Here is a 115,343-nt window from a genome sequence, read left to right on the forward strand (position 1 = left end):
GTATGTCCGCCGCTTGTTGGGACTTAAACATGCACCTGAGTTCGCTGAATGGCTGATCCGTATGCAGATCATTGATACTCATGGGCAGCTTCGCTTAAACGGGATCAACCATCCACTGCTGGCCGCTCTCCCTTAAGGGGTAAACTTATGAATTCAGATGCCTGGACATTGCTGCGGGAGTTCACCGATGCGCGCATCGCACTTGGACGCAGTGGCGCAAGTCTGCCAACCAAAGAAGTGCTGAATTTTGGCCTTGCTCACGCGCAGGCCAGGGACGCAGTTCATCAACCATTCCATAGTGATGAGATCAGCAACGAATTAGCCGAATTGGGCCTAATGACCTTCACAGTTAAGAGTGCTGCTGAAGACAGACACATCTATTTGAACCGGCCCGATTTAGGTCGCCAGTTGAGTGATGGAAGTCGGAATACGCTACTAACCAGCAATATTGGAAGTTACGACCTGTTGCTGGTGATTGGTGACGGGCTTTCTTCTCATGCGGTCCACCGTCAATCTGTTGCGTTAATTCGTGAACTTCTGCCCTATGTAAAAACGCTTGGGCTTACGCTTGCCCCAGTCGTACTGGCGCATCAGGCGCGTGTTGCACTTGGAGATGATATTGGTGAGATACTAAATTGCAAAGCCGTAGCAATGCTGATTGGCGAGCGCCCCGGACTTTCATCGCCTGATAGTTTGGGCGTGTATCTGACGTGGAAACCAGAGCGCAAACGACTGGAGTCAGAACGCAACTGTATTTCTAATATTCGCCCGGAAGGGCTGAGTCATTGTGCTGGCGCATTTAAACTCGCCTGGTTACTAGAGCAAGCATTTTTGCGCCGTTTAACTGGTGTAAAACTGAAAGATGAAAGCGATAACCCCGCCTTGCGGCAGAGAATTAAGCCGCTTATCGGTTTAGAATAGTTTTTTATGGGCCAGCGACGGATATTGAACGTTCCATTTCGCTATTTCCTGCTTCAACCGAGCTGGCATCGGCATATTAATTAAAATGTTATCCGGTGGTACTGGCGATAAAAACCATTTGTTATAAATCTTGTCAAATTCGTTAGTAAAAAACATTTCCATCATTGCATTATTAACTGCTTTTTGCAGCGTAATTGATTGACGGGGCAACGCTAATGCAAATGGTTGTGCAGCAATAAGATTATCCTGGGAGATATTATAGCAACCCGGTTTTGCACTTGCAGCCTTGAGCGAATACAGCAAAACATCATCAGCAACAAATACAGAATTATTAGTCACTTTCATCTCCTCAAACCCCGATACTGCCGATTGAGAAAGATGGGTAAAAAGCGAATAACCTAACCTAACATTTAACTTTGCTACAGCCTCCACGGCGATATCACCGGAAGTGACAAAAATAGTATGGCCGGACAACATTTTGATGCTGCCGAGGTGATCCTCTTTATGTGAAATAAATGCTGTAGAAGCATAAAAATAAGGCATTGAAAATAATAGAAATTGCCTTCGATCACTGGTATTGGTTATGTTAGAACATTCAACATCAGATTTATGAGTCAACAGTGACTGGAAACGTGCGGCTGGAGATACTTTAATCCAATGAATCTCCAGTGGCTTTCCCCCCAATTCCTTCCCAAGATGTTCAGCCACGCTTTTGCATAAATCAATAGCTATACCCGTGGGTTTACCTGCCAGTGTGTAGGAAAATGGAAACTCACCCTCCAAATAGGAAAAAGTAATGCTGTGATTATTTTTAATATTAGTTATCGAATCATCTGATCTGACAATAAATGAAAATAAAGAAAAAAACAAAATCACAACATATTTCATCAGACCAAGTGTTGACTTTAACATTTTGATTGTTCGCTAATGTGTTCTCTTTTATTAAGTAATACATAGAGAGGTTTGATGATGCAAGCTTTCAGGTGATTAAAAGCCGCTCGTTTAGAAAGGATATAGATAATGCATCATTTTGTATTTTTTTGTTATGAATGCATTATCGTTTCATTAATAACAAAGTGATATTTCTTTGTGGGATTTTATATTGTATGAGTTATAGAACCACAATTATATGAGACCTTATTATATTTTATTTTACTTTTTATATTATAATCGTTAGTAAAATATCACTGCTTTGACCTAAGGTTTGATCATGAAAAAGTACACTCTCATTGCACTTGCCCTACTTCCTCTGGCTTCATTCGCCGCTCCGCCACAGGCATTCAATTTTAGCTGTGGGAAAACTACTGGCGTCTACAGCGACGGCAATGGTGGCGTTTGGGTTGATGGCAAAAAAGCGACGGTTAAACAGAGCAGCCCATCCTACTGGGAAGCAACCAGTGGAAAAACGGTTATCAGTATTGTGCGTTCAACAGAAGGTAATCCTGACATTTCTTTCACAGGCCCGAACCGTATCCATGGGGTCTGTTTAGCCGAGGATGAAGTGAGTTTTGCGCCTACTGCACAGAAGAAAACCCCAGCCAAAGCTGGTCCATCATTTTCTTGTGCTGCGGTAACTAAAGGCAGCATGGAAGATCTTATCTGCCAAAGCTCCACGCTATCAGCAATGGATCTTAAATTGACCGAAACCTACAAACAGGCGCTGGTAAAATCCCATAATAATTCAACGCTTAAAGCCGAGCAGCGTGGATGGATTAAAGGAAGAAATGAGTGCTGGAAGGAAGACGATAAAAACGCATGCCTTGCAGACTCTTATCAACAGCGTTTGAGTGAACTGCAAAGTAAGTATCAAATTAAGGAATAACGGTTATAAAAAAACCCGGTGTGAAAACCGGGTTTTTACTTTTCGTAAGCGGTTATCTCCGCAACAAATTATTTGCTTTTCTTGATGTGTTTAATCAAGCGCTGACGTTTACGCATCTGGTTCGGCGTCAGGGTGTTACGTTTGTTGGCAAACGGGTTCTCCCCTTCTTTGAACTGAATACGAATTGGCGTACCCATTACATCCAGCGATTTGCGGAAGTAGTTCATCAGATAACGTTTGTAGGAGTCTGGCAGGTCTTTTACCTGGTTACCGTGAATCACAACGATTGGTGGGTTATAACCACCGGCGTGAGCATATTTCAGCTTAACGCGACGGCCACGTACCAACGGTGGCTGGTGATCTTCAGCAGCCATAGACATGATACGAGTCAGTAACGCCGTGCTTACGCGACGAGTAGAACTGTCATACGCTTCACGAACAGACTCAAACAAGTTGCCTACACCGCTACCGTGCAGCGCAGAGATAAAATGAACGCGAGCAAAGTCGATAAAACCAAGACGGTAATCCAGGGTCTCTTTAACTTGCTCTCTGACTTCGTTGCTCAGACCATCCCACTTGTTGACCACAATTACCAGTGAGCGCCCACTATTCAGGATAAAGCCGAGCAGAGAGAGATCCTGATCGGAAATACCTTCACGAGCATCAATTACCAGCAATACAACGTTGGCATCTTCAATCGCTTGCAGCGTTTTGATTACCGAGAATTTCTCAACGGTTTCAGTGATTTTCCCACGCTTACGTACACCTGCGGTGTCGATAAGAATGAATTCGCGATCATCACGTTCCATTGGGATGTAGATGCTGTCACGGGTAGTGCCCGGCATGTCGTAAACCACAACGCGGTCTTCGCCAAGAATACGGTTAGTAAGCGTTGACTTACCTACGTTCGGACGGCCAACAATCGCCAGCTTGATGGGTAAATCGATAGGGTTGAAGGCTTCTTCTTCCTCTTCTTCTTCCATCTCGTCATCTTCAGACACAATGCCATGTTTAGCATTGAATGCAGCCCAATAGGCTGCATCTTCATCAATTTCTTCTTCCGGCTCACGCGGATTTTTTTCGTCAATGAAAGGAATCAGAACGTGTTCAAGCAGGGTTGTCACGCCACGGCCATGAGAAGCAGCAATAGGGTGAATCTCACCTAAACCCAGAGAGTAGAAATCAATAACCGCCTGGTCAGGGTCCATACCATCAGTTTTATTCGCTACCAGGAAGGTAGGTTTCTGACGTGAGCGCAGGTGTTTAGCAATAGCTTCATCGGCAGGCATCAGGCCTGCACGCGCATCAACCATAAACAGCACGACATCGGCTTCTTCAATCGCCAACAACGATTGTGCCGCCATATGCGTTTCAACGCCGTCTTCCGTGCCATCAATACCACCGGTATCAATAGCGATAAATTCGCGACCTTCCACTTCAGCACGACCATACTTGCGGTCGCGAGTCAGCCCCGGGAAATCCGCGACCAGCGCATCTCGGGTACGCGTCAAGCGGTTAAACAACGTGGATTTTCCGACATTAGGGCGCCCGACAAGCGCAACCACAGGTACCATGATTAAAACCTCATAACTCAAAATTCATCTTAAAACGACGTCAAATCACATCGTTTCTAAAAACAGGAAACGGCTCCTGGACTACCGGAACCGTTTCGCACTTAAAAATACTTCAGGCAAATTTAACGCTTGATAGCGTACAACGTACCGTCTTTCGCCTGAATCAACAGCTTGTCGCTGGCAACAACTGGCTCAGTCTGGAAGCCAGAACTGTCCACTTTTTGTTGAGCAACAAAGCGGCCATCGTCGGCATTGATCCAGTGCATATACCCTTCGCTGTCACCTACAACCAGATAACCGTTGTACAGAACAGGAGAGGTCAGATTACGGTGCAGCAGGTCGCTTTGCGTCCACAGCGTTACACCGCCATCAGCATTCAGAGCCACAACGCGGTCATTCTGATCGACAAGGAAAATACGATTCGCATCAACGATGAAGTCGTTTACTGAACCCAGTTCACGTTTCCACATCACCTGACCTGAACGTAAGTCCAGTGCAGTCAGGTTACCGTTATATGCCAGAGCATAGACCACACCATTAACAATGACAGGTGTGGTATCAACATCGCTCAAACGGTCAATTTCGGTAGCACCGGTTGCCTGAGAGATACGCTGTTGCCAAATAAGCTGACCTTGCTTCATTAACACAGCGCTAACGCGACCGTTATCACCGCCGACAATCGCAGCACCAAACGCTACTGCCGGTGCAGATTCACCGCGCAGAGAAAGTGCTGGCATATCCAGGTTGACGGTCCATTTCACTGCACCATCAGTTTCATCAAATGCCTGAAGCTGGCCATTGCTGGTGTGAACCAGAACTACACCGTCGCTGACCACAGGACGAGAAAGGACTTCGCCTGCAGCTTTACTTTGCCACGCAATACTACCATCAGAGGTGTTAAGCGCATAAACCTGCGCTTTCTCACTCCCAATGTATACGTGTGCACCATCAACTGTTACACCACCAGAAAGCAGTGCTGGCAGGTTGCTGGAGTAGAAGTTTGTCTTTTCAGACAGATCAACAGACCAGACTTCTTTACCATCATCCGCGTTAACGGCTTTAACGGTACCACGGCGGTCTGCGGCATAAATATTGCCGTCCTGCCATGCTGGATGCAGATTGGAATAGAAATCACCAATACCGCTACCAACGGAAGTACTCCATGATTTTTCAGGTTCAAACTGGTTTTCAACTGTCGGCAGTGGAGACATCTTTACCACGTCTTCTTCACCGCTAAACAGTGAACAACCGCTGAGCAGCGTCAGAGAAATCAGCCCTGGTACAAGTAGTTTACGCAATTGCATCGGGTCCCTCTTAGCTCGACAAATTATTAATTTTCATCTGCATCATTTCGCGCAGGGCTGGAGAAGCATCAGTTTGTGAGCCTTTGCTCCACGCATCGCGTGCACCTTGCTTGTCCCCTTTGCTGAGCAGCGCTTCACCGCGCAAATCAGCAACAATCGCTACCCAACCTTCGCCTTTAATGCTGTCGAGGGTTTTCAGCGCCGCATCAGATTGCTTTTGTTGTATTTGAATACGTGCCAGACGTGCGTTGATCAGCGCCTGCAAATTTGCATCGCTGGTGCTGCTCAGGCCTTGCTGCAATTGAGCTGCCGCTTTCGCCAGATCATTGTTATCAGCATACTTCTGAGCCAATTCCAACGACGCTAAAGCACCATATGTATTCTTTGTGCTGGCAGCGAATTTCTCTGCAGCACTCAGTGTTGCAGGTTGATCGGCACGCACAGCATCTGTCACAGTTTGATATTCGAGAGAAGAAGCCATCGAGCTTTCAACCTGATGACCGTTCCAGTAACGCCAACCAACCAGTGCGCCAATACCTAATACGACACCAACCACTAGCGCTTTGCCGTTTTCAGCAAAGAAGCGTTTTACTGCATCAACCTGTTCGTTATCGTTTTCGTAAATTTCCACGCAGTCCTTCTCCTTAACGATTTATCACCGGGGAAATTAACCCAGTAGCGCCTGCAAATGAGCGACCGCGTTTACTTGCTCAACGGTAGTTTGCTCACCTGTGCGCAGATCCTTCACGACGACCTGACCACTTGCAACTTCGGTTTCGCCCAGCACCAGAGCTACACAAGCGCCCCACTTATCAGCACGGACGAACTGCTTCTTGAAGTTGCCACCGCCATAGTTGGTCATCAGCTTAATAGCCGGGACCTGATCACGTAATTGCTCAGCCAACAGCATCGCTGCCGCTTGCGTTCCCTGACCTGACGATATCAGGTAAATATCGACAACAGATTCTGCTTTAAATTCCGGGTTGATAGCTTGAACCAGTAAAACAAGTCGTTCCAGACCCATGGCGAAGCCAACAGCAGGTGCCGCACGGCCCCCCAGTTGCTCGACCAAACCGTCGTAACGGCCACCCGCGCAAACGGTGCCTTGGGAACCCAGGCTGCTTGTCACCCATTCGAAAACGGTGCGGTTGTAGTAATCCAGACCGCGTACCAGGCGCTGATTCACGGTATACGCGATACCAGCAGCATCCAGGTATTGGCACAGCCCTGCGAAATGCTCACGGGACTCTTCGTCCAGATAGTCGCCAAGCGTCGGCGCATCATCCAGCAGAGCCTGAACTTCAGGATTTTTAGAGTCCAGTACGCGCAATGGGTTGCTGTACATGCGACGCTGACAATCTTCGTCAAGCTTCTCTTTATGCTGCTCCAGGAACGCGACCAGCGCATCACGGTAGTTAGCACGCGCTTCTAGCGAACCAATTGAGTTCAGTTCCAGACTTACGTGCTGGTCGATACCCAATGCACGCCACCAGCGAGCAGTCAGCATGATAAGCTCAGCATCAATATCTGGCCCTTGCAGACCAAATACTTCGACACCCAGCTGATTGAACTGGCGGTAACGCCCTTTTTGCGGACGCTCATGGCGGAACATCGGCCCGATGTACCACAAGCGCTGTTCCTGATTGTACAGAAGACCATGTTCGATACCGGCACGCACGCAGCCCGCGGTGCCTTCAGGACGCAGAGTCAGGCTATCGCCGTTGCGGTCCTCAAAGGTATACATCTCTTTTTCAACCACGTCGGTCACTTCACCGATTGCGCGTTTGAATAACGGGGTCTGCTCTACAATCGGCAAACGGATTTCACTGTAACCGTAGCTGCCGAGCACCTGTTTCAGAATGCCTTCAATGCGCTGCCAAATGGCGGTTTCGCCAGGCAGGTAATCGTTCATGCCGCGGATGGCTTGAATGTTTTTTGCCACGTTTATTCTCTACCGAATTTATACAAAAAATGAACCCGAAATCAGACTGCTTGCTTTAGCAAAACGTCTGGCGGGTTCAATCATACACGGGAAGCCGAATGCTTCCCATGTTTCGCTCTATTTTTCCAACTGCTGGATACTAATCCGCTGCGATTCATCAAGCATGGAAGCCTTGGCACGAATACGCGCTTCAAGCTGCGCAATCATGTTTTCGTTATCCATTCGCTCGCGCTGACGCACACCGTCTTCGTAGAAACCACTCATTTTGTGGCCACCGGTCACGCCCAAAGTGGAAACCAGCGCTTCGCCCGGCCCGTTCACCACACAACCAATAATTGAAACATCCATTGGCGTGATGATGTCTTCCAGGCGCTCTTCGAGAGCGTTCACGGTACCAATAACATCGAACTCCTGGCGTGAACACGTTGGGCAGGCGATAAAGTTAATACCGCGAGCACGGATTCGCAAAGATTTCAGAATGTCGAAACCGACCTTGATCTCTTCAACCGGATCGGCAGCCAGTGATACGCGCAGCGTGTCACCGATGCCTTCGGAAAGTAGTAAGCCGAGGCCAATCGCCGATTTCACTGATCCGCTACGCATGCCGCCAGCTTCGGTGATCCCAAGATGCAGCGGTTGATCAATTTGCTTAGCCAGTAAACGATAGGATTCAACCGCCAGAAAAACGTCGGAGGCTTTTACGCTCACTTTGAACTGATCAAAGTTGAGACGATCCAGATGATCGACATGACGCAGCGCTGATTCTAACAACGCCTGGGGCGTTGGCTCGCCATACTTCTCTTGCAGATCTTTTTCCAGCGATCCGGCGTTAACACCGATACGGATCGGAATATTTTTATCCCGGGCACAATCTACAACGGCGCGAATACGCTCTTCGTTGCCAATGTTGCCAGGGTTGATGCGTAAGCAATCGACGCCATACTCAGCAACTTTGAGGGCGATACGATAGTCAAAATGGATATCAGCGACCAACGGGACGTTGACCTGCTGTTTGATGAGCTTGAACGCTTCTGCTGCGTCCATCGTTGGCACGGATATACGAACGATATCTGCCCCAACTCTTTCTAAGGCTCGAATCTGGTTAACAGTAGCTTCAACATCCGTAGTACGGGTGTTGGTCATAGACTGAACGGCGATCGGTGCCCCGTCGCCGATTGGCACATTCCCTACGTAGATCCGTTTGGATTTTCTACGTTGAATTGGGGCTTGATTATGCATTATAAATCTCCACAATTACGCGTCATGCTGGCTGCGATTATTCAGCACTTACTGTCAGACGTGCAACCTGGCTAGTTCTGATAAAGCGACTCAAATCGACAGGTTTACCCTGGAATTGAATCTGAACCGCAGCTGGAGCACCAATTTTCAACTTATACGGTGCCTGACCGGCTAAATTCAAATTGCCATCTTTACGCTGCATACCGCTGAACAATTTCTTGCCGGTTGCGTCAGTCACTTCAAGCCAGCAATCGGCGTTAAAGTTCATCACTAATGCATTCGGGTCAGCTGCAGGAGCCGTAGTCACAGCAGCCTGATCGGTAGGGAGTGCGGCATTTTGCGCCGGAGCCGTTGGTGTTGCAGTGGCTTGCGCATTATCTACAGGTGCCTGGCTTGGTGCCACTACTGCGGAAGAATCCGCTGTAGTGGTTTGCTGAGCCGTTGCTGCCGGAGCCTGATTTGATGCTGAGTCAGTCACTGGAGCAGGCTGCGATGCCGCTGGAGTCTGCACAGGTTGCTGTGCAGAAGTATCAGCAGTAGATGAATCGCTGGTAGTTAAAGGTACTGACTGAGAGTTGCTGTTGCTGGCAGAAAGTTCAGCTGAAGATTGATCGGCCATAGTCGAAATCTCTTCCTGCTGCGCTTTGTGGTTTTGCCACCACCATGCACCTGTCAGGCCGACAACGACAAACAACACGAGCCAGGTAAAGCTCATCAGCCAACCGTCACGTTTCTTACGGCGTTTCCCCAGTGAAAAACTTTGCATCGGAGCCACTTTAGCAGCCCTGATAGGTGCCTGTTTTTCCATCATTGGCAACAGTTCTTCTTCCGGAATACGCACAAGACGTGCATAAGAACGGATATAACCACGCAGGAAGGTAGACGCTAACTCGGCAGGTGCCTTGTCATCTTCAATATCCCGAACGGTAGAAACTTTCAGGCACAGGCGTTCGGCCACGGCTTGTTGGCTAAGACCGAGTTCTTCACGGGCAACACGTAAACGTTCACCCGTGGTTTTTTCTGCATTTGATTCGTGAGTGGCTTCAGTATTCATTAGCTACAATTGCTGGGACTGTTCGATTGAGGAATTAGGCAGGAGTCTTGTAGCACAGCGTTTCCGCTTGACCACGCTCTCCCGCTTCGCGAAACAAATCTGTGTTCTGGAAGGTAAAACTCCAGACAACATAACATTCAGCTCAAACTACTTGTTCACATAAATATGCTGCATTTTGTGAACGACTTAATCACTGATGAGTTAACCATAGACACCATTTTTAATGTTGTCAGTCAATTGCGACCAGCGATGGCTTAAATAGATGCGCCTAAACTATTGTTGTACCGTTACATACTGCCTTAAAGTACGGTGAAACGCACCGTAATTATTAATCTTAAAGTCACTAGCCAAACTTGCATAACTGCAAGATATAACTATGTGTTTTTTGAACCCCGCAGCATCACTGCCACAGGGTTCTTATCTGACTAGCGCAATAGTTTATCAGACTGCTTTAACATCAATAGGTTCACCTTGCATACGCTTACGTAACGTACGTTTGGTGCGGTCAATCACTTCGCCAGCCAGCTGACCACAAGCCGCGTCAATATCATCGCCACGCGTTTTACGCACGATGGTAGTGAAGCCGTAACTCATTAATACTTTTGAGAAACGGTCGATACGGCTGTTGGAGCTACGGCCATATGGTGCCCCAGGGAACGGGTTCCATGGGATCAAGTTAATTTTACATGGCGTATCTTTCAAGCATTCTGCCAATTGATGCGCATGCTCAGTACCATCGTTGACGTGATCCAGCAGAACGTATTCCACAGTGACACGGCCCTGATTGGCGTTGGATTTCTCCAGATAACGACGCACAGAGGACAGGAAAGTCTCGATGTTGTACTTTTTGTTGATTGGCATAATCTGGTCGCGAATTTCGTCGGTCGGAGCATGCAGAGAAATGGCTAATGCCACATCAATCATGTCGCCCAACTTATCCAACGCCGGAACCACACCTGAAGTAGAAAGCGTAACGCGACGTTTGGAAAGCCCGAAACCAAAGTCATCAAGCATGATTTCCATTGCTGGAACCACGTTGTTGAGATTCAGCAACGGTTCACCCATGCCCATCATCACGACGTTGGTAATAGGACGTACGCCAGTTTTCTTTTGCGCGCCGATAATTTTCGCCGCACGCCATACCTGACCAATGATTTCAGAAACACGCAGGTTACGGTTGAAGCCTTGCTGAGCTGTTGAGCAGAATTTACATTCCAGAGCACACCCAACTTGTGAAGAAACACACAGTGTGGCGCGGTCTTCTTCAGGGATATACACCGTTTCAACGAGCTGGTCAGCTATGCGGATTGCCCATTTAATGGTGCCATCGGCAGAACGCTGTTCTTCGGCAACTTCAGGAGCGCGGATTTCAGCGACTTCTTTAAGTCTGTTACGCAGCACTTTGTTGATGTCAGTCATTTCATCGAAGTCATCACTGCAATAGTGATACATCCATTTCATGACCTGATCGGCGCGGAATGGTTTTTCGCCCATTTCGGCAAAGAACTCACGCAGTTGCTGGCGGTTAAGGTCCAACAGGTTAATTTTTTCGGACTTGTTGGAAACGACTGAAACTGGTGTCTCAGGAGTGACAATTTGCTCTGACATAATTTCTTCCGGCCTCGTTGTTACACGTTACGGCCCCAGGTGGGTTAAAAAGATACGCCCCGAAGAGCAAGCTCATCCGGGGCGTAGCATTGTACAAATTCTATGGCACAGAAGCCATGGCTGAAAGCGACGTACATACAAATAAAATGTAACTGTCGCTTAACAGTTAATGCTTATTAGCGAGTGCGTGGGCAAACTTCGCCTTCCGCGAAGAAATAAGCGATTTCACGCGCAGCAGATTCAGCAGAATCAGAACCGTGAGTGCCGTTTTCGGTGAAGCTGTCAGCGTAATCTGCACGCAGAGTACCAGCCAAAGCGTTAGCCGGGTTGGTTGCACCCAGGATGTCACGGTGACGCTGAACGGCATTTTCGCCTTCCAGTACGCTAACCATGATTGGGCCGGAAGTCATGAATGCAACCAGACCGTCGAAGAAAGGCTTGCCTTCGTGCTCAGCATAGAAACCCTGAGCCTGTTCAGAAGTCAGGTGCAGCATTTTTGCGCCAACAATCTTAAACCCTGCGGACTCAAAACGAGCATAAATATTACCAATAACGTTTTTTGCCACCGCGTTTGGTTTGATGATGGAAAAAGTACGTTCAATAGCCATGATTACCTCTGTGTCTGTTCTGTTTGCCCGGACCCTGTAGGGATAACCGGTTATGATTTGGCGCCGATTATAATGAGCAAGTCTCGCGTTGCCTATGGATGCGGGTAACATTTTTTTAAAATAAGATGAATATCGGCAACATTTTTAATGCAAACGCCTAAAAATTAGACTAACGCTCTACTGCAATACAAAATGAGCCGCGGCAATCTGCCCAGCTTCATCAAGAACCAAAACCTGGTACGCTCCCGGTTTATCCAGATTTAGTGCGATTCCGCTACTATTTCCATTGACCGGTTCACCGTTCAAAAACCACCAGCGATCGCCCTGTCCTCCCTGAGCACTTAAACGAAGCGGTAAGCGCAACTCACCGGGAAGACGCTTCAAAATAGCGCCCTCGCGAATCCCTAACAACAATAAAGGCGTAACTTCATCTTTCTGCTGGGGCGGGCATTGTTCTGACACTTCCGGCAAGCGGGCCGTACGTCTTTCACTTATCGGTAACCATGGTTCAAGCGGCAGCGGCCACAAAGAGATAATCTGCTGTCTGGCTCCCGAGCAATCAGCAGCCACGCGTTTTCCCTGTTCATCTAACCAGATGACCTTTCTTAACCCCTGTATCCCCTCCTGGCCCGGTGCTTCAAGCGTGGGCGGCTCGCTGTTATCGAGTAACCAGCCCGTTAATCTGCGCCGACAATTACGGTCTGTGGCTGGCAAGTTCTGCCCACCCGGCCAGCAAATTTGCCCTTCGGAAACAGACGGCGGACGAGGATCAACGGGCAGAAGCGCCTGCTGCACCGCGGAGCTGGCTTGTAGTAAGTTGTTAACCTGATTAAGTAGCGGTACAGCACTTCCTAAGCCAAACTGCCCCGCAACCGGTGTGCTATCCGGGCGCCCTGTCCAGATACCAATCACATAACGTGGATTAATTCCAACTGCCCACGCATCTCGATATCCATAACTGGTGCCTGTTTTCCAGGCTAAAGGCACGATTGCTGGCAATGTGGCATCGGGCTGCGGCTGCGCCTCTCCCGCAAGAATGCGGCGAATAATCCAGGCAGCACCAGCCGACATCAAGGGGCGTTCGACTAATGGTTGCTCTGGCTGTAAACGTAACTGCGCGGCTCGACCATGGCGAGCAAAAGCGCTATATGCGGCGACAATCTGATCAAGACGCGCACCGCCGCCGCCAAGGATCAGCGAGAGATTAGGTTCACTGCCTTGCGGGAAGCGCAAATCCAAACCAATGTTCCGCAATTGCGCGGCAAAACGTTTAGGGCCGTACGCTTCTAGCACCTGAACTGCCGGGAGATTAAGCGAACGCACCAACGCTTCACTCATACTCACCGGGCCATGAAAACCGGTATCAAAATTCCCTGGCCGATAATCACCAAAGCGGCGCGGCACGTCCTGTAACAATGACGTGGCGTGAATCAGCCCATCATCCAGCGCCAGACCATAAACAAAGGGTTTCAGCACCGATCCGGGCGAACGAATGGCAGTCACCATATCGACGTGCCCGAAACGGCTTTGATCGGTGATATCGGCTGAACCTACCCAGCCACGCACTTCCATCGTGGTGTGATCGACGACCAGTATCGCCATTGATGAGCGAGGCGGGAGCTGAGCTTTCCAGTTGAGTGCCAGTTCTTCCAACTGGCGCTGCAATGGCGCATCGAGCGTCGTCGTTATTTTCTGATCTTTGCTGCGATTCACCAAATAGCGTGAAAGCAACGGGGCCAATTGCGGCATTTGCCGTGGCACCAGCCATACCGGTTCTTCGAGAGATTCTTTTACCTGCTGTGGCTCCCAGACGGCTTGCTCAGCCATACGCATAAGAACTTTGTTACGTGCGGCTTGAGCTCTCTCAGGCCAGCGATCCGGGCGCAAACGGCTTGGTGCTTGCGGAAGAACCGCCAGTAAAGCGGCTTCAGCATAACTCAGGTGTTGCGGGGATTTTCCGAGGTAAACCCAACTGGCAGCCCCCACTCCCTGTAACGTCCCGCCAAACGGTGCGCGGTTAAGGTAGAGCGTGAGAATTTGTTCTTTCGATAGATGCCATTCGAGTTGCAAAGCGCGCCAAACCTGGCGGATTTTACCCCCAAATGTACGAGGGTGCGGGTCAAGCAAGCGGGCGACTTGCATCGTCAATGTACTGCCACCGGAAATCACTTTGCCGCTAAGCAAATCCTGCCCGGCTGCACGCAAAATCGATAGAGGATTAATTCCCGGATGATCCCAGAACCAGCGATCTTCATAGTTGATTAAGGCTTCGAGATAACGAGGTGAAACATCGTTTAACGTAACCGGATAGCGCCAGATCCCGTTCTCATCAGCGAAACGCCACAATGGAGTACCATCAGCCGCGACGACAACTCGAGCGGGATTAGCCTGAGAAAGCGGCAGCGGCCAAAGCTTGTCTGCCAGCCAAATCCCCAGACATAAAATAATTGGCAGCACCACCAGGAAATAGCGATGCCGCCAGCGAAATGGCTTTAGCATTTTGCCTTGCCAGTTACGGATGAACAGTCAGCATGCCGGTGCTGGTTCCTGTTGCCCGCCACTGAGGTACATACATCGACTCCACTTGCGAAACCGGCACGTTATAGCTTCCCGGAGTCACAGCGCGAGCAAGATAAACCAGGGTCGCATGCTGCCCTTCATTGAGCGGTAACGCGGCAACAAAGCGATCGTCACGGAACTCCATATGCTGGATATCCGCCTGCTGCATCTGGGTTAACAGACCCTGAACCTGGCTATCACTGTCACTCAGGTTGGCGCTGCTTTCAGAAAGGTTCTGGTTTTCCAACTCAAGCCCGGCAGGCAACAAATCGACCACCAGTGCATCAGGCACATTTTTATCTGCCCATACATCCAGCCAGACCATCACCAGTTCACCACTTTTCAATTCTGACAACGACTTGCTGTTGCCTTTCGCATCAAGGAAATGGCGCTCAATATGCAACACGTTGCTGTAAGGCGCTGGAGCCTGCTGCGGAAAACCAACCGTATCCAATCGAAGATAGAGATTACCCGTCCCGGTATTAGTAATCTGTAGGCCAGCGAGTTGTTCAGCGGACAAATTACGAGTCACTGATTGAGTACCCGATAATGAATCGGTTGCAAAAGATACCTGTGACTGCCAATCCCCTTTCGCCGTTTGCCAGTTGCGACCCGCCAGGAACAACGCATTACTTTCCTGCGTGGAAAGCCAGCGCTGGCTGTATGCAAGATTAGAGAGGTCCATCAGCAATTGATTCTGCTGTTCTGGTAGCAATTTGTTCTCTTCCAGCAGGCTCAGCATCATCGCTTTGTCACGCAACTCACTGCCATAATCTGCCATCCAGATACGCTCGTCGCTACGACTGGTTTGCAAACCTAACTTGATAGCTTCATCGCCTCGTGGTGCGTCCCCCATCAACTTCAATGCCACACCAAGTTGTACCAGAGGTAAGCCTGCACGAGCGCTGCTATGGCGCAACCAAAGTTCACGCAAGGCACCCAATGGCGCTTTTTGCTGACGGGCTAATACCTGAGCGGCGTACGCTTGAACAGCAAATTTACTGGCAGCAGCATCATCGCTGTAGCGTAAAGCGATAACTCCGGAATCCTGAAGATAACGTAGCAGGCGCTGGTTAGCTTTATTTAGCGAATCAGTATTAACGCTATAACCCTGCTCACTCGCACGAACAAGGAAATCGGTCACATACGCTGTTAGCCAGTATTCTTCTGGCCCTTCTTTATCCCATAGCCCAAAACTGCCGTTGTCGCGTTGCATATCCAGCAGGCGAGCAATCCCCAGGTCGATTGCAGCGCGGCGCTGTTCATCGCTAGTTCCTGTAATACCCAGAGCTGCTAACTGTGCCTGGTTGGTATAAAGCGACGGGAACAACCCACTAGTCGTCTGTTCCAGGCAGCCATATGGATAGGCTTTCAGTTCACGAATATAGCGGGCGAGGTTTAGCGGCGGCCGACCACTCAATAGCAACTGGCCTTCAAGTGTTGCTGGTGCCAGGCCGGAAATATGCTGCGGTGGAATATCCCACACTTCACCCGCTGCAAGCACCGCACCACTGTTGATGTTTTGCGCCGGGAACGGAGGACGGACACCTAATTTCCACTGTTTTTGCTGTGCGGCAAAAGTTTCACCCGGCAAGCTAAGCCCAGTAATTTGTGCTGTTAATTCCCCATCACCGAAACCGTCCAATGCACGAACCGGAATAAACACGGTTTTACGCGCACCTGGTAATAACGTCACGGATTGCACTGAAGCAGAGTTCAGCGCAATCAAGCCGGTAGTTTTCAGGTTAATACTGAGTTGTTGAGGTTGGTCTGTCAGGTTGGTGAGATCCATAGCCAGGCGGCTGCTGTCTCCACTGGCCATAAAGCGTGGTGCTGCAAGTTCAGTAACCAGCGGAGCCGCAACAACAACTTTTTCCTCACTGTTACCAAAATGGTCATCGGTCCAGGCTTGCGCCATTACCCGTAGCTCACCATTAAAATCACCAATAGGGAGCGTGACAGTACCTTCACCCTTTTCATCCAGTTGTACAGGTTGAGCTTGCTGAGCAATGATAGTGACATGGTTTACCGGCTTTTTACCGCCACGGCTTAATTCGTCACCTTCATCGCCATCACCACCAAAACGTAAAGCTGCAAGCCGCCCTTCACCCTCAATAACCTGGCCATAGATATCGTATAAATCCGCTCCATAACGTTTACGGCCAAAGAAGGCTTCCCACGGATCTGGGGTTTTATAGTCGGTAATATTCAGTACGCCGCTATCAACAGCTGAAACCAGCACATGAATTTGCTTTGGCATTTCACCGTTAATCGGCTTGGTTTTTACTTTTACCGTGAGGTTTTGATTCGGACGCATTTTGGCTGGTGCTTCTAAAGAAAGCGCCAGTCTGCGACTTTCATCTCCCAGTGGCAGATGCAAAATCCCAACAGAACGTTTTGGCGTGGAGGCGCGGCTCTTATCCCCAGGTCGAATAACAAGCGTGCTGAGATAGAGATCATGCCGCTGCCAACTTTTATCGACCGGAATCGCGATATCCAGACCTTTCTCCGGAACATCAATTTCTTTCCACCACAGCGGGCCATCGCTGGATTCAACCATTGCATAGCCTTTGCCAGCCGCCGGAGCAGAAATATGCAGATTGATGGTGTCACCAGGCTTATAACTCGGTTTATCAATTTTCAGCGTTACACGGTCAGGGCGCACAGCCCCCTCTCCATCGCTGTTGTCCTGCCAGCTGTAGCCTGCCCAAAAGCGAATGCTGCTGACGATATTAGTGTCAGGATCGCGAACTTCCAGACGGTAGGAACCCCACTCAACCGGGAAAGCCACTTTGCCCGTTTCACCTGCGGCAAGATCCAGTTTTTGTTCAGCCTCTACGAGATCTTTCTGATCGTATTGCGACTGCCAGCCCTGGCCCTCTTCCCAGTTCCAGAAGTAATCCCGACGTTCGCGAATTAAACGCACATCAAGACCAGAAACCGCCAGTTTCTCACCTTTAGCATTGGCATAAACAATATCAAAACCAGCGTTCGTGTCCTCGTCGACTATCGGTTGGATTCGTGTGCTGTCAGTGCGGTAATCGTAGATTTCTTTACTAGCAAATTGAGGACGAATGCCTGGCAGTGCTTCAGCAGGCCAGATAGCTTGCTCAGCACGGCGTGTTACCGGACGGCCACCTGATTCCAGCAAGCTGGCTTGCAGCACCAGCCGTAACGGAGAGTGAACATCTGCCCATTGGCTATCGGTGCTTACCGTTGTTTTGCCTTGTTCATCAAGCTGAAGCTGAACCTCATCAAGATTTCGGGTGAGGTTTTCCTCGTTGATGTCGCCAAACTGGAAACCTGGTAAGGACGATACAGCTTCACGTAATGGACGCAGGAACAATTGCCCTTGCAAGCTGTTCCCCGAGGCTGGTGCACCATAGAGATACCGCCCGGCAATCTGGAAGCTCACAGACTCATCAGGGCCAATGGATTGCGATTGGTTTGTGATGTTCAGAGCCATACGCTCGGGCATGAAGTCTTCAACTTTAAAAGCCCAAATACGTGGCTGGTTATCACCCGTATTTACACGCACTTGCCAATTACCCGTTTGTGCATCCTGGCTTAGCGGATAACTGAACTGATATAAGCCATTTTCTGATTTCCAGACCTGCGTTCTGGCGACTTGACCATCAGGTTTTACAACTTCCAGTTTTACTGGCTGCGCTGGTAATACCTTCCCATCACTATCACGTAACAATGCATTCAACAGTACTGTTTCCCCAGGGCGGTAGAGATCCCTTGGGCCAAACATAAACAGCTCCTTACTGAAACCGGGTTCTCCAGCAATGTTAAACTCGGCCAGATCCAGCGCCGGGCGGTTTAAGTCCAGCATCGTAGTCTGCTCGCTTGTTCTCGCCAGCAACAACGTGCCTTTTTCTATTTTTTCAAGCACCGCGTGACCATCGCCATCACTCTTAGCCTGTGCCAGCGTGTGCCCTTTTTCATCAAGCAACGTGATTTCGACATTTGATTGTGCAGCACCATTTTCAAGGCTTTGAGTAAACACATCCAGGCGGTCATGGTAACGATGCGCTGACACCCCGACGTCACTCAAAGTGAACAACGTTGCCGCGTTACTGTAACTGTAATGCCCCGCCTGATTCATAATCGCGATATAAACGCCTGGCTGTTGCAGCGGTTTAATCTCGCCTAACGGTAGCAATAGTTTTTCACGGGTATTACGCGCAGGATTAAGATCGAACCTGCCGCTGTAAACTAAGTCAGCAAGTTTTAATAAATTGTCTGATTCCCAATTAGATACTGAGTTTCGGTATTGCCACTGGCTAATAAAGGAACCTAGTGATTCACTTTTTATGCGGTAGAAATTGACATCAATTTTATCGACGTTGAGCGCCATGACCGGTAAACCGGCAATAACTTTAGTGGGAAGTAATGACCCCCGGCTGGCAAAACCAACGCTCGGTTGAATATCACGGGTTGAAATTTGCTTCTCAAAATTACTATCGAATGTCGCTTTATTGAGCGCAAGCAGCCCACTATCAACGGTCAAAATCAGTTCACGTTTCGGCTCGAGATGGCGTAAACGCAATTCTTTAAGGTCGGCTGAAAGCTCCCACGCGCCATCAACTTTCCCACTGGTTTTATCGACTAAATGCGCCACCCGGGAGAAGTCCTGGTTGGGATCTAAAGGGATAGAGAATGTGAGGACCAACGTGCTTGCGCCATCAAGCTGTACTTCAGAGGCATCAAGCAATTTCAGCTGCTTGCCCGCAGAATCCTTCGCCAGTTTTTCGAGCTGCGAGGCATCAGGCTTAACAGGGGCAGCAACCTGTTGCTGAGCGGAAGTTTCGCTCTTCGCCACCGGTTTTGATTTGTCGTTATTGTCACAGCCCGTAAGCGCCAATGCAGCCATTAGCGTTGCAGCCAGTCCTACCAGACGAATTGATCTCATTTTTATCCCTGGCCGATAAGGCCCATTAAATCACCAAGTTCTACAACTATTATGCGGGTTCATCAGAAAAACGAAAGTATCCAAATTCTGCATTGCGTACTCACTCGCAAAGGGAAGCTGGCATCGTGCAACGGTTTCATCAGTAAACCGTGTCAAAGTGCAAGCGCGATCACAGCCTGAAAGGTTACATGTTACCTTCTGAGTTATTTGTTTTTAAAACAATAAGATAGATGGATTGCATGCCTTTTTCCTTGCTACATTTCGCTTTGAGTCGCTGCCTCAACGCGGTGTTTAGCCAAAGTGATAATAAGAGATTGCTAAATGAAAAGTGCCGTTAACGCTCTACAAAACTTCGGAAAATCACTCTACGGGCCTGTGCTTATTTTACCCATCGTCGGTTTATTTATCGCGTTTGGTAATGTATTGGGCAATGGCAACCTGGCCGAATATTTACCGTTCCTTGGCCATTCCTCTATTCAACACACGGGCGTTCTCATCTCCAAATCAGCGGTATCGGTTTTGGCGAACCTGGCGCTGGTATTTGGCGTCGGCATCCCCATTGGTCTGGCGGCCAAAGACAAAGGATATGCTGCATTAATTGGTCTGGTTACTTTTATCGTATTTATTAATGCGATGAACGTAACGTTACAGCTTCAAGGCGAACTGGCTCCTGCCGACCAAATGCGTGCCGCAGGGCAAAGCATGGTGTTGGGTGTCCAGGTGCTTGAGATGGGCGTTTTCGCTGGGATCCTCACAGGCGCACTATCGGGATACTTATACAACCGCTATTCCAGCGTACAGTTTTCTGGTGCGATGGCGATTTACTCCGGTCACTGTTTTGTCGCCATTATTATGCTGCCGGTTTCAATGTTACTCGGCGTAGTGATGAGCGAACTCTGGCCGTTTGCTCAACATGGCATCAGCGCACTGGCGCTGGCGATTAAAGGTGCCGGGGCGTTTGGCGTAGCCATCTACGGTTTCCTGGAACGCATTCTGGTACCAACGGGCCTGCATCACCTTGTTTATACCCCATTCCTGTATACCGAATTAGGCGGTACGGCCGATGTTTGCGGCAATATTTACCAGGGCGCGCGCAATATTTACTTTGCAGAAATGGCCTGCCCGAGCGTGCATCAACTGAGCAGCACTGTGGTGTGGGACGCCCGTGGAATCAGCAAAATGTTCGGCCTCCCTGCGGCAGCACTCGCCATGTACATGACGGCGAAACCCGAACGCAAAGCTGCGGCCAAAGCGATTCTCATCCCTGCAGCGCTGACATCCATGCTGGTTGGGGTCACGGAGCCACTGGAGTTTTCCTTCCTGTTTGTCGCCCCATTGTTGTTTGGCGTGCATGCGGTTCTGACCGGCATCGGCATGATGCTGTTCTATTTGCTGGGCGTTCACGCCATCGGTGCCAACGGGATTATCGATTTCATTCTCTATAACCTGCCGCTTGGGACTGAAAAATCCAACTGGCCGATGTATATCGCCGTCGGGCTGATGATGTCGGTGATTTATTTCCTGGTGTTCCGCTTCCTGATTCGCCGTTTCGATATGAAAACACCGGGGCGTGAGAGCGATGACCAGGAGACAAAACTGTATAGCAAACAAGAATATCAAGCCAAAGGCAACAATGATGGCTTGGGTGAAGCGATTGTCGAAGGCCTCGGTGGCCGCGCGAATATTGAAGTGGTCGACAACTGTTACACCCGTCTGCGCGTTACGGTGCGCGATGTGTCAATTATCGACGAACCCCGCCTCAAATCAACGGGTGCGAAAGGGGTGATTAAACAAGGTAATAACGTTCAGGTGGTCTACGGGCTGCATGTCAAAAAAATGCGTGAAGCAGTAGAGACGTTTCTCTAAAGGAGTCAATGATGTTTAAACCCCCATTTATTTTGTCCATTGCCGGTGGCGGAAGTACTTACACGCCGGGCATTGTTAAAAGCCTGATGGTGCGCCTGGCCGATTTCCCGTTATCTGAAATTCGCCTTTACGATATTGATGGCGAGCGCCAGTCGGTCATTGCTCCGGTGGTTGAGAAAGTCATCCGCGACCATAGCCAAAGTATAAAATTCACCGTAACAACTGACCCGGAAGTGGCGTTTAGCGGAGCTCATTTTGTCTTCGCACAAATGCGCGTTGGGCAATACAAGATGCGTGAGCAGGATGAAAAAATCCCACTACGCCATGGTGTGGTTGGGCAAGAAACCTGTGGGCCAGGCGGGCTGGCGTATGGCCTGCGCACCATTTTGCCTATGGTCGAGTTATGTGATTTTGTTGAGCGTTACGCCCATCAAAAAGCGTGGATTGTGAACTATTCCAACCCGGCGGCAATTGTTGCTGAAGGGGTTCGCCGTCTGCGCCCGAAAGCTCGCGTTTTAAATATTTGCGATATGCCGGTGGCGGCAATGCGCAATATGGGTGCCATCCTCGGAGTTGATCGCCACAAACTCGAAGTTGATTACTTCGGCCTGAATCACTTCGGCTGGTTTACCCGTGTGCTGGTTGATGGTGAAGACCGCCTGCCAGAGCTGCGTCGCCATATCGCTAAGTTTGGCCTGCTGACAGAAGATGCCGCGCAAACCGATCCGCAGCATTCCGACCCGTCGTGGGTGAAAACCTGGCGTCACATTAAGCCGATTATGGACCATTTCCCGGAATATCTGCCGAACCCGTATTTGCAGTATTACCTGATGCCAAACGACATCGTTGAGCACCAAAACCCTGATTACACTCGTGCCAACGAAGTGATGGATGGGCGCGAGAAGAAACTGTTTTCTGCCGCCGCTGAATATAAGCAAACCGGGATTTTGCCGGACGCATTCCATGTCGGCGTACACGGTGCCTTTATTGTTGATGTCGCCTGTTCACTGGCCTTTGATTTGCGCCAGCGCCACCTGGTGATTGTGGAAAACAAAGGGGCGATTGCAAACCTGCCTTATGACGCAATGGTTGAAGTCCCAGCTTATATCACTTCAGAAGGGCCAGAACCGGTACGCATGGGTGCGGTTCCTCTGTTCCACCAGACATTGTTGATGCAGCAACTGGCTTCAGAACAATTGCTGGTTGAAGCGACCATCGAAGGCAGTTACGAGAAGGCATTACAGGCGTTTACGCTTAACCGCACCGTGCCGACGATGCAGCACGCCAAAGCGATTCTCGACGATATGATTGAAGCCAATCGCGATTACTGGCCGAAACTGCAACAGGCGTGGAAAGATGGCGAAAAAGTGGTTTAGTTTTGTGATGTACCCTAAATAATTCAAGTTGCAGGTAGGCGGCAAGGGAGCTTATCCCCAGGAGCTTACTTAAGTAAGTGACCGGGGTAAGTGAGCGCAGCCAACACCCCTGCAGCTTGAAGTATGACGGGTATAAATACGAGGCACCTCGCAGCAGTGGACATGGTTGCTTGTCGGTTTGGTGAAAAACACCGACAATCCGATAGTGAATAATCATTCGGAGGCAACCATGTCCACTTCTTTCTTCGTTGCAGGCGACTGGCTCGCAGAACATATTAATGATGAGAATATCCAGATTATTGATGCTCGCATGTTGCCTCCAGGCCAGGAGCATCGGGATATCGCTGGCGAATACCGTGCTGGCCATCTGCCACGCGCGATATTTTTCGATATTGAAGCCCTTTCTGACCACACCAGCCCTCTGCCGCATATGATGCCGCGTGCTGAAGCCTTTGCAGTCGCCATGCGAGAGCTGGGTATCAGTAGTGATAAACATCTGGTTGTTTACGATGAAGGCAACCTGTTCTCCGCACCGCGAGCATGGTGGATGCTGCGTACTTTCGGCGTTGAAAATGTGTCGATTCTTGCAGGCGGCCTGGCCGACTGGCAGCGTGAAGAACTGCCTCTACAGCAGGGTGACGTTAAATTACCGGAAGGTGAATTCGACGTGAATTTCGATCCAATGGTGATTAAGCGCCTGACCGATGTTCTGCTGGTTAGCCATGAAGGCACTGCGCAAATTGTTGATGCCCGTCCTTCTCCACGTTTTAACGCGCAAGTTGACGAGCCGCGCCCCGGCTTACGGCGTGGGCACATTCCTGGTGCTTTCAACGTGCCGTGGAACGATCTGGTTGAAAATGGCCAGTTGAAAACCACCGACGATCTCAATGAAATCTTCACCCGTCAGGGCGTGAGCTTTGAAAAACCGATTATCGCCAGTTGCGGTTCAGGCGTAACAGCGGCAGTGGTGGTATTGGCGTTAACCACTTTGGGCGTAAACGGTGTTTCACTGTATGACGGCTCCTGGAGTGAATGGGGTGCGCGTTCAGATTTGCCTGTTGAACCGGCTCAATCACAATAATGGATAACCGCCTGGCCGGTCTGCTGGAGCGCGGGGAATCTTTAACCCGCGCTGAATATCGCGTGCTCTCGCATCTGACCAACCACCCGCTGCTGGTGGGGAATATCACGGTGCGGGAACTGGCCCAGGCGACATTTGTTTCCAGCGCGACCATCATGCGCCTGTGCCAAAAGCTAGGGTTTAGCGGTTTTAGCGAGTTTATCTGGCACTGTAAGCAACTACTTTCCAGCACTCCGCATATTGCTAACCAGCCAGCCCAGTCTGCTTCCGCACTGCCGGTTTTATTTGATCAGTTTGTCGATAATTACCGCCAGACATTCCGTTGGGTAACGCCGGAATTAATGGCGCAGTTCGCCGCATTGCTACGCGAAAAAGAGAGCTTCTTTTTGTACGGTGCTGGTTTTTCTTATTTGTTCGCGGAATATCTGACAAAGAAACTTCAGGTGCTGGGAAAAACTGCCTTTATTTCCGGGCCAGGCGATAGCCGGGGAATATTTCTAAGTAATGCCTCGAAGTATCAAGTATTCATCGCCATTTCTCGTAGCGGTGAAACTGAGCAGGTGTTGGATAAGGCGCGAATTGCGCAAAATGTGGGAATGTCGATTGTGGCATTTACGCGAGCTTCGCCAAACAGTTTATCAGGGCTGGCTGACGTGCATTTTGCACTGTACGACGAGGCGATTCACTATGCGGCCGAAGCCGCAGGCATTACGTCTTTTGAGTCGAATCTGGTGATGCTGATTGATTTACTGCTGTTGCAGGCAACAGCATAAACCATCAAATAATGCGGTTGGTTTTGAAATCGCGCAGGAAACTTCCCCAACGGCGTTCGTAGAAAGGTGTGATGTGAGCCATCATAAAGTGGCTAATACCTTTCTCGCCTTCTACGACCTGGCAAACATCAACCGGTTCATCGCCCGGTAAGGTATCGGACGCGACACTTCCCGCCTGGCGAATAATCGCTTCGATTTCCCCTTCTGCTTCAATGCCAATTAGCAGGTTCGGCTGCTCGTCTGCACGTTCTTTAATGGAGCAGATAAACGCACGCTTCACGGTTTTCAGGTTTTTAAACAGCGTAGTCAGGGAGTCGACCATTTGTGCTGGCGGTTCAGCCACTTCGGAAAGCAGCAAAGAAGTCCCACCATCCAGCACTTCTTGCTGAGTTAACGGGTCGCTTTCATCACTGATTAAATGGGTGATTTCACGCGGGGTGAATTCTTTGCCAGTTGGCAATTTAGCGTTCAGAAACAGCGTCGCGCCCTGCGTCATCTCGAAGAGGGTGCGCACTGGCATTACGACAAATGCCTGCTCGTGGCTGATGGCTTGTTGCAGCGCCTCAACAGAAGTGAAGAACGGAATGACTGAGGTGCCATCGTCTTTTTCCCAGTGCTGCAATTCAACGGCACTATCCGCGTCAATGGCCTCGCCTTCAGCGGCGGTACCCGGTACCCAAACGGTGGATTCCAGTAACACGCGGAAGAATGCCGGGCGATGAGCAGGTTCAGTGGCCGCCTGCTCAAGCAGGGTTTCGAGTTCGTTTTTGAGTTCTGACATGGTCGTTCCAGGGGAAAGCATAATTTGTAGCGCGGATTAGCGAAGTGCCATCCACCATTTACTTGAAAAAGTGGCGGATGGCGCAAGCTTATCCGCCCTACAAAAGTAGTGTTACTGACTAACCAACAGATTCGCAATCGCGCGCACACCAATGCCTGTTGCGCCAGCAGACCACTGCTCAACCGCACCTTTACGGTAAGTAGCAGAGCAGTCAATGTGCAGCCAACCTTCGTGATAGTTTTCCACGAAGTGGGACAAGAACCCGGCAGCCGTGCTCGCACCCGCAGGGAAGGACGCGTTGGAGGTGTTGTTCAGCTCGGCAAAATTAGACGGCAGTTGGTTGCGGTGGAACTCAGCTAGCGGCAAGCGCCAGAATGGCTCGTTTTCTGCCGCAGCGCTTTCCATCAAACGGTTTACCAACCCATCGTCGAAGCTGAACAGCGCGTGATAATCGTTACCCAACGCGGTTTTCGCCGCACCGGTTAAGGTTGCGCAGTCGATGATCAGTTCTGGTTTTTGTGCACAAGCATCAATCAGGCCATCAGCCAACACCAGGCGGCCTTCCGCATCGGTGTTCATGATCTCAACGGTTTTGCCGTTGCGATATTTAATGATGTCACCCAATTTGAAGGCGTTACCGCTTACCAGGTTATCGGCACAGCACAGGTAGAGTTTCACGCGCTTGTCCAGGCCGCGAGTGATAGCAAACGCCAGTGCACCGGTAATGGTGGCAGCGCCGCCCATATCGGATTTCATGGAATCCATGAACGCGCTTTGCTTCATGCTGTAGCCACCGGAATCGAAGGTGATACCTTTACCGACCAGGCAGGCATAAACCGGTGCATCCGGGTTGCCGGTTGGGTTGTAATCCAGTGCCAGTAGTACTGGTGGGCGCTCCGAACCACGGCCAACAGTATGAATACCCATATAGTTCTGCTCGCGCAGATCTTCGCCTTTGGTGATGCGGTAAGAAACGTTGTCGCAGGCGACATCACACAGCAGGTCAACCGCGCGAGAAGCGAGTTGCTCTGGGCCGAGTTCTTCGGCTGGTGTGTTGATGGTGTGGCGAACCCAATCAATGATTTTCAGGCGGTTATTGAGTTCTTTTTGTTCTTCGTCGTTCAGTACAGCCCAGTCCACTTTACGGGTACCTTTTGGCGCACGGTAACCCTGCCAGAATGCCCAGCTTTTCTCGACATCCCAGCCATCACCCGCCAGCTGGACGTGCTTCAAACCCTGGCCGTCAATTTTACGTGCCGCACGTTGGATTAGCCCCAGGTCATCTTTGCCTGTCAGGTGCAGGGTAATCCCTTCGTCGTTGATGCTATACGCGGCTTTTTCGCCCCAACGCGCATCGGCAGGTGCGGTGGATAGCGTGATTTTCATGGCTTCTGACATTTTCTTTTCCTTATACTTTTCAGCTCATGCTTCATAGAAAAACGGGCCGCCAGAGGCAGCCCGTTGATTTTTATTCCGCTTCATCTAACCAGACTAACAGAATAGCTTCCAGAACTTTTTCATTGGATGCGCCTGGCTCGTCGTCAAAATCTTCGAGTTCGCAGATCCACTGATGCATATCGGTAAAACGTACCGTTTTTGGATCAAGATCCGGACGGCTGTCATACAGAGCTTCACCAATTTCGCGGCTATCGGTCCATTTCAGTCCCATAAGCTACTCCTGTTAGTGCTCACGTGCATGGTTGATGGTGTAACGTGGCATTTCAACCACCAGATCTTCATCCGTTACACGCGCCTGGCAGCTTAAGCGGCTTTCAGGTTCGAGACCCCATGCTTTGTCCAGCATGTCGTCTTCGTCTTCCGTGCTTTCAGCCAGGGAGTCGAAACCTTCACGCACGACACAGTGGCAAGTGGTGCAAGCACAGGATTTTTCACAGGCGTGTTCAATCTCGATACCGTTGCGCAGCGCAACATCAAGAATGGTTTCACCGACATTCGCTTCCAAAACTGCGCCATCTGGACACAAATCCTGATGAGGCAGAAAAACAATCTTTGGCATGTTAAACCTCGTCCACGGAGTGGCCTTTCAGCGCCTTACGGATTGATTCATCCATACGACGAGCGGCAAAATCCTGTGTTTGTTTGTCTACGTTTTTAATGGCTTGTTCAATCGCATCAATGTCTTCACCGGCAGCAGCGGCATGGAGTGCCACCATTGTCGCGTCGATATCTGCGCGTTCTGCACCGCTCAACAGCGCAGCATCTGTAGCTAATGCACCCTGCAAACTTTCCAGCACGCGGGCCGCATCGACTTTTTGTTCTGCGAGCATGCGCGCTTTCACGTCATGCTCGGCATAGCTCATGGAGTCCTGAATCATGCTGGCGATTTCGCCATCGCTCAGGCCATAAGAAGGTTTCACCTGGATAGACGCTTCAACGCCGGTGGATTTCTCCATAGCGGTAACACTCAATAAGCCGTCAGCATCAACCTGGAAGGTAACGCGAATATGCGCCCCGCCCGCAGGCATCGCCGGAATACCACGCAGCGCAAAACGCGCCAATGAACGGCAATCTTGTACCAGTTCGCGCTCGCCCTGCATCACGTGAATCGACATTGCCGTTTGGCCGTCTTTGAAAGTCGTGAAGTCCTGAGCACGCGCAACCGGAATAGTGGTGTTACGTGGAATCACTTTCTCAACCAGGCCGCCCATGGTTTCGAGGCCGAGCGACAGCGGAATAACATCCAGCAGCAGCATTTCGCTGTCAGGCTTGTTGCCCACCAGAATATCCGCCTGGATTGCCGCGCCGATGGCGACAACTTTATCCGGGTCGATGGAGGTCAGCGGCGTGCGGCCAAAGAACTCGCCGACACGCTCGCGCACTAATGGCACACGGGTAGAACCGCCGACCATCACAACTTCCAGCACTTCGTCGGCTTCCACACCTGCGTCTTTCAGCGCACGGCGGCAGGCCAGCAAAGTACGTTTTACCAGCGCTGTAATCAGTTCGTTGAACTGTTCGCGAGTGACGGAGCCCGTCCAGCCAGCTACTTCCACTGTGACAGTTTCGGCATCGCTTAAGGCAATTTTGGCGGCAATCGCGGCGTCAAGTAACTGGCGCTGCACACGGTCGTCGCTACGGTCAGCCACACCGGCTTGCTCACGCAGCCAGTCGGCTAACAGGTGGTCAAAGTCATCGCCGCCGAGCGCAGAGTCGCCGCCGGTTGCCAGCACTTCAAACACGCCGCGGCTTAAACGCAGAATAGAGATATCGAAAGTACCGCCGCCTAAATCGTAGACCGCGATCACGCCTTCTTTGCCGGAATCCAGGCCGTAAGCGATAGCCGCTGCGGTCGGTTCATTGAGCAGGCGCAGCACATGCAGGCCAGCCAGACGCGCAGCGTCCTTAGTGCCCTGACGTTGTGCATCGTCGAAATAAGCAGGAACGGTAATCACCACGCCATCAAGCTGGCCTTCCAGCGCTTCGGTTGCGCGTGCGGAAAGGGCTTTAAGGATGTCGGATGAAATGCGAATAGGGTTCAGCAGCCCGGCCGGGGTGTCGATCATCGGCAGGCCGTTTTCACTCGCTTTGAATGAATAAGGCAGATGCGGGTAACGCGTCTGGATATCCGCCAGCGAGCGGCCCATCAGACGTTTTACCGAGCTGATGGTGTTTGCCGGATCTGTTGCGGCTTGCGCACGCGCGTCCCAGCCCACATTCAGGCCTTGTTGCTGATAGTGCACCACAGAAGGCAGCAGATGACGCCCTTCATGGTCAGGCAGCGTTTCAGCTTGCCCGCTGCGAACAGTTGCAACCAGTGAATTGGTGGTGCCTAAGTCAATGCCCGCCGCCAGCTTACGCTGATGAGGTGCCGCACTCAGACCCGGCTCACTAATTTGTAATAACGCCATATTGAGCTTCCAGTTAAAAATCGAGCAGCTTTTCTTCGAGTTGTTCTATTTGGCTGCGCAGTTTATCGAGAAAACGAAGTTTACGCACAGTATCCGCCGCTTGCGTCCACTCCTGGTTGTCCAGTTGCTGTACCATTTGCGCCATGCGGGTTTTCACCATCGCATTCACGTTGGCACTAAAGGATTCCAGGCGGTCGCTGTCTTTGGCGTGCTCGATGTTATCAAGCTCTTCGCGTAATTCGAGTTGTTCCATCAAAAACGCGGTATCGCGCACGGTATGCTGTTCATTCGCCAGATCAAAACCGTTTAATGAAAGGATGTACTCAGCGCGCGGCAGCGGGTGACGCAGCGTTTGCCAGCCCTGATTAATGTTCGCAGATTGTTGCACCGCAAGCAGTTGTTCCGCTTGTGGACGGCTGGTGTATTTATCAGGGTGGAACTGGCGTTGCAGCTCCTGGTAACGGGTAGCCAGCAGCTCTTTGTTGAGGGTGAAGCCTACCGGTAACCCAAAGAGGGTGAAGTAATCCATAACAGACTCAGGGTTAACATGGTGGTAAAGCGTCATACCCCACAGGCGTGGGGTATGAGCTGAAATCAGACGTGGAAGCTTTCGCCGCAGCCGCACTCATCTTTTACGTTCGGGTTAGTAAATTTAAACCCTTCGTTCAGACCTTCTTTCACGAAGTCGAGTTCGGTGCCGTCCAAAAATTGCAGGCTTTTACCATCGACGACCACTTTCACGCCTTTGTCTTCGAACACGGTGTCTTCTGCCATCGGTGCGTCAACAAATTCAAGAACATAAGCCATGCCGGAGCAGCCTGAAGTACGAACGCCCAAACGCAGACCAAATCCTTTACCGCGATTAGCTAAGAAGGCATTCACACGATCGGCAGCGCTGTGGCTAAGGGTAATCGACATACAACAACCTCAATTGATTTTTCTTCATTCTTTAAGCTGCAGCGGCGTTGGCTGCAACTCAAATTATTTTGAAAAGACTATTTAGCTTCACGCTTACTTTTATAATCCGCAATAGCCGCTTTAATCGCGTCTTCTGCCAGGATTGAGCAGTGAATCTTCACCGGTGGCAGTTCGAGTTCTTCTGCAATGTCGGTGTTTTTGATGGCTTGCGCTTCATCCAGAGATTTACCTTTGACCCATTCGGTCACCAGCGAGCTGGAAGCGATGGCAGAGCCACAGCCGTAGGTTTTGAAGCGAGCGTCTTCAATAATACCTTCATTGTTGACTTTGATCTGCAACTTCATCACATCACCACAAGCAGGTGCACCCACCATGCCGGAGCCGACGCTGTCGTCGCTATTATCAAAAGAACCAACGTTGCGTGGGTTTTCGTAGTGATCGATTACTTTTTCGCTGTAAGCCATTTTTAGTTTTCCTGAATCCGATATCGACGTTCGAAACGAACGATTAGTGATGAGCCCATTCGATGGAGTTAATATCCACGCCCTGCTTAAACATGTCCCACAGTGGAGAAAGTTCACGCAGACGGCCAATGGACTTACGTACCAGTTCGATGGTGTAGTCGATCTCTTCTTCAGTAGTAAAACGACCCAAAGAGAAACGGATAGAGCTGTGAGCCAGTTCGTCGGTCATGCCCAGTGCGCGTAGCACGTAGGATGGCTCGAGGCTTGCTGATGTACAGGCAGAACCGGAAGAAACCGCGAGGTCCTTCAGAGCCATAATCAGAGACTCGCCTTCAACGTAGTTAAAGCTCACGTTGAGGATAGTTGGCACGCCATTTTCCAGATCGCCATTCAGATAGACTTCTTCCATATCTTTCACGCCGTTCCACAAACGGTTACGCAGCGTGCGCAGACGGGACATTTCTGTCTCCATCTCTTCTTTCGCGATACGGTAAGCTTCGCCCATACCAGCAATCTGGTGAACAGGCAGAGTACCAGAACGCATACCGCGCTCGTGACCGCCACCGTGTACCTGAGCTTCGATACGAATACGTGGTTTACGGCGAACATACAGCGCGCCGATGCCTTTAGGGCCATAAATTTTGTGACCAGAGAACGACATCAGGTCAACTTTCAGAGTGCTCAAGTCGATAGGCAGCTTGCCCACGCTCTGAGTCGCATCCACGTGATAGATAATGCCACGCGCACGGCACATTTCGCCGATTGCCGCGATATCTTGCACCACGCCGATTTCGTTATTCACGTGCATGATAGAAACCAGAATGGTGTCGTCACGCATCGCCGCTTCCAGCACGTTCAGGTCAACGATACCGTTGCTCTGTGGTGCCAGATAAGTCACTTCAAAACCTTCACGCTCAAGCTGGCGACAAGTGTCCAGCACAGCTTTGTGTTCGGTTTTAACGGTGATGATGTGCTTGCCTTTCTTCTGATAGAAGTTAGCCGCACCTTTGATGGCGAGGTTATCAGATTCAGTTGCACCGGAGGTAAAGACGATTTCACGCGGGTCTGCACCAACCAGTTCAGCGATTTGGTTACGGGCGATATCTACAGCTTCTTCTGCCTGCCAACCGAAACGGTGAGAACGAGAAGCCGGGTTACCGAAGGTTCCGTCCATAGTCAAAAACTGCATCATTTTCTGCGCAACACGCGGGTCAACCGGCGTAGTCGCAGAGTAATCGAGATAAATCGGTAATTTCATTGCTCTTAAGCTCCGTACATCACTTCAATTCAAAATCCCCTTCATCTTTCAAGTTACAGATGCGTTGGCTGCTCTCATTCACCCGAATCACTTAGTTTACTAAGCTCATCGGGACTCATTCGTTTGCCGCCTTCCTGCAACTTGAAATATTTTGGGAATTGCCGTTCTTTAAGAAACGACAAGCATTCTAAAATTCTATTTTATCTTTACCCTAAATAGTTCGTGTTGCAGCAAGGCGGCAAACTTGAGAGTCCCCAGGAGCTTACATCAAGTAAGTGACTGGGGTGAACAAGTGCGGCCAACATAGTTGCAACCCGAAATATGACGGGTAAATTAGGCGCGCAGTTTGACGTCGATTGCGTCTTGAGAGCGCGTACTACGATGGTTTTCATTTTGCTGACGGCCAGAGACGTCCAACACTTCCTGGTTATTCACCAGTTCACCCAAGGTGATGTTATTCAGAAAACCGGTCAGACGATCGCTCAGGTCGCGCCACAGCGCGTGAGTCAGGCACTTATCGCCACCCTGACAACCGCCTTTGCCCGCGCAACGCGTGGCATCAACAGATTCATCTACAGCACTGATAACTTCGCCAACTGCGATGCTATTTGCTTCTTTACCCAGCAGATAACCACCGCCTGGACCACGTACGCTGGCAACCAGGCCATTTTTACGCAGACGGGAGAATAACTGCTCCAGGTAGGAGAGAGAGATTCCCTGACGTTCAGAAATATCAGCCAACGGTACCGGGCCTGATTCGGAGTTCAACGCAACGTCAAGCATTGCGGTCACGGCATAACGTCCTTTCGATGTCAGTCTCATGTCTTACTTAACCTCAAATCGCCCCTCGAACCGGGGGTTTTTTATAAATGTGATTGTCACATAGCAGGTCGCAAGTCTGACATTCCCGAGTAAATTGGTCAACTATTTAACCTAGTAATTTACTCAAGTATTATTTGCCGGATTTTTTCTCGTTATCAATAGAAGAAAGCATGCCGCGCAGAATGTTAAGTTCTTGAGTTTCCGGGCGTGCACGGTTATATAAGCGGCGTAATTTGCTCATAATCTGGCCCGGATGGCTGGTGCGAATAAAGCCGGTTTTCAGCAATACTTGCTCCAGGTGAACGTAAAAACGCTCGAGATCGTCAGCCGATGGATACTGAGTCTGGTCTTCAACAACGACAGCTTCTTTGCCTTCTTCTTGTGTAGCAAGCCAGGCGATGCGCACTTCATAAGCGAGGATTTGTACCGCCATCGCCAAGTTCAGTGAACTGTATTCCGGGTTAGCCTGAATCGCGACGTGATAATGGCATTTCTGCAATTCGTCATTGGTCAAACCAACACGTTCACGGCCAAACACAATCGCCACTGGCGCATCTTGCGCTTCAGAAATGGTCTTTAGACCACATTCGCGTGGGTCGAGCATCGGCCATGGCAGCGTGCGTGAACGAGCGCTCGTTCCTACCACCAGACTACAACCCGCCAGGGCTTCGTCGAGGGTATCAACAATTTTCGCTTCGCCAATAACATCACTGGCACCCGCAGCGAGCGCGATTGCCTGAGAGTCAGGTTTCACCAGTGGATTAACCAACCACAGATTTGTCAGCCCCATGGTTTTCATTGCACGGGCTACGGAGCCCATGTTGCCGGTGTGGGAGGTTTCAACCAGCACTATACGTACGTTTTGCAGCATCGTTGACTCATAGCCTGAAAAGATTATCGCGATATCCTATCATAACCCTGGGACATATTCCGAACGCTCTGCTATACTCCGCCGCGTTTTCCCGTTCTTTAACATCCAGAGAGAGACCGATGCATCCGATGCTCACCATCGCCGTGCGCGCAGCGCGCAAGGCGGGCAATTTAATTGTCAAGAACTACGAAACCCCTGACGCTGTAGAAGCGAGTCAAAAAGGGAGTAACGATTTTGTGACTAACGTAGATAGAGACGCCGAGCGTCTGATTATCGAAATTATCCGCAAATCCTACCCGCAACACACCATTATCGCTGAAGAATCAGGCGAACTGGCGGGTACCGAGCAGGATGTGCAATGGGTTATCGATCCTCTGGATGGCACTTCAAACTTCATCAAACGTTTGCCACACTTCTCTGTATCTATCGCTGTCCGTGTTAAGGGCCGCACCGAAGTTGCTGTTGTTTATGACCCAATGCGTAATGAGCTGTTCACAGCCGTTCGTGGTCAAGGCGCACAGCTGAACGGTTACCGTCTGCGCGGCAGCAATGCACGCGACCTTGATGGCACCATTCTGGCAACTGGCTTCCCGTTCAAACTGAAGCAACACGCTACTCCTTATATGAACATCATGACCAAACTGTTCACGCAGTGTGCTGACTTCCGTCGCACCGGTTCTGCTGCTCTGGATCTGGCATACGTTGCGGCTGGCCGTGTTGATGGTTTCTTCGAGATTGGCCTGAAGCCTTGGGATTTCGCAGCAGGTGAACTGATTGCTCGCGAATCTGGTAGCCTGGTATGTGATTTCACCGGCGGCCACAACTACCTGACCAGCGGCAACATCGTTGCAGGTAACCCACGTGTTGTTAAAGCGATGCTGGCAACAATGCGTGATGAACTGAGCGAAGCGCTGAAGCGTTAATCTCGGAAAATGCCTTCCCGTCGGGAAGGCATTCAATTAAAACGGTCGTATCCCTCGCATTACCGGTTGAGCACTCAGCCACATCACCACTGCTGCTAATACTAAAATTCCACCACCTGCAAATGCCAGTGTCGCCCAGGCGACTTGCCGCCATAAAACGGGTGCTTTATTCCCGCTAATGCGTACCGCAAGCTGACGGAAACCGTGGACTAAAAAAGCCAGGCCAGAAATGGTAATAGATGTACCTGCAGCCATCGCAAGCGTCGACAACACTCCCCAGCTATACACGCCAATCACTTTGCTAAACAGCAGCACCATAATTGCCCCAGAGCATGGGCGCATACCCATGGATAAAACAATCATCATTCGGGCACGCCAGTCTTCTCCTGCTGCAAGCTGTTCCTGCGTGGGTAAATGCTGATGGCCACAACCACATTTTTCATCATGTACATGATGAGGCGTGAATGAAGTGAAACGCTTCGGTTTTCGCAGCACACGTTGCAATTTACCCAGGGCTCGACCGCACAACATCACACCTAAAACACCCACCAGCAAATAGCTTCCCTTCTCGAGCCAAAAACTGCTCATGTGCAATTGGCGCGAAGGCAGAGCCAAAATCCCCAGCACTACCGTTACCAACCCAATCGCCACCACTCCTTGCAATAAAGATGCTGCAAACGTCAATTTAAGGCTGCTTTTCAGGCGCGAAGGATGTGTCGCAAGCCAGGTCGTAATAACTATTTTCCCATGGCCTGGCCCCAATGCGTGAAGCACACCGTAAACAAAACTAAATGACAGCAATGACCAACCCGCCCGGGTAGGGTTCTCGGCAACCTCACGCAGGAGGGTGCTCATTTGTTGGTTAATCGATTTCTGCCACATCGCACTTTCAATGAGGATTTGCGGCCAGTAATGCCACAAGCTGTAAAGTGCTCCTGCGCAAACCAGCAGGAAAAATGCCAGCGGCCACAGGTGAAGCCAACGGCGTGAATGGGGTTTAGCTGAAGGCATTATTGACATTGCAATATCACCTGTTGAGCAAACTGTTTACCCAGTTCCATATCTTCGGGAGGGGCATCGGCTTTATCCAGTGATTGTGCGAAGGCCAGCGTATCTTCGTTCGGCTGCGGGGTTTTCACTGAGATTTTGCAAAGTGAGGCTAATGTTTTCGGCAATTTGGCATCACTGGAGTTGTCGTAACTCATATCAACAAAATAGGTCGGGTCGAACGTCGCAAACTGATACGTCTGCCCCTTCAATGGCTGCGGATGTGCAAGGGGTAAAACAAAGGTCAATACTGCCTGGTGCCCTACCCGTGCAAGGCCATACTCTGGTGGCAGGTTATTAAAGGTCACTTTTTTACCGTTATGCCAGAATTCGGTGAAGTAATGCTGGCCTAAAACATTGGCCATGACTTCGGCTGCCAACTTCTTCCACACTGGCGAGTCCGGTTTGGCATTACCTGCGTCATACAGTAGATCTGCTGAAGTGATTTCATCCATCGTCCACTGCATTTTAAGACCAGTAAGCTGGTCATTTTCGGTCATCACCGTCGTCACAAGGGTGATAAAACTATGTGGATGTGCCAAAGCCACTGGGCTAAAAAGCACGCTATTTAAGGCGAAAAACGCAATTCTGTTACACATTTTCCTGCTCATTATTCTCTCAAGCTTAAAATTCTGTGAGCCAGTCAGAATTACGTAATTAAAAAGCTCAAATGTCGATCTCTACGCCAAAAGCTTTAGCTACTCTTAGCATTAATTACTTTGACTCGGTTATGCGGATGATGACACTGCTCTCCCCACCACCATCTGTACTCTCCAGTCCGCAGCGCCGCTGCCACCTGCTTTTGTTGCTATACATACCGGGCCAAACCGTCACTCCTGAGATCCTCGCAAGACTCAACGGGGTCGATGACACCAAAGCCCTGCAAGATATAGCCGACACGGGTGATGAAATCCAGCGCTATCACCGGCTGAGGCTTATCACGCAACAGGATGGTAGCTATCGGATTGAGGGCACGCCTTTAGACCGCCGTCTGTGCTTATTGCATTGGCTACGCCGTGCATTGCGTTTGTGCCCACACTTTGTGCAGCAGCATTTTACCCCGGCGCTCAAAATACAGCTTAAACAGCAAGGAATTCTGACCGCGTTATATGACGAGAAGAACCTCCAGGCGCTGATCGGGCTTTGCGCACGACGCTTGCAAAGGCAATTTGATAGCCGTGATGTGCAATTTTTAACGCTGTTTTTGCAGTACTGCTTGCACCAGCACCATGCTGGGATCACCCCAGAATTCACCGAGCAGCAACGCGCGTGGACACAAATTCGCCCGGAGTTTGTGGCGGCACTTGAGATTGCCCGCCATTGGAAGCGTCGCGTGCTGCAATCAGCCAACGAAAACGAGCAATTATTCCTGGCGCTATTATTCCAGTTACTACGTACTCCCGACCCGATTCGTGACAATCATGAGCAAGATTTACGCTTACGTTCGGCCATTTTCGGAATGATTGCGCGCTTTCGCGAGCTGGCGGGTATGTCCTTTAGCGATGAACAAGGCCTGAGCGACCAGCTCTACATCCATCTTGCTCAGGCATTGGATCGTTGCCAGTTCGGTATTGGGATTGATAACAGCCTACCGGAAGAAATAACTCGTCTTTACCCACGCCTGATGCGTACCACGCGTGAAGCGTTCAATGATTTTGAAAACCATTTTGAAATGCGTTTTTCAGATGAAGAGGTGGGACTGGTGGCGGTGATCTTCGGAGCGTGGCTGATGCAGGAAAATGATCTGCATGAAAAGCAGGTTTTGCTGCTCACTGGCAACAACATTGAACTTGAACAAAGTATTGAACAGCAGCTGCGTGAACTAACGTTACTGCCGCTCAATATTAAACATCTGACGATTCACAGCTATCAAAAAGAGGGAGCGCCGAAAGAAGTGGTGTTGGTGATTACACCCTACTCCACCACTTTGCCACTTTACTCACCGCCACTGATTCACGTAACGCTGCCGCTGGGTGAACACCAGCAGCAGCAGATCCGTAAGATTATTGAGTGTTAACGCAATATGAGATGGGACGTGGCCGAATGAACAATGCAGGAACGGCCACCAACGCCATAATCCAGAACACCCCACCCTGCATATGCTGGTAAAGGTAGCCGGAGAACATCGTCATAATGGCAATACCACCACCCATTGCTACCGCTGAATAGACGGCCTGCAAACGGATGACTTCGTTACCCTCGCGAGCCGAAATATAACGCATCGCCGCCAGGTGGCAAACAGTGAAGCTGCCGCAGTGAAGGATTTGCGCAGCAATCAGCCACGGCAAATCGGTGGTGTACGCCATCAGGCTCCAGCGCAGTATTCCAGTCACACCAGAAAGCAGCAGCAAGTCACGCGCACTCCAGTTACGGAACAGCTTGTTGCTCAGAGCAAAAATCACAATTTCCGCAACAACACCCAGCGACCACAGATACCCAACAACCGACGCGGAATAACCAGCTCCTTGCCAGTAAATCGCACTGAATCCGTAGTAAGCCGCGTGTGCGCCTTGAAGTAATGTCACGCAGGCCAGGAATCGCCATGAACCGAGCACCAGTTTCTTCCACGCTGGCCAACCCGCACCTTCTTTATGGCGAGTTTCACCTTGCGGCATCACGGATGGGCGCAGCATCATGCCGATTAACATCGACGCGACACCAATACTCAGCAGCACCAGAATTGCCTGGTAGCTATACATGCTCACCAGCTTGCCCGTCATGGCGGAGCCAATCACAAACGCCAGTGATCCCCACAGGCGCACACGACCATAATCCATGGTGATTTGACGCTGCCAGGTTCCGGCCAACGCATCGGTAAGCGGCACCAGCGGTGAGAAGAACAGGTTAAAACCGACCATCACAATCAAAAGCCAGGTCGCTGTTTGTCCGAACCAGAAAGCAACGGCAAATAGCAAAGTGAGTAAGGCGAGTAAACGCAAAGCAAAGACAAGTCGGGAAGGGTCGGTAACACGAGGGGCAAGAAGCAAACTACCAAGGAAACGGGCGATTAATCCAGCCCCTAACAATAGCCCTATGGTTTCAGGTGGCAGACCAACTCCGGCAAGCCAGACACTCCAGAATGGCAGGAAAATCCCGTAGCTAAAGAAGTAGGTAAAATAACTGAGCGCCAGCCAGCGCGTTGAATGCAAAACCATGATCCCTCCCGTTTTGGAGGCGCTAGTGTGTCCGAGCGTTGACGTGCTTGCAAGCATTCATTAACAGACTAATAACACCTGGTAATTAAATGGCCTTATTGATTTACCAGGGTGGATAAGCGACAGCGTCATCCAGCAGAATTGTCGGATGACACTGACGTTTATTCGACCTACAAAACCGTCATTTCCATTGCTAGGCGTGTCGTTTCTCCCCGCCCCAGCAACACCAGTCCCGGCTGCCCAGCCATATTATGGGCATTCACCGGGTGGCTTTGTGGCTCAAGGCAAATAAATGGTTCGTCTGCCATACGGAACACCATCAAGTACGGCGTAGAACATTTTAGCTGCACAAGCAGGTCACCAGATTCAATCAACGCCAAACCGTTCCAACCGGAATAGCCAACATTCAGCCAGTGGTTGTCCGGAATTTTCGCCGTGATGAAATTGGTTTGTGCCGTCAGTTGGTCACTCCACTCAAGAGGTAAGTGACTCTCTCCTTCAGGCCAGAAGCCCGTTGCTCCAAACTGCACGTGTGTCGTGGGTGTGAGATGGAAAAAGGGATGAAAACCCAGCCCATAAACCATCGGCTTACTTCCCCGGTGAGTGAGTTGAAGCTCCGCGATAAAACATTTATCTTCCAGCCGGTAAACCAGCCGCGCGTGATAATCAAACCCGCACTCATGCTGACTATCCAGCGTTAAAACAATCTGTTGACTATCCTCGGTTTCGACCTGCCAGCTTTTCAGCCAGCCATCCCCATGGAGAAAAAATTGTTCATCGACCGGACTTTTCGGCAGTGTGACCATTTCTCCGTGTAGCCGAAAGCAATTCCCGGCGACTCGGTTTGCCAGCGGCAGCATCGGGAATAATGCTTTTTCAGCTGTATAAAGAATCGGTTCCTGGTGCTTTAGCGAGTCCAGGCTGAGGATTGCCGCCCCTTGCGGGGCGACGGTTAAACGTAAGTGTTCATTTTCGAGTTTCAGACTTTCCATAACTCAGTGCGCCGCTCTTTCAGCACGCACTTTTGCCGCTGCACCGTATTGGTCTGCCATACGTTTTTCCAGCGCTTCCAGGCTCACGCCTTTAGTTTCCGGAACATAACGGCGCACATAGACAAAGCCTGCCGCACAAATCACGCCATATAACAGGAAACTACCCGCAGCCCCGAGACTGGCGTTCAATAACGGGAAGGTATACGTCAGCAAGAAACAGGCAACCCATAACGCCAGGGTGCCTAAGGACATCGCCAGACCACGCACACGGTTAGGGAAAATTTCTGATAGCAGAACCCAGGTAACAGGTGCCAATGTCAGGGCATAAATCGCAATCGCCGCCAGAACGAGGATCAACACCGGCAGCCCCATAATACCGAGACCATATGCTGCACCAATTAATGCATAGATGATGGTCAAACCCGCAGCACCAAACAGCATCAGCTTGCGACGGCCAATTTTGTCCACCAGCGGCAGTGCGGCGAGGGTGAAGATCAGGTTAATCAAACCCGTCGCGACTATGGATTTCAGCGTGCTGTTGATATCAAAACCTGCGGAAGCAAAAATTTCCTGCGCATAGTTAAAGATCACGTTAATCCCGCACCACTGCTGGAACACTGCCAGCACCATCCCGATGATAATGATCGGCTTGACCTGCGGCTGCCACAGCGCACTCCAGGAGACTTTTTGCGTGTCATTGTTCAGCGTTTGCAAAATATCATTCAGGGTGTCGTCGGCGTATTTCTGGTTACCGATGCGTTTAAGCATCTGGTGAGCGCGTTCATTTTTCCCGGCACGTGCCAGCCAGCGTGGCGATTCAGGGACAAAGAACATCAGCACTAAAAACGCCAGCGCCGGAACCAGTTCTGCACCAAACATCCAGCGCCAGCCAACCTGCCCGTTCCAGCTTTCAGTAATTTGCTGCATGGTCGCCGCGGTACCAACCGGTTCGGCAATCAACAGGTTAATAAGCTGTGCTGCCAGTACGCCAATCACAATGGTTAGCTGGTTGATAGCAACAAACTTGCCGCGTTTTTCAGCCGGGCTCACTTCCGCGATATACATCGGGCTTAATGCTGATGCGAGACCAATCCCCACGCCACCGACGATGCGATAAACCACAAACATATCGAAGTTACTGGCCATCGCCGTACCCCAGGCCGATGCAGTAAACAGTATCGCCGACATGATAAGCGGTGTTTTGCGCCCGAACCGGTCTGCACACCAGCCGGAAATCAGCGCGCCGAAAATACAACCTACCAATGCGGAACTCATCGCCCAGCCGGACTGAGCGGGATCGGTTATTGAAAAGTAAGCTTCGTAGAAGGGTTTGGCGCCACCAATTACCACCCAGTCATATCCGAATAGCAAACCGCCACAGGCGGCCACCAGACAGATAGTCCATACATACCCCATGCGTAGTTGTGTCTGCACAGTTTTCATTGTTATTCCTCACTTTGTAGAGATACAGAGGAGGCGGGATTTATTTCCCGCCGTTTATTGTTATTTCAGCGCTCAGGCAAAGACGCCGCGCTGCATTGCCAAATGCAGCAAGTGTGCTTTGTCGTGTGCCGGGTTTTGTGACAGTAAAGCTTTCAATGCTGCTTCGAACTCGGAGTGTTCCCCTAATCCCAGATGCCCAAGGGCTGCGACAAACAGGCAGTGTTGCTGGTGTGCAGTCTGACGATCACCATCCAGCGCGACCAAATCTGGCAGCGATACGGCGAAGAAATCGGGTTCAGACGGGTCGTTAAAGTGCTCATCAGCCCAGGTAATAAAGCTACGGAATTGCTGTTGAGCCTGCTCTTTGTCACCTGTGCGCACCAGCGCCATCGCCTGGTAGAACAGGTAATCGACGGGTTGGTCGTTGTAGTAACGCCCGGCTTCCAGAGTGGAGCCCCCTTCCAGCGCACGTTCAAAATAAAGCTGAGCACGCTCCGGCTGCTGGAGTTGCTGTGCACACCAGCCGAGCAGATACCAAATATCGTTATCGCTCTGGCCAACTAAACGCCCCTCACCTAAGTTCGCCGGGTAACTGAGCGCTTGCTGAAGTAACTCTTCTGCTTCGCCAAACTGTTTATTGGCAATGCACTCCAGCGCACGGTATTGCAGGTTAATCAGATACTGCCCGGTGATTTTGCCTTCACCACCTTCCCAAGGATGGAACTTTCTCCGTGCCAGGACTTGCGCCGCCGCATCAGTTTCACCGTGAATATTCCACAAGCTCAACAATTCAGCGGTGAGGTCGTCGCGTTTAAGTACCACATCACGACGAGCTGCGAGATTCGCCAAACGCTGCTCGGTAGCGCGCCCGTTAAGTTTTTGCAGATAATCGAGTTCAAACAGCAAGCGGGCGTTATCGGGCTCAAGTTCAACCGCTCGTTGCAGATAGCTTTCGGCGAGCCTTAAATCGTGTGTTTTATTCCAGGCATGAATCCCCAACACACGCTGTACTGCAGCAAACTCGGGAAGTTGTTGCGCGGCAAATTGCCAACAGGCAACCGCCTCGTTATACCGGCGTTTGCTGTACCAGAAACAGCCGAGCAGGTATTGCGCAAAACCGTCGTGTGGCAGTCGTTGCAGCATTTGCACTTCATCCAGGGTATTTGGGAAGCGCACTTTACGAGCAAAGCGTTCCTGCGCCTGCTGCACAAACGCATGTTGCAGGGCGTGGTCAGTTTCAAGAGAGGCTTGCCATAACAGCGGCATCGCTTCTTGCGAATCGAGCACTTTGAGTAGATCTTTCGCCGCCGAGTCTTTACCAATACTCACCAACCAGCCAGCTAACACACTTGCGTTCACGCCGCGTTTGCCAGTGACACGCAGCAGTTCGGCGCGGTCCGTTTCACTTTGCGTGATGGTCCAGCGAGCGTAGTGCAGAACATAGCTCAGCGGGTATTCCTCAAGCTGCTGCGCAATCCAGTTGAGTGCTTTTTGTGATTCACCCGTTTGATGCAGTACCAACGCTTTCAGCCCCATCGCCAGGTTATTGCTGGCATTAAATTTCAGACTTTGGTTTACCAAAGTCAGTGCCTGAGAAGCCTCCTCCTTACGCAGCGCCAGACGTGCCAGCGCGTAGAATGCAGCATCGCGGCAGTTGCCACTCCAGCTTGCTTTGAAATAATCATCAAATGCGCCGTCGAGCTCGCCCTGCTTCTCTTTGGCAGCACCGCGCAACATACTTGCGTCACCGTTTTGCGGGTTCTTATTCAGACGATGTGCGCGTTTCAATGCCGCATCCGCGTACTGTTCAGCAAGTTCCCAGTTGCCACGGTTAAATTCAAGCTGGCCGAGCGCCACGTTGCAGCGGTAATCCTCGGGATCTAATGCCAGCGCTCGCTGGTAATAATCTAATGCTGAACGACTGGCATGGAGGTATTGCTCCAAATGTTGTCCGATAAAATACAGCTCATCACAATTGGTGATGTCATGCGGTTTCGCGGGCACGCTTGCTGGTTGTGGAAGAGGTAAATCTTCAGGGACATGTTCGCAATAGCTGAGAATGAGTGAGCCCTGCGCATCACGCAGATTGAGCGTCAGGCGCTGCGGCCAGGTGTCGTTGACCGTTTCTTGCCACGCCTGCGCCGGTTGCAGAGAAAGCGTGGTTTTCCACAGTGTGTTTCCTGCCGATTCAACTTCCAGCGTCACACCAACCAACGGCGCAATGGCGTACACGCCGAGATGTAGTTCACCGTTGTGGCGTTCGAGTTTTATCGCCACCTGAGTGTTGGCATTTTGCAAAGTGCCAAGTTGGCTGTATGGCAGGAAGTTTTGGACGAATACTTTTTCTTCGTAAGGGGCAATCCAGGTGAAATCGGGCTGATTATCGGTAAACACACCGGTCATCAACTCAATATAAGGACCATTTTCATCGGTTAGATTACGGTCCCAGGCCTGGCCGAAATCACAGTTTCCCCATGACCATTGTTTCTTACCCGGTGAAACATGGTGGTCCGCAATATGTAATAAACCGCCCTGCTCGCCATGATGGTAGGCGCCAACAAAATCGTAATCTGATTTATCCGCCATATACGAGGTTGGTACCGGGATATTTTTGTAGCGCGAGATATCCACGCCTGCGGAATAATCAACTTTGTAGTAAGTGCCGTGGGCCATCGGGAAAGCGGAAACATCGCGTTTACCGTGATCGAATACCGCCGTGACATCGGGCGGGAATACGCTTTGGTGATCATCACCGCCTTTTACCGCCGGGTTCGCCCACCACAGGAAATGACGCGGCGTGGCGTTGCCATTGAATACTTTTCCGGTAATTTCAATCAGCGCTTTTTCTGGATATAGCGTAAAGCCGGTCATCACTTGTAGGCCGCGCATTGGCTCAACTTCACCGAGCCAGACGGTTTGCGCACCGTTGTCATGTTTCTGGAAAGTCACATCTACCGGCATGAAAGTAGTTGGGCGATGATGCTGCGGCCAGTTAAATTCGATACCACCGGAAATCCACGGCCCGACCAGTCCAACCAAAGCTGGTTTCACCACTTCGTTGTAGTAAACAAAGTCGCGCTCCATCACTTTGTCGTAGGCGCGATGAATACGGCCTCCCAGCTCAGGCAATAACATTACGCGGATAAAGTCGTTCTCAATCCACACCGCGTTGTAATCACGCATCTCGCGATTGCCAGTAAGTGTGTCAATAACACCGTAAGGATAAACAGCACCTGAAGATCCCTGATAGACACGGTTCTCCAGAAACATAGGATTCGGGTCTTCCGCACCGGTAGTCCAGGTGGGTAAAGCAATCGTCTCTTGCCAGACGCTAACGGCTCCGTACATTTCGCCTCTCCAGTAAACAAATAACAGTGAAATACGTTATGTTTGCAGTGTAGAGAACTCATTACGGCTTAGAGCGCTTAATGCTCACACAATAAAGTTAACGGGGTTTAGTGAAATGCATAATTCAGGGCTGAATAATCAACGCGTGCGCCAACTTAACCGCCAGACGATTATGAAACTGGTTTGGCAGCATAAGCGGCTAAGTAAATCGCAGTTTGCGCAGTACACCGGGCTGTCCATTCCAGCGGTGAGTAAGATCCTTGAGGAGTTGGTGAGCGATGGCAAACTGAGCCACTCCAGCGAAAACCTCAGCAACCGAGGCATTAACAGCGGCAGTTACCAAATTCCACCTGATGGCGATTTCATTCTGTGCATGAATGTCACCCCCACCAGTATTGAAAGCCAACTGTGCGACGCACAGCTTTCACCGCAAGGGGAATTTGAGCGTATCCATGTGCACGCCGCCACACCGCAGGTATTACTGACTGCTGTTGAGAACATCTGGCGTAATCAACGCAAAATCTGGCCGAAAAAAGTCATCAATCTCGCTCTGGCTATTCATGGGCAAGTCGATCCTGTGACAGGGGTTTCGCAAACCATGCCACAGGCTCCGTGGCGTGAGCCGGTAGAAATTAAATATCTGCTGGAAGAAAAGCTGGGTGTAACGGTAAGAGTCGATAACGACTGTGTGATGCTAGCTCTGGCAGAAAAGTGGCAAAATCCAGCAAACCGCCAGGATTTCTGCGTGATAAATGTCGATTATGGAATTGGTTCATCGTTTGTCATCAACGGGCAGATTTATCGCGGCAGTTTGTACGGCAGTGGGCAAATCGGCCACACTATTGTGAACCCAGACGGCATGGCCTGTGACTGCGGGCGCTATGGTTGTCTGGAAACCGTCGCATCGCTTTCAGCGTTAAAAAAACAGGCGCGTATCTGGTTAAAATCGCAACCAGGAACGCCTAAGCTCGACCCTGAATCGATTACCTCAACACAGCTTATTGCTGCCTGGCACGAAGGCAATGAACAAGTACGCCGTTGGGTCGAAAGTGCCGCAAACGCTATTGGGCTAAGTCTGTACAACTTCCTCAATATCCTGAATATCAATCAGATTCTGTTTTATGGTAGAAGCTGTGCTTTTGGTGACAGCTGGCTCGCAACTATCGACAGGCAAATTGGATTCAATCCATTTGATCACGGCGACTCATTAAAGATGAATGCCACACAGATTAGTTTTGGGCAATTAAGCAGGCCACAGCAAGTTATGGGGATTGGGTATTTGTACGCAGAAGTCGCGTTAAATGAGATGTAATAACGAGCAGGAATAAAAAAACCCCGGCAAGCCGGGGTTTCAATGTCAGACGATATTAAGCGTACACAGGTAAACGTGCGCAGATATCCAGAACTTTTTGCTTGATACGCTCAATGACAGCTTCGTCGTTGATGCTATCAAGCACATCACACATCCAGCCAGCCAGTTCGCGAACGTCTGCTTCATTGAAGCCACGGCGAGTTACCGCTGGAGTACCGATACGGATACCAGAAGTCACAAACGGGCTCTTCGGATCGTTTGGCACGCTGTTTTTGTTCACGGTGATATTCGCGCGACCCAATGCAGCATCTGCTTCTTTACCGGTCAGGTTTTTATCAACCAGATCCAGCAGGAACAGGTGGTTGTCAGTACCGCCAGAAACCACTTTGTAACCACGGTCCAGGAACACAGAAACCATTGCTTTTGCATTCTTAGCAACTTGCTGCTGGTAAGTTTTGAACTCAGGTTCCATTGCTTCTTTCAGTGCAACAGCTTTACCCGCGATGACATGCATCAGTGGGCCGCCCTGCGCGCCTGGGAATACAGCGGAGTTCAGTTTCTTATACAGCTCTTCGCTGCCGCCGTTCGCGAGGATTAAACCACCGCGTGGGCCCGCCAGAGTTTTGTGCGTAGTCGTTGTAACAACGTGCGCATGTGGAACCGGGTTCGGGTAAACGCCCGCGGCAATCAGGCCAGCAACGTGTGCCATGTCCACGAACAGTTTGGCATCAACCATGTCTGCGATTTCACGCATTTTTGCCCAATCAACCACGCCGGAATAAGCAGAGAAGCCACCGATGATCATTTTCGGCTTATGGGCTTTAGCTTGTTTTTCCAGGTCTGCGTAGTCGATATGACCGCTTTCATCGATACCATAAGGAACGATGTTGTACAGCTTGCCGGAGAAGTTTACCGGGGAGCCGTGAGTCAGGTGGCCGCCGTGTGCCAGGTTCATACCCAGAACGGTGTCGCCTGGTTCCAGCAAAGTGGTGTATACCGCGAAGTTAGCCTGTGAACCGGAGTGCGGTTGCACGTTAGCGTAATCAGCGCCGAACAGCTCTTTTGCACGGTCGATAGCCAGTTGCTCAACCACGTCGACGTATTCACAGCCGCCGTAGTAACGCTTGCCTGGGTAACCTTCGGCATATTTGTTAGTTAACTGAGAACCCTGAGCCTGCATCACGCGTGGGCTGGTGTAGTTTTCGGAGGCGATCAGTTCAATGTGCTCTTCCTGACGTACTTTTTCTTGCTCCATGGCCTGCCATAAATCGGCATCGTAATCGGCAATGTTCATTTCACGTTTTAACATTCGCATCTCCAGACTCAGCTAACAGTAAAAATTCGAACAGCTTTGAGGGCTCTCTCAAACAACGGGCAACAGTGTAAACCGAATTGGTATCAGGTGATAGGTCTTGACAGAGGTTTTTACGCAAACGATTGGCTCGGCATCCAGCAAGGGTTTGAAGCCAAAAGTGGCAAGCTATTTCTGCGGATATTAATTCATCATCAACATGCAGAAATTTCACGTTCTGTGAGCCGAATCGACTCAGTAAGTATCCATTTACAATGTAGTACTTTTATTTTGGCGGCGAGTTTTATAAGATGCATTTAAAATACATCAATTAGAAAACCCTAAATAATTCGAGTTGCATCCAACACCCCTGCGGCTTGAAGTATGACGGGTATAAAAGGAGCTATACCATGCTTGATGCCCAGACCATCGCTACAGTGAAATCCACCATCCCCCTGCTTGCAGCAACCGGCCCAAAACTTACCGCGCACTTTTACGATCGCATGTTCAGCCATAACCCTGAGCTGAAAGAGATCTTCAATATGAGCAACCAGCGCAATGGCGATCAGCGTGAAGCGCTGTTCAATGCCATCTGTGCGTATGCGAGCAATATTGAAAATCTGGCGGTGTTACTACCAGCGGTAGAAAAAATCGCGCAGAAACACACCAGCTTCCAGATCAAACCGGAACAGTACGACATCGTCGGTGGTCACCTGTTAGCAACGCTGGATGAAATGTTTAGCCCGGGCCAGGAAGTATTGGATGCCTGGGGCAAAGCGTATGGCGTGCTGGCGGGCGTGTTTATCAATCGTGAAGCGGAAATCTACCAGGATAACGCGGCGAAAAATGGCGGCTGGGAAGGGACACGTGCTTTTCGGATTGTGGCAAAAGAGCCGCAGAGCGCACTTATCACTAGCTTCGAATTTGAACCGCTGGATGGCAAACCGGTCGCTGATTATCAACCAGGCCAATACCTTGGCGTATGGCTCAAACCTGAAGGCTTCCCGCATCAGGAGATTCGCCAATATTCACTGACCCGCAAGCCAGATGGCAAAAGCTATCGCATTGCGGTGAAACGCGAAGATTTAGGCCAGGTTTCAAGCTGGTTACACAATCACGCACAAGTGGGCGATGAAGTGCATCTGGCCGCGCCTGCCGGTGATTTCTTTATGGACGTGAAAGCGCAAACGCCGGTTACGTTGATTTCAGCAGGGGTTGGCCAAACGCCGATGCTGGCAATGCTCGATACGCTGGCGAAAAATGGCCATAGCGCGCAGGTGAACTGGTTCCATGCGGCTGAACATGGTGACGTACATGCATTTGCGGATGAAGTGAATCACCTGGGTGAACAGTTGCCACGCTTTGAGCGTCACGTCTGGTATCGCACACCATCCGAACGTTGCCGTGCGCAGGCAAAATTTGATAGTGAAGGGCTGATGGATTTAGTCGTACTTGAGAGCAAAATCAGCGCGCCAGATATGCAGTTTTATCTGTGCGGCCCGGTGAGTTTTATGCGTTTTGCTGCTGAGCAATTGGTGAAGTTGGGTGTTAAGCAAGACCGGATTCATTATGAATGTTTTGGTCCTCATAAAGTGATGTGATCAAAAAACACGGTGGATGTCGCTCGCGCTAATCCACCGTGGGACTGCTTTTTGTCGGTCGGATTAGCGTAAGCGACATCCGACATACAATTATTAAATTGCTGCGTCGTCTTCTTCGCCAGTACGAATACGCACTACGCGCGCCACATCAAAGACAAAGATTTTACCATCGCCGATTTTACCGGTTTGCGCAGTACGGATAATGGTGTCCACGCAGGTATCAACGATGTCGTCTGTGACGACAATTTCAATTTTTACTTTTGGCAGGAAATCCACCATGTACTCAGCACCACGGTACAGTTCGGTGTGCCCCTTCTGACGACCAAAACCTTTAACTTCAGTTACCGTCATGCCGGTGATGCCAACTTCTGCCAGCGCTTCGCGCACGTCATCCAGTTTGAACGGTTTAATAATCGCATCAATTTTTTTCATGGTATTTCCGGTTCCCGCACAACTCAAGTGTGCTGCCTGGTTACAGTAATCGTGGCTTCAAACTACCACAAACTACTCTTTAAAGTCATTGGCATCGAGTTCATGGCGTGAGAGTAATTTGTAGAATTCGGTACGGTTGCGCCCCGCTACACGTGCCGCCTGGGTCACATTGCCTTTGGTCATTTGCAGCAATTTTCGCAGATAGTTCAGCTCGAACTGGTTACGTGCTTCAACGAAAGTAGGCAGCGCAGTATTCTCACCTTCCAGAGCCTGCTGGACCAGCGCTTCGCTGATAACGGGTGCGGATGTCAAAGCAACGCACTGCTCAATCACGTTAACCAACTGGCGCACATTGCCAGGCCAACTTGCCGCCATCAGGCGTTTCATTGCATCGGTCGAAAAGCTACGAACAAACGGCTTATGGCGATCGGCTGACTGACGTAATAAATGATTCGCCAGCAAAGGCACATCTTCCGCGCGTTCTTGCAGGGCCGGGATCTTCAGGCTCACAACGTTCAGACGGTAAAACAGATCTTCACGGAACTCACCGCGCTCCATCGCTTTGGGTAAATCGCGGTGGGTAGCGGAAAGAATACGTACGTCGATATCGAGATCGCGGTTACTGCCTAGCGGGCGCACTTTGCGCTCCTGCAACACGCGCAGTAATTTGACCTGCAAAGGAATCGGCATATCGCCAATTTCATCAAGGAATAACGTTCCGCCTTCTGCGGCCTGGAACAGCCCTTCTCTGCTGCTGACCGCGCCAGTAAATGCGCCGCGTGAATGACCAAACAGTTCGGATTCCAGCAACTGTTCCGGCAACGCGCCGCAGTTAATAGCGATAAATGCCTTCTTGCTGCGCGGACTAGCGTTGTGAATAGCCTGCGCGAGGATCTCTTTACCGGTCCCACTTTGCCCGTTAATCAGCACGCTGACATCCGACTGAGCCACCATGCGCGCCTGATCCAACAAGCGCAGCATCGTAGGACTGCGTGTAACAATAGTGTCGCGCCACATATCATCACCGGCAGTGACCGTATGCTCGAGAGCATCGTCAATCGCCTTGTAGAGCGCGTCTTTATCAACCGGTTTAGTCAAGAAACTAAATACGCCCTGCTGTGTTGCGGCCACGGCATCCGGAATAGAACCGTGAGCGGTCAGAATGATTACCGGCATTCCCGGTTGTGCTTTCTGGATTTCGGCAAACAACGCCATGCCATCCATTTCGTCCATCCGCAGGTCGCTAATCACTAAGTCGATTTTTTCTCGTCCCAGGAGACGTAACCCTTCAGCACCACTTTCCGCGGTGGAAACGGTATAACCTTCACTGGTCAGGCGCATACCGAGAAGTTTAAGCAGGCCCGGATCGTCATCGACCAACAGGAGTCTTGCAGGCTTACGTTGCGTCATGGTTTCGCCTCCTGCGCGGGCTTGGTATTGTCCGGCAACTCAGCACCGGCAGGTTTGCGGCTGGAAAGCTGGCGTTCGATGTCCGTCAGGTTTTCCAGTTTGCGAGTCGTCAGGCTGAGCTGGCCTCTGAGACGTTGCTGTTGTTCACGCAACGTATCCAGCTCGTTGTCTGACGACTGTTGTAGTTTGCTGTAGCGGGTACGTTCATCTGACAGCGCCAGCAATGACGCTTGCCCATCACGCCAGACCTGGAATAACGAGCGCACCTGTGAAGGCACTTCTGTCGTCATCGTATCCAGCTTAACCATGTAACGGCGGCGTTCGGTTGGGCTAATTTTGGCATTCGCCAACAAAATCCCTCTTTTGAACGTGTCGCGCCAACTATCAGATGGCCAGCGACGTGCTTCAGCCCGCGCCTGAATCGGCGCTAAACGCTCCGCACAATCCATCGCCCGAAGCCAATAGAGAGGGTTACTCATTGAGTCATGGCTCTGGTTTTGCCAGATATCCTCACACTCCGTAGACAAGTAATCGGCCAGTTGCTGTTCCGGCTCTTCTGCTAATTGTGGGTGTTTAACATCTTTTGGCACAGTATTCTGAACACAGCTCACCAATAGTAATGGCACAAGTAATGCGGACAGCGGGCGAATTGAAACTGGGCTGCGTAGGCATGGTATTAAGCCGTTACGCAACACGTGAAAAATAGTCGCTTTCATTTTTTATTTGTTCTCGGGAAAGACAGGTAACTCGATTCGGAAGCAGACATCTGCCGTTTCATCATCAATCAGGTGCAATTCGCCATGCATACGACGGATACAATCCTGGGCGATACTCAATCCCAGGCCGCTACCTTTAACTGCACCTTTACGCTGGTGGCTTCCCTGATAAAAAGGTTCAAAGATCATCTCTCGCTCCGCGGACGGAATGGGGTCACCTGTGTTACCCACATCAATATAGAGCAAGTGACCCACCTGCGAGCTTCGTAGATAAATGGTACCGGATTCAGACCCATAGTGCACCGCATTGGAATAGAGATTATCCAGCACGCTCATTAACAACATTGGCTCCGCCAGACAGGCAACCGGGCTAATATCACACTCGGTACGCATCATTTTAGCCCGTGCAGGCAAACTGTGAGAGGCAATAATGACATCCACCAGTGGTGCCAGTTCAACTTTACCCATCTCGAGTGGGACATCGGCCAGTTTACGGTTGTAATCCAGTAACTGCTCAATCAATTTTTGTAAGTGGCGGCTACTATTATCAAGAATTTCCACCACCTCTTTTTGGTCGGTGGTCAGCGGCCCAACAACCTGATCGGCAAGCAATTCGGTACCTTCACGCATACTGGCTAGCGGTGTTTTTAATTCGTGGGAAATATGGCGCAAAAATTCGTGGCGCTGGGACTCAAGCCAGGAAAGACGCTCACTGAGCCAGACAATTCGCTGCCCAACAGAACGTAGTTCCCTCGGCCCTTTAAACAATACCGAATTACCCAATGAACGCCCCTCACCGAGTAAATTAATCATCTTCTCGATACCTTTCACCGGGCCGATAATCATGCGCGTAAAGATAATGACCAATGCAAAGCTCAACAGGAATAACACCAGTGCCTGCCAGCCAAAGAACTGCCCGCGCTCGGCAATCTCTTGTTGAAGTTGCTGTCCACGGGAAAACACCACCGCGCGTGTCGCTTGTACCATCTCAGCATTTTTGGTCGCGAAGTTCTCAAGGTGTGCAGCAGCAGCGGTATCTGGGCCGCTATTTTTGCATTGTATGTTGGCAAGGTCGTTTAACGACTGGCTGAGGTCTTTATAAAGATGGTTATCAGGCAAAACACCGGCATGCGCTTCGAGCATTTGCGTGTAACGCTTACGCTGCCCCTGGTAGACCGTCTCAAGCGTTGCATCATCCAGCACACAATATTGGCGATAGCTACGTTCCATTTCCAGAGCAACGTTTGTCATGGCTTCACTGCGGCGAGCATCAACCAGCGTGGTGCGATTCGTTAACGCAGCCTGATCGCTGAGCGCATTAAGGCTTTGCCAGGCTTGCCATGCCAGAACCAACAGTGGAACCAGCACCAGCAAAAAGGCCATCATGACGAGCTGACGTAAGGATCGCGGGAAAAAATGCCACTGGTTCAATAGACTTATCTCATTGGGACTGCGGATAATTTGATGCTAGCGGGGATTGGCGGGAGTTTAAAGTCTTGAACGCAGAAACAACAAAGGCAGAGAATAATCTCTGCCTTTGTTCTGGAATCAGGCGGTGCCTTACTCAACGTTTCGCCCGGAGCATGATAAAGCAGTACAAGACTGGCAATAATCAAAAGTCGGACGGCAGGCACCTTGAGTGCATCATTCTATGGTTTATGTAGCACAACCCTTGCGGGGGCTGACATAAGAAGGTGAATGAGCCACTGCGCAGTATTATGCATTATATGTGCCACTATTGCTACAAATTACATACATCAATGTTTCCATTATGTTTATTTGCAATAACACACATGAATAACATAGGCGATTTTTTGAACGTACTGTCGCTATTTAGCAACACCAATAGAGCCCGACTTCACAGACCTTTAAAATCAACAAGTTAAACGTCTCCATTTGGAGACAGTAAAAAATAGTGAATGTCGGGTTTTAGTGACAAAAAAATCCCTGCCGAAGCAGGGACTCTATTAAGGCTTAACCAAGCTGCTTACGCGCATTGCGGAAAATACGCATCCACGGGCTATCTTCGCCCCACTCGGCTGGGTGCCAGGAGTTGCTAACAGTACGGAACACACGCTCAGGGTGCGGCATCATAATGGTGACACGCCCGCTTTCGTTGGTTACGGCAGTGATACCGTTTGGTGAACCGTTCGGGTTCGCCGGGTAATTCTGCGTAACTTTACCGAAGTTATCGATAAAGCGCAGTGCCACCAGACCTTTGCTTTCCAGTGCCGCCAGATGAGCCGCATCGCGCACTTCCACATGCCCTTCGCCGTGTGAAACCGCGATTGGCATATGTGAGCCGACCATGCCTTGCAACAGCAGCGACGGGCTTGAAGTGACTTCAACCAGGCTGAAACGCGCTTCAAAGCGATCAGAATGGTTACGTACAAAACGCGGCCACAGGTCGCTACCCGGGATCAGTTCACGCAGGTTCGACATCATCTGGCAACCGTTACATACGCCCAATGCCAGGGTTTGTGGACGGTGGAAGAAGGTTTCGAACTCGTCACGGACACGTGAGTTAAAGAGAATGGACTTCGCCCAACCTTCACCCGCGCCCAGCACGTCACCGTAAGAGAAACCGCCACATGCCACCAGCGCCTGGAAATCTTCCAGACCACGACGACCCGCCAGCAAGTCACTCATGTGCACGTCGATGGCATCAAAGCCCGCACGGTGGAAGGCTGCCGCCATTTCAACGTGGGAGTTCACACCCTGCTCGCGCAGTACGGCAACTTTCGGACGAGCACCTTTAGCGATAAATGGTGCCGCGATATCTTCTTTGATGTCGAAGCTGAGCTTAACGTTCAGGCCAGGATCGTTGTCATTGGCTTTCGCTTCATGCTCTTGATCGGCACATTCTGGGTTATCACGCAGGCGCTGCATCTGCCATGTGGTTTCTGCCCACCACATGCGAAGCGTGGTGCGGCTTTCGCTAAACACCGTGTGCTTATCAGCGGTCAGCGTGAAACGGTCACCCATAACAGCTTTACCGAGGAAGTGAACACAATCTGCCAGGCCGTGGTCTGCCAGTGTTTTCTCAACCGCTTCGCGATCTGCCGCTCTCACCTGGATTACTGCACCTAACTCTTCATTAAAGAGTGCCGCCAGATGGTCGCTACCTAAAGTTGCGATATCCGCTTCCATGCCACAGTGACCAGCAAATGCCATCTCTGCCAGAGTAACCAACAGACCGCCGTCGGAACGGTCATGGTAAGCCAGCAGTTTCTGTTCGGCCACCAGCGCCTGAATCGCGTTAAAGAAGCCTTTCAGTTGTTCAGCACTGCGCACATCGGCTGGTTTGTCGCCCAGTTGACGGTAAACCTGAGACAGCGCCGTTGCACCCAGCGCGTTATGGCCCGCGCCCAAATCAATCAGCAACAGGGCGTTATCTTCAGTTTGCAGCTGTGGCGTTACGGTGCGGCGCACATCTTCAACACGGGCAAACGCGGTGATAACCAGCGACAGCGGAGAGGTCATCTCGCGTTGCTCGGTGCCCTCCTGCCAGCGAGTTTTCATCGACATCGAATCTTTGCCGACCGGAATAGTCAGGCCAAGCGTTGGGCAAAGTTCTTCACCCACTGCTTTTACCGCTTCATAAAGACCAGCGTCTTCACCAGGGTGACCTGCGGCGGACATCCAGTTTGCGGAGAGTTTAATGCGATTGAGTGCGCCAATTTGCGTAGCTGCAATGTTGGTCAGTGCTTCACCAACAGCCAGGCGGCCCGATGCTGCGAAGTCGAGCAGCGCAACTGGTGCGCGTTCGCCAAGCGACATCGCTTCGCCATAATAGCTATCAAGGCTTGCGGTGGTGACCGCACAGTTAGCGACCGGGATTTGCCACGGGCCAACCATCTGATCACGCGCCACCATGCCGGTAACGGAACGGTCGCCGATGGTCACAAGGAAGGTTTTCTCAGCAACGGTCGGCAAGTGCAATACGCGGTTAACTGCATCTGCGATGGTGATGTTGCGAGTGTCCAGCGCGTCGCCCTTCGCTTTCAGGGTTTCAACGTTACGTTCCATTTTCGGCGTTTTACCGAGCAGCACGTCCAGCGGCATATCAATAGGCTGGTTGTCGAAATGGCTGTCGTTAAGCGTCAGGTGTTTTTCTTCAGTCGCTTCACCGATGACGGCATATGGCGCACGTTCACGGCGGCACAGTTCGTCAAACAGCGGCAACTGGTCTGGCGCAACCGCCAGAACATAACGTTCCTGGGATTCGTTACACCACACTTCCAGCGGGCTCATGCCAGGTTCGTCGTTCAGAATATCGCGCAGTTCAAAACGACCACCACGACCGCCATCGCTAACCAGTTCAGGCATGGCGTTGGAAAGACCACCTGCGCCCACATCGTGAATAAACAGAATTGGGTTGGCATCGCCCAGTTCCCAGCAACGGTCGATAACTTCCTGGCAGCGACGTTCCATTTCTGGGTTGTCACGCTGTACGGATGCAAAATCCAGATCTGCGTCAGATTGACCGGATGCCATAGAGGATGCAGCACCGCCACCCAGACCAATATTCATTGATGGGCCACCGAGCACAATAAGTTTCGCGCCCACGGTAATTTCGCCTTTCTGAACGTGGTCGGCACGAATGTTACCGATGCCACCAGCCAGCATGATTGGCTTGTGGTAACCACGTAACTCTTCGCCGTTATGGCTATTCACTTTCTCTTCGTAAGTACGGAAGTAGCCAGTCAGAGCCGGGCGACCGAATTCGTTGTTAAACGCCGCACCACCCAGAGGGCCATCAGTCATGATATCCAGCGCGGTGACGATACGATCGGGTTTGCCGAAATCTTCTTCCCAAGGCTGTTCAAAACCTGGAATGCGCAGGTTTGATACCGAGAAACCTACCAGACCCGCTTTCGGTTTAGCACCACGGCCCGTTGCACCTTCATCACGGATTTCACCACCGGAACCAGTTGCAGCACCCGGCCATGGAGAAATAGCTGTTGGGTGGTTGTGGGTTTCGACTTTCATCAGGATATGAGCATCTTCCTGGTGATAGTCGTAGCGGCCCGCTTCGTGGTCGGCAAAGAAGCGCCCAACCTGTGAGCCTTCCATGACTGCGGCGTTATCTTTATAAGCTGATAACACGTACTCAGGGTTTTTCTCGAAGGTGTTTTTAATCATTTTAAACAGCGATTTAGGCTGTTCAACGCCGTCAATAACCCAGTCGGCGTTAAAGATTTTGTGGCGGCAATGTTCGGAGTTGGCCTGCGCGAACATATACAGCTCGATGTCGTTCGGGTTGCGCCCCAGTTTGGTGAACGCATCCTGTAAGTAGTCGATCTCATCTTCTGCTAAAGCCAGCCCTAAACGGATGTTGGCTTCAACCAGTGCTTCGCGACCTTGCGTGAGCAGGTCAACACTTTGCACCGGCGCAGGCGTGTGATGAGAGAACAACTGCTGTGCACCATCAAGCGAACCAAATACGCTTTCCATCATGCGGTCGTGTAGCAGCGCGGCAACTTGCAAGCGCTGTGCATCGGTCAACGTGCTGGCAGTGATGTAATACGCCACGCCGCGCTCAAGGCGCTTAACTTTGGCCAGATCGCAGTTGTGGGCAATGTCGGTGGCTTTGGAGGACCAGGGTGAGATGGTGCCAGGACGCGGCGTGACCAGAATCAGGTCGCCGGTCGGGGCGTGGTCGGCAAGGGTTGGACCATATTTCAACAACCGTTGCAGACGGGCGTGCTCTTCAGCCGTTAACGGCGCGTCGAGATCGGCAAAGTGAACATACTCGGCATAAATGTCGCTGACCGGAAGGTTGGCGTCATTAAAGCGGGCCAGTAACTTGTTAATACGAAATGCCGATAAAGCGGGCGAACCACGCAGAATTTCCATCATCAAAGATCTCTCGTCTTCGAAACGCCAGGGGACGCTTCAGTGGGCGCAAGGGGAAAACGGGCGCCATTATAGATAATCCATCGCCGTGACGAAACCGTTTGCGTATAAATAAGTGGATTACTTTTCATTGCTTAAAATTCAGCCAGAAATGTTGAATAAGTTGCGCAGTGGCGTTTTGTTAAGCAAAATGCGCCACACCTTTTTGTATAACCTCAACTTTTGAAGCCTGTTGTTAGCGAAGACTCGACGCACCGCAGAAGATTAACTATTTGAAAAGATTTAAGATTAATTATCTGCTCATCGGTGCCGTAACCGTGTTGCTGGCAGTGGCGCTCTGGCCCTCCATACCCTGGTTCGGACAAGCCGAAAACCGTATCGCCGCTATTCAATCGCGGGGGGTTTTACGCGTCAGTACTATTGAGTCACCGCTGACCTACACCCTTTATCAAGGCAAAAAAATAGGCCTCGATTACGAGTTGGCTCAGCAGTTTGCTGACTACCTTGGCGTAAAGCTGGAAGTCACCGTTCGTCCGAATATCCAGGAACTGTTTAATGACATTGACAATAACGATGCCGATGTGATTGCGGCAGGACTGGTCTATAACGCGCAACGCGGTCAGCGTTATCAAGCTGGACCAGCATACTATTCAGTTTCTCAGCAGATGGTTTATCGCATCGGCAGCCCACGCCCCAAAACGCTGGCAGGTGTCAAAGATAACCAACTGGTACTGTCGCCTGGCGTAACTTCACTTAATGCTTTGAACAAGCTGAAAGCAGAAAAATTCCCGGATTTAAGCTGGCGAGTCGATGAACAACACAGCAGCACTGAACTGATGCAAAAAGTGGTTGATGGAGAGATTGCCTTTACCATTGCGGACTCTGTTGCCATCAGCACCTTCCAACGCGTCCATCCACAGCTTGCTGTCGCTCTGGATGTGACCGACGAGCAGCCGGTCACCTGGTTTAGCGCGTTAGATAATGATGATAGCCTTTCCGCGGCGCTACTCGATTTCTATAACCGCCTCAATAGCGATGGCACCTTTGCGCGTCTTGAAGAGAAATATCTCGGTCACGTTGGGGATTTTGACTACGTAGATACACGTACCTTCCTCAAAGCGGTTGATACCGTGCTACCAACGCTTCAGCCGTTATTCGAAAAATATGCCACTGAAATAGACTGGCGTTTGCTGGCGGCGATTTCGTATCAGGAATCGCACTGGGATGATCAGGCCACCTCACCAACTGGCGTGCGCGGGCTCATGATGCTGACCAAAAATACCGCGCAAAGTCTCGGTGTTACTGACCGCTTAGACCCAGAGCAAAGCATTGAAGGTGGGAGTCGTTATCTGAAAGATATGATGTCAAAAGTGCCCGATAGCGTACCAGAGGAGGAGCGTATTTGGTTTGCTCTGACGGCATATAATATGGGGTATGCGCATATGCTTGATGCCCGTCAGCTTACGGCGAAGCAGAAAGGTAACCCGGACAGTTGGGCGGATGTCAAAACTCGTCTGCCGCTACTGAGCCAAAAACAGTATTACAGCAAAACGACTTATGGCTACGCCCGTGGTCATGAAGCGTACGCCTATGTAGAAAATATCCGTAAGTATCACATTAGCCTTGCGGGATATTTGCTTGAAAAAGAGAAACAGGTGGCGCAAGAAGAAAAATATGCCGAAGCTTACCCGGCAGTAGCTCCTGTAGAACTAGCTACTCCGAGCTACGGGCCTTTTCCTTTAGGGCCTTTTTCTCCAGACGGCGGGCTCGAAAAAAATCACTTAACATTGCCGAGCACTCTTCTGCCAGTACGCCCTCAGTCACCATAACCTGGTGATTCATACCAGGGTGCCCTACCACGTCCATCAGAGAACCAATTGCTCCGGTCTTAGCATCACGCGCACCAAACACCAGGTTTCCGATACGTCCATGCACCATCGCACCTGCACACATAACGCATGGTTCGAGGGTGACATAAAGTGTTGTTTCCAGCAGTCGGTAGTTTTGCAGCACCAAACCGCCCTGACGCAACGCCATAATTTCAGCATGGGCTGTCGGATCGTGTCGCCCGATAGAGCGGTTCCAACCTTCACCAATCACCAGGTTGTTATGGACCAGCACTGCACCGACAGGAACTTCACCTTCTTCCCACGCACGGCGGGCAAGGGTTAGCGCATGGCGCATCCAGTGTTCGTGGTTCAATTCGCTTTCTGACAAGGGATTCTCCGGCCTATATTCGGGCGCGCATTATACACAGTCGTTATGCCAGACGGAATTATTCGAGCTGCTGTAACTGACCTTGCGGCGTAACCCGCCAGCGGTGCTGGCAAAAATAGAGCAGAGGGTTATCCTGGTTGCTGTCGCTGTAACCGCTGTAGAGTTGCAAAGGTGTGCCGATTTGCTGTTCCAGCTGTGAGACTTTTTCATGCCCAAGGCAACGTAATGTGAGCACCCACCCACCGTGGGAACGCTTGATTTGGCTGGCAATCAGCTTCACTTTCGGTAACCAGGGAGTATCGAAATACACCTGCTGCACCAGCGGTTGCGGTGAGCCAGTAATCAGCCAGACATCAGCATCTGAGCTTGTCAGGTAATCGGTAAGACGCTGCTGCACAACAGGAAAAGCTGTAACTTGCCCACGGAACCAGGTGACGAAGTTTGCTTCCAACTGCTTGAGGCGCGTTTCGCTATGACCAAAGGTCGCCCCCCACAGTAACAGGCTCATTGGCCAGCGAGCAGCACGTCCTTTAATCAGCAACGCGCCACCTATCACCGGCAAAAGCGGAATGACAAGTAACAGATTGAGAGGCTGATGACGCAGCAGGAAGCGCAAGAAGCTGCCAAACATATCCTGCTGATGAAGCGTGCCATCTAAATCGAAAAATACTACCCGACGCTCACTCTGAGTTGTCAAACGTTACTCCTCTGGATCGTTAAAGCCCATAAACCACGTAAATAAGAACCCTGCGATAACCGCTATCAGAAAGCCTAACAGATAGAGCATCACTTTTCCGGTAACAATGGTTAATGCCAGTGGTAAACCTGAAATGCCAAATGTAATAACCGTCGCCACTTTCCAGTAGCTAATTAATGCCCCGCCAACCGCACCACCCAAACACGCGCCAATAAACGGTTTACCAAGCGGCAAAGTCACCCCGAAAATCAGCGGTTCACCAATACCGAGCAGCCCGACTGGCAATGCCCCTTTGATAAGTTTTTTCAGCCGCTGATTGCGGGTTTTCATGTAGACCGCAAGCGCAGCGCCAACTTGCCCAACCCCAGCCATCGCCAGAATTGGCAGTAAGGCGTTCTGCCCGTGAGTCTGGATAAGCTCAACGTGAATCGGCACCAGCCCCTGATGCAAACCCGAAAGCACCAATGGCAAGAATGCGCCGGAAAGCACCGCGCCAACCACCAGACCACCTTTGTCGATTGCCATTGTGGCGCCGTGAGCAATCGCATCAGAAATCAGGCCACCCAACGGTTGCAAAGCAACAATAGCAATCGAAGCGGTAATCAAAGTCGTCAGGAGCGGGTTGAGGATCAGCTCAATTGAACCGGGCAACAACTTGCGTAAGCGTTTTTCAATCCAGCACATCAACGCTACCACCAGCAACACGGCGATAACGCCGCCGCGGCCAGGCTGGAGGTTTTCACCAAACAGATGGATTTGCGCGAGTTGCGGGCTGGAAAGTATCCCCGCCATCACGCCACCCATCGCCATCGAACCGCCGAATACTTTGGCCGCGTTGACGCCCACCAGAATATTCATGATAGCAAACACGGCGCTACCGAAGATGGCGAGTAAGCCGAGAATGTTCGGGTACTGGGTGGCCATGTCGCCAACAATATCCGGGCGCTTCAGAATGTTGATAATTCCAGTAATCAGACCCGATGCAATAAAAGCTGGAATCAATGGAATAAAGACATTAGCCAGTTTACGCAGCGCTTCGCTCATCGGCGCCTGGTAACGCGCTTTGGCTTGAGCCTTATTCAACGCAATATCATCTTCTGCTGTGATGACCTGCCCGCTGCTTTGCAGCAGCTCGCGCATGGCATCCACTACTTGTGCGGCACGCCCTGGCCCGACAATCAGCTGATGCTGCTGGCCCTGTTTCACATAACCGCTGACACCTGGCAGTTTTTTCAGACCAGCAATATCCAGCAGGTCATCGTCATTCACTTCTACCCGCACGCGGGTCATGCAGTTTTCGAGACGGGCGATGTTTGCCTGCCCACCGATGCCGAGCAAAATCTCACTGGCCAGAGCCGCTGTCTTATCCATGATTCAGTACCTTTATTTTAAGGCGGAGCGGAGATAACCGTGGCTATCAGCCAGGCGCACTTGCGCGGTTTGAGCATCCACGCCGGTGAGTATCATAAGAATGGCGGGTTTTACTTCATAATCAGTTTGTTTGAGTGCGTTTTCGGCATCGATACGAGCAGCACCAGTAGCCTCAACAACAATACGGCAGGCGCGGTCCACCAGCTTGATATTGGTGGCTTTCATATCCACCATCAGGTTCTGGTAAACCTTCCCTAATTTGACCATCGCGCCAGTGGAAATCATATTCAATACGAGCTTCTGCGCAGTGCCCGATTTCAGACGAGTAGAACCGGTCAACGCTTCCGGGCCGACGACCGGAGAAATAGCAATTTCAGCTTCCAGCGCAATAGCGGAACCCGGGTTACAGGAAATGGCGGCAGTACGGCAACCAAGGTTACGCGCATAACGCAGGCCGCCAATCACATAGGGCGTGCGGCCGGACGCTGCAAGCCCAACCACCATATCGTTAACCGTCAGGTCTAATGCTTTCAGATCGTCTTCACCCAATTGCTGGTTATCTTCGGCACCTTCGACGGCTTTCAGCAATGCCCCTGGGCCACCCGCAATTAAGCCAATGACCAAACCGTGCGGAACACCAAACGTTGGTGGACATTCGGAGGCATCCAGAACCCCAAGGCGCCCGCTGGTTCCCGCGCCCATATAAATCAAACGCCCGCCCGCCTTGAGTGATTCACTTGCGGCATCGACGGCAAGGGCAACTTCCGGCAATGTTTTTTCAACTGCCCCCGCCACCAGAGCGTCTTGTTGATTAAAACGCTCGACCATTTCGAGTGTTGAGAGGCAATCGAGATCCATTGTTTGTGGATTACGAGTTTCAGAAACGAGTGAGCCGAGATTCATCATGCACCTTTGAATATTTAATTCCTTAATGTTCCAACATAATGGAATATAAAATTCATTCAGGCGAGCGTAATTTACGTTATTATGGAGCGGCTCACATTATTGACCCGGCAGACTGGAGAGGACATGAACTGTTTACTGCGTATCCGAAGCCGCTACTCAACGCTTGCACAGAGTGACCGTAAACTGGCCGACTTTCTGCTCGAAAAGCCCGACTACGCCCGCCATTTAAGTTCTCAGCAGCTTGCTACTGAAGCCGGTGTGAGCCAGTCAAGCGTGGTGAAGTTCTCCCAAAAACTGGGGTTCAAAGGCTTCCCTGCCCTCAAACTTGCTATCAGTGAAGCGATGGCCAGCGGCCAGCAACCACAATCAGTCGCGGTACATAATCTTATTCTTGGAGACGATCCGCTGCGGCTGGTGGGCGAGAAACTGATCAAAGATAATATGGCAGCGATGCACGCAACACTTGATGTCAACAGCGAAGAAAAGCTACTGGCGAGCGTGAATATGCTGCGCGATGCGCGACGCGTGCTGCTGGTTGGCATCGGTGCATCAGGGCTGGTTGCCAAAAACTTTGCCTGGAAGCTGATGAAAATCGGGATTAATGCAGTGGCAGAGCAAGACATGCATGCGCTACTTGCGACGGCACAAGCCTCAAGCAGTGACGATGTATTACTGGCGATTTCTTATTCTGGTGAACGGCGTGAGATAAACCTCGCGGCAGATGAAACCCTGCGCACCGGCGCGAAGATCCTCGCCATCACAGGCTTTACGCCAAATGCTTTACAGCAGCGCGCGACGCTGTGTCTGTACACCATCGCCGAAGAGCAGGCGACACGCAGTGCAGCAATATCCTCCACCAGCGCGCAGATGATGTTAACCGATTTACTGTTTATGGCGCTGGTACAGAGGGATTTGGAGCACGCACCGAAGCGTATTCGGCACAGTGAAGCACTGGTAAAAAAACTGGTTTGATCGGGGATTGGGCGTATAATGCCCGCCCAGTTTCTGATGTTATCGAGATCTTCCCATGGCGCTACTTATCACTAAAAAATGTATCAACTGCGATATGTGCGAGCCGGAGTGCCCGAACGAGGCCATTTCCATGGGCGATAGTATTTATGAGATCAACGCCGATCGTTGTACCGAGTGCGTTGGGCATTACGAAACGCCAACCTGCCAGAAAGTCTGCCCGATCCCGAATACCATCATCAAAGATCCGGCTCGCATTGAGAACGAAGAGCAACTGTGGGATAAATTTGTCCAGTTGCATCACGCCGACAAGCTTTAGCTCTCAATAATGACTGTTGCGCAGGCATAGTGGCGCTCATCAGCAAGCGTCACATGCACTGAACGCACACCTAATTTTTGCGCGACTCGCTCGGCCTCTTCCCAAAAACGTAATTGCGGTTTACCCAACGGATCGTTAAACACTTCAAACTGGTTAAACGCCAGGCCGTTGCGAATACCCGTTCCAAACGCCTTCGCCGCCGCTTCTTTTACTGCAAAACGTTTTGCAAGAAAGCGCACCGGTTGCTGGTGCGCCTGATATTGCAGCCATTCGTTGGCACTGAGTACACGCTTTGCCAGTCGGTCTCCCGAACGCGAGATAACGCCTTCAATACGCGAAATCTCCACAATATCGGTGCCCAGGCCAAGAATCGCCATTAGCTACGCGCTTCCTGCATCAGGCGTTTCATTTCTGCCACTGCCTCTTTCAGGCCACTCATCACCGCACGGCCAATAATCGCGTGACCAATATTCAGCTCATGCATTTCTGGAAGGCGAGCAATGGCTTTCACATTGTGATAAGTCAAACCGTGCCCCGCATTCACTTTCAGCCCTTTACCAGCGGCGTACGTTGCCGCTTCCGCAATGCGCGCCAGTTCTTTGGCCTGAGTCGCTTCGTCTTTTGCATCTGCGTAGCAACCAGTATGAATTTCGATATATGGCGCACCAACAGCGACAGCGGCATCAATTTGCGCGTGGTCAGCATCAATAAACAGGGAAACCAGAATACCGGCATCAGCCAGGCGTTTGCAGGCATCACGCATTTTATCCAGCTGACCAGCAACATCCAGACCACCTTCAGTGGTCACTTCCTGGCGTTTTTCCGGCACCAGGCAGCAGAAATGAGGTTTGGTTTCGCAAGCAATACCAATCATCTCTTCGGTTACAGCCATTTCAAGGTTCATGCGTGTATCAAGAGTCTGACGCAGGATACGAACATCACGGTCGGTGATATGGCGGCGATCTTCACGCAAGTGAACCGTAATGCCATCAGCACCAGCTTGTTCACAGATAAATGCTGCTTGTACTGGGTCTGGGTATGCCGTACCGCGCGCATTACGTAAAGTTGCGATGTGATCGATATTGACGCCTAACAGTAATTCAGCCATGACAATCCTCGAGGTCAGAACGGTTTTAGTTGAGGCAGTTTACACCGGGTAAGGAAAGCGTGGCTACGGGCCTTGCGTTATTGCGGGTCTTGAGGTGATTTGAGTGGTCGAATTTTGGGCACAAACTGGCGGAACAATTCGCGGCTTTTGAGAGGTTTGCCGCCAAGATAGGGTTTTAAGGCCATACGCGTAAAACGTTTAGCCGCGCGCAACGTGGCGACGTCAGGAAACTCACGGTTAGCAAGCGCTCTTAATTCATGTCCGGTGAAGCTGTAATGATCGACAACAAGGCTTGCGATAAAGCCTTTTTCTTCACGGTATCGATAGGTCATGGTATCGCTGACTTCTTCGCCGCTTCCTGCGCAATGCAAAAAATCCACGCCATAACCCAGATGCCCAAGCAGAGCTAATTCAAAACGGCGTAAAGCGGGTTCGGGTGAACCGCTCGTTCCAGCGAGAGCCTGAATACAGTGGAGATAATCGAAGAATAATTCGGAGAAACGGGTTTCGTCTTCCAGCACGCGTGAAATCAGCTCGTTGACGTACAGGCCGCTGTAAAGCGTGATGCCACTTAGGGGAAGTGCAAGCGAGACAGCTTCGGCGCTACGGAGTGTTTTAACTTCTCCGCGCCCGCCCCAGCGAACCAGCAAGGGGGTAAAGGGTTGTAAAGTCCCTTTGAGATTAGAGCGGCGAGAACGAGCGCCTTTCGCAATTAAACGAACGCGCCCGGACTCTTCAGAAAAAAGATCAAGTAGAAGGCTGGTTTCGCTCCAGGGGCGACTATGCAGGACAAAAGCCCGTTGCCAGCCTTCCATTTTCTTATTTCAGATCGTCGGTATAACCCAGGCTACGCAGCGCGCGCTCGTCGTCTGCCCAACCGGATTTCACCTTAACCCACAGTTCAAGGTGGATTTTGGCTTCAAACATCTCTTCCATGTCTTTACGCGCTTCGATACCGATGGTTTTGATTTTGGCGCCTTTATTGCCAATAACCATCTTCTTCTGGCCTTCACGTTCAACCAGAATCAGGCCATTGATGTCGAAACCACCACGAGCATTCTCTACAAACTGTTCAATTTCAACAGTAACGGAATATGGCAGTTCCGCGCCCAGGAAACGCATCAGTTTTTCACGGATGATCTCAGACGCCATGAAACGCTGTGAACGGTCAGTGATGTATTCTTCCGGGAAGTGATGAATTGCTTCTGGTAGACGCTTGCGAACAATGCTTGCAATGGTGTCTACGTTCATACCGTGTTCCGCAGAAATAGGCACGATATCAAGGAAGTTCATCTGGCTGCCGAGGAATTGCAGGTGCGGCAACAGAATACCTTTGTCCTGAACGTTATCGACTTTGTTCACCGCAAGAATTACCGGCGCGCGCGCGTCACGCAGTTTGTTGAGCACCATCTCATCGTCGGCGGTCCACTTAGTGCCTTCAACCACGAAGATAACCAGTTCAACGTCACCGATGGAGCTGCTGGCAGCTTTGTTCATCAGGCGGTTGATGGCGCGCTTTTCTTCCATATGCAGCCCCGGGGTATCAACGTAGATCGCCTGATACGGGCCTTCAGTATGGATGCCCATAATGCGGTGACGAGTCGTCTGCGCTTTACGGGAAGTGATAGAGATTTTTTGCCCAAGCAACTGGTTTAGCAGCGTGGATTTGCCGACATTCGGGCGACCAACGATGGCCACGAATCCGCAAAAGGTTTGTTCTTCGCTCATTATTCCAGCTCCAGCTTGATAAGCGCCTGCTCAGCTGCAGCCTGTTCCGCTTTACGGCGGCTTGAACCGGTACCAATCACCGGCTCAGGCAGGCCACTCACCTGACAGTGAATGGTAAATTCCTGATCGTGCGCTTCACCACGAACCTGTACGACCAAATAAGCTGGCAGTGGCAAGTGGCGACCCTGCAAATATTCTTGCAGACGCGTCTTAGGGTCTTTTTGCTTATCGCCTGGGCTAATTTCATCCAGACGAGATTGATACCAGGAAAGAATTAAACGCTCAACATTCTGGATATCGCTGTCGAGGAAAACACCACCAATTAAGGCTTCGACGGTATCGGCCAGAATAGATTCGCGGCGGAAACCACCACTTTTCAACTCACCCGGCCCAAGGCGCAGACATTCGCCTAATTCAAATTCACGGGCAATTTCTGCCAGTGTATTTCCACGAACAAGCGTTGCACGCATACGACTCATATCACCTTCGTCTACACGAGGGAAACGATGGTAAAGCGCGTTTGCAATAACGTAGCTAAGAATGGAGTCACCCAGAAATTCCAGACGCTCATTGTGCTTGCTGCTGGCACTGCGATGCGTTAATGCCTGCTGCAACAGATCCTGATGTACAAAAGTGTAGCCCAGCTTACGCTGCAGCCTATTAATTACGATGGGGTTCATGCGATACCAATTAATGAATGCGTCAATTATTCAGCACACGGAACAGACCTGAAAAAGAGAACCAACGCTGTTTCGTTTGCCGTGGCTCCCTTATGGGAGCCAACCTTAATACGGGGGGATATTCTATAGATAACGACATAGAAAGTCGTTATCTGAATGGATTTAATTGATCAATGAATTCCGCCAATACGACTTAAGCGAACACCCGTTGGCCATTCACCCTCTTGTTTCTCAAAACTCATCCAGATAGTGGTTGCTTTACCTACCAGATTTGCCTCAGGAACAAAGCCCCAATAACGGCTATCAGCGCTGTTATCGCGGTTATCACCCATCATGAAATAATGGCCCGGTGGCACAATCCACGTAGCAAGTTGCTGGCCCGGTTGCTGGTAATACATACCCAGTTGGTCTTGAGCGATTGGCACAGTTAAAATACGGTGAGTTACATCACCCAGTGTTTCTTTGCGCTCAGACAGGCGAATCCCGTCTTCTTTAGTCTGATTCAGCGGCAACTGGAAGAAACCAGAATTAGCTTCACTGCCATTACGACGCGCAAAAGTCTGCACAAAATCACTTGGCTCTACATTGCTGTAGGTAATTGGCAGAGCGTTATCACATGCCTGACCTGAACTGCAATTTGGCTGAATAGTGACTTCTTTTGCCACTGGATCGTAACTGACACGATCGCCCGGTAAACCAACGGCACGCTTGATGTAATCCAGACGTGGATCTTGTGGATATTTGAACACCACAATATCACCGCGTTTTGGGTGACCCGTTTCTATGAGCGTTTTCTGGTAAATCGGATCTTTAATACCGTAAGCAAATTTCTCCACCAGGATAAAGTCGCCAATTAATAACGTTGGCATCATTGATCCTGATGGAATCTGGAATGGCTCATAAATAAATGAACGTACGATCAAGACAATAGCGAGCACCGGGAATACGGATGCCCCCGTTTCTAACCAACCTGGCTTAGGTGCGACTTTTTTTAGCGTTTTGCTATCAAGTGCATCACCAGTGGCAGCTTGCGCTGCCGCCTGTTTTTCATGACGCTTTGGCGCAAAGATAAATTTATCAATACACCATAAAAGGCCTGTTACCAGCGTCGCTATCACGAGGATTAGCGCAAACATATTCGCCATGCCAACTCCTTAATTTATTTGCTGTCTTTGCCGACGTGCAGAATGGCGAGGAACGCTTCCTGAGGCAATTCGACGTTACCGACTTGCTTCATACGCTTCTTACCGTCTTTCTGTTTCTGCAACAGCTTTTTCTTACGGCTGACGTCACCGCCGTAGCATTTTGCCAATACGTTTTTACGCAACTGTTTAACAGTAGAACGCGCGATGATATGTGCGCCAATAGCCGCCTGAATCGCAATATCAAATTGCTGGCGTGGGATCAGCTCTTGCATCTTCTCAACCAACTGACGGCCACGGAACTGCGAGTTACCACGGTGCGTGATCAATGCCAGGGCATCCACACGATCGCCGTTAATCAGTACATCAACACGCACCATGTCAGAAGTCTGGAAGCGTTTGAAGTTGTAATCCAGAGAAGCATAGCCGCGGGATGTTGATTTCAGACGGTCGAAGAAGTCGAGAACCACTTCAGCCATTGGAATTTCGTAAGTCAATGCAACCTGGTTACCGTGGTAAACCATGTTGGTCTGCACACCGCGTTTTTCGATACACAGAGTGATAACGCTGCCCAGATATTCCTGCGGCATCAGCATATGACATTCTGCAATTGGCTCGCGCAGCTCTGCGATGTTATTCAGTGCTGGCAGTTTAGATGGGCTATCAACATAGATAGTTTCGCCGGTCGTGGTTTCGACTTCGTAAACTACGGTAGGTGCAGTGGTAATCAGATCAAGATCGTATTCACGCTCCAGACGCTCCTGAATGATTTCCATGTGCAGCAGACCCAGGAAGCCACAGCGGAAACCAAAGCCCAACGCAGTGGAGCTTTCTGGTTCATAGAACAGGGAAGCATCGTTCAGGCTAAGCTTGCCAAGCGCATCACGGAAGTTTTCGTAATCGTCTGAGCTAACCGGGAACAGACCTGCATAAACCTGCGGCTTCACTTTTTTAAAGCCTGGCAGCGCTTTATCTGCCGGGTTACGCGAAAGGGTCAGGGTATCGCCGACCGGTGCGCCGAGAATGTCTTTGATTGCACAAACCAACCAGCCTACTTCACCACAGCCCAGAACATCACGATCAACACGTTTCGGTGTGAAAATGCCCAGGCGGTCAGCGTTATAAACCTGGCCAGTACTCATTACTTTGATTTTGTCGCCTTTTCTCATGGTACCGTTTTTGATACGCACCAGAGAAACAACGCCAAGATAGTTATCGAACCATGAGTCAATGATCAGTGCCTGCAATGGCGCTTCCGGATCACCTTCAGGGCCTGGGATATCACGCACCAGACGTTCAAGAACATCCGTCACACCAAAACCAGTTTTTGCAGAGCAGCGCACAGCATCGGCGGCGTCGATGCCGACGATGTCTTCAATTTCTTGCGCAGCACGTTCAGGATCAGCTGCTGGCAGGTCAATTTTGTTTAGAACTGGAACCACTTCCAGATCCATTTCCATCGCGGTATAGCAGTTTGCCAGAGTCTGAGCTTCTACACCCTGCCCGGCATCCACCACCAGCAATGCACCTTCACAGGCTGCAAGGGAGCGGGATACTTCATAAGAGAAGTCAACGTGGCCTGGGGTGTCGATGAAATTCAGGTGGTAAGTTTCACCATCAGATGCTTTGTAATCCAGCGTAACGCTTTGCGCTTTGATGGTAATACCACGTTCACGCTCCAGATCCATGGAGTCAAGAACCTGGGCTTCCATTTCACGGTCGGACAAGCCGCCGCAAATTTGGATAATACGGTCAGACAGCGTCGATTTGCCGTGGTCGATGTGGGCAATAATAGAAAAGTTTCTTATGTTCTTCATAAATATAGTTTTTTATGCTCGCTATGCGGATTAATTCTTTTTGATGGACACAGCGGTGGACACTCCACGGTAACTACCCCATCAACGACTGGCCTGCATCTTACACTGTAGTGGCTTACTCGTCAGCATATGGGTTCTATACTTTCCATTCGAACTAAAGTGTATATGCGCAGAGGGTAGGATCAGTCTGGTCTCTGTTACATGATGAGTAAAAGCAGGAGCTGGCGGAGGCGATAAAACTGGAGTTTCCTGGCGAAGATATTTAATAATTTGCCTGTCAGCAGGCGCGATAACCGCAACTTGTGAGTTAACTCAAAAAAAAACTCAAGTCATCTCCTTATATGTCGATATTATTTCAGGACTAAAAAGGAGATACAAATGAAAGGAATGTTATTACCGCTTCTGATCGTTTCAGCGTTGTCCGGCTGCGCTGAAACACCAGCTACCTCTGTGCTGAACAACACAACCGAAGAAAAGCCGGTTGTAAACCCCGTAGAATCCAAATACGTTTTTGATCCGGATACTAAAACTCGCGGTACATTTCAAAACTGCAAGGCAATGCTGAAGGTTGATGGGGAACACTCATTGGCCATAATCGACATTTACGATCACGGCATGTTTGTGAAAATCGAATTCAGATCACCGAAAGTTGTGCCTGTGGCTAGCGGGTTAATGACTCCAACGGAAAACGGGTCGTTGCTATATGTGGGCCCGAAGGGGTCGATTCGTTTCGAAAAGATGGTTTTGAAAACCGGGATGCGTGTGTACATGTTTAAGATACCTCGTCAAAACGTAGAGCTGACCTCTGCATGTGACGAAAAGACTTTTAGTCCATTACGCTCCTGAAGGCAGAATAATTAATTATGGAAATCGCCACCAGCAAAGTGGCTTTTTCATAATGTCATCCTGCGATTGAATTGGCTGTTTTGTAATACTGGTTATTTTCTTAATGATCCTACCCGCGAATAGTGGACACGAGACTAAGTAAACTCTTAACCAGAGGTGACTCACATGACAAAACCAGCATCAAGCATCAAAAAGATCCGCATGCAGCACTCACCTAAACTCCGTCAGGAAGCCCTTAAACTGGCTGAGCGCATTGGTGTTGCCGCTGCAGCACGCGAGCTCAACCTGGATGAAGCCGCACTGCACAAGGTCACTGAATAGCGGAACGGTGACAATCTCTCGCAGGAGGACAGGTTTGATAAGGTTCATATGATAGCCAAAATTAATTACTGTTTATTTATGCAGTATATCTATCATTAAATCTGATCAAGCGAACCGGCAATGTGGGCTGGCGATGTTATGAGCGAGCGGGATTAAAGGGCTTTACTGATGAAGGGATTACGCGTTGTGTAAATTTTTATCCTTGTGGTTGCTCCAAATCAGTTTGTGCTTCCTCAGCCGCTTTGCGGGCTGCTTCTTCCGCAGCAATTCGCTGGGCTTCTTCCATCGCTTTTTCAGCGGCAAGTTGCTTCTGGTTATAGATACTCCCTTCAGGCATCTCAACGCGCACAGAAATGAACTGGTCTGCCGGGATTTCTACAGGCTCACCGCTTTTAATGGTCTCCGTAAACGAACCATCCTCATTTTTCACACCAATCAAATTGCGGGCAAACTCGGGCGCGTCAGGGTATGCACGGTGATACGTTTTCACGAGAATGGAACCATCGGGGTTGACTTCATAGTCCAGCCAGACGAGTGGCTGGCAATTGCGGTCTTTGGGTACATCAAAGCCACCATCAATACCGCCCCACGCTGCGTCAGCATTCAGGCCTATGCACCCTTCGAGCAGATACAGGCCTATGCCCTGCCGGGTGACCCTGACCCCATCGGATTCTTCGTTGGTTTCTGCGCGTCCGTTACTGAAGATCCTCACGACCGGCGAAGCCGCCTTTAACGTGCCGTCCGATGCTTTTGTTGTATTTTGCGATGTGTAAACAATTTGCCCTGGTCGCACATCAAGCAATGTTGAAAAAGCATCTGATGCATTCGATCTTCCGCTGATTTGATATGAAATAGTTCCGCCGATCCCCGTCACACCCGATCGAAAACGCGGTGTACCGTTAATCATGACAGTTTCGGTCCAGACACTTCCAACGGATGCCAGGCCTTCAGTTGTTTTGGTGTACGGATTACCTGGAATTCCTGCCATATCGAGAACGCCAGTCATTTGTCCACCAGCCAAAGGCAGCGCCCCCAGTTTTTGCAGTGCCTGCGATGATGTTCCTGCGCCAGTACCGCCCTGTTCCACACTAAGGGCTGTTGTCAGTCCAGATAGTGACGTAATGTCATTGTTAGCCCCCTTCTTCGCGAGTGACTTCTGCCCCGGAACGGTGACCTGTTGACCATTAATTGTGAACGTCACATTCCCGGTACCATTCATGACATCCGCAAATCCGCTCATATACTTCTGATACATGCCGAACGTCTCAGCAATGTCCTGCGCCAGCCCGTCAACGCTCAGGCTATCACTGAGCAGGATGGCAAATTTCGTACCTGCTGCAATTGCAGGGCTGATGGCAGGAGTGACGGATAACGCAGTAGCACTGGTAACCGCAGTGAGCTGTAAAACCTGAACGGGATTTGTGAAGGTAATCAGCGTGCAGCCAACGCGAATGAGACTGCCTGCTGCGGTGAAGTTTGTGCCGGTACCGGTGATGGTGCTGCCATTGCCTGCAATAGTGCCTGTTGTGTAAATCATGTTTTCTCCTGACAATAAAAAACCCGCCGAAGCGGGTATTCATATGTAATGTGTGCGAGCGACCTACTGCCGCGATTAATACAGCGGGGGGAGTATCAAGGTTGGGAGCGGTGAAACGATACTGTTATCAGGGTAGGCGTATGCAAATCCTGTCACCTCTCCTGGCTGAACCGAAAGGCTTAAACCGTTTCGTACATAACCCATATTCTGGAACTGGGTACCACCTCCGCCTGGTCTCCATACCCAGTATCCGGGCATATCCAATACGATCATCCCATCTACATTTGTAGCGTCCCGAGATTTCGTCCAGCGCTCCTTCACAATAAAGGGGCGTTTATTTGTTGAAAATACACATTGCCCACGGGCATTCCAGACAGCCATCCCTGCGTTACCCGCCTCAGGAAAACCCGGCCCATACACGATGATATCCAGCGTGACATCCCTTGGTTGTCTATTCTCATGCTTTCCTTCTGCGTATGCAGTGAGCGTCGGCACATCCGGATCTGTGACATAAACGCGCGTGGATGAGCGGGCAACCGCAACGCCTGGCGCTGTCCAGTGCGCCGCGATGATTACTTTATGTGGGTCGATTCCTTCATAGGTAGGGATAGTCCAGGTGCCGTTAAATGTAATCCGCCCCTGGAACAAAACCCGACAGCAAGCCTGCTCAGTGGTAATTAATGTGAAATTAGCGCCCCCCTGAAGGAGCAAGCCAGCCGTTGAACCCTCCGGAGGAAGCTGAAAGATGCTCACATTGGTGGTAACTCTGGATACATCATCCCCGACAGTGCTTGCCATCTGGAGTGTCAAAGAGGAACCCTTGTCTACAAAGCCCGTCAGATAGGCGATGCCAACACCAGAGTCCACCGCCGTTGATGATGGTATTAACATTATTGAGCTTCCAGGTATTCTGCCGGGCAGTGCGACGGTCTGATTCCCCGCCTTGCGCTCTTCAGTAACCGTCGCAAGCCAGGATGGCACCTGCATCCCTGAGGTGACTTCTATCGGCCTGGTCCCGTCCAGATAATCAATCAGTATGCCTGCGCCCATTACCAGACTCCCACGTGAATACGAACGACCCCCGGGACATTCACATCCAGCCCGGTACCATCCACTTTGATTTTATTCCCGGAGCCATTAATCACCAGGCTGTCATTAAATTCAGCAGGGCCATTCTTCGGGATATTCCAGCCTGCTTTTCCGGCCTGATACCCATCTGATCGAAGCGAGTTTGTAATTTTACCGAAATCAATACTCGCATTTTTGAAGAATGCATCGTTGAAAAACGCTTGCCCGTTTTCGATGACAAACGGCAATGTCACCGCCCCACCCGCCTGCGACATCACGGCAAAACGATCAGCCAGAAAGAGTATCTGCGATTGCATGCCTGCAGGGGTATTTTCAACACCAATGCCCATGCCAGCCGCGTATTGCCGCCCGTTTGAGTCAACTGCAACCTTGATGCTGTACATCGCGTTGAGAGTGCCATCAATATTCGCAAGCGCCTGCGCATTCGTTGTGACACCTGCGCTCACTCCATTGATTGAGGCGTTAATCGCAGCAACCTGGGTCGCAGTTGACTGCTGATAATTCGCAACGGTCTGACTGAGACCAGTGATGCTCGCACCATTGCCATTGACCTTACTTTCCAGCCGCAACAGTGACCGCGCATTTGCCTCACGATCATTAGCAGTCGTTTCATCAATACGCTGAATCGCTGCAATGCTACTGCCGTACTGTGCTGTAATTGTCTGCTTCAGATTGACCTGCGCCAGTGTGTTCTGGATGAGTGCGATAGCCGTATTCTGCACGCCCCCTTTAATCGTTCCGACCTGACCCGTTTTGTCAGCGAGCTCCGCCGTTACTTCTTCAAATCTCGATGCTGTAGCGCTATCCAGCGTCGTGACAGCCTGGTCCAGAATCGTGATATCAGCCGTGTTCTGTGCCGCCACCCTGCCTGCGGCATCCGCTTTATTGCCCGCTGTTGTTGCCTTACCATCAGCCGTATCGGCTTTGTCTGACGCCACTTTCGTTGCTGCAGACACTTTATCGACCGCCGTGGCGCGCGCTTCAGTTTCCGTTGCGATAACCTGGCGCACTTCCGTGATATCCGCGGTATTTTTCGCGGTACCGTCCGCATTTTCACCAATTTTCGCTTCAAGATGGCGAACATCCGTAACGCGGGCCTCGGTTTCAGTCGCAATCACTTCACGCAGTTGCTCGAACTTCGCAGAGTTCGCACCGTTTTGCGCCGACTGGCTCACCACCACATTCGCAATCGCCAGCGCGTTGTGAATGATGGACTCTGCAGTCTGTTTATTTGCTCCCACAGCTGCGGCAAGCTTGTCTGCGTTCTCGGTGATGGCGCTGGCCATGTCGGCGACTTTCTGATTACCGTCGACGGCGCTTTCAATCAGGTCTTTGAACAGGTCGGTGTTTTGAATAGCGTCACCGATAAAATCCATTAACCCCTCTGAATCGGCTACGCAATGCCCGTCCACCTCTAAAAAACTTGATGATCCAAATGCATTGATGGTGCGAACGTACCACCAATAATGATGATCATTTTTAAGCCCCTGACTCGTCCATGACTGCCCCATACCCGCACGAGTTGCATGAGCCTCAACCGTTGTAGCACTCGCGTCGGCCAGCCTTGTTTCTCCTGAGGTCCAGAAATCGTATTGTGTGCTGACGTTTATAACTGCGGGCAATTTAGGAAGCAGCGTGATGGCAAAAAAACCATTCTGAATTTCAACGCTTGAAGGTGGTGGTGGCGCTTGAATGGAGAACTCGAGATAAGCCTCTGGTGAGTAAGCGCCGAGGTAACTTACTGCAATAACATGCGCCGTATAAGTACCGCGCAACAGACCAGACAACCGGCAGGAATTGCCAGGCGTTTGCACTGAAAAGACTATCTGGCCATTCTGCCGAATAATCACCCGGTTGTAGGCAATATTGCCAATATTGGTCCAGACAAGATTACCCTGGATTACCTGCCCTATCTCTTCAACGTCATAATGCAGATTCTGCGGCTGGGCAACTCCGCCCGGCTGAAGCCCGGTCAGGGGTGGCGACTCAACGACCACGCCGACCGCATCACCATACATATCCTGAGTTTCTTCACGGAGTGTGAGTGTGATGCCGCTTTGAGGGTCGAAATCCCACTTAACTACTCGGAACTCCACATTGTTTATTCCCAGGGATGCGATGCTTACTTTTGCATATCGACCAGGTCTGAATTTATACCCCCGGAAATTGACTGGCACTTCCATTGTGCGCCCCAGTCGTTTACGGTTCACAACAATGTGAGCCAGACGTTGCGCAGTATATGGATTGTTCACAAAGCGGAATTTAAAGTCCTGTTTTAGCTTCTTTCCATCCTTTGTTACCCATGCGTCATAGCTAACCTCAGGAAAGTCAGTCTCTACAAATCCCTGGTCCACATCAATATAAGTACCATTGATAGTATTAACCTTTTCCTTGTGAGACGTCTCTGGGACGATCTTAATATCACCAGCAATACACGACTCATCCAGCGTCATTGTGGCCGGTCCATAATAAGCGCCTACCAGCAGCCCGTGGCGGCCGCCGATATAGCTCAGCTCACCACCGCATGCCTGACACATATCCTCCAGGACTTTGGCTGGCTGCTCTTCCAGATCGAATTCACCATTAATGGTGTATCGATTCGAATAGCTATTATCAACGCTCTTAACGGGCTCATCACAGATATTGGCTGCAACCTTGTACTGCTCCATATCAATTGCGGAATCAGGAACATTCAGGACAGTTCGATAATAATCAAGAATCACCAGGGCGGCGTTATCAGTAAACTTTACCAGGCTATCTCGTGGGTCAAAGACCTCCTTACCTTCTTTGTGGAACTTAATGTTCGGCAGGCCTGAAGGGAATTTTTCAGCGTCAAATTTAAGCGAAATACGGCAAAATGAAATGCCTCGCCCGATCATGTCTTCCTTCCATGATGGGCAGTTTTCTTTCAGGAACGGATCAGCGTCTGTGCGGCTGTTGTGAATTTCATAAGTTACCAGGTTTCCATAGTTGCCAACCGCATCGTCTGCGAGCATAACTTTTGTCACCGCATGCAAAGGATGACCAGCCAACGCCAGCACCATATGCATCCACTCGCCTTTAACCTGATCACCAGCCTGCTCTTCAGCAAAAATAAGGACGCCTGATGATACTGTTCGTCCATAGACGATGTTTCTGCTGGCAGCACTTGCCCTTAAAACCTGTTTACGCTCTGCGGCATCCCGAAACGTCCCATAGCCCGGGGTTTTGGGTTTCAACGCCATCGAAGCAACAACAGACGCGATGGTCAGCGCAACTGCAAGAGCCACATATCCAGCCGCAGCTGCTGCTGATGCAGCAATAGCAATTGCTGCAGGAATTATTGCTGGTGGCATCGTGGACCTCCCCATGCACCCGTTATTTTGACATCGGAAAACAGACGAGCCCCCTCAGGAGAGGTCGCCCATACTCCAACAACCCAATAAATACCCGCTGTCATTCCGTTTTCACCTTCGAATGTCACTGCGTCTCCGCGTTGTACAAAAGCTGGATTTTTTTCGATCAGGTAATGGCTTAGACAAGCGGCAATATCTCCGCCTCGTTGTTGAATAAACTCAGTTGCACCGCGCTCACCTCTATAGTCGAGTTGCTGCCGCAAACTGGACCCATATTGAGCATCCATAGCGTCAGCAACTAGCGTGCAGCAGTCGTTTACGCCCCATTTGAAGCGCGCGCCTTCGAGGCTCTGCATGGTTGTCACCAGAGCCTGTTGCCAGTGTTGTTTTTTCATTTGGTTTACGCGTAGTTGAATGGAGGTGCGTCTTTTTTGCTGCCCCAGTAGATGGAGCGTTCAGACATTTGGGCGACATAACGGAAGAAACGATCATCCTGGTAAAGTGCGCGCTGGCTTTCGTCAGTGAATCTGTCTGAACGGCCTTCTTGCCACTTTTCAAAGATATTGGAGACGGTGTAACTGATTCCGCAGGTTTTACCGGCTACTGCCGACGAACTGGAGATAAATCCTTCATGTAGTAAATCAATCGCCAGTGGATTGCCATCATCAGCAATTGCTACAAGATAGGTGCGAACTGGACGATCCACGCATGGTTCATTGAGCGTTTGCGTTAACAACGCCGTATCCAGCCCTGATAATGAGAGGTTCATCTGCGAAGGGCTGATATCACTGGCTTCACTTACTGAGCCGCATTTACCCAGAGAACCCACCCCCAGATAAACATAGCCGCTCAGAACCAGCTCTCCAGCCCCAGAATGAACCCGAGTGGTACCGGACTCGAAATCTATCTCACAGGCCATACAGATAATTACTGATTCACGTTCAAGCGCCTGAACCATCGCGTCAGAAAATGGAGAATAGAGCATCAGAAAAACGCCTCCACAAGATTAATGGTAAAACTGCCGGTTAATCCCGGATCACGAGAACCTCCGTTCTCATCTTTATCTAGACGGAAAACGCCTGTTGGGTTCTGAACTTCAATATGAGTACCAGCTTGCGGCTTGCTACGTAGCATGGGAGCCAGGGAGATTTGTGCCGCACCGTTGCCATCCGAAGTCACATCAGCTGTTACCAGGCGAAGCTGATTACTTATCGAAACATACTGACCGCGCTTCAGAACCAGTGAACTAGCAACCCAGCCAGTTGAGTTGACCGCAACAAGATTCCCCGTGTCGATACCAGTAACTGGATTACCATTCGGTGCAGATTGCGGCTGGCTCATATCTCCCAGCACCACGCGGCCACCAGGGCCATCCATCTGTGCGAGAAACACGCTCATCTCACGGATTTCATCAGGTGGCAGATTTTCGAAGCGCATGTCCATAGCCCAGCGCGTACCAGGATACGTGACTATTTGCGTTGTACCGCTGAAAGGGCTTTCGAAACTGGCTGTTTTGGAGCGGAGGGTAAGATTCATTGAGGACGGCCGCAGTACCGCAGGCCATTGTACTGTTGCCATAATTCACCTGTAAAAAAGCCCCGACATAAGTCGAGGCTTAAAAAAGAATGATTAAAAGCCAGTTTCAATATGATTAATTTAATCCGCAAAGCTAATAGAATGCGCTTGGGATGGAGTTAAAATTCGATAAAGCTTTAGGCGATTTTATTAATCATTTCGTTTGAAAAGACTTTTCTAAATTTTCTAGTCTCTTTTGCATTTCGTCCGTAAATTGCGAGCTATCAAACAATGGATTACCATCAGCCCCATCTAGACGCATAACTTCAACCGTAAAAACAGCATCTGCCGGTGCTTCAACCTTTCCCCATTCACTAAAACGATTAGGTGCCAAACTCCAATCAGCTTTTTCGCCCGGTTCTAACCCTCCGGAAATCTGATAATTGAATTCTTTCACTAACCACGGAACGGATCTTCCAGGGGTAGCTATCGTCCCTCTGAAATAGGCACGTGAGATTGCTTTACCAGTATTATTTGCCACATTAATATCTATAACGGGCTTAGGGTCGCCATATTCTTCAGGTTGAAGATAAAATCTTGATTTAGTTACAGCAAATGATTTCAAGGCATTTTTGTCGGATAGTGATTTTTCTTTAGCCGATTTCAAATCAGAAATCTCTTGTAAAGCCTGTTCTTTTTCTTTAACCGCACGTTCGGCTCGAATTTTATCAGCCTCGGCAATAATATCATCTGCGGTTTTTCCATCTAGTGATTTAAATGCTTCTTGTTTTTTAGTTTCTGCCAAAACTTTAATATCAGCACTACTCTTACCGGAAAAAGCATCTTTCATTAAGTCAGCAATATTAAAATGACTAGTAATAACTAACGCCGCAGAATCAGAGAATCGCTCCTTCTGATCCTCTGGTAAAGAGTCTTTTATTTTAGAAATTGATGTCTTAATAGCTTCTTCAGAACTAGCATCAATCTTAGGCTTGTCACACCCGGCTAAAACAAAAACACACAATCCAATAACAATTAATTTTTTCATTATGCCTAAGCACCCCAAAAGTAAGTAATCAGTTGAATGATAACAATATTAATTGTCTATAGCATGATCTATCGCACCATTTTGCGAGCTTGCCCATTGGTTGCGAAATCCTGAATAACCATTTGATAACCCTCCTTAGCCCCTTGTTGCGCCGCCTGTTGCAGCATCGATTCAAGCTGTTTATCGCCGCTTCCGCTAATCGTGAAATGTTGAGTTATCTGAACAGGCTGACTGCCACTATTACCCCCGTTTGCCAGAAAATCTTTTAAATCGGCGTTAGTGCGTCGGTCAACCACTCGCTCCCCTCTATCCAGCAGCCACGTTCCTTCTTTAGGGACGTTGTCGATACCATCATGAGCCATGCCGACAGCCGATACCTGAGAAATCAGCGACGCACCAGCGGCTGCAACTGCTGCCATGTTTGCAAATTTCAACATCGGATTTGTGGCCGTGGGATCAGCCATGACCTGAGATATAGCGGTTGAAAGATTAAGGGTTGCTTGCGCGATTCCAAAAGCCTTTGATGCAGCAAACATTACTTTATATGCACCACTGCCCCGCTCGCCAATTGCAGCCAACGTATCTGCCATTGAACCCGCTATTGTGGACGCACTCTGAGAGTAACTTAGGACTTCTTTATTTTGTGATTCCGACTGCTTCTGAAGCAACGTGGTATAAAGCGCATGCCGCTTATCAGCAAAATCCTGTTCTGTTGCGAATCCAGCCTCATGATATGCCTGAAGCTGTGCAAGTTGAGTGTCATACTCATTCTGAGCGGCCTGCACAGGGTCATACTCCCCACGCATAGCATCAGCGTAGGAAACGGCATTATCCTTCGCTATCTCAACGCGGGATTTAAAATAATCCTCATCAAGTTTCGAGCGAGCATCCAGCACTGCCTTGTGATCCAGTTCCCCGGATTCCTCAAGCGCCTGAATCTCCACCATGCCATCGCGCAACTTGTCAGTAGCTGCGCGCATCGGGTCGTATTTCTCCGCGATATCCTCACGCTTTTTAGCGTAGTTCTCGTGGATCATCGTGATGGCTTTCTGCGCTTCTTCTGTCGAAGCAACACCCGCTTTCAGGTATTTACCAACCTTGTCGATTTCCTCCTGCTCTTTGAGTCCGAGCTGGTCGAAAGTATCAGATCCCGCCTGCAATATGTTCTGGTAATAGTTCTCCCAGGAATCGGCAGTCAGGCCACCCGCTTTCTTTTTGCCACCAGACTTACCATTTATAGCTTCAGCGTCTCCCTGCTTGCCATATTGCCCCAATCCTCCTTTAGCGGAGGTATCTTCAGGGCTGAGCAGAGGATTATTATCCAACGCACTATCAATATCATTTTTACGAGTTTGATATGTCAGAACCGCCAGCGTTTTATTGTATTCATGCTGGTCTTTATTCTTCTGCAGGTTCTCTTCGCGCGCTTTTGAGTTTTTCTGTATTGCCGTTGTTTGCTCGTCAAAAATGCTGGCAATTGCACCGGCATCAAAGCCCTTTAAGCTGGCTGCATTTTTAACCTGATTACCGAACTCAGCCAGTATAGAGATCAGAAGATTTACCCGGTCAGCAATCGAGTGATAGAACTCAAGCGCGTAATATTCACCCAACTGACCGAAGTAAATTAAGTCGGCCTTTGCCTCAGCAATGAAATCCTCAATTGTGGCTGGTAGTAGCAAGAGGCTTTCCACCTGGTTGCGAACCATGGTAGCCACAAGTTGCACGCCTTCCTCGGCCCACTTCTCAATCGTACCCGCGCCAAAGATGTCATCCAGTTGCTGCTCAATTCCGTTTAATGAACCTTCCCAGCTATGCAAAACAGTATCAACGTTTCCGTTGGTGAAGGTGCTATTGACGTCCTGCACCCCGTCGCTGATAGCCTGAAGAGTCTCCTTAACGATATCGCCAGGACCGGACTGGCTGAAACTCATTACCAGCTGATTCCAGTTATCCCCGAGGTTGGAAATCACGCCATTCAGGGTCTGTGATTGCTTATCCATTGCGCCGGCAAAGTCGTTATTGCCCAGGTCCTGAAGATATCGCTGGATTTCAGCAGAGCTGTTTTTTACCGTTTCCGTCACACCACGGAAGGTGAAAGAAATGGTATCGCCATTGCTTTTGGTTTTAATACCAAACTCTTTTAGACGTTCAAACTCCCCTGTTGCCGCATCAGCCACTGCCTGGACCATATCATCCAGGGATTTCCCCAGAGAAGAAGCTGTATTGCCGTAGGAGCGCATCGCCTCTTCAGATGGGTTAAGACCAAGGTTAACCAGATTGATGAACGCCTGCGTCGACTCCTGCAACGAATACGGCGTAGTTGCTGCAAACTGCTGAATGAGCCCAAAGGCCTGGCTGGCATTCTGTGCCGAACCTGTGGCCACCTCCAGTGAGGCCCGCAGACTTTCAAACTCACGGGTAACATTAATCACTTCATTCAAAGCGGCTGTTGCTGATACCGCAGCCAGTACAGGCGCTGCAAAACCCTTGATGACGCTCAGCAGCCCATTCGTGGCTTTCTCTGCTGAAGATCCGCCTTTCTGCACGCCAGATAACTCTTTATTTAGCTTATCCAGACCAGTAGACGATGCCACGACCAGAAGGCGCGCGGTTTCAGTTGTCATTCAGGGTTCTCCAGTAAAGGCGGTCGAGCGTGCGGATTTGTTCTACTTCACCCGGGGTGAATACCAGCCCCGTCAATTCGCAGTACGCTTTAATCTCCTGGTATGTCAGCCAGCTATCATTGACCAGGCGAAGCCAGGCATTCCAGAGATAGAGCAACGAATCAGGACAAGGAGGGAAATCCAGCGACTTTGGCTTTCGCCCCGTAGATTTCCAGATGTGTTCGTAGTGTTCGCGGTAGGTTGTGGTGGAGCCTTTGGGCTTGCGGCAAAGCTTAAACTCCGCCGTGGCGAATTCGATTAATCGCCCGCTGTCCCGGTCATGAACAGCTTTCGGTTGCTTGCAGCCCTGTCAACTGCACTACCAATGTGCGGTGCTTCGTAAAAGAAGTTACTGACCGACTCAATTGTGCACGGCTCCTCGAAGCTCCAGCTAATAACCAACGATGCCTGCAATTCGCGAACCAGCTTTTCCTGTGCTGGCTGCTGTTCTTTCTCTGGCAGTAACAGCGTTTCGCGGACCTGGCGGCGCATTTCTTGATCGGCGCGCTGAAACTCGACGGAATCAACACCACGAATCATCAGATAATGTTCGGTTTTCTCTCCGTTCGGGAGGGCCAGAGGGACTTTGATGCCGCGCTCAGCATTTTCGCGGGTAAAGAATGAAGACATAGCTTGTGACATAGCAAACTCCTGTAAGTAAAGGCGATCAAGTGATCGCCATTGGGTTATGCAGTGATGGTGTAGTTGAGGGTTGTGTCGTGGCCTGCGCCATCAGTCAGAACAATAGTGGTTGTCCCTGCGGCCTTATTGGTGACGACCAGTTTCCCACCTGAAATAGTTGCTGTGGCGGTCGCAGCTGCCGGAGCGGTCTTAATGGCAGGAGCCCCAAGAGACGCACCTGGAGGCTTAGCGGAAATAGTTAGCGTTGTGGTAGGTGTAGTGGATTTATTGGCAACGGTTACTGTCTGCGTTGGCGCTGTGCCGGTTACGGTGGCGCCGTTACTGGAGCCATCCAGAGCAAAGCTGTAGCTCGTCAGTTCAGGGGCTTTAGGGATGCGAGTAATAGAAATTTGAGAATCCAGCGTTTTGTCATACTGCGCTGTAAACGGCATGGTCAGCATAATATCATCCTCGCCGGTAACATCAGGCTGACCACCAGTGAACTTAATCTTCGGCAGACTGAACTGATATTGATTTCCCTCCGGATCGGACACCGTAAACGTCAGGGAAACATCTCCTTCACGGATAAACTCATTTACCAGCTCGCCAGACTCAAAATATGCCGTCACTTGTCCTGTCAACGTTGAGCGCTTCAGTGTCGGTCGCAGCGTTTTATCTGAGCCAATGACAAAACGTGTATCCATTCCATTAGTAAGGCTCAGAGTGATTTCCGTAGTGAGCGCCAGCTGTTTGCCAGCAATACTCATCGCCCCGGTAAATGAGTCCATCACCTGCGCTTCAGTGGCCACACCCAGGGTTGCACCAGTTGGCTCTGCCGCAGTCGATAAAGGCTGATCCTGTCCGATTGTTCCAAAAGTGCCTTTAACAATGGCATTGGCGCCCATCGTCAGCTGGAGCGTATTCATCTCCACGCCGAGATAGGTCCAGTACGGCACGTCAGTTAAGTCAGAAAAATGACGCAAGGCAGTAAATGATTTGCGCGCTACGCCAGCCTTCAGGACATTCCCGGTCCAGGTGCCACACAATACCGCCTCGAGTAACGCATCTTGCGAACCGTAGGAGAGCTCGAAGTTAATATCACCGCCAATGCGGCGCGTGCCGTGACGGATAGATGTGATTTGGCGATCAGGACGTAACTCTGCTGATTGCAGCGTGTCCTTTGACAAGCCAATCGTCACCCCTGTCTGGCGAACCAGATCAAAGGCTGGGGCCGCCGGAATTTCCCCATAGTTCGTTTCAGGAACGAGATACAGCGCGTGCATAGCACCACTGGACATAATTACCTCTCAAAGCGTGAAAACCAACGAATAGTCACTGGCACCACGTAGTACTCACCGTCAGGTACACCGGGAGATGGTGAGCAGGACCGGATAGTAAGCCAGGTACCACCCGACTCCAGACGTGTGCCAGCACGGTATGCCTGGCGCAATGTAGCGATATCTCTGGTGGTCTGAACCGTTCCAGAACCAAGCGGATAACAGAGCAGTACCTGCGCAAACCCTTCAGTGCCATCCGTTCCACCAGCCCCGAGCGAACGCACACCGATGTCACCATAATCAATGGAAAAATAAGCATGGAATTGTGCATTGGGGGGTGAGAATTTGTGATTAGGCCAACCAGTGAGGTCGTCTGAAGTGAGGCCTGTTGCCTGGTAAGATTTGATTAATGCGGCCTGGATATTCTCTACCGGGTCGCCCATGAGTGTTATCTCCGGTTAACCTGCCGTTGAACGGATTGCAAAATATCCTGCACACGCAGAACGTTGCGACGAACCATGCCTTGAGGCGCTTTGACAGCTGACCATCCGAGAAACTCAATGCGATAGGCGTAAGGAATATTATTCACCAGGCATACATCGACGCCCCATGTTGAACCATTCACCACAACTTCCATTGCGCGAGTGGTGCCCACGCCAGCAGGGTCGGTAACAGGCGACTGGTCTTCAGACGGTCTATCCGTGCTTGTTCGCCAACTGCCACGCAGAGTGCCATCCAGTACCGGGGTGTCGAAAATAATATCCCGATACAACCGCTGAATGAGTAAAACACGCGTGCGCTCGAGAGCGTTTTCAATGCGCATTTGCGCCGCTAAAAGTTCATCAGCAAAGGACATTACATGCTCCGGATATTGGCTTTGATAAGCACTGTGGTTTTCAGGTCAGGCCGAACACGATCGACATCACCCAAACCCAGCCATTTACCATCAACCTGCACTTCGTCACCTGATTTCAGGTCCCACTGAACGCCTACAGGAGAAATAAGCAGCTTCGCGTCACTCTTTTCGGTCGCAGTCTGCCCGACAGCCTGCAAAATGGATTCCACCAGTCCTTTGTAGCCAGCGCCAAGGAAAACGGCGTAAAGCTCCTGCGTGATAATGGTTTCAGGGGTCTCAGCCAGGGGATCGCTTGAGGGTGTTTTGCGGCGAAAGGTGAGTTTCAGATCATTGGCTGCCTTGCGGATAATGGCATTAACCCGTCCCTGCAATCGGATGTAGTTCATGCCCGCTCCACTCGCGCCTGCTGCAATAGCCCGACACTGCTGTCATAAACAAACCGGCGCAACATGTTATCCACCATTGGCGAGACAAACATGCCGCTGCTGCCCTGGTCCGAGTATTCAATTTCAATCACATCCACCTTTTCCCGCGTTGTTTGCGCGGTCGAGGTTGAGCTGGAAATGTCCTCAGTGAAAGCAATGCAGGCCAGTTTCATCTGCGCGAATTTAACCTCAGGAGGGATCTGATTTTCATCAATCCCCTTTAACCCCGAGCGTGGCCACTGCAATAGTGCATCAGGGAATGTTCTGGCTCCCCGATACTCATAGCTGTATTGCAGGCAATCCATGGCCTGATTGAGCAACACCTCGATAGACTGGTCATCAACAGGTAAGGATTCACCGCGCGCGTCCGCATAAGCTTTTAACTCTGACACACTTGCGTAGCTGTCCGCGCCGGGAACACCGGAGCCGGTCTCAATGATTAATGCCATCGTTCGACTCCGTTACGGTTAATTGACGCGTGTGCGCTTTGTCACGCCTGCTGGCATCTCTGGCTCTGGCTCTGGCTCTGGCTCTGGCTCTGGCTTATCAGCGATAATAGACGGCTCAATTTCTTTTGCCACGCTGCTACCTGAACCGGCTTTAGCCACTGACTGAGGTTCGCCATTAATCATCCGCATAATCTCATCCTGATCAGGATGAACAGGATAATGTTCATATCCTTTTGGGATAATACCGGCGACATTTTTCACATCAGTCTCAGTACCCTCACCCGCAAATAAAGCATTGCGGAAGGTCATTCCTGCGTGATTCTCGGCCAGCTCTCGTAGCTCCTGCTTCACAAAATGCGAGGGAACCCAAACCAGCGTTTTCTTAACAGACATTGAATGCCTCCATGGTTAGAAAAACTAAGGGAGGCTCGAGCCTCCCCTGTTAATTACAGCGACTTAATCAGGATACCTGGACCGTCTTTATCGTAGGTGCAGGTTTTATCCCAGTTGGTGCCGGTAGCCAGCGCCGCCGTGGTAGGAGACTTGCCACCACTAGTGATGTCCCAGGTGTGACCACGGATGCCGAGGTTGTAAGTCCATTCGGCCTGATACGTTGCCTGAATGTTCTCATTACCGTTTTTGGTTTCCGTGTTATCGGTAAACTCATCGTTGTTCTGCTCAACAATGACTGCCCCGTTATTCAGGCCCAGCGTGAAATATTTAGCTGGGTCAGTGCTAGGGTCAGAGCCCGCTGCAACCATCAGATTAGGGGAGTCAGTGATAACCAGCGGTCGACCGAAGCCATCAGACATAACCTTTACGGTACCGAAAGAGAAGAGCTGATTGGTGTTATCCAACGCGGTGGAGTAGATGTCATAAAGCGATTTTGAATGCATTAACCAGCAGCGGATATCCTGCGAGCGGTCGCCAAACAACGCCGCACCAGAGTTAAGGTTCTGGAGGGTCATGTATTTATGACCGCTTGTCAGCGCCGAAACATCCAACATCATTTTGGTGTTCTGCCCCACCGCTGCCACATACGCCGCAATGCCCGTGTTGAGCATATCAGCGAGGTTATCTTCAGCCAGCTGCTTACCGATTACGGCGCCTGCCTCAGCCTGGGAAGCTTTAATCCATTTGAGCATACCCGGGTCAATCACTACAGGTGGCGTACCAGCGGCAACCTTAACGGAATAGCTGACCAGCTGAGCCAACTGGACTGCTGTCAGAGCAGTATCAGCGTAGGCGTTACGGCGACGAACCAGGTTAGCAATTTTGGCCCATGATACTTCGCCATCAAAATCACCCTTGTTGATGGTGGATGAGGTCAGCACCAGCCCGCCACTTGTCGCTTGGTTGAACTTCTGGATGGCCTGATCCTGTGTCTCAGTCATCACGGTATAGATAGTGTTATGGAATACCTTTAAATCAGCGCGCATGAATTACTCCTGTGGTTGGTTAGCCGCTGCCCACGCCGCAATCTCTTTAGTTGATGCGGTCAGGAAATCTGGTTTCTTCAGCGGATTACCGCCGCTTCCACCTTTTTGTGGGTCGGCACCGCCGCCCGATGCGCTGCTGCCACGAAGCAACGGCGCGAATGATGGGTTGTCGTTGAACCCTTTTTTGAAGTCATCAAGCGATACATCACTGAAACTGCCATCACTGTCCTTCACGCGAACAACTGGCTCATCACCTTCGAAGTCCATGGCGAGGCCGCCACGAATATGTGGCAGCATCAGGTCAGGGCTATCAGACAGCTCGCCAGCCAGTTTCTGAGCCGTGGTCTCAAGGAACTGTTTTTCAAAGCGCTTACGCCAGGAAGCATCGCCAGTAGTCGCTTTTTCCGTTGCCTCAGTGAGTTGCTTCGTCAGCTTTTCAACCTGACGCTGAAGCTTTTGAGACTCGCCACCGGCTTGCAGGTCTTCCATCTGATCCTGCATTTCGTCAATTTTCGCCTGCAGTTCGCGTGTCTGTTGCTCGGCTTTCTTGCGCTGGTCTTTTTCATGCTGTTTGGCGCGCAACAATGAAGAGGTGTCTTCTTCACCATCAATATCAACAACCCATTCGCCGTCTTTCTCTGAATAGAGGGCGCGGTATTGCTCAGGAATGTCATCCTGTTTGGTGTATTTCTTTTTAAGTTTCATCAGGCACTGCCTTTAGAGGTTGGCTTTTTGGAACATCTCTGGATAGCTGCTGCGCATCTCAGAGAGTGTGAGAGGTTGTAGGTTATTAATGACCCGCTTCGAGAAGTCTTCGGGGGTAACGCCACCTTCCCTGAACAATTTCGCCCAGGTCGGGCCAAGTGATTCGTTCTGGTAGGTGTCCGGCATTTTCGAGAGCCATTCGTAAAACGATTCATCCTGAGGAACGTAACCCAGCGCTGATGAGCGGGTGCCAGGCTTTTCCTCTTTCCCCCAGTACGGCACCATGCGAGTGCGGCAGCGAGGGTGAAATGGCGGTACCGGCCCCTCACCTGTTTTATGAATGGTCAGGTCAAGAGATCGGCAGAGTTTCGATGTCCGGGAATCAAGTGTTGCTACCAGCTGATACTCATCGAGACCAGCTGAAAGTGATGATTCGAGGTAAGCGACGGATGAGACATGCTGGTAAGCCGTCTGGATAATGGTTTTAGCGTCATTGAGAGTCGCGTTCAGTGCGCCATCGCGAAAATCATTCGCAGCGGTACCGCGAATTGCCTTCAGTGTTTCCTGTACCGTTCGGCCCATCCCCCATGAAATCATCACCTCACGTTCAATGCGGCGTATTTCAGTTTCTGCCAGGCCTTTGACGTAAGGCTCCAGCAAATCACCCGTTCCGGTAATTGGTCGCGTGAGCGTTTTCGACCACAGTCCCGGCGTTTTGATTTTGCCGATATTGACGCCAACCGAGATGGCCTGGCTCGTCAGTATCCCGGCTTCAACATTCGCTTCATGGGTTGAGAGAGATTCCAGGTTATCCCAGAGTGAATCCAGATATTGCCCCCACAACTCCGACTGGGCAGCACGAAGTTCGCGCCTTATTCTGGCAAGGTTAGTGGGAAGATTAGTGTATCCAGCGAGGATTGAACGCACCGCCCGGTCAAGCTGTTTCAGTACCTTCTGGAAGTCCTTAATCTCGCCGTTCTTCAAGCGCTCCAGCATCACCTGGGCTTTGATGATATCGTTGCTGATCATTCATCTTGCCCCACCTGATTATCGCCACCCCGATCAAGGTCCGGCCCATCTTCCTGGTTGTCACGTTCATCCTTCCATTTCTGCCACTTCTTATCGTCCAGATAGCCAACGCCCGAGCGGCGAATGTTCCAGCGATATTCTTCATCCGTGATGCCACCAGCCTGCCATTCAGCAACAAGAATTTGCCGCTCCTGCGGGGTCATCTTGTTAAAGTCGTAATCGGTGGATAGTTCAAAGTTCACGGCGCCCGTTTCACCCAGAAATGCCTGGCACCATTTCAATGCCTGCATATACGCCTGGCTGACGTTTTTGGCGATGGTGCTCAGGACCGAGTCTTCCACCATCGATGAGCGATTGGTTTCCGTTGCTGTGCGCTGGGTGCTCTGGGTGCTCTGGGATTCAATAAGCTTCGCACCAAGTGAAGCGGCCCTTTTCTCTTTCGATTCCATGGCTGTCGCAAGCGCTGACGAATCAGGCATCGTTATCAACCCAGCCTGACCGCCTTCAGGCAACATCAGGAAAGTGCGGGAGCCAAACAACACAGGCTTATCATCCATAACCTGCTTCTTATGTTCGACCGTTATACCTGATGCCCATGGCGTTGGCTGGCCCAGCATATGCAGCGCCTCTTCATGGTCAGCTGAATTACGCAAATGACCAATATTCAGCTCTGCCAGTGGGCGCAACGGCGGGTTATCAATGCCGGGGTCATTGTTAGTCGAGCCGCCAATGATGAAAGGGATTTCCCGCCAGGGCGCCCCAGTGGAGTCGCGAATAACAACGCCATCCTCTATAGCGCTCAGCGTTTTTTCATCCTCGCCAAATCGCCAGACAGCCATGGTGTAACCAGCTTCTGTGAGTTGTAGTACTCGCCACTGGTCCTTCATAACCTGCTCGAATCCATCATCTTCAGATTCGTATTGCTCGTACAGTACCACCAGCGTCAGGCGCTGTTTGCCACCCACTCGCTGGGTACGCCAGTTAATGATTTGCTCTGGTTGGTATAGCAAAACTGTTGGCTTAACGCGCCCGGTAGCAATATCTGCACGGCTCACGCTGGCCTCGATACGTGGATAATCCACCAACAAACCGTAACGCCCGCAGGCAGCACACACACCTGCGGTTTCTTTCGCCTGCTGTTCAATCGCAATGCCCGAGCCATCGATATCAGCAATGACACTTTTGAGCAGCTCAGGCGCATCAACCTGCGGGTCACGGTAGAACATCTGACCGATTAACCCGGCATGGGTGCGCCCGGTGAAGTTGTAGTAAATAGCCCGTTCACGGTAATCGCGATTGCGCCGTTCGTCGTACTCGCTATCGCCCGAAGGCACCATGTCAGGCAAATATGTCTTCGTTTTAACATTGGCTTCAATCGCGTCCCGGATCATCTTCCAGATAGCCCGATACTGAACGAAATCAGGACGCTCATACATTTGATTCATTATCGTGCCTCAAGTGATTTAGCCAGGCGCGCAGCTTTCAGAACCCGATAACGAACATCGTCATATACGTGATCCTGTGCCGCCGTGTTCACATCGTCGGGGTTCTTATCGTCGCGGGGTAAAATCGGGAGTGTGGAAATTGCGGCCCGGCAGTGCTCCATAAAGAACAGGCCAGGCTTTTCTCCAGTAGTCGCATTTTTCAGGCGCTGACGGACCAGCTCCAGCCCGATTGTGCGTGAGCCTGGCGATTTATCTGACTTCTCCCACCAGATACCCTGCTCTCCCATAGTGCTGGCAATCGTTGGGACGCCTTTTTGCATCACGTTCCGGATCTGGTTATCAGCTGGCCCGGCGTTAACGTCCCATCGCCACAGGCGTTCGCGTTCAACAATCCCGACCGCTATTTCATCGGCTGAAAGCTTGAGCCCCTCATTGAGGCCAATCTCTTTTGCGCCATACCATTCGTTTATCCGGATAATGCTTCCCGGCGCAAACGAGCGCACTGTTTCGTACTGAACGAACTTATCGCCTTCAAGAACATCCTCAATGTAAGTAACCTCCTCACCGTTCGACTCAGCCCACCAGCCCACGCTGAAAGGATGGGTTGATCCCCAGTCAAAGGAGCGGTCGAGATACCAACCTTTCGGTACAGTAAAGCGCGGCACAATAATGTGTTCGGTGCGCCAGACATCATCGAGAGCACCGCCCGCAACGATATTCCAGTCACCATCCTTCATGGCTTTAACCAGTGATGGATCACCCAGACCATCAAGGCGCTCGAGATAATTGGGATCATGTCGAAGCAGCGTAGGGTTGTCGTCCAGCCGCGCAGGAACGTAAACGCGCAGCATCCCACCATCAGATGATTTCGTTTTAGCCGGTTTCAGCGGAACGCCGTAATCGACAAAGGTGCGCTTCACCCACGCATGGCCAACAGAGCCGGGGTTCGAACCACAGAGGATCATCGGTATCTTCTGGCGCAGGTTGAAGCCAGGGAAAATCTCACTATCCGGAATATCAATGGTGCAGCGAACACGGTTACGCAGATATCGATATTCGTCTTCATGGAAGTGTGTGAGCTCATCCATCAGCAGGACGTGAATTTCGGCCCCCTGGTATTTCTGGAGGTCTTTCTTGTGTTGCAGGTGGCACAGATGAATCTTTGAACCATTCCAGAAAATAATCTGGTTTTTGGATTCAATGATGCGCGCCTTCCCCCGCTTCACCAGTTCGTGGAGCATCACATGAAACGACGAGGGCCCTTCCATGTGGTTTTTGTAGAGGTCTGCGTAATGGCGGCGAAAGATATAAACCTGAAGCTTTGGCACAGCCGCGCACATCAGGATTGCCGCGATACGCATCAGGTGACTTTTTCCGCCACCAGCGGCTCCGCCGTAGAGTATTTCGTTAGCTGGCGTTATCAGCGCCTGGTGTTGTTTGGGGTGCAGGCTGACATCCACCGTATTTAGCCCCTACTTGTTTAATGACCGGTTCGACTAGCGCTATCGCCATAAGCGTTTCGCGTGGCAGGCGTTTAAGTTCTTTGAGTAGAAGCTTTTCAAGGCGCGTGACGTGATGGCTGGTTGGCATCATTGCCGCAGCACTGCGTATTTGTTTGTGCATGGTTAGTGTCCGGGGGAAACGGTTATGTTGAACTGAACAGGCGTGTCGTCGTCGCTGTCGTTGCCAGCTGTAATGTCGTAGGCTTCTCGTTCGAGACCAATCAGCGTTTTAAGCGTGTCGCCCAGGTCTTTCATAGCCTTAACGCGTGATGGCATGCTAATGACCTTTTGGTACAAGTCGTTGAGCTTATCCATGCCTTTGTCATCAGGCTGGCGAAGCATCTCACCCAACTCGTTCAACGCTGAAACGTCCGAACACTCTCCCGCCAGCTCATCTAACAGAGCATTAGCCAGTTCACGTGCGCGCTTGATATCACCACGATGCTGCATACGGACATTAGCAATAACTTCGGCGCTGGCCTCGATAAGTTGCCGTTCAGTTAAAGCGGTTTCCGTGGAAACCTGCCTGGAAACCTCACGCTTGGAAACCAGCGCATCCGCTTTGGCTTTTACCTTTGCTTTTAAATCTCGCTCCCACCCATCACGCTTTGCGCGCTTATTAATAGAGGTGTGTGTGAGGCCATGGTGTGAGGCAATCTCTCGCACCGACAGTACGCCAGCCCGGTATGCCGACTCGATGGCCTCCCAGTCTGGTTTGGTCATGGTCAATCCCGTTAGTTAAAGCCATTAAAAAAGCCACTCGGAAGTGGCTCTTGTGATGACAAGAAAAAAACACCCAAGGGCGGAATAGCTGTTTCACAATCGTTCGATTTCAATCGAAAATAAATTCGACAGAATGCATCTCTGTTAACTTTTCCAGAATGGTTAATTTTTTCACCTTGCCTTTTAGGAAATCGACGTAAAGATCAGATAACTCATTCCACTGCTTTGTTAAATTTGTCTTCTTTAATTGGCCCTCACACATCACCCACGCGGAGATTGAGTTGTGCCAACATTTTTTTAGTTCAATTAGAGCTGTTTCGGCTTCATTATCACCGGAAATCATGTAGGCCCTATCGCCCATACGCACTCTTTGAGCCATAAGGAAATCCCATTCATCAGGCATCATATGGACAGCATAATCTAAAGCCAAAAGAGACCTTTTAAACTCACTTCTTATCTTTGTTTTTTCTTGCTTTTTCCACGTATTAAGAGCTGAAGCAGCATAGAAAAGTGTCAAAAGTGAAGACCCGGCAGCAATCCCGGTAGCTATCGCGCCATATTTAACCCAATCTGCCGAGAGTCTTGTAGCAAGTAATGTCTCATGTGCTATGTAGTCAGTTATCATATTATCCCTTATATATTTATGGAGATAATCTTACAGCACTCTAAGTTATTGGTCAGCTATACCATTTTCAAGCCCACCCGCAGATGAGCTTTGTAATGGCCTATTCAGCTGGCTGGATATCGATGAAGTATTCCTTGCCCTGTTCAAATTGCTCGAAGGCAGCAGGATTGGATACCACCATCTGAAGCTGTCCACCCGGCGTGTACTTAGACCAGGCTTTGTTTTCTTCTGTATCGGCTGTTACCGGGCTCATGTGGATGGTGCGATGTGAATCGTCATCAGCTTTCTGAATAAAGTGACAGCGGAATTTGGCGCGAACGGTCATGGCTATTTCTCTTTGTTGTGGTCGTAAAAAAAAGCCCCGCTATTGCGAGGCTCGTGATTGTTCAATGCTTCGGATATCAAACTTATCCCGATTGCACTGCCCCAGCGCCGACAGCAGATTGACATTTAAATCCAGACTGGCCCCGTAAGTCAGCGGATCAGGAATAAACGGTTGTGGTGTTTCAGCGGTCAGGCTGGCTGGGGTTTGTTGCTGTGGCACTGGTACGTACACTGTCCGCGTATTGGCGCAGCCGGTTAGCTGCAACAGCAGGAATAGGCCGAGCAGCACAATCATCACCCGTAACAGCAGCTTTGATGTCGCTCGCGGCTCTCTGTGACTCCAGTGCGATTTGCTGTTTAGCATGCTGGTTTGTCTCCAGAACAATGTTAGTGATAGCGACAGTGCGGAGCATGTTATCCATGACAGCGCGGTTACTGTTGTTCTCACCCTGTAGCGTGGTCAGGCTCGCTTCGATGCGGGTGTTTTCATTCCAGAGCCATGCAATCACCACTAGCGCGGCAATAGTTAGCCACCAGCGCCAGTGCGCTTTGAATAGCTCAACCGCAGTAATGAAGGCCGTCATACCATCAGCGCCGCCCGCGCTTTGTTGTAGCGAGCCTTGCGGTCATCGAGACCGTTCAACCCACCGTTGATGATGCGAGTAACGCGGTTAATGTCGGCGTAAGCCATGCAGCCTTTTGAGGTGTAGAACCACGCAGCAGAGCGAACGGCCTGTAAATCCTGCTCGAGCTGTTCTGGTGCTGATACCAGGTCGATTTTCAGCGCAGCGCCACAGGTCCGATAGTTATCGAGGCCGGTAATCTGAATCAGGCCGCGCCCGCGATACTTCCAGCCATCACCAGCAGCTTTATTGCCGAGGCGGCTGCTGTACACCAGATTAGCGATAGCATCCTGGCGAGCTGCTTGCCTGGTTGTTCTGCCCAGCGCGTCAGCCTGTTGTTTGGTAATGCGTTTACCGAATGTGGCCACCAGCGCAGCCGGCGTGTAATTCAGGTTTTCCACCACCGCAGTGAAGCCACCTGATTCATGCCCTACCTGTGCGATAAACATCGCTTGGTCAGCCGGTGCAGTAATGCCGAACTCCTTCATTGCTACATCGATATGCGGAAACCAGCGCGCAGCTAACCCGGCACTGATGGAAGCTGCCATTTGAAATTGTTGTTGGTTCATGGGAAACCTTATTTAACGTCGCCACCGAAGCGAGTGCTGAATACGCGAGTAGCTATAGAGCGCACTTGCTCCACGCCTACGAAGCCAAGCGCGCCGCCAATAGCGATTGACAGAGATTTTGGCAGTCCAAAGTAATCCAGTGCGGAGACCGCTGTAAGTGTCAATGCGCCGCAAATAGCACCTTCCAGCATCATCTTCTTCCAGCCTCCACCCCCATAAGCAATGCGGAGTGTAGCCATCACCACGGAGAGCAAAACTGCACCCATGGGAGTGTCGCCGCGCCACCAGCTTTGTAGTAGTTCAAGCAACTCCGACCAGGAGTGAGGGTTGTTATGCATCTTCATGGTCTCTCACCTCGCTAAGGCGGGTGCTGTGTGATGGGAATAAAAAAGCCCCGCATAAGCGAGGCAGAAAGTTGAGGTGTATCAATCAGGTGAATATGTTGTCTGGTAGCCTGAAGTTGCAGCCCACCCATGTGTCAGCGTGGATGTTTACTGCCGCAGGTCTGGCTGTAGGCCTCGGTTCTATAGGAGTTCATAATATAAATGGCAGATATTCATCACTTTGAAAATCTTAAGCTCGGAACGAACTGCAACGACGTGAAGGATGTTGCAACAGAGGTCACAGCAATGAAACTGGCTCTCGGCTTGCTCTTCGCAAGACTTCCTGACGCCGACAAAAACCAGTTTCTTATTGAATTGACGCAATATGATTTTCCGCCTTTTGAAAAGCTAGCAACAGAGTTAAAGCAGTTCGCACAAAAATAAGCACAGGCCGCTTAGGCGGCCTTTTTGATTTTGAATATTGGCGCAAAGAAGACTATAGATTTTTTATCTTCACTAAGACCAAAATATGCTCTATCCAATTTTCCCATCCTTTTTCCTGACTGTAGTCGTAAAAAAGCCCCGGCAAATGCCGAGGCTGCGATATTGGGTGAAAAAAACCCGCATCACGGGATACGGGTTAAAAACTAATGAGGCGAATGTTGTTAATGAATATCAGGCAGTAAAACATCCACTGCTTGCCTCATAAACATACTCGTGCCATCAGGGTAAAAATACAACCAACAATAGTATGTAAAAATACTCATATATCATTGGTATATTTGCCTATTTCCATCCAGAAACGCAAAAACCCGCGCTCGGCGGGTTCTTTCTCATATTTGGTCGCTTATCGTCGCTGCCATCGTGGCGCAGCTTTGCCAAGCATGCCTGAATTATTCATATTTCTGGCCCGTTTTCAACTGCTATATCGAAATACGTGATTTAACGCTCATCCCTATTCGTTTGAATCAAGCATCTGTCTCCATCGTGCGGCGCACAGACAAAAACGCTCTCGCCTGAAAAATCTGGATACACCAGCGCACCCTCTTTCTTGCTTCTCCTGTCGTTAACCAAGGCGCCACCTGTTGCAGTTCCCGAGTGATGTCAGCAATTTTTGCTCGAGTAGCGTAGTAGTTAATTCCAATAAGGTATACCGGATCATCTGATTTGAAAGCCTTCAATACAGCGCGTTCTACCAGGTCTGCATCATCCCGCCAGCTCGCTTCATCTATCATTTCGCTCAGAGTGACTGACCAGAGAATAGTGTGTGCGCGACGGACGGCTTCTCGCCCTCTGAACCCTTCCTCGCGAGCCTGGTTTATTGCGGTAGTGATTCGAGAAAGTTGGGTGTCCGTCCATTCATCTTGCTTTGCACTGGATATAAAACGATTGCAGTTCTCAAGCCGATATTGCGCGCTGGTTTTGCCGCCAACACACTCACCCCAGACCGTAAGCAGTGATTGTATCCAGGCTGACTGAATGCTGGTGAGTGGAGTAAATCGGCCCAGATAGCTTTTGCGTGGTGCAGCTGCTGCGCGTTCTATTGCTGTTCGATGTGCACGGCGCTGTTTAGGTGTCACGCTGCCTCCTGCTGTTTGAGTTCTTTGAGCTTTGCTCGGTAGGTATTGCGGATATGGATGAAGTCAGCGCGCCTGTAGTTCGTCATGGAGTGAGGACCATTCAGCCAGTCGACATAATCCTGACCATATCGTGCCACCAACCCGTCTTCATATTGCTGGCTGACCGTTGCCTCTTTGCGAGTGAACTTACCTGCTCCGGCGTTACATGATTTGCACTGCTTGTGGGCATTGCGCTCTTCAAATCTCAATTCAGGATGTGCACCAACTGTTTTGAAGTGACCGCAATCCCATTGACCACCATGGAGATCGAGCGGGTTGGTGATGCCGCAACTGATGCATGAATGATGGCGATCGCGGAATCTGATGAAGCTGTTGAATGCTACCTGTGCCTGTTTCAAGAAATAAGCATCAGGGCGTAACTCTTCACGCTTCGCCTTACGACGCTTGCGCCCTTCCTTCTCTTCTTTGAGTAGCTGTTGCTTGGCATTTCGTTGCGCCTCAGCTTTAGCGGCGTCATTCACCGCTTTACCATGACTGCTGGCACATGCATATGAGCAAACGAACTGACCGTCACGTGATGGATAGAACCACTCACGGCAGACTTTGCACTTGCGACGAGGTTGCTTAGCCATGCTCACCTCACTGATTCTGCTGGTCGCGCAGCTGCTGATACTCGCAGCCGTGCGGGATAGTGAGGAACAGGCCGAACTGAGCGCACCACATCTCGACCTGGCATAGGAAGTGATGCATTTCCCCTGCATCCAGATCAGAAGTGTGTCGCGGCTCCCACGTTGTGGCTTTCTCGCCAGTGATGAAATCGGTGTAGGTGATTTCCACGCTGCCGAGATAGGTTTTCTTGAGGTTGCGCTTCACCCACTCGGGAGTTGCTTCGATGCGGCCCGAACGAATCAGATACTCACTGATTTCTCCGTACCACATATGGCTTAACGCGTTCTGCGGTAGGCTGCGTTTATCGCGCCATGGCTTGAGTATCAGGCGATAGCAATCACCACCAGCTAATAGCGGTTGTAGCTGTTGCCCGATAGCATCGAAGTTCGTCTGGTGAAGGCGAATGCCATCTTTTGGAAAGTTCACGCGTCACCCCCATGGGCGAACGCTGAATGCAAAGAAACGCTGGCGTCGGATAACGTCAGGCGAGAGAGTTCAGAATGGTAGTATTTTTGCGCCATGGTGTTCACTCCGTGGCGCTTTGCTGCTCCGTTGCCGCTGTTCAGGCGGCGAAACAATTATGACAGTAGCCTATCTTTTTCGTCAACGTTGAAACTAGCTTCTCGTTGCAGGTCTAGCAGTTCCGCAAGGGACATGACGTACTGATCATCCCTGACTCTTTCGAGGCCAGTAATTTCACCATCTTCACAGGTAATCACAAATTTACCCCCCTGACTGACGATATTAATCACCTCAGCGACCTCAATACTCACATCAACCCCCTCGGGTACTGACTAATTTTCGGGACCCAGAATCCCACTTTGCAAAGCCATCTCGGCTATGCGTAACCACTGTAGCAAAGTCGACTTTTTTCCTAATAACCTGCGCGGAAACAAAAAGCCATAAAAACTGCATTCAGTAGTTTTTGCTACCACAACACAAACAAACAGCACATAATAACTGTATGTATAAACAGTACTATTTTCTTTTTCCAAGTATGCACAAAAACCATGTATCTATGCAAGGTTATTTATCTGGATGATTTTAATAATCTTTTTCGCTACATTAGATCAAAATTTGATCGTTAGTGTTAACGAATGCCGAGCGGCAAATATGTCGAGGTTAACTGATTGAATGGCTGCGTTTCGTCACTTCATGTCACGCAATGACACAGGTCGGTGTCGACCTAAACGAAACCTAGACGGCCACTAGCGCTGATAGCAGGTTGAAAATTTGTTGCGGTTCTGTGCTTGCTAATTAATCAGTTTCATTGATCAATGCGATGCTATCGATCGGTAAAATCGATCATAGAAGGCAGTAAAAAGGCCACTGCTTAGGTGGCCTGTATGTATGCTTGCTTTAACTCATGCCGCCTGTTCTTTCACTCCGCATAGCTCAGGGAGATTAGCGCGCACCAATGCCTCAGCAAACGGAGGCGGTACCGCATTGCCGCAGCGAGCGACTTGCTTATCCTTGGCATACTTAACGCCTCGGTAGTCCTGGTCGATGATGTACCATTCAGGGAAGCCCTGGGCGCGATAAAGCTCATGCGGCTGAAGCATGCGCATGCCAATGTCGACTATCCGATAAGTCACGCCTTCGACGGTCACAAACTCTCGATAATCATCACCGCAGTACTCACGCAGGAAAGCCGATACCTGCTCTGCGCGCTGCTCGTCATACTCATCGACCGCCAGATAAGTCTCGACGTTACCAACGTGCAGGCCACCAGCCGTTAAGCCTGGTGCCGGAGCGTCAACCACTCGACCGTCTTTGCATGTTCCCCGCAGCATAACGAGATGGGATGTAACCAGAGCGTGGTGGTCCACTGTCGTCACCGAATGCACGGGCTCATTCATCGAGACACCCGGCCCCGTGTAGTTACCGCCAAAGTGCTTAACAAGGTTTGCCGCCACTACAGCGAATTTACCGCCGCCTGCAGTAACTGTCCCTAAAGGTTTTTCAACCTGAAGCACTCGAGGAGACTGCCCCGGGCGTTCGCCATATCCCATCTGGATTAGTGTCGCTGCGCATAATTGGCTTTTACCGCCGCCACCGGCAGTGATGGTACCGTTTGGTTCTGTCACTGCGTGCCCAATGCTATTGCCAAACTGACGACCAACAAACGGCGCGATGTAAGCTTCAACGATGCCCAGCGCATGACCATTCCCGCCAGGGCGCTTTGACGTTCCAGCGGTTACTGTCGGTACCGGTTCGCGGCAATCCTGTCCGGTCGCGCCAGTTCTGAACTTAGTGATGTGCGGTACCACAATCGCGTAGCCATGCGTTTTGGTGATGGTCTGCAATGGCTCAGCCAGCGATTGTCCACGGAAGCAGTCGTACTTAGTGCGCGTGCTGGTGTGATTGCACTTCACGATGAACGGCGAAGGATTATCGATAACGAAGCGCTGAATACCCCGGGCAATGCGTTTAAGCGTATTGGCGGCCAGCGGTCGCTTACGCTCAAAGATACTCGGGCAAACCAGCGACCAGTCGATACATTCCGCAGCTGTGCGCCACGGTTTGAGTGTGCTGTTTAGCACTCCCAGCGACTTAGGGTCACCATGGGATGGTTCAGGCCAAGTAACCGGCTGCCCGTCACAACGCATCACCATGAAGAAGCGTTTGCGGATTGTTGGTGCGCCGTAGTCGCATGCTCGCAGCTCGCGAGAATCAACGTCATAACCAAGCCCGTTAACCAGGCGAAGTGCGTCACTGCTGTTTGGCGCTATACCGAGGAAGTCACAAGCCTCATTTAACGCAGGATGCCAGGCATCAATACCAGCACCCAGCATACCAACAAAAGCCGCGAAGGTTTCACCGGCACGTTTCGGGTCTGGTCGCTGTTCCCCGGTTTCATCCACCAGCAACGGCCCCCACGTTTTGAACTCTTCGACGTTCTCCAGCATCATCACGCGAGGGCGAACCGCCAGCGCCCAGCGAAGCACAATCCAGGCAAGTCCTCGAATCTCCCGCGCTACCGGCTTCGAGCCTTTCGCTTTGCTGAAATGGCGGCAGTCAGGCGAGAACCACGCCAGGCCAACAGGATTGCCGGCGGTCGCTTGTTTCGGGTCGATATCGAACACTGATTCGCAATAGTGCAGCGTGTCCGGATGGTTGGTCGTGTGCATCGCCACCGCGTTCACGTCGTGGTTTATTGCGATATCCACACTGCGACCGATAGCCATTTCAATGCCAGTACTCGCGCCACCACCACCAGCAAAGTTATCAACGATGATTTCTCTCACGCGTATTTCTCCATGGCGCTGGCCAGCGAACGAGCTGCAGTGATAATCGACGGTACCGGCATTTGCTCCAGCCACATGCGATTGATGTGATGCTTCAGGCGGCGCTGGTGATGCGCCGGTAATACACCGGCACTTTCAACCTGGGAATAAACCATACCGACCTCGGCAGGCCATACTGTTTCCTGAACGTCCACCAGCAGCAGAGACTCAAGTTCGACGATGCGCTTTGTCGCGTACCGCACGAGAGTTTCCAATCCGTTATCCATGGCGTGGCCTTTGACGAAAATAATCCAGTGCGTCTTATCTTCTTTGCCAGTGCGCTGCCCGATTATTGGTTTCTCTGGTGTAAGGGCCAAAATATGGCTCACCGGTATCTGGGTTTCGTTCCATTTGAAGATGAGCACGCCGTGTGGTCGCAATACCCTGAACGCCTCAGCGAATCCGGCACGCAAATCATCGCGCCACGTTTCTTTGTTCAATTTCCCGTATTTCTTGCCCATCCAGGAACTATCACCAACACGCTCAAGGTGTGGCGGGTCGAACACAACGACCGGGAAAGAATCGTTATCGAACGGCAGCGCGCGGAAGTCTGCAATCAGGTCAGGACGAATGACCAGGCGGCGACCGTCGCAAAGCGTGTGCTCTTCGCTGCGAATGTCGGTGAACACAGCTCGGTCATCCTCCTTATCGAGCCAGAACATTCTGGAGCCACAGCACATATCGAGAATTGACGGCATTGCCATCGCACCCTGAGAATTAGACATTGCTGGCCTCCTTAGCAACAAAACGAGATGGTGACCAGTCGCAGTAAGTGTCAGTTTCGACGTGTCCAAAAATTGCTTTGCAACGGTAAATGTGGCGGCAATCTCCGCATTTAGTCCCGGCAGGTAACTTCATCTTGTCTGGGTCTGCCGGGTCGTAGTTCAGCGCTTCGATGTTATTGCTCATAGCGTGGTCTCCATTCTTCGCAGCTAATATCTCGGCATCCGTCGAAATCGTATGGGTTAAGTTGCCAGCTTATTTTTCCGCAACATGGACAATTCCAGCGCACTTTCCCGGATGAACCCTTATGGCGCTTGTAGCGCTTAATATGATCAGGTGTTTTCAGCCCTGCGCCCTGAATCATGCGGCGGCGGTCGAGAAGGTTGATGTTGAAAGTTCGAAGCTTAACCGCATCAGCGAGATGGAACGGAAGCCATACAATTTCAGCGCTATCAGTAGGCGATTCAAAAGTTGATGCCTTGCTGAAATCGGTAGTTGGTAGCGAGCCATTGCACAACCAGTACAGGTCGTTTCCATCCCATTGACCTTTAACGAAACCGACATATTTCACGCAGCCAGGTTCGATAGTGGTTTTACCTGGTACGTACTGATGGTCGACGTGGAGAACGGTGAGAGCGTCAATATCATCGGCAGAAACCGGCAACTCAATCTCCCGGCCGTTGTCCCATGCCGCTTGTGCTTCTTCACGTGTGTACGTATGGGCAAGGCCAACATTGGTGCTATAGCCGTTACCATTCACACAATGAAAAGACATATTGGTGCCGACAGTTTCGCGGGTGCAGGCCAGATAAAAGCGATTTTTCATTTTCCAGCTTCCTTACGCAGCTGTGCGGCGTGATAAACCGAGTTGTTTGCATATGACTCAATCCAGTCAACCAATGAACCCATGTCAGTCACGGCCGGGTTGTCGAGAATACTCTCGTATATCTCCTTAGCTTCGCTGGCTCGAATGCTTGCAATGGCGGCGTCGGTGGATGGGGTTTGAAGCGTTCTTAAATGACGCTGGCGCCAGTCGATTTTCAGGGTTGGATATTGCTCTTGCTCAAAAGAATCGTCAGATGCAGCGCGATTTTCAGCCCATGACTTTAGCCCGGAATTCTCAACCGCCAGATTTACCACCTGCTTATTTAGCTCGTCGGCACGCACACGCTGAACTGCCAGTGCGTCAGCCAGCTCTTTCACCAGCTTTGCAGATTCAGCATCAAGCCCTTTCGCCAGTGCATAACCTGCTGTGACTAATTCCTGAGTTTTAGTATTCATGCGCGCACCTCGGCAAGTAAACGGTTAAGCAAAGCCATGTTAGGGCTCAGGCCAAATACAGGCTTATCGGTATCAGGCGCAGTAGGTTGCAAGTGGTAACGCATCTGCCCATTCACTCCGCTGCTTTCGATGATTCTTTCCCGCTTGAGCAATGCCAGCCCGGAGCCGACCGTTGTCGTGCTGAGATTCAGCGCCTCCCTGATTTCGGTGTGAGTACAGCCTTCATGCTTACGGATGTACGCTTCAATCAACTGGCGGCCTGTTTGTTTTGTTTGTTTAGTCTTCATCAAATATGCCTCACACGTCTGCGCCGGCAGAGTAGCGGCGTCCGGATTGATTGGTATTGGTTTGCTGGCGGGATGCGTTGCGCGCCTCGACCTGGTCACATGGCAGAAAGTGGCCGTTGATAAATTTCTGGTACACCGTACCCAGGGTGCCGAAGCGATTTTTTGTCACAATGATTTCGGCATAAGGCGCTGCCGGGGAATCCTCGTTGTAAACCGCGTCTCGATACAGCATGAGGATCATGTCTGCATCCTGCTCAATGCTGCCTGAGTCGCGCAAATCAGAGTTGTTCGGGCGCTTGTTTGGGCGCTCCTCTACTTTCCTGGAGAGCTGGCTAAGTACAAGAACGGGCGTTCGTAGCGCTTTGGCCATGCGCTTGAGACTTCCTGAAATATGCCCAACGGCAAGGTCATGGCGATCAGCCTTTGGCATATCAATCAGCGTCAGGTAATCAGCAATAACAAGTGACAGGCCGGGATGCTTTTGTTTGTGCCGGGTTGTGATGGCTCGAATTTGTTCGACGTTCAGTTTCGATGCGTCGACAATCCAGACATCCATATCAGTCAGGCGCCCTATCCCGCTTGAAACTCTCGCCCAACCTTCATCGTCCATCTTCGCTGGGTTGCGTAGGACTGAAACTGACATTCCGCCAGCGCCTGCCAGCTGTCGCTCAATGACCTGCATAGAGCTCATTTCGAGAGAGAAAATCAGTACGCCACGTCGTTTCCCTTCGCTGCATTTCTGCTCGCCAACACCGCTGGCAACCGTTAACGCAAACTCTGTCTTACCCATGCCCGGGCGTGCAGCAGCGATAATCAGGTCTTCAGGGTTAAACCCACCCGTAATACGGTCCAGTTCTTCAATCCCGGTTTTTAGCGTGTCGGACTCATCCCCCATGGTTAGCCGCGCTTCCAGCTTTGTTGCATAGCTATCCAGCAGCTCATTCATGTGAATAGGCCTAATTTCGTCCTGTGGCTTGCGGATAGTTTCGATACGCGCCACCAGTTCGAGAATGGCTTGTTCGGCGACATCCGTTGTGCCAGCCTCAATGCGGTTGTATGTGTCCGTCATGGCATGAAGCACCTGGCGGCGTTCATAGTTCGCATTCACCCGACCAGCATAACCACGCAGGTTTGCAGCACTTGGACATGCCCGATAGGTTTCCCACACATCAGCGAAATGCTTTTCACCCATGGCCTCAGCCACCAGCATGGTATCGATGAGGTTGCGCATTTTTGCCTGGCGCTGAATCTCACGGAACATTGCCTGATACAGAGGGATCGAAAACGCTTCTGGCTCCAGGGTGGCAATCACTTCACCGCTTTCAGGCGTCATTCCGCTAATCAGAAGACCGCCAATTACACTGGCTTCCAGTTCCTGAGTAATCATTCAGCCACCTCACGCTCAGCAAATTTACCTTCACGAACGCCAACAAGGGTTGTTTCGCGGAGCATGAAATCGAAATCAGCACGCCATCCTGACTTGCTGTCTCCGAAGTAATACGACCGGGCCATTCGTGAGAACGCGGAAAGGTAGGCTCGGAAGCCATCGACGTTTGGAGTTTTCAGGCGTGGAAGCAGTTGTTTGATAGCCCGGCGACGCTTGTCTGTCAGGTCACGAGCATTCGGAAGGCGATCACCGAGAATGTCGTTGTAAGCATCTAAAAACGCCTGGTAGGGAATGGTAGGTGCCCGTTTTTTGGATTCTTGTTCTGCCTGACCTTCTTCCTCCCCCTGTGGGGGTAAGGGGGTATTATCTTTTATATTTAAAGTATTTCTTTTGTGTGCTCCCAAAGCGGGAACATCTTGTGTATCCGGTTTGGATACATTTTTTGTTCCCGATTTGGATACAAAGTTACCTATTTGGGAACACTCAGGAATTACCCACTCATCAATGTTCTTATTTGGCCCAATCTTCCCGGCTTCAGAGATGAGAACCTTCATAGAAATCAATTCGTTCTTCGCTATGTTTGCTTTTGAGCGGCTGATACGGGCTATCTCAGCTAACTGGCTGTCTGCAATGCGGTCCATTTTCTTCTTGAAGCCGTAAGTTTTACGGCAAACAGCATGTGCGACCTTGGCCTGATTGCGTGTCAGATTGGCACCGATAAGCTCCTCGTAAAGCCGCATAGCAATCATGATGAAACCATCATCCAGATCTGCCACCTGACGCTCCACGACCGCCAGTGTCGGTCTGATTGGTGTTACTGTTGCGAGGTTACTCATGCCCCTGCTCCTTGCGCTTCAGTTCTTCCAGAATTGCACGAAGCTTCTCTGCCACCGTTGGATGAACAGAATGTTCGAGACGGGCCCGAGTATTGTTTTTATGTACAGCTGTCTGGTAATGGCGCGGTTTTTTTGCCATTATTCCTCCTGCATTTACTGACGTTTGTGCACCTGAAAGTCGCTTCTGTTCCAGCAGAGCGGCTTTCGCCATTTTTGAACCTGTCATATCACCCCCAGCATGCTCGTCACCATTTCCATCAATGGGCCGGTCAGTGCCGGGTCAACACGAAACATCTCCACAATCCCCTCGCTCAGCTCCTTCAGTTTTTGATGAGTTGGCGCATCAAGCGCAACTGCCACCTTGGCCTCGCTGGTTTCTTTCTCCAGTCGTGCCAGGCGCATCATGATGTTGTCCGCAGGAACTAGCCGGCCGCGAAACTCCAGCGGCAGAACAGCAAGAATTGATGGTGTGAGCTTCTGGATGTTCTCCCGGTATTTCTCAGAGTTGAATTTGTTGTCCAGGTACCGAAATAGCTTTTGGCGCCCACGGCTAATATCATCGGGAAAATCAATTCCCTCGCCGCCGCTAGCATTCCATTGCTCAATAATCAGAGCTGAAACAATGTCCTGATTGTCAATTGCAGCCGCCCAGGAGCGGACAGCATCGCGAATCACTTCATGCTCATCATGCTGCTTTGGTTGATAACGATTTATCATTGGAATGAGGTTCAGCTTGCTATCATCTTGAAATGCGAGTGTTTGCATGGTTATGCCTCCTGCTGCGGTAAACCATCGGTTGGGTTTGGATAAATATCAGGACGCAACTCATGAGGAGTTACACCGGTTAGTTCAAAAATTGCGATAACGCGCTCAACAGGAACTACACCTGATGAACGGCTCCGCCAAAAGCTAACTGTCATTGGGGATACACCTAATCCTCTTGCCAGAGCTGATGCTGAACCTGCTTCGTCAATAGCTTTTTCCAGGGGTGTCATGAGGAACTCCATAAATAACTCGTGGAAACAATTAAACACCACGTTTAAATGACAGTCAATTAATTTCAACATGTGGTTTATTTATATGCTTAAACGCTTTGTTTATACTGTTTCCATGAAAGAAAAACCCATTAAAAACTCTGCGTTATCAGATCGCCTTACTAAGGTCCTTAAAGCGAAAAAGCTTAAGAAAACCCGATTGGCGGAAATGGTTGGTGTAACGCCACAGGCAATAAATAACTGGTTCAACCGTGGGGAGCTGGGGCGTGAGTCTGCACAGAAAGTTGCGGATGCTTTGAATGTGTCTATCGATTGGCTTTTAAATGGAGATCCGGAAGATATCCTCACCATTGAGCAAATCAGACATAATCGATTTTGTGATTTTTTTAAGGATGGGTTCCCTGAAGGGATAGAGGATTCTGAACGTGAATTGCTAGAGGAAATTTATCAAGGAAAGGTTCTTATAAATGACAGGATAGCACGGCGGATAGAGCTTGATTATAAGCTCCCTTATGCTGCTTTGGATTACGATCCTAACCATACGCCGATAAATCCACTTCAAAAATTGGCTGATGAAGAAATTGAACTTCTCCATTTATTTCGCCAAATGCCAAAATCAGCAAGGGCTGAAATGCTGGCAATGTTTAACAGTAGAGTTAATCAATACGCAGCAATTTTCCAAGAAATGCTAGAACGAACTCAAAAAAATCAGAACTAAAAAATCACATCTCTAAGGCCGGCTATATGCCGGTTTTTTTTCGCCCATAAAATATTTTAAACCTCCTGTTGAAATAATCTTGACGCATTTTTAAACCTGTTGTTTAATTAACTCCATCAACAACGCGCTGCGTTGCTCCGATAAACGTTCCGCCAGCCTGGCGATAAGGGCAAAGGGGATTGAGATGATTAGCTTATTTAAACAGGCAGCAAGCATTTTCCAGTTTCATCGCCGTCCGGTTGCACCGGTGGTTCACGTTCCAGCATACCCGGAGCTGGCTAAAGGTCAGGCTCGCCACTTCCGCGACAGTGTAACCATGGCGCCATGGCTGGTGTCATTCAACCGGGACTCAGGCATTTACTACTGCCAGCCAGTTGGTAATACGCGGTTGATTCGTCAGCCTTACATTTGCAACAAGCTGGATAAGCGTCTGGTTCCTGCAGGTACGGGGATCCACTGATGAGCACCCTATTCGCTTTAGTACTGACGTTAGGCATGACCAACGGTGATTTTCAGGATGTGGTGTTGGGAGTCTATGACAACCAGGCGCAGTGTGAGCAGGCAGCTATAGAGCAGAATGTTGTCGGTGATTGTTACCCGGTCGACGGTCTGATTCGCAATGATGAGCAGCCAGCAGTAACAACGAAGTTTTAGCGATATGGGAATTCCCATATCGGGCGTGTAAAACGCAAAAACCCGCGCAAGGCGGGCTCTACGTCCAGCGGTACCGGCAAAGTGCGCTGGAAATCTGATTAACCAAAGTAACCACCCAATGGGCGCTATCAATGGCTCGGGGATCTTACAACCTTTTGGAGCGTAAAAACAATGATGTTCGCCTATCTAATCAAGGCTCGGCCTAAAGCAGGTAAGCCAAATATGTTCACCTGGTTCGATTGCAAATCTGAATCTCGTGCCGATCGTGAAATCATGAACATTCTGGAAGATAACGACATTGAGACAGGACGCGGCGCTGATTACATGCTGCCGGTTCGAACTAACGTGCCAGTGTTCGATGATTTACCAGAAGAGCGCGTGCTGGATGCTTCATGGGGTGAGCGCTACGAGCTCGCAGATGACAGTAAGACTTGGCAGAAGATTGTTGCTGTTGTTGATGCAACACCTGAATCTCCAGTCATTGCAGATGCCCCTGCCCCTACTACCGAAATTATCGCAACCGCAGAAACTTCGTCGGCACCAACTGCCACAGCTGATATCACCACTGCGGATAAAGACCTGGTTGTTGATGCTAATGACGATGACCTCACTGAATACCCAGTGGCGGAAATGGCATTCGGCAGAAGACTGCTTTCTCAGCTTATCAGTACCGTTACCGCTCATCATATTAAGCACGCGCAGCGTGTTCATATTATGGAGATGTCGCTAGATACCGATAACAGCTACGTCCAGAACCTGTTACTGGCAGCCAGAAACGCGCCAGGACTTGAAGACCTCAGCACCGCGCAACTGTGGAAATACACCTATGCCATCAAAACTGTATTCCCAATGGATAAGCGTCACGAACTGACCCGCGTCGTTCAATTCTCTAATTTATGGCTGACCACAGAACATATTGATCGCGGAATTCTGGTGCGTGAGTGGGCCGCAGGTAATTACATCACGTCCGTTCAACGCACACCCAGCGGTGCAAACGCAGGCGGAGTAATCCACTCTGATCGCCTGACGCCACAAACTGCGCTTGGGTTGGAATATGAAATTGCGCAGGGAATATTAGCTCGTAACAACGAGTTTGATATTTATAACCCCCCGATGGAAATCGACATTATGACTAACAGCATAATGAACAAATACGAGAATCAGGAGTTTCTGGCTACTCGTGAGATTTTCATCTCGATGCCTGGCGGTTTCGACTTCTCCCGCGCCTGCAATGTAGCAACGGTTAAAACCACCCCTCCAGGGTTATGGAAAACACCGGTTCAACACCTTGAGTATCTGAACAGGGTTATGACTGAAACGGATCATGCCCACCCCGATCCACTCATTGTCGACATTGCGTGCGGTCGTTCCTCGCTACCAATGCCGATGACTGTAGAAACAAATCAAACATCCGTCGAAGAAGTAAACAAACAACTGGCCGCTGCACGAGGCGAGTTTGTAGAAGGTATCAGCGACCCGAGCGATCCGAAATGGGTGCATGAAGACCTGGCTAAAGCCACCTCAAACGAAGTCGAAAAAGAAGAAATTCAGCCAGCGGAGAATACCAGCGATGAGCAGATGGAAACGACTGACGGTAACGAAATCTCGGGTGGTGTTGCGGTTTCAGCAAGCGAAGGTACTGATGCAAATGATCCGCAAGCAGCTGCCGTAGAAGAACCGGAATTAACTGAAGCAGAAGAAGAAAGTTCAGCTCAGCAAATCCAGAACCTCACGCAGCGCATTGAGCGCCTTGAATCAGCACTTGCTGCCATGTGTTCTGTTTTCAGTGCTGAGGAGGTGGCGTGATGAGCCGTTACTGCTCGCAATGCCTGGCCCTGCGTGAAGAAGAAGATCTGGTTAAACGTCCTGTCCGCTTTTACACAGGCATTCGTCACCTTGTGTTTTGTGCTGACAAGAAATGTGATGACAGCTACTTCGCATCCCATCCGCAGCGCTCGCGCAGTCGTCGGAGAATGGCATGAACCATGAAATCCAACGCCAGCAGGCTATGACGCTCATCGCTATGTTGTGCCTGACTTACCACTTAACGCCAGCTGACCTCGAAGAAATCGCCCACCAGCTCGCGCACTTTGATGCTGTATGTGATTACAGAACTCAGGGAGTAAACAATGTTGCGAATCATTGATACCGAAACCACTGGACTGGAAGGTGGGCCAGAAACCGTAGTTGAAATAGCCAGCGTCGATATTGTCGACGGTGTGATCTGCAATCCGATGAGCGACTTCGTTAAGCCACTGGAGCCGATTGGCTTTGAAGCAATGGCCATTCACCACATTACCGAAGATATGGTGGAAGGTGCCCCGCTTCTCGGTGAAGTGATTGGCCGTTACCTGGGTGCAGAGGTCTACGTTGCACATAACGCGAAGTTTGACCGCTCAAAGCTCCCGCAAATCGATGCGCCATGGATTTGCACAGCGAAACTGTCCCGCGCCCTTCTACCTGAGCATAAGAGCCACAGCAATCAATACCTGCGTTATAGCCTGGGCCTGAAACCTGAGTTACCTGAAGGTTTGTATGCTCACCGCGCGCTGTATGACTGCTACGTCACGGCTGAACTGCTGATTTACATGGGACGCCTGGCTAAGTGGACCATTCGCGAGATGCGAGAGATTTCCAGTAACCCATCGCTGATGAATGCGATTCGCTTCGGCAAGCATAAAGGTCTGACGTTCGCCGAGATTGCAAAGGTCGATCCGGGCTATCTGCGCTGGTTGGCTGGTAACAATGATGACGAAGATATCCTTTTCACCATTAAGCACCACCTGGCCGGGGGTTAAGTCATGGCGATGATGACGCTGGTACTTGCTGACTCTGGCTACGGGAAAACGTATAGCCTCCGCAACGTTAACCCGGAAGGCGCAATTCTGGCCCGCTGCATTCGTAAAGCTCTGCCGTTCAGAAATAACGGATGGAAGCTACACGGAAAGCGCCTGCCTGATGGCTCTGTCCAGAAGGGAAATGTTGTCGATATTCGTGATGCTCGCCATCTGTTTTCAGTCATTCAGAACCTGGCTAACAGTGGTCGCCGAATGCTCATCATTGATGATTTCCAGGCAATCATGCAGCACGAAAACATGAACCGGGCATACGAGACTGGCTATACGAAGTTTACCGAAATGGCAGAACACGCATGGCGCATCATCGAAGCCGCAACCCAGTTGCCTGAAGACTTCCGCGTTTACTTTCTGGCACACACGGAAGAAAGCGAAGGCAAGGTGCGCATGAAAACGGTCGGCAAAATGCTGAATGAAAAACTGACGCCAGAAGGCTACTTCCCGATTGTACTGCGCATCGTCAAACGAGACGGCAAACACCTCTTCTTACTGAAGGGTGACGACAACGACACAGTGAAATGTCCACCGGACCTCTTCGGTCATGGCGTGGTGGATATGGATAACGACTTGGCGGCGTTCGACAGCGCCATTGCAGAATTTAGCGATTTATAAGAGAGGATCGAAACAATGATGAATCAACCTATGGCTTTCACCTGGAACCAGCAGGCATCAGATGCAGCATTGAAGGCGGGCGCATCCGCAGGCATTACAGATACCGGCGCATACGAAGGAACAGTGGTTTCTGCGATTTATGAATTTGGTAAAGATGGCAGTCAATCGCAAGCACTGGTTCTTTCTCTCGACTCAGATGGTCAGAAGGCAAACTTCCTGCGCATTAACTTCCTCGGCCGTGATGGCGCACCTACTTTCGGCATGGGTTTGATTTCTGCGCTGATGTGGGCTGCACAAGTTAAAGACGCTCAGCCGCAGCAACGTCAGAGCCAGAACGGGACCGAGTGGTTCTTACCTGCTATGGAAAGCAAACGTGTGGGGCTGTTCCTGCAAAAAACCCTGACGTCAAAACAGGATGGCAGTGACAGTTACAAATTCGAAGTTCGCCATGTATTTCAGCCAGGCACGCGCCTCACCTATAAGGAATATTGCGAGAAAACACCGGCTGAAACTATCTCAACACTGGAACGCACAGTTAAAGATAAGGACGACCGTCACGCAAACGGGAATGGTGGCCAGTCTCGCGGAGGCTGGGGCGCGCCACAACAACCGCAAGGTGGCTGGGGTGATCAGAACGGCGTGGCCACAAGCCGATTGCAGCAGGCTGCGCATCAGCAGAATGCCCAGACTCAATCGCCACAGTTCGACGATGACATTCCATTCTAGGGTTATGGAAAACGTTCACGACGATATCCGGGTGGGGGCTATTCGCCTCCCCTGGCTGGAATCAAAACAGGGCTGGTTATTGCCATGGGGTGAAACCACCAGCAATCCCTTAACGGCACAAAAGCTGGCTGAAGATCTGAACGAGAAAAATCAGTAGTACTGGTTTGATTTTGAACTATCAATTATGTCGGCCCCACAGGGGGCCAAAGTGAGGACGCTATGACTGATAATGAGAGCTGGATGGACACGAAGCGCGTTTGCGATTTCCTGTGTATCTCAACGCGCACGCTGGCCCGTTACCGAAACAAATCGGAAAACCCATTCCCTGAGCCTGATTACTCATGCATGGGAGCTTCAAATCGTTGGAAGCGTGCGCAAGTAGTTGCATGGCAGACGGCGGAACAATCCCTGCCAAAGCGTAAGCCTCTCGAGCACATTCATCGCGAGCGAGATATCAAAGGGCGCGTTACATCGCTTCGCGCGGTTTGAACTCAATAACGTCAGGCTCAACGATGCTCATGAGCCTGGCCCACCACTTCCCGTACGCTTCCCGCATTTCGTTTATATAATTGTGCTTGTCATATACAGCCCATACGCCAGGTAATTTGTGGCCAAGCATGATTTCGGCAATATGCGGTTCCGTCAGCTCTGAAAAGTTTGTTCGGGCAGTCCTGCGAAGATCATGAATAGAAAAATGAGGCACGTTCTCGCTGTAAGCCTTTAACATAAACACTCGCAAATTATTGCTGATGCTCAGGTGAAAGGTCTCTGTCATTGGCTTATCACCATAACGTGAGAAAACAAACTTGCCTGGCTGTTCCGGTTTGTCCGGTGCGCATGGCGTTAGCTCCATTGCTCTACTGATAAGCGGAACTATCTCTGGAAGTATTGGACGGATGAGAGGCTTCTTCGTTTTACGTCCGGTTTTATGGTTCTCTGGCGGTACCGTCCATATCCCATCTTCAAAGTTGAAGTGCGAGCGTTCTGCCAGGCGAAGCTCTGCGATACGGCATCCCCATAACAGGCTCAACTTCACAATGATCTTGTTCCGCTCCATCAGGCGAGAATCTTCCACAGCGCGCCAAACCAGCGCTATCTCATGACGTGAAAGAGTTCGCTCACCGATCTTCTTCTCAATGCCAAAATCCTGCCCGGATAATTCAGAGAGAGGGTTTTTCTCAAGCACTTGTCGTTTAACTGCCCACGAATAGCATTGCTTCCCATTACTGATAACCCTGCGGGTAATTTCGCTATAACCTTCTGCCAGGCGATCCAGAACTGTTAGCCAGTTATGCAGAGTCAAATCCTCCGCTGGGTACTTTCCGATTTTTGGGAAGACGTGTAGTTCAAACGTTCGCAAGATTTGATCTGAAGTCTTTTTCTGAATGCACACAATGCCGTGCCATTCGCGAAACAGTTCTTCGAATGAATATCGAGAGTTAACTTTGGTTTTGTTCAAACTCTGGCGAATGCGCGGGTTCTCGCCACGGGCAAGAACGGCGGCCCATTTCTCAACTTCTTCTCGCGCAGCTTTAAGGCCAAACGCTGGATAGTTGCCGATAGTCATCTTGTCCTGTTTACCCAGGAACCGGTAGCGATAGAAGAACGTCACCGCGCCTTTTTTACTGACACGAACCCACAGCCCGTCACGGTCTGCTTTCTCTTCTACTTTATCCCGATCCTTGCCGAGACAAGCCTTTAGATAACTATCTGAAATTGCCATACAAAAACCCCGCTCGTGTCCACGGTGGACACGCTCTGATGTGTCCATCATAGAATATGGACACAGCGGTGGACACAAAAATGTTGGCTTATCGTGTCTTAGGTTCGCAAATGAATGTGAGGGAATTGGTTGGAAGGTGCTGCTATGGCTGGGATTTTACGAGGAATTTGACTGAGGGTGGCAGATGGTGACTTAGTGGCAATTATCGATGTGGGCAATAATAGAAAAGTTTCGTATATTCTTCATAGTTAGAGGTTTTATGCCTTACAAATCCGGGAAAGCTCGGCGCAATGCGCTGTACAGAGCATGATGTCAATGGCTGTCTTTTGCCTGAAACGCCGCATTCTACACTACAACGAGAAAGCGAGGAAACAGGTCATCATGCAAGCGTAGCTGAGTGATGAAAAGCCGGTGGAATGTGTGTCAAATAGATCGTGGGCAGAAGAGGCTTCACCGATTGTCCGCAGAAGTAACCGTTTCGACTCTCAGTGCATCAGGCGGCAGAGCAACGCTTAAAATAACAGGCTGCCAGGTTTCACGACGACTGAGCTTCAAAGAGAGGCCGCGCGCGATAAGAAAACCGCCAACCCCACCCAGCAACGCACCACAAATCGCTGCAAGGTTTGTCCCAAACAGGGCCTGGAAGAGAGCTGAAACCAGAAATAAACCGACCAACGGTGACATGTAAACCAGTAAGGCAGAACCAATCAGGCTACCTTCAGCAATGCCCAATTCGACTTTTTGACCGGCCACCAGCGGCGTATCACACGCAACTGATAAGGTGTGATTGGTTTGCGGGCCAAGCTTATTGAGTATGCGACTACCGCAGCCAGCGCGTGAAGCACAGCTGCTGCATGACGCTTTTACATCACAGCTCAGCAATGCTTCACCTTTTTGCCAGGAGACAACTGTTGCCCACTCTTTGATCATTGCGCAGCCTTGAATTTGATACTGTCAGCAATACGTTTTGCTGTTTGCGGAGGTAATTCACCCACAATGGTGATCTCAGTTTTGTCACGAACCTCAGAACTGACCGTACGGCGACCCGTGCGTAATAGCTGATCGGTACTATTACTTACAGCGCGGCTAATGTTTACTGAGAAGCTAAACAAGCCATCAGAATAGAGACGTGATTCAATCGGGGCGTCAACAGTTGGCAATGGACGACGGCTGCTGGATACCTCGCTAAAACCTTGTGGCAACCAGGTCGGTGCCCAGGAGAAATTGACTTTCTCAGCACCTGGAACCGACAGCAATGGCGGTAAATTTGCCTTTGCCAGACTTTGCATCATGGTATTTGCTTCTTTGCTAACGTTGAAAGAAATAACGCGGAATTGTTCCAACGTTTCGCCATCACGATCCAGCAAATCAACACGCAGTGGTAATTTGGTTTCAGAGTCCATCCAAACCATATAGCTGTAACGTGTACCGTCTCGTGCCACAACACGAATGACTTCACACAGGCGATCGGCTATACGTGTACGTCCAACAGAGATGAAGTCGTAATAAGGGGTGAGACGTTTGAAATCGGTGTAGACGATTGATGGGAGCGAATCAACGATGTAATCCCCAGTGAGCGTAAACGGCTCAAGTCCTGGTTCAAAATAGCT

General features: G+C 50.5%; 116 protein-coding genes and 5 pseudogenes (2 of these 121 cut by a window edge). 27 read left to right on the plus strand and 94 right to left on the minus strand.

Annotated elements, in window-relative coordinates; all coding sequences use genetic code 11:
- Both LVQ77_RS16635 and eutC read left to right on the plus strand, forming a co-directional pair.
- A protein-coding gene (locus tag LVQ77_RS16635) for an ethanolamine ammonia-lyase subunit EutB (protein WP_232905017.1) crosses the window boundary here: on the plus strand, window positions 1-136 show its final stretch. The gene continues 1,238 nt to the left of window position 1, outside the view; only the last 136 of its 1,374 coding nucleotides appear in the window; its start codon lies beyond the left edge, outside the window; its stop codon occupies window positions 134-136.
- 11 nt (window positions 137-147) lie between these two features.
- Complete coding sequence (eutC, locus tag LVQ77_RS16640; RefSeq protein WP_232866119.1) at window positions 148-921, plus strand: ethanolamine ammonia-lyase subunit EutC; 774 nt, start codon at window positions 148-150, stop codon at window positions 919-921.
- On the opposite strand, the gene LVQ77_RS16645 is transcribed toward eutC, so the two are convergent.
- A complete protein-coding gene (locus LVQ77_RS16645; protein WP_232905018.1) occupies window positions 913-1,833 on the minus strand; it encodes a transporter substrate-binding domain-containing protein in 921 nt (306 codons plus the stop codon). The genes eutC and LVQ77_RS16645 overlap by 9 nt on opposite strands.
- A 298-nt stretch (window positions 1,834-2,131) precedes the next feature.
- Between LVQ77_RS16645 and LVQ77_RS16650 the strand changes: the two genes are divergently transcribed.
- On the plus strand, window positions 2,132-2,743 hold the full coding sequence (locus LVQ77_RS16650; RefSeq protein ID WP_232866115.1) for a lysozyme inhibitor LprI family protein: 612 nt from the start codon (window positions 2,132-2,134) through the stop codon (window positions 2,741-2,743).
- Window positions 2,744-2,811: 68 nt separating this feature from the next.
- Here LVQ77_RS16650 and der read toward each other — a convergent pair whose 3' ends face one another.
- From der to LVQ77_RS16700, 10 genes are all read right to left on the minus strand, one after another.
- A complete protein-coding gene (der, locus tag LVQ77_RS16655; protein WP_232905019.1) occupies window positions 2,812-4,317 on the minus strand; it encodes a ribosome biogenesis GTPase Der in 1,506 nt (501 codons plus the stop codon).
- Window positions 4,318-4,439: 122 nt separating this feature from the next.
- Entirely contained in the window at window positions 4,440-5,621 is a 1,182-nt protein-coding gene (bamB, locus tag LVQ77_RS16660; protein WP_232866112.1) for an outer membrane protein assembly factor BamB, read from the minus strand.
- A 10-nt stretch (window positions 5,622-5,631) separates the two neighbouring features.
- Window positions 5,632-6,252, minus strand: a complete 621-nt coding sequence (locus LVQ77_RS16665) for a YfgM family protein (RefSeq protein WP_232866110.1) — start codon at window positions 6,250-6,252, stop codon at window positions 5,632-5,634.
- A 36-nt stretch (window positions 6,253-6,288) separates the two neighbouring features.
- Window positions 6,289-7,563, minus strand: a complete 1,275-nt coding sequence (gene hisS / locus LVQ77_RS16670; RefSeq protein WP_232905020.1) for a histidine--tRNA ligase — start codon at window positions 7,561-7,563, stop codon at window positions 6,289-6,291.
- Window positions 7,564-7,680: 117 nt separating this feature from the next.
- Entirely contained in the window at window positions 7,681-8,802 is a 1,122-nt protein-coding gene (ispG, locus tag LVQ77_RS16675) for a flavodoxin-dependent (E)-4-hydroxy-3-methylbut-2-enyl-diphosphate synthase (protein ID WP_232866109.1), read from the minus strand.
- A gap of 37 nt (window positions 8,803-8,839) precedes the next feature.
- Window positions 8,840-9,856 (minus strand): cytoskeleton protein RodZ, encoded by a 1,017-nt coding sequence (gene rodZ, locus LVQ77_RS16680; protein ID WP_232905021.1) that lies wholly within the window; start codon window positions 9,854-9,856, stop codon window positions 8,840-8,842.
- A 441-nt stretch (window positions 9,857-10,297) separates the two neighbouring features.
- A complete protein-coding gene (gene rlmN, locus LVQ77_RS16685; RefSeq protein WP_151995793.1) occupies window positions 10,298-11,464 on the minus strand; it encodes a dual-specificity RNA methyltransferase RlmN in 1,167 nt (388 codons plus the stop codon).
- Between the two features lie 176 nt (window positions 11,465-11,640).
- The gene (gene ndk / locus LVQ77_RS16690) at window positions 11,641-12,072 is read right to left on the minus strand and encodes a nucleoside-diphosphate kinase (protein ID WP_064513049.1); all 432 of its coding nucleotides are present in this window, start codon (window positions 12,070-12,072) and stop codon (window positions 11,641-11,643) included.
- A 177-nt stretch (window positions 12,073-12,249) separates the two neighbouring features.
- Complete coding sequence (gene pbpC, locus LVQ77_RS16695) at window positions 12,250-14,571, minus strand: peptidoglycan glycosyltransferase PbpC (protein WP_232905022.1); 2,322 nt, start codon at window positions 14,569-14,571, stop codon at window positions 12,250-12,252.
- A 13-nt stretch (window positions 14,572-14,584) separates the two neighbouring features.
- Complete coding sequence (locus tag LVQ77_RS16700) at window positions 14,585-19,549, minus strand: alpha-2-macroglobulin family protein (RefSeq protein ID WP_232905023.1); 4,965 nt, start codon at window positions 19,547-19,549, stop codon at window positions 14,585-14,587.
- Between the two features lie 321 nt (window positions 19,550-19,870).
- On the opposite strand from LVQ77_RS16700, the gene LVQ77_RS16705 reads away from it, so the two are divergent.
- The 4 genes from LVQ77_RS16705 (at window position 19,871) to LVQ77_RS16720 (ending at window position 24,645) form a co-directional block, all read left to right on the plus strand.
- Entirely contained in the window at window positions 19,871-21,415 is a 1,545-nt protein-coding gene (locus LVQ77_RS16705; protein WP_232866099.1) for a PTS transporter subunit EIIC, read from the plus strand.
- A gap of 11 nt (window positions 21,416-21,426) precedes the next feature.
- Window positions 21,427-22,791, plus strand: a complete 1,365-nt coding sequence (locus LVQ77_RS16710; RefSeq protein ID WP_232905024.1) for a 6-phospho-alpha-glucosidase — start codon at window positions 21,427-21,429, stop codon at window positions 22,789-22,791.
- 229 nt (window positions 22,792-23,020) lie between these two features.
- A complete protein-coding gene (gene sseA / locus LVQ77_RS16715; protein WP_232905025.1) occupies window positions 23,021-23,872 on the plus strand; it encodes a 3-mercaptopyruvate sulfurtransferase in 852 nt (283 codons plus the stop codon).
- Window positions 23,872-24,645 (plus strand): MurR/RpiR family transcriptional regulator, encoded by a 774-nt coding sequence (locus LVQ77_RS16720; protein ID WP_232866095.1) that lies wholly within the window; start codon window positions 23,872-23,874, stop codon window positions 24,643-24,645. Before sseA ends, LVQ77_RS16720 begins: the two co-directional genes overlap by 1 nt.
- Window positions 24,646-24,649: 4 nt before the next feature.
- On the opposite strand, the gene sseB is transcribed toward LVQ77_RS16720, so the two are convergent.
- From sseB to trmJ, 11 genes are all read right to left on the minus strand, one after another.
- Entirely contained in the window at window positions 24,650-25,426 is a 777-nt protein-coding gene (gene sseB / locus LVQ77_RS16725) for an enhanced serine sensitivity protein SseB (protein ID WP_232905026.1), read from the minus strand.
- A gap of 111 nt (window positions 25,427-25,537) precedes the next feature.
- Window positions 25,538-26,824 (minus strand): aminopeptidase PepB, encoded by a 1,287-nt coding sequence (pepB, locus tag LVQ77_RS16730; protein ID WP_232905027.1) that lies wholly within the window; start codon window positions 26,822-26,824, stop codon window positions 25,538-25,540.
- Window positions 26,825-26,894: 70 nt separating this feature from the next.
- On the minus strand, window positions 26,895-27,095 hold the full coding sequence (gene iscX / locus LVQ77_RS16735) for a Fe-S cluster assembly protein IscX (RefSeq protein ID WP_120065263.1): 201 nt from the start codon (window positions 27,093-27,095) through the stop codon (window positions 26,895-26,897).
- 12 nt (window positions 27,096-27,107) lie between these two features.
- The gene (fdx, locus tag LVQ77_RS16740) at window positions 27,108-27,443 is read right to left on the minus strand and encodes an ISC system 2Fe-2S type ferredoxin (RefSeq protein ID WP_034459208.1); all 336 of its coding nucleotides are present in this window, start codon (window positions 27,441-27,443) and stop codon (window positions 27,108-27,110) included.
- Between the two features lies 1 nt (window position 27,444).
- Entirely contained in the window at window positions 27,445-29,295 is a 1,851-nt protein-coding gene (gene hscA / locus LVQ77_RS16745) for a Fe-S protein assembly chaperone HscA (protein WP_232905028.1), read from the minus strand.
- 13 nt (window positions 29,296-29,308) lie between these two features.
- Window positions 29,309-29,824: a co-chaperone HscB gene (hscB, locus tag LVQ77_RS16750; protein WP_232866087.1), complete on the minus strand. Its 516-nt coding sequence runs from the start codon at window positions 29,822-29,824 to the stop codon at window positions 29,309-29,311.
- A 65-nt stretch (window positions 29,825-29,889) separates the two neighbouring features.
- Window positions 29,890-30,213 (minus strand): iron-sulfur cluster assembly protein IscA, encoded by a 324-nt coding sequence (gene iscA / locus LVQ77_RS16755; protein ID WP_064513071.1) that lies wholly within the window; start codon window positions 30,211-30,213, stop codon window positions 29,890-29,892.
- 77 nt (window positions 30,214-30,290) lie between these two features.
- Window positions 30,291-30,677, minus strand: a complete 387-nt coding sequence (iscU, locus tag LVQ77_RS16760) for a Fe-S cluster assembly scaffold IscU (RefSeq protein ID WP_015703172.1) — start codon at window positions 30,675-30,677, stop codon at window positions 30,291-30,293.
- Window positions 30,678-30,720: 43 nt separating this feature from the next.
- On the minus strand, window positions 30,721-31,935 hold the full coding sequence (locus LVQ77_RS16765) for an IscS subfamily cysteine desulfurase (RefSeq protein ID WP_151995804.1): 1,215 nt from the start codon (window positions 31,933-31,935) through the stop codon (window positions 30,721-30,723).
- Window positions 31,936-32,268: 333 nt separating this feature from the next.
- Window positions 32,269-32,757 carry a Fe-S cluster assembly transcriptional regulator IscR gene (gene iscR / locus LVQ77_RS16770; RefSeq protein ID WP_151995805.1) on the minus strand — a complete coding sequence of 163 codons (489 nt, stop codon included), beginning with the start codon at window positions 32,755-32,757 and terminating at the stop codon, window positions 32,269-32,271.
- A 130-nt stretch (window positions 32,758-32,887) separates the two neighbouring features.
- Window positions 32,888-33,628 (minus strand): tRNA (cytosine(32)/uridine(32)-2'-O)-methyltransferase TrmJ, encoded by a 741-nt coding sequence (trmJ, locus tag LVQ77_RS16775; RefSeq protein ID WP_064513080.1) that lies wholly within the window; start codon window positions 33,626-33,628, stop codon window positions 32,888-32,890.
- A gap of 119 nt (window positions 33,629-33,747) precedes the next feature.
- On the opposite strand from trmJ, the gene suhB reads away from it, so the two are divergent.
- A complete protein-coding gene (suhB, locus tag LVQ77_RS16780) occupies window positions 33,748-34,551 on the plus strand; it encodes an inositol-1-monophosphatase (RefSeq protein WP_151995806.1) in 804 nt (267 codons plus the stop codon).
- 36 nt (window positions 34,552-34,587) lie between these two features.
- Here the strand turns inward: suhB and LVQ77_RS16785 are convergent, their stop codons facing one another.
- Together LVQ77_RS16785 and LVQ77_RS16790 are read right to left on the minus strand one after the other, a co-directional pair.
- Entirely contained in the window at window positions 34,588-35,571 is a 984-nt protein-coding gene (locus LVQ77_RS16785; RefSeq protein ID WP_232905029.1) for a nickel/cobalt transporter, read from the minus strand.
- Window positions 35,562-36,197, minus strand: a complete 636-nt coding sequence (locus LVQ77_RS16790; RefSeq protein WP_232866082.1) for a DUF1007 family protein — start codon at window positions 36,195-36,197, stop codon at window positions 35,562-35,564. Before LVQ77_RS16790 ends, LVQ77_RS16785 begins: the two co-directional genes overlap by 10 nt.
- A 137-nt stretch (window positions 36,198-36,334) precedes the next feature.
- Here LVQ77_RS16790 and csiE point away from each other — a divergent pair, with 137 nt between their 5' ends.
- The gene (gene csiE / locus LVQ77_RS16795) at window positions 36,335-37,615 is read left to right on the plus strand and encodes a stationary phase inducible protein CsiE (protein ID WP_232866079.1); all 1,281 of its coding nucleotides are present in this window, start codon (window positions 36,335-36,337) and stop codon (window positions 37,613-37,615) included.
- Here the strand turns inward: csiE and LVQ77_RS16800 are convergent.
- The 4 genes from LVQ77_RS16800 to LVQ77_RS16815 form a co-directional block, all read right to left on the minus strand.
- Window positions 37,602-38,753: a 3-phenylpropionate MFS transporter gene (locus LVQ77_RS16800; protein ID WP_232905030.1), complete on the minus strand. Its 1,152-nt coding sequence runs from the start codon at window positions 38,751-38,753 to the stop codon at window positions 37,602-37,604. The two genes, csiE and LVQ77_RS16800, sit on opposite strands and share 14 nt — an antisense overlap.
- A gap of 170 nt (window positions 38,754-38,923) precedes the next feature.
- Window positions 38,924-39,745 carry an aldose 1-epimerase gene (locus LVQ77_RS16805; protein WP_232905031.1) on the minus strand — a complete coding sequence of 274 codons (822 nt, stop codon included), beginning with the start codon at window positions 39,743-39,745 and terminating at the stop codon, window positions 38,924-38,926.
- A 3-nt stretch (window positions 39,746-39,748) separates the two neighbouring features.
- A complete protein-coding gene (locus tag LVQ77_RS16810) occupies window positions 39,749-41,188 on the minus strand; it encodes a sugar porter family MFS transporter (RefSeq protein WP_232866073.1) in 1,440 nt (479 codons plus the stop codon).
- Between the two features lie 72 nt (window positions 41,189-41,260).
- The gene (locus LVQ77_RS16815; RefSeq protein WP_232905032.1) at window positions 41,261-44,536 is read right to left on the minus strand and encodes a DUF5107 domain-containing protein; all 3,276 of its coding nucleotides are present in this window, start codon (window positions 44,534-44,536) and stop codon (window positions 41,261-41,263) included.
- Window positions 44,537-44,651: 115 nt separating this feature from the next.
- On the opposite strand from LVQ77_RS16815, the gene LVQ77_RS16820 reads away from it, so the two are divergent.
- Entirely contained in the window at window positions 44,652-45,848 is a 1,197-nt protein-coding gene (locus tag LVQ77_RS16820) for an ROK family protein (RefSeq protein ID WP_232905033.1), read from the plus strand.
- Window positions 45,849-45,903: 55 nt separating this feature from the next.
- Here LVQ77_RS16820 and glyA read toward each other — a convergent pair whose 3' ends face one another.
- Entirely contained in the window at window positions 45,904-47,157 is a 1,254-nt protein-coding gene (glyA, locus tag LVQ77_RS16825; protein ID WP_232905034.1) for a serine hydroxymethyltransferase, read from the minus strand.
- A gap of 392 nt (window positions 47,158-47,549) precedes the next feature.
- On the opposite strand from glyA, the gene hmpA reads away from it, so the two are divergent.
- Window positions 47,550-48,740, plus strand: coding sequence for an NO-inducible flavohemoprotein (hmpA, locus tag LVQ77_RS16830; RefSeq protein ID WP_232905035.1), 1,191 nt, complete (start codon window positions 47,550-47,552; stop codon window positions 48,738-48,740).
- 93 nt (window positions 48,741-48,833) lie between these two features.
- Here the strand turns inward: hmpA and glnB are convergent, their stop codons facing one another.
- The 5 genes from glnB to purL form a co-directional block, all read right to left on the minus strand.
- Window positions 48,834-49,172, minus strand: coding sequence for a nitrogen regulatory protein P-II (glnB, locus tag LVQ77_RS16835; RefSeq protein WP_002438074.1), 339 nt, complete (start codon window positions 49,170-49,172; stop codon window positions 48,834-48,836).
- Window positions 49,173-49,244: 72 nt separating this feature from the next.
- A complete protein-coding gene (gene glrR, locus LVQ77_RS16840) occupies window positions 49,245-50,582 on the minus strand; it encodes a two-component system response regulator GlrR (RefSeq protein ID WP_064513100.1) in 1,338 nt (445 codons plus the stop codon).
- Window positions 50,579-51,298: a two-component system QseEF-associated lipoprotein QseG gene (gene qseG / locus LVQ77_RS16845; RefSeq protein WP_232905036.1), complete on the minus strand. Its 720-nt coding sequence runs from the start codon at window positions 51,296-51,298 to the stop codon at window positions 50,579-50,581. Before qseG ends, glrR begins: the two co-directional genes overlap by 4 nt.
- A gap of 3 nt (window positions 51,299-51,301) precedes the next feature.
- The gene (locus tag LVQ77_RS16850) at window positions 51,302-52,684 is read right to left on the minus strand and encodes a sensor histidine kinase (protein ID WP_370645052.1); all 1,383 of its coding nucleotides are present in this window, start codon (window positions 52,682-52,684) and stop codon (window positions 51,302-51,304) included.
- Window positions 52,685-53,272: 588 nt separating this feature from the next.
- On the minus strand, window positions 53,273-57,160 hold the full coding sequence (gene purL, locus LVQ77_RS16855) for a phosphoribosylformylglycinamidine synthase (protein WP_232905038.1): 3,888 nt from the start codon (window positions 57,158-57,160) through the stop codon (window positions 53,273-53,275).
- A gap of 269 nt (window positions 57,161-57,429) precedes the next feature.
- Here purL and mltF point away from each other — a divergent pair, with 269 nt between their 5' ends.
- Entirely contained in the window at window positions 57,430-58,986 is a 1,557-nt protein-coding gene (gene mltF / locus LVQ77_RS16860; protein WP_232905039.1) for a membrane-bound lytic murein transglycosylase MltF, read from the plus strand.
- Here the strand turns inward: mltF and tadA are convergent.
- Genes tadA through murQ form a run of 4 tightly spaced genes read right to left on the minus strand, consistent with a single transcriptional unit; the run spans window position 58,871 to window position 62,345 of the window.
- Complete coding sequence (gene tadA / locus LVQ77_RS16865) at window positions 58,871-59,374, minus strand: tRNA adenosine(34) deaminase TadA (protein WP_232866063.1); 504 nt, start codon at window positions 59,372-59,374, stop codon at window positions 58,871-58,873. The genes mltF and tadA overlap by 116 nt on opposite strands.
- Window positions 59,375-59,432: 58 nt before the next feature.
- Window positions 59,433-60,071 carry a phosphatidylglycerophosphatase C gene (gene yfhb / locus LVQ77_RS16870; RefSeq protein WP_034459281.1) on the minus strand — a complete coding sequence of 213 codons (639 nt, stop codon included), beginning with the start codon at window positions 60,069-60,071 and terminating at the stop codon, window positions 59,433-59,435.
- A 3-nt stretch (window positions 60,072-60,074) separates the two neighbouring features.
- Window positions 60,075-61,442: a PTS transporter subunit EIIC gene (locus LVQ77_RS16875; protein ID WP_232905040.1), complete on the minus strand. Its 1,368-nt coding sequence runs from the start codon at window positions 61,440-61,442 to the stop codon at window positions 60,075-60,077.
- 12 nt (window positions 61,443-61,454) lie between these two features.
- Window positions 61,455-62,345 carry an N-acetylmuramic acid 6-phosphate etherase gene (gene murQ, locus LVQ77_RS16880; RefSeq protein WP_232905041.1) on the minus strand — a complete coding sequence of 297 codons (891 nt, stop codon included), beginning with the start codon at window positions 62,343-62,345 and terminating at the stop codon, window positions 61,455-61,457.
- A gap of 126 nt (window positions 62,346-62,471) precedes the next feature.
- On the opposite strand from murQ, the gene LVQ77_RS16885 reads away from it, so the two are divergent.
- Window positions 62,472-63,320, plus strand: a complete 849-nt coding sequence (locus LVQ77_RS16885; RefSeq protein ID WP_232866061.1) for a MurR/RpiR family transcriptional regulator — start codon at window positions 62,472-62,474, stop codon at window positions 63,318-63,320.
- A 55-nt stretch (window positions 63,321-63,375) separates the two neighbouring features.
- Window positions 63,376-63,636, plus strand: a complete 261-nt coding sequence (locus LVQ77_RS16890; RefSeq protein ID WP_064513115.1) for a YfhL family 4Fe-4S dicluster ferredoxin — start codon at window positions 63,376-63,378, stop codon at window positions 63,634-63,636.
- Here the strand turns inward: LVQ77_RS16890 and acpS are convergent.
- The 7 genes from acpS to lepA all read right to left on the minus strand — a co-directional run bounded on the left by acpS (window position 63,633) and on the right by lepA (window position 70,111).
- A complete protein-coding gene (gene acpS, locus LVQ77_RS16895) occupies window positions 63,633-64,013 on the minus strand; it encodes a holo-ACP synthase (RefSeq protein ID WP_232905042.1) in 381 nt (126 codons plus the stop codon). The two genes, LVQ77_RS16890 and acpS, sit on opposite strands and share 4 nt — an antisense overlap.
- Window positions 64,013-64,744 carry a pyridoxine 5'-phosphate synthase gene (gene pdxJ, locus LVQ77_RS16900; RefSeq protein WP_064560354.1) on the minus strand — a complete coding sequence of 244 codons (732 nt, stop codon included), beginning with the start codon at window positions 64,742-64,744 and terminating at the stop codon, window positions 64,013-64,015. The genes acpS and pdxJ overlap by 1 nt, the downstream gene beginning before the upstream one ends.
- Window positions 64,745-64,821: 77 nt before the next feature.
- Window positions 64,822-65,559: a DNA repair protein RecO gene (recO, locus tag LVQ77_RS16905; RefSeq protein WP_034459297.1), complete on the minus strand. Its 738-nt coding sequence runs from the start codon at window positions 65,557-65,559 to the stop codon at window positions 64,822-64,824.
- A gap of 4 nt (window positions 65,560-65,563) precedes the next feature.
- Window positions 65,564-66,472 carry a GTPase Era gene (gene era / locus LVQ77_RS16910; RefSeq protein ID WP_064513120.1) on the minus strand — a complete coding sequence of 303 codons (909 nt, stop codon included), beginning with the start codon at window positions 66,470-66,472 and terminating at the stop codon, window positions 65,564-65,566.
- Window positions 66,472-67,152, minus strand: a complete 681-nt coding sequence (gene rnc / locus LVQ77_RS16915) for a ribonuclease III (protein WP_151995826.1) — start codon at window positions 67,150-67,152, stop codon at window positions 66,472-66,474. The genes era and rnc overlap by 1 nt, the downstream gene beginning before the upstream one ends.
- A gap of 170 nt (window positions 67,153-67,322) precedes the next feature.
- Window positions 67,323-68,297, minus strand: a complete 975-nt coding sequence (gene lepB / locus LVQ77_RS16920; protein WP_034459309.1) for a signal peptidase I — start codon at window positions 68,295-68,297, stop codon at window positions 67,323-67,325.
- Between the two features lie 14 nt (window positions 68,298-68,311).
- A complete protein-coding gene (gene lepA / locus LVQ77_RS16925; protein WP_064513124.1) occupies window positions 68,312-70,111 on the minus strand; it encodes a translation elongation factor 4 in 1,800 nt (599 codons plus the stop codon).
- A 378-nt stretch (window positions 70,112-70,489) separates the two neighbouring features.
- Between lepA and LVQ77_RS16930 the strand changes: the two genes are divergently transcribed.
- Together LVQ77_RS16930 and LVQ77_RS16935 are read left to right on the plus strand one after the other, a co-directional pair.
- Window positions 70,490-70,957 carry a hypothetical protein gene (locus LVQ77_RS16930; protein WP_232905043.1) on the plus strand — a complete coding sequence of 156 codons (468 nt, stop codon included), beginning with the start codon at window positions 70,490-70,492 and terminating at the stop codon, window positions 70,955-70,957.
- A 165-nt stretch (window positions 70,958-71,122) separates the two neighbouring features.
- Window positions 71,123-71,263: pseudogene (locus LVQ77_RS16935) on the plus strand (IS3 family transposase); the annotation flags it as partial.
- Here LVQ77_RS16935 and LVQ77_RS16940 read toward each other — a convergent pair.
- From LVQ77_RS16940 to LVQ77_RS17160, 46 genes and pseudogenes are all read right to left on the minus strand, one after another.
- Window positions 71,249-71,326 (minus strand): annotated as a pseudogene (locus tag LVQ77_RS16940) (DNA polymerase V subunit UmuD); the annotation flags it as partial. The pseudogenes LVQ77_RS16935 and LVQ77_RS16940 overlap by 15 nt on opposite strands.
- Before the next feature lie 148 nt (window positions 71,327-71,474).
- Window positions 71,475-72,815 carry a phage tail fiber protein gene (locus LVQ77_RS16945; RefSeq protein WP_232905044.1) on the minus strand — a complete coding sequence of 447 codons (1,341 nt, stop codon included), beginning with the start codon at window positions 72,813-72,815 and terminating at the stop codon, window positions 71,475-71,477.
- Window positions 72,816-72,890: 75 nt separating this feature from the next.
- A complete protein-coding gene (locus LVQ77_RS16950; RefSeq protein ID WP_232905045.1) occupies window positions 72,891-73,865 on the minus strand; it encodes a DUF6453 family protein in 975 nt (324 codons plus the stop codon).
- Window positions 73,865-77,239, minus strand: coding sequence for a phage tail protein (locus LVQ77_RS16955; RefSeq protein ID WP_232905046.1), 3,375 nt, complete (start codon window positions 77,237-77,239; stop codon window positions 73,865-73,867). The genes LVQ77_RS16950 and LVQ77_RS16955 overlap by 1 nt, the downstream gene beginning before the upstream one ends.
- A complete protein-coding gene (locus LVQ77_RS16960) occupies window positions 77,224-77,634 on the minus strand; it encodes a DUF6950 family protein (RefSeq protein WP_232905047.1) in 411 nt (136 codons plus the stop codon). The genes LVQ77_RS16955 and LVQ77_RS16960 overlap by 16 nt, the downstream gene beginning before the upstream one ends.
- A gap of 5 nt (window positions 77,635-77,639) precedes the next feature.
- Window positions 77,640-78,224: a hypothetical protein gene (locus LVQ77_RS16965; RefSeq protein WP_232905048.1), complete on the minus strand. Its 585-nt coding sequence runs from the start codon at window positions 78,222-78,224 to the stop codon at window positions 77,640-77,642.
- Window positions 78,224-78,817 (minus strand): hypothetical protein, encoded by a 594-nt coding sequence (locus tag LVQ77_RS16970; protein WP_232905049.1) that lies wholly within the window; start codon window positions 78,815-78,817, stop codon window positions 78,224-78,226. Before LVQ77_RS16970 ends, LVQ77_RS16965 begins: the two co-directional genes overlap by 1 nt.
- 151 nt (window positions 78,818-78,968) lie before the next feature.
- On the minus strand, window positions 78,969-79,802 hold the full coding sequence (locus LVQ77_RS16975) for a DUF6694 family lipoprotein (protein ID WP_232905050.1): 834 nt from the start codon (window positions 79,800-79,802) through the stop codon (window positions 78,969-78,971).
- A 68-nt stretch (window positions 79,803-79,870) separates the two neighbouring features.
- On the minus strand, window positions 79,871-82,426 hold the full coding sequence (locus tag LVQ77_RS16980) for a tape measure protein (RefSeq protein ID WP_232905051.1): 2,556 nt from the start codon (window positions 82,424-82,426) through the stop codon (window positions 79,871-79,873).
- On the minus strand, window positions 82,416-82,724 hold the full coding sequence (locus LVQ77_RS22495) for a phage tail assembly chaperone (protein ID WP_503489114.1): 309 nt from the start codon (window positions 82,722-82,724) through the stop codon (window positions 82,416-82,418). Before LVQ77_RS22495 ends, LVQ77_RS16980 begins: the two co-directional genes overlap by 11 nt.
- Complete coding sequence (locus tag LVQ77_RS16990; RefSeq protein ID WP_232905053.1) at window positions 82,724-83,107, minus strand: hypothetical protein; 384 nt, start codon at window positions 83,105-83,107, stop codon at window positions 82,724-82,726. The genes LVQ77_RS22495 and LVQ77_RS16990 overlap by 1 nt, the downstream gene beginning before the upstream one ends.
- Before the next feature lie 44 nt (window positions 83,108-83,151).
- Window positions 83,152-84,384 carry a phage tail tube protein gene (locus tag LVQ77_RS16995; protein ID WP_232905054.1) on the minus strand — a complete coding sequence of 411 codons (1,233 nt, stop codon included), beginning with the start codon at window positions 84,382-84,384 and terminating at the stop codon, window positions 83,152-83,154.
- 2 nt (window positions 84,385-84,386) lie between these two features.
- Window positions 84,387-84,806 (minus strand): phage tail terminator-like protein, encoded by a 420-nt coding sequence (locus LVQ77_RS17000; RefSeq protein WP_232905055.1) that lies wholly within the window; start codon window positions 84,804-84,806, stop codon window positions 84,387-84,389.
- Between the two features lie 5 nt (window positions 84,807-84,811).
- Window positions 84,812-85,219, minus strand: a complete 408-nt coding sequence (locus tag LVQ77_RS17005) for a hypothetical protein (RefSeq protein ID WP_232905056.1) — start codon at window positions 85,217-85,219, stop codon at window positions 84,812-84,814.
- Window positions 85,219-85,605 carry a hypothetical protein gene (locus LVQ77_RS17010; protein WP_232905057.1) on the minus strand — a complete coding sequence of 129 codons (387 nt, stop codon included), beginning with the start codon at window positions 85,603-85,605 and terminating at the stop codon, window positions 85,219-85,221. The genes LVQ77_RS17005 and LVQ77_RS17010 overlap by 1 nt, the downstream gene beginning before the upstream one ends.
- Complete coding sequence (locus tag LVQ77_RS17015) at window positions 85,602-86,093, minus strand: DnaT-like ssDNA-binding protein (protein ID WP_232905058.1); 492 nt, start codon at window positions 86,091-86,093, stop codon at window positions 85,602-85,604. Before LVQ77_RS17015 ends, LVQ77_RS17010 begins: the two co-directional genes overlap by 4 nt.
- 18 nt (window positions 86,094-86,111) lie before the next feature.
- Complete coding sequence (locus LVQ77_RS17020; RefSeq protein ID WP_232905059.1) at window positions 86,112-86,486, minus strand: hypothetical protein; 375 nt, start codon at window positions 86,484-86,486, stop codon at window positions 86,112-86,114.
- A 53-nt stretch (window positions 86,487-86,539) separates the two neighbouring features.
- Window positions 86,540-87,532, minus strand: a complete 993-nt coding sequence (locus LVQ77_RS17025) for a major capsid protein (RefSeq protein WP_232905060.1) — start codon at window positions 87,530-87,532, stop codon at window positions 86,540-86,542.
- A 3-nt stretch (window positions 87,533-87,535) separates the two neighbouring features.
- Window positions 87,536-88,237, minus strand: coding sequence for a hypothetical protein (locus LVQ77_RS17030; protein ID WP_232905061.1), 702 nt, complete (start codon window positions 88,235-88,237; stop codon window positions 87,536-87,538).
- A gap of 12 nt (window positions 88,238-88,249) precedes the next feature.
- Window positions 88,250-89,266, minus strand: coding sequence for a minor capsid protein (locus tag LVQ77_RS17035; protein WP_232905062.1), 1,017 nt, complete (start codon window positions 89,264-89,266; stop codon window positions 88,250-88,252).
- Entirely contained in the window at window positions 89,263-90,711 is a 1,449-nt protein-coding gene (locus LVQ77_RS17040) for a DUF4055 domain-containing protein (RefSeq protein ID WP_232905063.1), read from the minus strand. The genes LVQ77_RS17035 and LVQ77_RS17040 overlap by 4 nt, the downstream gene beginning before the upstream one ends.
- The gene (locus tag LVQ77_RS17045) at window positions 90,711-92,171 is read right to left on the minus strand and encodes a phage terminase large subunit (RefSeq protein ID WP_232905064.1); all 1,461 of its coding nucleotides are present in this window, start codon (window positions 92,169-92,171) and stop codon (window positions 90,711-90,713) included. The genes LVQ77_RS17040 and LVQ77_RS17045 overlap by 1 nt, the downstream gene beginning before the upstream one ends.
- Window positions 92,119-92,334, minus strand: a complete 216-nt coding sequence (locus LVQ77_RS17050; RefSeq protein ID WP_232905065.1) for a hypothetical protein — start codon at window positions 92,332-92,334, stop codon at window positions 92,119-92,121. The genes LVQ77_RS17045 and LVQ77_RS17050 overlap by 53 nt, the downstream gene beginning before the upstream one ends.
- A 2-nt stretch (window positions 92,335-92,336) precedes the next feature.
- Window positions 92,337-92,936, minus strand: coding sequence for a hypothetical protein (locus LVQ77_RS17055; protein ID WP_232905066.1), 600 nt, complete (start codon window positions 92,934-92,936; stop codon window positions 92,337-92,339).
- A 109-nt stretch (window positions 92,937-93,045) separates the two neighbouring features.
- On the minus strand, window positions 93,046-93,561 hold the full coding sequence (locus tag LVQ77_RS17060; protein WP_232905067.1) for a hypothetical protein: 516 nt from the start codon (window positions 93,559-93,561) through the stop codon (window positions 93,046-93,048).
- 100 nt (window positions 93,562-93,661) lie between these two features.
- Window positions 93,662-93,886 (minus strand): hypothetical protein, encoded by a 225-nt coding sequence (locus tag LVQ77_RS17065; RefSeq protein WP_232905068.1) that lies wholly within the window; start codon window positions 93,884-93,886, stop codon window positions 93,662-93,664.
- 39 nt (window positions 93,887-93,925) lie between these two features.
- Complete coding sequence (lysC, locus tag LVQ77_RS22390) at window positions 93,926-94,249, minus strand: Rz1-like lysis system protein LysC (protein WP_370645053.1); 324 nt, start codon at window positions 94,247-94,249, stop codon at window positions 93,926-93,928.
- Window positions 94,188-94,469: pseudogene (locus LVQ77_RS22500) on the minus strand (hypothetical protein); the annotation flags it as partial. The pseudogene LVQ77_RS22500 and the gene lysC, both read right to left, overlap by 62 nt.
- Window positions 94,466-95,077 (minus strand): glycoside hydrolase family 19 protein, encoded by a 612-nt coding sequence (locus tag LVQ77_RS17075; RefSeq protein ID WP_232905070.1) that lies wholly within the window; start codon window positions 95,075-95,077, stop codon window positions 94,466-94,468. The pseudogene LVQ77_RS22500 and the gene LVQ77_RS17075, both read right to left, overlap by 4 nt.
- Before the next feature lie 8 nt (window positions 95,078-95,085).
- Window positions 95,086-95,421 carry a phage holin, lambda family gene (locus tag LVQ77_RS17080; RefSeq protein ID WP_232905071.1) on the minus strand — a complete coding sequence of 112 codons (336 nt, stop codon included), beginning with the start codon at window positions 95,419-95,421 and terminating at the stop codon, window positions 95,086-95,088.
- A gap of 180 nt (window positions 95,422-95,601) precedes the next feature.
- A pseudogene (locus tag LVQ77_RS22395) lies at window positions 95,602-95,718 on the minus strand (hypothetical protein); the annotation flags it as partial.
- A 650-nt stretch (window positions 95,719-96,368) separates the two neighbouring features.
- Window positions 96,369-96,980 carry a hypothetical protein gene (locus LVQ77_RS17090; RefSeq protein WP_232905073.1) on the minus strand — a complete coding sequence of 204 codons (612 nt, stop codon included), beginning with the start codon at window positions 96,978-96,980 and terminating at the stop codon, window positions 96,369-96,371.
- Window positions 96,977-97,612, minus strand: a complete 636-nt coding sequence (locus tag LVQ77_RS17095) for a recombination protein NinG (RefSeq protein WP_232905074.1) — start codon at window positions 97,610-97,612, stop codon at window positions 96,977-96,979. Before LVQ77_RS17095 ends, LVQ77_RS17090 begins: the two co-directional genes overlap by 4 nt.
- 7 nt (window positions 97,613-97,619) lie before the next feature.
- Entirely contained in the window at window positions 97,620-98,075 is a 456-nt protein-coding gene (locus LVQ77_RS17100) for a YbcN family protein (protein ID WP_232905075.1), read from the minus strand.
- 152 nt (window positions 98,076-98,227) lie between these two features.
- Window positions 98,228-98,422, minus strand: coding sequence for a hypothetical protein (locus tag LVQ77_RS17105; RefSeq protein WP_232905076.1), 195 nt, complete (start codon window positions 98,420-98,422; stop codon window positions 98,228-98,230).
- A 591-nt stretch (window positions 98,423-99,013) separates the two neighbouring features.
- Window positions 99,014-100,897 carry a DNA cytosine methyltransferase gene (locus tag LVQ77_RS17110; protein WP_232905077.1) on the minus strand — a complete coding sequence of 628 codons (1,884 nt, stop codon included), beginning with the start codon at window positions 100,895-100,897 and terminating at the stop codon, window positions 99,014-99,016.
- A gap of 272 nt (window positions 100,898-101,169) precedes the next feature.
- Window positions 101,170-101,640 (minus strand): annotated as a pseudogene (locus tag LVQ77_RS17115) (class I SAM-dependent methyltransferase); the annotation flags it as partial.
- A gap of 13 nt (window positions 101,641-101,653) precedes the next feature.
- Window positions 101,654-101,833: a hypothetical protein gene (locus LVQ77_RS17120; RefSeq protein WP_232905101.1), complete on the minus strand. Its 180-nt coding sequence runs from the start codon at window positions 101,831-101,833 to the stop codon at window positions 101,654-101,656.
- Between the two features lies 1 nt (window position 101,834).
- The gene (locus LVQ77_RS17125; protein ID WP_232905078.1) at window positions 101,835-102,485 is read right to left on the minus strand and encodes a hypothetical protein; all 651 of its coding nucleotides are present in this window, start codon (window positions 102,483-102,485) and stop codon (window positions 101,835-101,837) included.
- Window positions 102,482-102,940 carry a hypothetical protein gene (locus LVQ77_RS17130; RefSeq protein ID WP_232905079.1) on the minus strand — a complete coding sequence of 153 codons (459 nt, stop codon included), beginning with the start codon at window positions 102,938-102,940 and terminating at the stop codon, window positions 102,482-102,484. Before LVQ77_RS17130 ends, LVQ77_RS17125 begins: the two co-directional genes overlap by 4 nt.
- Complete coding sequence (locus tag LVQ77_RS17135) at window positions 102,937-103,227, minus strand: sugar-binding transcriptional regulator (RefSeq protein ID WP_232905080.1); 291 nt, start codon at window positions 103,225-103,227, stop codon at window positions 102,937-102,939. The genes LVQ77_RS17130 and LVQ77_RS17135 overlap by 4 nt, the downstream gene beginning before the upstream one ends.
- A gap of 10 nt (window positions 103,228-103,237) precedes the next feature.
- Entirely contained in the window at window positions 103,238-104,611 is a 1,374-nt protein-coding gene (locus LVQ77_RS17140) for a replicative DNA helicase (protein WP_232905102.1), read from the minus strand.
- Window positions 104,611-105,450, minus strand: a complete 840-nt coding sequence (locus LVQ77_RS17145) for a replication protein (RefSeq protein WP_232905081.1) — start codon at window positions 105,448-105,450, stop codon at window positions 104,611-104,613. Before LVQ77_RS17145 ends, LVQ77_RS17140 begins: the two co-directional genes overlap by 1 nt.
- Entirely contained in the window at window positions 105,443-105,589 is a 147-nt protein-coding gene (locus LVQ77_RS17150) for a hypothetical protein (RefSeq protein WP_232864972.1), read from the minus strand. The genes LVQ77_RS17145 and LVQ77_RS17150 overlap by 8 nt, the downstream gene beginning before the upstream one ends.
- 83 nt (window positions 105,590-105,672) lie before the next feature.
- On the minus strand, window positions 105,673-106,215 hold the full coding sequence (locus tag LVQ77_RS17155; protein WP_232905082.1) for a toxin YdaT domain-containing protein: 543 nt from the start codon (window positions 106,213-106,215) through the stop codon (window positions 105,673-105,675).
- Window positions 106,216-106,217: 2 nt separating this feature from the next.
- Complete coding sequence (locus LVQ77_RS17160; RefSeq protein ID WP_232905083.1) at window positions 106,218-106,445, minus strand: transcriptional regulator; 228 nt, start codon at window positions 106,443-106,445, stop codon at window positions 106,218-106,220.
- Window positions 106,446-106,530: 85 nt separating this feature from the next.
- Between LVQ77_RS17160 and LVQ77_RS17165 the strand changes: the two genes are divergently transcribed.
- The 11 genes from LVQ77_RS17165 (at window position 106,531) to xis (ending at window position 112,499) form a co-directional block, all read left to right on the plus strand.
- The gene (locus tag LVQ77_RS17165; RefSeq protein ID WP_232905084.1) at window positions 106,531-107,163 is read left to right on the plus strand and encodes a transcriptional regulator; all 633 of its coding nucleotides are present in this window, start codon (window positions 106,531-106,533) and stop codon (window positions 107,161-107,163) included.
- A 184-nt stretch (window positions 107,164-107,347) separates the two neighbouring features.
- Window positions 107,348-107,623, plus strand: a complete 276-nt coding sequence (locus LVQ77_RS17170) for a hypothetical protein (RefSeq protein ID WP_232905085.1) — start codon at window positions 107,348-107,350, stop codon at window positions 107,621-107,623.
- Window positions 107,623-107,817, plus strand: coding sequence for a DUF1482 family protein (locus LVQ77_RS17175; RefSeq protein ID WP_134186846.1), 195 nt, complete (start codon window positions 107,623-107,625; stop codon window positions 107,815-107,817). Before LVQ77_RS17170 ends, LVQ77_RS17175 begins: the two co-directional genes overlap by 1 nt.
- A 174-nt stretch (window positions 107,818-107,991) precedes the next feature.
- On the plus strand, window positions 107,992-109,623 hold the full coding sequence (locus LVQ77_RS17180; RefSeq protein WP_503489115.1) for a RecE family exodeoxyribonuclease: 1,632 nt from the start codon (window positions 107,992-107,994) through the stop codon (window positions 109,621-109,623).
- Window positions 109,623-109,799, plus strand: coding sequence for a hypothetical protein (locus tag LVQ77_RS17185; protein ID WP_232905087.1), 177 nt, complete (start codon window positions 109,623-109,625; stop codon window positions 109,797-109,799). Before LVQ77_RS17180 ends, LVQ77_RS17185 begins: the two co-directional genes overlap by 1 nt.
- Window positions 109,796-109,963 (plus strand): hypothetical protein, encoded by a 168-nt coding sequence (locus LVQ77_RS17190; protein WP_232905088.1) that lies wholly within the window; start codon window positions 109,796-109,798, stop codon window positions 109,961-109,963. The genes LVQ77_RS17185 and LVQ77_RS17190 overlap by 4 nt, the downstream gene beginning before the upstream one ends.
- The gene (exoX, locus tag LVQ77_RS17195; RefSeq protein WP_232905089.1) at window positions 109,947-110,615 is read left to right on the plus strand and encodes an exodeoxyribonuclease X; all 669 of its coding nucleotides are present in this window, start codon (window positions 109,947-109,949) and stop codon (window positions 110,613-110,615) included. Before LVQ77_RS17190 ends, exoX begins: the two co-directional genes overlap by 17 nt.
- A 3-nt stretch (window positions 110,616-110,618) precedes the next feature.
- Window positions 110,619-111,284 (plus strand): ATP-binding protein, encoded by a 666-nt coding sequence (locus LVQ77_RS17200; RefSeq protein ID WP_232905090.1) that lies wholly within the window; start codon window positions 110,619-110,621, stop codon window positions 111,282-111,284.
- 15 nt (window positions 111,285-111,299) lie between these two features.
- Window positions 111,300-112,010 (plus strand): single stranded DNA-binding domain-containing protein, encoded by a 711-nt coding sequence (locus tag LVQ77_RS17205; RefSeq protein WP_232905091.1) that lies wholly within the window; start codon window positions 111,300-111,302, stop codon window positions 112,008-112,010.
- Between the two features lie 4 nt (window positions 112,011-112,014).
- Window positions 112,015-112,167, plus strand: a complete 153-nt coding sequence (locus LVQ77_RS17210) for a DUF1317 family protein (RefSeq protein WP_232905092.1) — start codon at window positions 112,015-112,017, stop codon at window positions 112,165-112,167.
- Window positions 112,168-112,229: 62 nt separating this feature from the next.
- Window positions 112,230-112,499 carry an excisionase Xis gene (gene xis, locus LVQ77_RS17215; protein ID WP_232905093.1) on the plus strand — a complete coding sequence of 90 codons (270 nt, stop codon included), beginning with the start codon at window positions 112,230-112,232 and terminating at the stop codon, window positions 112,497-112,499.
- Here xis and LVQ77_RS17220 read toward each other — a convergent pair.
- The 3 genes from LVQ77_RS17220 to rseB form a co-directional block, all read right to left on the minus strand.
- A complete protein-coding gene (locus LVQ77_RS17220; protein WP_232905094.1) occupies window positions 112,477-113,733 on the minus strand; it encodes a tyrosine-type recombinase/integrase in 1,257 nt (418 codons plus the stop codon). The genes xis and LVQ77_RS17220 overlap by 23 nt on opposite strands.
- A gap of 450 nt (window positions 113,734-114,183) precedes the next feature.
- The gene (gene rseC, locus LVQ77_RS17225) at window positions 114,184-114,663 is read right to left on the minus strand and encodes a SoxR-reducing system protein RseC (RefSeq protein ID WP_232905095.1); all 480 of its coding nucleotides are present in this window, start codon (window positions 114,661-114,663) and stop codon (window positions 114,184-114,186) included.
- On the minus strand, window positions 114,660-115,343 hold the 3' portion of the coding sequence (gene rseB, locus LVQ77_RS17230; RefSeq protein ID WP_232905096.1) for a sigma-E factor regulatory protein RseB. The gene runs 273 nt beyond the window's last position; 684 of the gene's 957 nt are visible here — the last part of the coding sequence; its start codon lies off the right edge, out of view; its stop codon occupies window positions 114,660-114,662. Before rseB ends, rseC begins: the two co-directional genes overlap by 4 nt.

The organism is Buttiauxella cochleicola, assembly GCF_021282435.1.
GTDB lineage: Bacteria > Pseudomonadota > Gammaproteobacteria > Enterobacterales > Enterobacteriaceae > Buttiauxella > Buttiauxella massiliensis.

Coding starts and splice junctions, on each gene's coding strand:
- LVQ77_RS17075 (WP_232905070.1), bottom strand. CDS start 95,077: ATGAACCAACAACAATTTCAAATGGCAGCTTCCATCAGTGCCGGGTTA.
- LVQ77_RS17015 (WP_232905058.1), bottom strand. CDS start 86,093: ATGGCATTAATCATTGAGACCGGCTCCGGTGTTCCCGGCGCGGACAGC.
- LVQ77_RS17030 (WP_232905061.1), bottom strand. CDS start 88,237: ATGAAACTTAAAAAGAAATACACCAAACAGGATGACATTCCTGAGCAA.
- LVQ77_RS17040 (WP_232905063.1), bottom strand. CDS start 90,711: ATGAATCAAATGTATGAGCGTCCTGATTTCGTTCAGTATCGGGCTATC.
- LVQ77_RS16705 (WP_232866099.1), top strand. CDS start 19,871: ATGAAAAGTGCCGTTAACGCTCTACAAAACTTCGGAAAATCACTCTAC.
- suhB (WP_151995806.1), top strand. CDS start 33,748: ATGCATCCGATGCTCACCATCGCCGTGCGCGCAGCGCGCAAGGCGGGC.
- LVQ77_RS17080 (WP_232905071.1), bottom strand. CDS start 95,421: ATGAAGATGCATAACAACCCTCACTCCTGGTCGGAGTTGCTTGAACTA.
- LVQ77_RS16960 (WP_232905047.1), bottom strand. CDS start 77,634: ATGAAAAAACAACACTGGCAACAGGCTCTGGTGACAACCATGCAGAGC.
- hscB (WP_232866087.1), bottom strand. CDS start 29,824: ATGGATTACTTCACCCTCTTTGGGTTACCGGTAGGCTTCACCCTCAAC.
- LVQ77_RS16990 (WP_232905053.1), bottom strand. CDS start 83,107: ATGTCACAAGCTATGTCTTCATTCTTTACCCGCGAAAATGCTGAGCGC.
- lepA (WP_064513124.1), bottom strand. CDS start 70,111: ATGAAGAACATAAGAAACTTTTCTATTATTGCCCACATCGACCACGGC.
- pdxJ (WP_064560354.1), bottom strand. CDS start 64,744: ATGGCTGAATTACTGTTAGGCGTCAATATCGATCACATCGCAACTTTA.
- acpS (WP_232905042.1), bottom strand. CDS start 64,013: ATGGCGATTCTTGGCCTGGGCACCGATATTGTGGAGATTTCGCGTATT.
- lepB (WP_034459309.1), bottom strand. CDS start 68,297: ATGGCGAATATGTTTGCGCTAATCCTCGTGATAGCGACGCTGGTAACA.
- glyA (WP_232905034.1), bottom strand. CDS start 47,157: ATGTTAAAACGTGAAATGAACATTGCCGATTACGATGCCGATTTATGG.
- LVQ77_RS17155 (WP_232905082.1), bottom strand. CDS start 106,215: ATGCAAACACTCGCATTTCAAGATGATAGCAAGCTGAACCTCATTCCA.
- LVQ77_RS16850 (WP_370645052.1), bottom strand. CDS start 52,684: ATGATGGCCTTTTTGCTGGTGCTGGTTCCACTGTTGGTTCTGGCATGG.
- LVQ77_RS17210 (WP_232905092.1), top strand. CDS start 112,015: ATGGAAAACGTTCACGACGATATCCGGGTGGGGGCTATTCGCCTCCCC.
- exoX (WP_232905089.1), top strand. CDS start 109,947: ATGTTGCGAATCATTGATACCGAAACCACTGGACTGGAAGGTGGGCCA.
- rnc (WP_151995826.1), bottom strand. CDS start 67,152: ATGAACCCCATCGTAATTAATAGGCTGCAGCGTAAGCTGGGCTACACT.
- LVQ77_RS16790 (WP_232866082.1), bottom strand. CDS start 36,197: ATGTGTAACAGAATTGCGTTTTTCGCCTTAAATAGCGTGCTTTTTAGC.
- LVQ77_RS16965 (WP_232905048.1), bottom strand. CDS start 78,224: ATGCTCTATTCTCCATTTTCTGACGCGATGGTTCAGGCGCTTGAACGT.
- LVQ77_RS17170 (WP_232905085.1), top strand. CDS start 107,348: ATGATTAGCTTATTTAAACAGGCAGCAAGCATTTTCCAGTTTCATCGC.
- qseG (WP_232905036.1), bottom strand. CDS start 51,298: ATGAAAGCGACTATTTTTCACGTGTTGCGTAACGGCTTAATACCATGC.
- LVQ77_RS17065 (WP_232905068.1), bottom strand. CDS start 93,886: ATGACCGTTCGCGCCAAATTCCGCTGTCACTTTATTCAGAAAGCTGAT.
- LVQ77_RS16645 (WP_232905018.1), bottom strand. CDS start 1,833: ATGTTAAAGTCAACACTTGGTCTGATGAAATATGTTGTGATTTTGTTT.
- LVQ77_RS16975 (WP_232905050.1), bottom strand. CDS start 79,802: ATGAAAAAATTAATTGTTATTGGATTGTGTGTTTTTGTTTTAGCCGGG.
- LVQ77_RS16810 (WP_232866073.1), bottom strand. CDS start 41,188: ATGAAAACTGTGCAGACACAACTACGCATGGGGTATGTATGGACTATC.
- LVQ77_RS16800 (WP_232905030.1), bottom strand. CDS start 38,753: ATGGTTTTGCATTCAACGCGCTGGCTGGCGCTCAGTTATTTTACCTAC.
- sseB (WP_232905026.1), bottom strand. CDS start 25,426: ATGTCAGAACTCAAAAACGAACTCGAAACCCTGCTTGAGCAGGCGGCC.
- LVQ77_RS16955 (WP_232905046.1), bottom strand. CDS start 77,239: ATGCCACCAGCAATAATTCCTGCAGCAATTGCTATTGCTGCATCAGCA.
- LVQ77_RS16980 (WP_232905051.1), bottom strand. CDS start 82,426: ATGACAACTGAAACCGCGCGCCTTCTGGTCGTGGCATCGTCTACTGGT.
- purL (WP_232905038.1), bottom strand. CDS start 57,160: ATGATGGAAATTCTGCGTGGTTCGCCCGCTTTATCGGCATTTCGTATT.
- LVQ77_RS16885 (WP_232866061.1), top strand. CDS start 62,472: ATGAACTGTTTACTGCGTATCCGAAGCCGCTACTCAACGCTTGCACAG.
- LVQ77_RS17010 (WP_232905057.1), bottom strand. CDS start 85,605: ATGAACTACATCCGATTGCAGGGACGGGTTAATGCCATTATCCGCAAG.
- era (WP_064513120.1), bottom strand. CDS start 66,472: ATGAGCGAAGAACAAACCTTTTGCGGATTCGTGGCCATCGTTGGTCGC.
- bamB (WP_232866112.1), bottom strand. CDS start 5,621: ATGCAATTGCGTAAACTACTTGTACCAGGGCTGATTTCTCTGACGCTG.
- LVQ77_RS16995 (WP_232905054.1), bottom strand. CDS start 84,384: ATGTCCAGTGGTGCTATGCACGCGCTGTATCTCGTTCCTGAAACGAAC.
- LVQ77_RS16720 (WP_232866095.1), top strand. CDS start 23,872: ATGGATAACCGCCTGGCCGGTCTGCTGGAGCGCGGGGAATCTTTAACC.
- LVQ77_RS17220 (WP_232905094.1), bottom strand. CDS start 113,733: ATGGCAATTTCAGATAGTTATCTAAAGGCTTGTCTCGGCAAGGATCGG.
- LVQ77_RS16890 (WP_064513115.1), top strand. CDS start 63,376: ATGGCGCTACTTATCACTAAAAAATGTATCAACTGCGATATGTGCGAG.
- xis (WP_232905093.1), top strand. CDS start 112,230: ATGACTGATAATGAGAGCTGGATGGACACGAAGCGCGTTTGCGATTTC.
- LVQ77_RS17035 (WP_232905062.1), bottom strand. CDS start 89,266: ATGATCAGCAACGATATCATCAAAGCCCAGGTGATGCTGGAGCGCTTG.
- iscA (WP_064513071.1), bottom strand. CDS start 30,213: ATGTCGATTACCCTTAGCCACAGCGCTGCCGATCGTGTGAATGCCTTC.
- LVQ77_RS17185 (WP_232905087.1), top strand. CDS start 109,623: ATGAGCCGTTACTGCTCGCAATGCCTGGCCCTGCGTGAAGAAGAAGAT.
- LVQ77_RS17055 (WP_232905066.1), bottom strand. CDS start 92,936: ATGACCAAACCAGACTGGGAGGCCATCGAGTCGGCATACCGGGCTGGC.
- ndk (WP_064513049.1), bottom strand. CDS start 12,072: ATGGCTATTGAACGTACTTTTTCCATCATCAAACCAAACGCGGTGGCA.
- rodZ (WP_232905021.1), bottom strand. CDS start 9,856: ATGAATACTGAAGCCACTCACGAATCAAATGCAGAAAAAACCACGGGT.
- glnB (WP_002438074.1), bottom strand. CDS start 49,172: ATGAAAAAAATTGATGCGATTATTAAACCGTTCAAACTGGATGACGTG.
- ispG (WP_232866109.1), bottom strand. CDS start 8,802: ATGCATAATCAAGCCCCAATTCAACGTAGAAAATCCAAACGGATCTAC.
- der (WP_232905019.1), bottom strand. CDS start 4,317: ATGGTACCTGTGGTTGCGCTTGTCGGGCGCCCTAATGTCGGAAAATCC.
- LVQ77_RS16820 (WP_232905033.1), top strand. CDS start 44,652: ATGCATAATTCAGGGCTGAATAATCAACGCGTGCGCCAACTTAACCGC.
- LVQ77_RS17005 (WP_232905056.1), bottom strand. CDS start 85,219: ATGTCCTTTGCTGATGAACTTTTAGCGGCGCAAATGCGCATTGAAAAC.
- murQ (WP_232905041.1), bottom strand. CDS start 62,345: ATGAATCTCGGCTCACTCGTTTCTGAAACTCGTAATCCACAAACAATG.
- LVQ77_RS16970 (WP_232905049.1), bottom strand. CDS start 78,817: ATGGCAACAGTACAATGGCCTGCGGTACTGCGGCCGTCCTCAATGAAT.
- LVQ77_RS16650 (WP_232866115.1), top strand. CDS start 2,132: ATGAAAAAGTACACTCTCATTGCACTTGCCCTACTTCCTCTGGCTTCA.
- iscX (WP_120065263.1), bottom strand. CDS start 27,095: ATGGGACTGAAATGGACCGATAGCCGCGAAATTGGTGAAGCTCTGTAT.
- LVQ77_RS16875 (WP_232905040.1), bottom strand. CDS start 61,442: ATGGATAAGACAGCGGCTCTGGCCAGTGAGATTTTGCTCGGCATCGGT.
- pbpC (WP_232905022.1), bottom strand. CDS start 14,571: ATGCTAAAGCCATTTCGCTGGCGGCATCGCTATTTCCTGGTGGTGCTG.
- LVQ77_RS17180 (WP_503489115.1), top strand. CDS start 107,992: ATGTTCGCCTATCTAATCAAGGCTCGGCCTAAAGCAGGTAAGCCAAAT.
- LVQ77_RS17130 (WP_232905079.1), bottom strand. CDS start 102,940: ATGAATACTAAAACTCAGGAATTAGTCACAGCAGGTTATGCACTGGCG.
- fdx (WP_034459208.1), bottom strand. CDS start 27,443: ATGCCAAAGATTGTTTTTCTGCCTCATCAGGATTTGTGTCCAGATGGC.
- LVQ77_RS17165 (WP_232905084.1), top strand. CDS start 106,531: ATGCTTAAACGCTTTGTTTATACTGTTTCCATGAAAGAAAAACCCATT.
- LVQ77_RS17025 (WP_232905060.1), bottom strand. CDS start 87,532: ATGCGCGCTGATTTAAAGGTATTCCATAACACTATCTATACCGTGATG.
- hmpA (WP_232905035.1), top strand. CDS start 47,550: ATGCTTGATGCCCAGACCATCGCTACAGTGAAATCCACCATCCCCCTG.
- LVQ77_RS16700 (WP_232905023.1), bottom strand. CDS start 19,549: ATGAGATCAATTCGTCTGGTAGGACTGGCTGCAACGCTAATGGCTGCA.
- LVQ77_RS17160 (WP_232905083.1), bottom strand. CDS start 106,445: ATGACACCCCTGGAAAAAGCTATTGACGAAGCAGGTTCAGCATCAGCT.
- LVQ77_RS17135 (WP_232905080.1), bottom strand. CDS start 103,227: ATGAAGACTAAACAAACAAAACAAACAGGCCGCCAGTTGATTGAAGCG.
- LVQ77_RS17060 (WP_232905067.1), bottom strand. CDS start 93,561: ATGATAACTGACTACATAGCACATGAGACATTACTTGCTACAAGACTC.
- LVQ77_RS16815 (WP_232905032.1), bottom strand. CDS start 44,536: ATGTACGGAGCCGTTAGCGTCTGGCAAGAGACGATTGCTTTACCCACC.
- LVQ77_RS17150 (WP_232864972.1), bottom strand. CDS start 105,589: ATGGCAAAAAAACCGCGCCATTACCAGACAGCTGTACATAAAAACAAT.
- recO (WP_034459297.1), bottom strand. CDS start 65,559: ATGGAAGGCTGGCAACGGGCTTTTGTCCTGCATAGTCGCCCCTGGAGC.
- rseC (WP_232905095.1), bottom strand. CDS start 114,663: ATGATCAAAGAGTGGGCAACAGTTGTCTCCTGGCAAAAAGGTGAAGCA.
- LVQ77_RS17020 (WP_232905059.1), bottom strand. CDS start 86,486: ATGTCTGTTAAGAAAACGCTGGTTTGGGTTCCCTCGCATTTTGTGAAG.
- LVQ77_RS17200 (WP_232905090.1), top strand. CDS start 110,619: ATGGCGATGATGACGCTGGTACTTGCTGACTCTGGCTACGGGAAAACG.
- pepB (WP_232905027.1), bottom strand. CDS start 26,824: ATGTCAGAAGCCATGAAAATCACGCTATCCACCGCACCTGCCGATGCG.
- sseA (WP_232905025.1), top strand. CDS start 23,021: ATGTCCACTTCTTTCTTCGTTGCAGGCGACTGGCTCGCAGAACATATT.
- LVQ77_RS17050 (WP_232905065.1), bottom strand. CDS start 92,334: ATGCACAAACAAATACGCAGTGCTGCGGCAATGATGCCAACCAGCCAT.
- trmJ (WP_064513080.1), bottom strand. CDS start 33,628: ATGCTGCAAAACGTACGTATAGTGCTGGTTGAAACCTCCCACACCGGC.
- LVQ77_RS17125 (WP_232905078.1), bottom strand. CDS start 102,485: ATGAAAAATCGCTTTTATCTGGCCTGCACCCGCGAAACTGTCGGCACC.
- LVQ77_RS17190 (WP_232905088.1), top strand. CDS start 109,796: ATGAACCATGAAATCCAACGCCAGCAGGCTATGACGCTCATCGCTATG.
- LVQ77_RS16765 (WP_151995804.1), bottom strand. CDS start 31,935: ATGAAATTACCGATTTATCTCGATTACTCTGCGACTACGCCGGTTGAC.
- LVQ77_RS16710 (WP_232905024.1), top strand. CDS start 21,427: ATGTTTAAACCCCCATTTATTTTGTCCATTGCCGGTGGCGGAAGTACT.
- iscU (WP_015703172.1), bottom strand. CDS start 30,677: ATGGCTTACAGCGAAAAAGTAATCGATCACTACGAAAACCCACGCAAC.
- LVQ77_RS16930 (WP_232905043.1), top strand. CDS start 70,490: ATGAAAGGAATGTTATTACCGCTTCTGATCGTTTCAGCGTTGTCCGGC.
- LVQ77_RS17145 (WP_232905081.1), bottom strand. CDS start 105,450: ATGAGTAACCTCGCAACAGTAACACCAATCAGACCGACACTGGCGGTC.
- LVQ77_RS16945 (WP_232905044.1), bottom strand. CDS start 72,815: ATGATTTACACAACAGGCACTATTGCAGGCAATGGCAGCACCATCACC.
- LVQ77_RS16785 (WP_232905029.1), bottom strand. CDS start 35,571: ATGTCAATAATGCCTTCAGCTAAACCCCATTCACGCCGTTGGCTTCAC.
- hscA (WP_232905028.1), bottom strand. CDS start 29,295: ATGGCGTTATTACAAATTAGTGAGCCGGGTCTGAGTGCGGCACCTCAT.
- LVQ77_RS17095 (WP_232905074.1), bottom strand. CDS start 97,612: ATGGCTAAGCAACCTCGTCGCAAGTGCAAAGTCTGCCGTGAGTGGTTC.
- LVQ77_RS17205 (WP_232905091.1), top strand. CDS start 111,300: ATGATGAATCAACCTATGGCTTTCACCTGGAACCAGCAGGCATCAGAT.
- iscR (WP_151995805.1), bottom strand. CDS start 32,757: ATGAGACTGACATCGAAAGGACGTTATGCCGTGACCGCAATGCTTGAC.
- eutC (WP_232866119.1), top strand. CDS start 148: ATGAATTCAGATGCCTGGACATTGCTGCGGGAGTTCACCGATGCGCGC.
- glrR (WP_064513100.1), bottom strand. CDS start 50,582: ATGACGCAACGTAAGCCTGCAAGACTCCTGTTGGTCGATGACGATCCG.
- LVQ77_RS16950 (WP_232905045.1), bottom strand. CDS start 73,865: ATGGGCGCAGGCATACTGATTGATTATCTGGACGGGACCAGGCCGATA.
- LVQ77_RS17000 (WP_232905055.1), bottom strand. CDS start 84,806: ATGGGCGACCCGGTAGAGAATATCCAGGCCGCATTAATCAAATCTTAC.
- LVQ77_RS16805 (WP_232905031.1), bottom strand. CDS start 39,745: ATGGAAAGTCTGAAACTCGAAAATGAACACTTACGTTTAACCGTCGCC.
- csiE (WP_232866079.1), top strand. CDS start 36,335: ATGATGACACTGCTCTCCCCACCACCATCTGTACTCTCCAGTCCGCAG.
- lysC (WP_370645053.1), bottom strand. CDS start 94,249: ATGCTAAACAGCAAATCGCACTGGAGTCACAGAGAGCCGCGAGCGACA.
- LVQ77_RS17175 (WP_134186846.1), top strand. CDS start 107,623: ATGAGCACCCTATTCGCTTTAGTACTGACGTTAGGCATGACCAACGGT.
- rlmN (WP_151995793.1), bottom strand. CDS start 11,464: ATGTCAGAGCAAATTGTCACTCCTGAGACACCAGTTTCAGTCGTTTCC.